This window comes from Photobacterium indicum, from assembly GCF_003026215.1.
GTDB lineage: Bacteria > Pseudomonadota > Gammaproteobacteria > Enterobacterales > Vibrionaceae > Photobacterium > Photobacterium indicum.
In genome coordinates, this window is the sequence record NZ_PYOC01000001.1 from 1 (window position 1) to 115,343 (window position 115,343).

At 40.7% G+C, this 115,343-nt stretch carries 97 protein-coding genes, 1 rRNA gene and 4 pseudogenes (1 of these 102 running past the window's edge); 44 read left to right on the forward strand and 58 right to left on the reverse strand.

The annotated features are described in order from the left end of the window. From C9J47_RS00005 to C9J47_RS00025, 5 genes are all read right to left on the reverse strand, one after another. Positions 1-670, reverse strand: a 16S ribosomal RNA gene (locus C9J47_RS00005); the annotation flags it as partial. A 431-nt stretch (positions 671-1,101) separates the two neighbouring features. Beyond that, positions 1,102-2,919, reverse strand: a complete 1,818-nt coding sequence (gene phaC, locus C9J47_RS00010; RefSeq protein ID WP_107251673.1) for a class I poly(R)-hydroxyalkanoic acid synthase — start codon at positions 2,917-2,919, stop codon at positions 1,102-1,104. 65 nt (positions 2,920-2,984) lie between these two features. Continuing rightward, positions 2,985-3,332: a phasin family protein gene (locus tag C9J47_RS00015; RefSeq protein WP_107251674.1), complete on the reverse strand. Its 348-nt coding sequence runs from the start codon at positions 3,330-3,332 to the stop codon at positions 2,985-2,987. A gap of 101 nt (positions 3,333-3,433) precedes the next feature. Then, positions 3,434-4,639, reverse strand: coding sequence for an acetyl-CoA C-acetyltransferase (locus tag C9J47_RS00020; protein WP_107251675.1), 1,206 nt, complete (start codon positions 4,637-4,639; stop codon positions 3,434-3,436). A 59-nt stretch (positions 4,640-4,698) separates the two neighbouring features. Further along, a complete protein-coding gene (locus C9J47_RS00025; RefSeq protein WP_107251676.1) occupies positions 4,699-5,439 on the reverse strand; it encodes an SDR family oxidoreductase in 741 nt (246 codons plus the stop codon). A 1,243-nt stretch (positions 5,440-6,682) separates the two neighbouring features. Between C9J47_RS00025 and C9J47_RS00030 the strand changes: the two genes are divergently transcribed. The 7 genes from C9J47_RS00030 (at position 6,683) to sstT (ending at position 15,389) form a co-directional block, all read left to right on the forward strand. Beyond that, entirely contained in the window at positions 6,683-7,639 is a 957-nt protein-coding gene (locus C9J47_RS00030; protein ID WP_107251677.1) for an AAA family ATPase, read from the forward strand. Then, on the forward strand, positions 7,636-8,613 hold the full coding sequence (locus C9J47_RS00035) for a DUF58 domain-containing protein (RefSeq protein WP_107251678.1): 978 nt from the start codon (positions 7,636-7,638) through the stop codon (positions 8,611-8,613). Before C9J47_RS00030 ends, C9J47_RS00035 begins: the two co-directional genes overlap by 4 nt. After that, positions 8,606-9,178: a DUF4381 domain-containing protein gene (locus tag C9J47_RS00040; protein ID WP_107251679.1), complete on the forward strand. Its 573-nt coding sequence runs from the start codon at positions 8,606-8,608 to the stop codon at positions 9,176-9,178. Before C9J47_RS00035 ends, C9J47_RS00040 begins: the two co-directional genes overlap by 8 nt. Further along, complete coding sequence (locus tag C9J47_RS00045) at positions 9,171-10,136, forward strand: vWA domain-containing protein (RefSeq protein ID WP_107251680.1); 966 nt, start codon at positions 9,171-9,173, stop codon at positions 10,134-10,136. Before C9J47_RS00040 ends, C9J47_RS00045 begins: the two co-directional genes overlap by 8 nt. Then, positions 10,129-12,156, forward strand: a complete 2,028-nt coding sequence (locus C9J47_RS00050) for a VWA domain-containing protein (RefSeq protein ID WP_107251681.1) — start codon at positions 10,129-10,131, stop codon at positions 12,154-12,156. The genes C9J47_RS00045 and C9J47_RS00050 overlap by 8 nt, the downstream gene beginning before the upstream one ends. An 8-nt stretch (positions 12,157-12,164) precedes the next feature. Then, on the forward strand, positions 12,165-13,877 hold the full coding sequence (locus tag C9J47_RS00055; protein ID WP_245903215.1) for a BatD family protein: 1,713 nt from the start codon (positions 12,165-12,167) through the stop codon (positions 13,875-13,877). A gap of 276 nt (positions 13,878-14,153) precedes the next feature. Next, positions 14,154-15,389: a serine/threonine transporter SstT gene (sstT, locus tag C9J47_RS00060; protein ID WP_107251683.1), complete on the forward strand. Its 1,236-nt coding sequence runs from the start codon at positions 14,154-14,156 to the stop codon at positions 15,387-15,389. Between the two features lie 189 nt (positions 15,390-15,578). Here the strand turns inward: sstT and C9J47_RS00065 are convergent, their stop codons facing one another. Both C9J47_RS00065 and C9J47_RS00070 read right to left on the reverse strand, forming a co-directional pair. Beyond that, positions 15,579-16,076: a hypothetical protein gene (locus C9J47_RS00065; protein WP_107251684.1), complete on the reverse strand. Its 498-nt coding sequence runs from the start codon at positions 16,074-16,076 to the stop codon at positions 15,579-15,581. Next, a pseudogene (locus tag C9J47_RS00070) lies at positions 16,070-16,423 on the reverse strand (DUF805 domain-containing protein). Before C9J47_RS00070 ends, C9J47_RS00065 begins: the two are co-directional and overlap by 7 nt. A 45-nt stretch (positions 16,424-16,468) precedes the next feature. Between C9J47_RS00070 and C9J47_RS00075 the strand changes: the two are divergent. The 3 genes and pseudogenes from C9J47_RS00075 to C9J47_RS00085 form a co-directional block, all read left to right on the forward strand. Next, positions 16,469-17,422, forward strand: a pseudogene (locus C9J47_RS00075) (helix-turn-helix domain-containing protein); the annotation flags it as partial. 322 nt (positions 17,423-17,744) lie between these two features. Further along, a complete protein-coding gene (locus C9J47_RS00080; protein WP_107251686.1) occupies positions 17,745-19,163 on the forward strand; it encodes a hypothetical protein in 1,419 nt (472 codons plus the stop codon). Between the two features lie 258 nt (positions 19,164-19,421). Then, on the forward strand, positions 19,422-20,942 hold the full coding sequence (locus C9J47_RS00085) for an ISNCY family transposase (RefSeq protein WP_107251687.1): 1,521 nt from the start codon (positions 19,422-19,424) through the stop codon (positions 20,940-20,942). 309 nt (positions 20,943-21,251) lie between these two features. Here the strand turns inward: C9J47_RS00085 and C9J47_RS00090 are convergent, their stop codons facing one another. From C9J47_RS00090 to C9J47_RS00140, 10 genes are all read right to left on the reverse strand, one after another. After that, the gene (locus tag C9J47_RS00090) at positions 21,252-21,443 is read right to left on the reverse strand and encodes a hypothetical protein (protein ID WP_107251688.1); all 192 of its coding nucleotides are present in this window, start codon (positions 21,441-21,443) and stop codon (positions 21,252-21,254) included. Positions 21,444-21,576: 133 nt separating this feature from the next. Beyond that, positions 21,577-21,912, reverse strand: coding sequence for a hypothetical protein (locus C9J47_RS00095; protein WP_107251689.1), 336 nt, complete (start codon positions 21,910-21,912; stop codon positions 21,577-21,579). Positions 21,913-22,238: 326 nt separating this feature from the next. Then, positions 22,239-23,486: a cysteine desulfurase-like protein gene (locus C9J47_RS00100; RefSeq protein ID WP_107251690.1), complete on the reverse strand. Its 1,248-nt coding sequence runs from the start codon at positions 23,484-23,486 to the stop codon at positions 22,239-22,241. Then, entirely contained in the window at positions 23,470-24,126 is a 657-nt protein-coding gene (locus C9J47_RS00105) for a 2OG-Fe dioxygenase family protein (RefSeq protein ID WP_107251691.1), read from the reverse strand. The genes C9J47_RS00100 and C9J47_RS00105 overlap by 17 nt, the downstream gene beginning before the upstream one ends. A gap of 506 nt (positions 24,127-24,632) precedes the next feature. Then, complete coding sequence (locus tag C9J47_RS00115) at positions 24,633-24,977, reverse strand: hypothetical protein (protein WP_245903217.1); 345 nt, start codon at positions 24,975-24,977, stop codon at positions 24,633-24,635. 264 nt (positions 24,978-25,241) lie between these two features. Then, positions 25,242-26,012, reverse strand: a complete 771-nt coding sequence (locus tag C9J47_RS00120; RefSeq protein WP_107251694.1) for an ABC transporter permease — start codon at positions 26,010-26,012, stop codon at positions 25,242-25,244. Next, on the reverse strand, positions 26,005-26,694 hold the full coding sequence (locus C9J47_RS00125) for an ABC transporter ATP-binding protein (RefSeq protein WP_107251695.1): 690 nt from the start codon (positions 26,692-26,694) through the stop codon (positions 26,005-26,007). Before C9J47_RS00125 ends, C9J47_RS00120 begins: the two co-directional genes overlap by 8 nt. 234 nt (positions 26,695-26,928) lie before the next feature. Next, positions 26,929-27,138, reverse strand: a complete 210-nt coding sequence (cspE, locus tag C9J47_RS00130) for a transcription antiterminator/RNA stability regulator CspE (protein ID WP_006228435.1) — start codon at positions 27,136-27,138, stop codon at positions 26,929-26,931. A 435-nt stretch (positions 27,139-27,573) separates the two neighbouring features. Further along, positions 27,574-27,783: a transcription antiterminator/RNA stability regulator CspE gene (cspE, locus tag C9J47_RS00135; RefSeq protein WP_006228435.1), complete on the reverse strand. Its 210-nt coding sequence runs from the start codon at positions 27,781-27,783 to the stop codon at positions 27,574-27,576. Between the two features lie 725 nt (positions 27,784-28,508). Next, positions 28,509-29,429, reverse strand: coding sequence for a LysR family transcriptional regulator (locus C9J47_RS00140; protein ID WP_107251696.1), 921 nt, complete (start codon positions 29,427-29,429; stop codon positions 28,509-28,511). Between the two features lie 80 nt (positions 29,430-29,509). Between C9J47_RS00140 and C9J47_RS00145 the strand changes: the two genes are divergently transcribed. From C9J47_RS00145 to C9J47_RS26935, 4 genes are read left to right on the forward strand one after another with little or no spacing between them, the layout of a single operon-like run. Further along, the gene (locus tag C9J47_RS00145; protein ID WP_107251697.1) at positions 29,510-30,946 is read left to right on the forward strand and encodes an efflux transporter outer membrane subunit; all 1,437 of its coding nucleotides are present in this window, start codon (positions 29,510-29,512) and stop codon (positions 30,944-30,946) included. A gap of 11 nt (positions 30,947-30,957) precedes the next feature. Then, positions 30,958-32,103, forward strand: a complete 1,146-nt coding sequence (locus tag C9J47_RS00150; protein WP_107251698.1) for an HlyD/EmrA/EmrK family protein — start codon at positions 30,958-30,960, stop codon at positions 32,101-32,103. Between the two features lie 12 nt (positions 32,104-32,115). Beyond that, complete coding sequence (locus C9J47_RS00155) at positions 32,116-33,654, forward strand: DHA2 family efflux MFS transporter permease subunit (RefSeq protein ID WP_107251699.1); 1,539 nt, start codon at positions 32,116-32,118, stop codon at positions 33,652-33,654. 45 nt (positions 33,655-33,699) lie between these two features. Next, positions 33,700-33,858 carry a hypothetical protein gene (locus tag C9J47_RS26935; protein WP_006228426.1) on the forward strand — a complete coding sequence of 53 codons (159 nt, stop codon included), beginning with the start codon at positions 33,700-33,702 and terminating at the stop codon, positions 33,856-33,858. A 79-nt stretch (positions 33,859-33,937) separates the two neighbouring features. Here C9J47_RS26935 and C9J47_RS00160 read toward each other — a convergent pair whose 3' ends face one another. After that, positions 33,938-34,570 carry an SDR family oxidoreductase gene (locus tag C9J47_RS00160; RefSeq protein ID WP_107251700.1) on the reverse strand — a complete coding sequence of 211 codons (633 nt, stop codon included), beginning with the start codon at positions 34,568-34,570 and terminating at the stop codon, positions 33,938-33,940. A gap of 128 nt (positions 34,571-34,698) precedes the next feature. Continuing rightward, a complete protein-coding gene (locus tag C9J47_RS00165) occupies positions 34,699-36,210 on the reverse strand; it encodes a peptide MFS transporter (protein ID WP_107251701.1) in 1,512 nt (503 codons plus the stop codon). 639 nt (positions 36,211-36,849) lie between these two features. On the opposite strand from C9J47_RS00165, the gene C9J47_RS00170 reads away from it, so the two are divergent. Continuing rightward, positions 36,850-38,253 carry a methyl-accepting chemotaxis protein gene (locus C9J47_RS00170; RefSeq protein WP_107251702.1) on the forward strand — a complete coding sequence of 468 codons (1,404 nt, stop codon included), beginning with the start codon at positions 36,850-36,852 and terminating at the stop codon, positions 38,251-38,253. Positions 38,254-38,363: 110 nt separating this feature from the next. On the opposite strand, the gene C9J47_RS00175 is transcribed toward C9J47_RS00170, so the two are convergent. From C9J47_RS00175 to mglB, 5 genes are all read right to left on the reverse strand, one after another. Further along, complete coding sequence (locus tag C9J47_RS00175; RefSeq protein ID WP_006228481.1) at positions 38,364-38,813, reverse strand: hypothetical protein; 450 nt, start codon at positions 38,811-38,813, stop codon at positions 38,364-38,366. A 367-nt stretch (positions 38,814-39,180) separates the two neighbouring features. Further along, entirely contained in the window at positions 39,181-40,914 is a 1,734-nt protein-coding gene (locus C9J47_RS00180) for a methyl-accepting chemotaxis protein (RefSeq protein WP_107251703.1), read from the reverse strand. 75 nt (positions 40,915-40,989) lie between these two features. Beyond that, positions 40,990-42,000: a galactose/methyl galactoside ABC transporter permease MglC gene (gene mglC / locus C9J47_RS00185; protein WP_006228484.1), complete on the reverse strand. Its 1,011-nt coding sequence runs from the start codon at positions 41,998-42,000 to the stop codon at positions 40,990-40,992. Between the two features lie 12 nt (positions 42,001-42,012). Continuing rightward, the gene (mglA, locus tag C9J47_RS00190) at positions 42,013-43,524 is read right to left on the reverse strand and encodes a galactose/methyl galactoside ABC transporter ATP-binding protein MglA (RefSeq protein WP_107251704.1); all 1,512 of its coding nucleotides are present in this window, start codon (positions 43,522-43,524) and stop codon (positions 42,013-42,015) included. 66 nt (positions 43,525-43,590) lie between these two features. Then, entirely contained in the window at positions 43,591-44,568 is a 978-nt protein-coding gene (gene mglB, locus C9J47_RS00195; protein WP_107251705.1) for a galactose/glucose ABC transporter substrate-binding protein MglB, read from the reverse strand. A gap of 834 nt (positions 44,569-45,402) precedes the next feature. Between mglB and C9J47_RS00200 the strand changes: the two genes are divergently transcribed. Further along, entirely contained in the window at positions 45,403-45,888 is a 486-nt protein-coding gene (locus C9J47_RS00200) for an acyl-CoA thioesterase (RefSeq protein WP_107251706.1), read from the forward strand. A gap of 138 nt (positions 45,889-46,026) precedes the next feature. On the opposite strand, the gene uxuA is transcribed toward C9J47_RS00200, so the two are convergent. The 3 genes from uxuA to C9J47_RS00215 all read right to left on the reverse strand — a co-directional run bounded on the left by uxuA (position 46,027) and on the right by C9J47_RS00215 (position 49,252). After that, entirely contained in the window at positions 46,027-47,211 is a 1,185-nt protein-coding gene (gene uxuA / locus C9J47_RS00205; RefSeq protein WP_107251707.1) for a mannonate dehydratase, read from the reverse strand. Positions 47,212-47,377: 166 nt separating this feature from the next. After that, positions 47,378-48,166, reverse strand: a complete 789-nt coding sequence (locus tag C9J47_RS00210; RefSeq protein WP_107251708.1) for an FCD domain-containing protein — start codon at positions 48,164-48,166, stop codon at positions 47,378-47,380. Positions 48,167-48,268: 102 nt separating this feature from the next. Then, positions 48,269-49,252 carry a TRAP transporter substrate-binding protein gene (locus C9J47_RS00215; protein WP_107251709.1) on the reverse strand — a complete coding sequence of 328 codons (984 nt, stop codon included), beginning with the start codon at positions 49,250-49,252 and terminating at the stop codon, positions 48,269-48,271. Positions 49,253-49,553: 301 nt separating this feature from the next. Here C9J47_RS00215 and C9J47_RS00220 point away from each other — a divergent pair, with 301 nt between their 5' ends. The 8 genes from C9J47_RS00220 (at position 49,554) to C9J47_RS00255 (ending at position 57,328) form a co-directional block, all read left to right on the forward strand. Then, positions 49,554-50,063 carry a TRAP transporter small permease gene (locus tag C9J47_RS00220; protein ID WP_107251710.1) on the forward strand — a complete coding sequence of 170 codons (510 nt, stop codon included), beginning with the start codon at positions 49,554-49,556 and terminating at the stop codon, positions 50,061-50,063. A 24-nt stretch (positions 50,064-50,087) separates the two neighbouring features. Beyond that, the gene (locus C9J47_RS00225) at positions 50,088-51,389 is read left to right on the forward strand and encodes a TRAP transporter large permease (protein ID WP_107251711.1); all 1,302 of its coding nucleotides are present in this window, start codon (positions 50,088-50,090) and stop codon (positions 51,387-51,389) included. Between the two features lie 82 nt (positions 51,390-51,471). Beyond that, a complete protein-coding gene (locus C9J47_RS00230) occupies positions 51,472-52,935 on the forward strand; it encodes a fructuronate reductase (protein ID WP_107251712.1) in 1,464 nt (487 codons plus the stop codon). 57 nt (positions 52,936-52,992) lie between these two features. Beyond that, positions 52,993-54,417 (forward strand): glucuronate isomerase, encoded by a 1,425-nt coding sequence (uxaC, locus tag C9J47_RS00235; RefSeq protein ID WP_107251713.1) that lies wholly within the window; start codon positions 52,993-52,995, stop codon positions 54,415-54,417. Further along, positions 54,414-55,385 (forward strand): sugar kinase, encoded by a 972-nt coding sequence (locus C9J47_RS00240; protein ID WP_107251714.1) that lies wholly within the window; start codon positions 54,414-54,416, stop codon positions 55,383-55,385. Before uxaC ends, C9J47_RS00240 begins: the two co-directional genes overlap by 4 nt. A gap of 13 nt (positions 55,386-55,398) precedes the next feature. After that, positions 55,399-56,025: a bifunctional 4-hydroxy-2-oxoglutarate aldolase/2-dehydro-3-deoxy-phosphogluconate aldolase gene (locus C9J47_RS00245; protein WP_107244144.1), complete on the forward strand. Its 627-nt coding sequence runs from the start codon at positions 55,399-55,401 to the stop codon at positions 56,023-56,025. 111 nt (positions 56,026-56,136) lie between these two features. Then, positions 56,137-56,829 (forward strand): hypothetical protein, encoded by a 693-nt coding sequence (locus C9J47_RS00250; RefSeq protein ID WP_107251715.1) that lies wholly within the window; start codon positions 56,137-56,139, stop codon positions 56,827-56,829. Further along, positions 56,822-57,328 carry a YgjV family protein gene (locus C9J47_RS00255; protein ID WP_107251716.1) on the forward strand — a complete coding sequence of 169 codons (507 nt, stop codon included), beginning with the start codon at positions 56,822-56,824 and terminating at the stop codon, positions 57,326-57,328. The genes C9J47_RS00250 and C9J47_RS00255 overlap by 8 nt, the downstream gene beginning before the upstream one ends. Before the next feature lie 92 nt (positions 57,329-57,420). On the opposite strand, the gene C9J47_RS00260 is transcribed toward C9J47_RS00255, so the two are convergent. The 7 genes from C9J47_RS00260 to C9J47_RS00290 form a co-directional block, all read right to left on the reverse strand. Beyond that, a complete protein-coding gene (locus tag C9J47_RS00260) occupies positions 57,421-57,801 on the reverse strand; it encodes a hypothetical protein (RefSeq protein WP_107251717.1) in 381 nt (126 codons plus the stop codon). A 9-nt stretch (positions 57,802-57,810) separates the two neighbouring features. Continuing rightward, positions 57,811-58,278, reverse strand: a complete 468-nt coding sequence (locus tag C9J47_RS00265) for a NanQ anomerase/TabA/YiaL family protein (RefSeq protein ID WP_107251718.1) — start codon at positions 58,276-58,278, stop codon at positions 57,811-57,813. A gap of 205 nt (positions 58,279-58,483) precedes the next feature. Continuing rightward, the gene (locus C9J47_RS00270; protein ID WP_107251719.1) at positions 58,484-60,742 is read right to left on the reverse strand and encodes a glycoside hydrolase family 3 protein; all 2,259 of its coding nucleotides are present in this window, start codon (positions 60,740-60,742) and stop codon (positions 58,484-58,486) included. 321 nt (positions 60,743-61,063) lie between these two features. Further along, complete coding sequence (locus C9J47_RS00275; protein WP_107251720.1) at positions 61,064-62,467, reverse strand: TRAP transporter large permease; 1,404 nt, start codon at positions 62,465-62,467, stop codon at positions 61,064-61,066. 2 nt (positions 62,468-62,469) lie between these two features. Next, positions 62,470-63,030, reverse strand: a complete 561-nt coding sequence (locus C9J47_RS00280; protein WP_107244152.1) for a TRAP transporter small permease — start codon at positions 63,028-63,030, stop codon at positions 62,470-62,472. Between the two features lie 57 nt (positions 63,031-63,087). After that, the gene (locus C9J47_RS00285) at positions 63,088-64,074 is read right to left on the reverse strand and encodes a TRAP transporter substrate-binding protein (protein WP_107251721.1); all 987 of its coding nucleotides are present in this window, start codon (positions 64,072-64,074) and stop codon (positions 63,088-63,090) included. 405 nt (positions 64,075-64,479) lie between these two features. Beyond that, complete coding sequence (locus tag C9J47_RS00290; RefSeq protein ID WP_107251722.1) at positions 64,480-65,088, reverse strand: LysE family translocator; 609 nt, start codon at positions 65,086-65,088, stop codon at positions 64,480-64,482. A gap of 95 nt (positions 65,089-65,183) precedes the next feature. Between C9J47_RS00290 and C9J47_RS00295 the strand changes: the two genes are divergently transcribed. Next, positions 65,184-66,089 carry a LysR substrate-binding domain-containing protein gene (locus C9J47_RS00295; RefSeq protein WP_107251723.1) on the forward strand — a complete coding sequence of 302 codons (906 nt, stop codon included), beginning with the start codon at positions 65,184-65,186 and terminating at the stop codon, positions 66,087-66,089. A gap of 85 nt (positions 66,090-66,174) precedes the next feature. Here the strand turns inward: C9J47_RS00295 and C9J47_RS00300 are convergent, their stop codons facing one another. Further along, positions 66,175-68,157, reverse strand: a complete 1,983-nt coding sequence (locus C9J47_RS00300) for a bifunctional metallophosphatase/5'-nucleotidase (RefSeq protein ID WP_107251724.1) — start codon at positions 68,155-68,157, stop codon at positions 66,175-66,177. Between the two features lie 335 nt (positions 68,158-68,492). Between C9J47_RS00300 and C9J47_RS00305 the strand changes: the two genes are divergently transcribed. The 3 genes from C9J47_RS00305 to C9J47_RS26940 all read left to right on the forward strand — a co-directional run bounded on the left by C9J47_RS00305 (position 68,493) and on the right by C9J47_RS26940 (position 72,839). Then, on the forward strand, positions 68,493-69,149 hold the full coding sequence (locus C9J47_RS00305; protein WP_245903222.1) for an outer membrane beta-barrel protein: 657 nt from the start codon (positions 68,493-68,495) through the stop codon (positions 69,147-69,149). Between the two features lie 343 nt (positions 69,150-69,492). After that, on the forward strand, positions 69,493-72,387 hold the full coding sequence (locus tag C9J47_RS00310; RefSeq protein ID WP_425440591.1) for an alkaline phosphatase family protein: 2,895 nt from the start codon (positions 69,493-69,495) through the stop codon (positions 72,385-72,387). A 293-nt stretch (positions 72,388-72,680) separates the two neighbouring features. Next, a complete protein-coding gene (locus tag C9J47_RS26940; RefSeq protein WP_006228515.1) occupies positions 72,681-72,839 on the forward strand; it encodes a hypothetical protein in 159 nt (52 codons plus the stop codon). Between the two features lie 490 nt (positions 72,840-73,329). Here C9J47_RS26940 and C9J47_RS00315 read toward each other — a convergent pair whose 3' ends face one another. The 4 genes from C9J47_RS00315 to C9J47_RS00330 form a co-directional block, all read right to left on the reverse strand. Beyond that, complete coding sequence (locus C9J47_RS00315; RefSeq protein ID WP_107251727.1) at positions 73,330-74,682, reverse strand: FAD-binding oxidoreductase; 1,353 nt, start codon at positions 74,680-74,682, stop codon at positions 73,330-73,332. A 192-nt stretch (positions 74,683-74,874) separates the two neighbouring features. Then, complete coding sequence (gene hcp / locus C9J47_RS00320) at positions 74,875-76,539, reverse strand: hydroxylamine reductase (protein ID WP_107251728.1); 1,665 nt, start codon at positions 76,537-76,539, stop codon at positions 74,875-74,877. A 187-nt stretch (positions 76,540-76,726) separates the two neighbouring features. Further along, positions 76,727-78,295 carry a nitric oxide reductase transcriptional regulator NorR gene (gene norR, locus C9J47_RS00325; protein WP_107251729.1) on the reverse strand — a complete coding sequence of 523 codons (1,569 nt, stop codon included), beginning with the start codon at positions 78,293-78,295 and terminating at the stop codon, positions 76,727-76,729. Between the two features lie 121 nt (positions 78,296-78,416). Further along, positions 78,417-79,343: a LysR substrate-binding domain-containing protein gene (locus C9J47_RS00330; protein ID WP_107251730.1), complete on the reverse strand. Its 927-nt coding sequence runs from the start codon at positions 79,341-79,343 to the stop codon at positions 78,417-78,419. A 92-nt stretch (positions 79,344-79,435) separates the two neighbouring features. Between C9J47_RS00330 and C9J47_RS00335 the strand changes: the two genes are divergently transcribed. Then, complete coding sequence (locus C9J47_RS00335) at positions 79,436-80,359, forward strand: DMT family transporter (RefSeq protein WP_107251731.1); 924 nt, start codon at positions 79,436-79,438, stop codon at positions 80,357-80,359. Positions 80,360-80,720: 361 nt separating this feature from the next. Continuing rightward, the gene (locus tag C9J47_RS00340; protein ID WP_107251732.1) at positions 80,721-82,397 is read left to right on the forward strand and encodes a di-heme oxidoredictase family protein; all 1,677 of its coding nucleotides are present in this window, start codon (positions 80,721-80,723) and stop codon (positions 82,395-82,397) included. A gap of 81 nt (positions 82,398-82,478) precedes the next feature. Here the strand turns inward: C9J47_RS00340 and C9J47_RS00345 are convergent, their stop codons facing one another. The 6 genes from C9J47_RS00345 to C9J47_RS00370 all read right to left on the reverse strand — a co-directional run bounded on the left by C9J47_RS00345 (position 82,479) and on the right by C9J47_RS00370 (position 89,275). After that, positions 82,479-82,667, reverse strand: a complete 189-nt coding sequence (locus tag C9J47_RS00345; RefSeq protein WP_107251733.1) for a FeoB-associated Cys-rich membrane protein — start codon at positions 82,665-82,667, stop codon at positions 82,479-82,481. Positions 82,668-82,677: 10 nt separating this feature from the next. Next, positions 82,678-84,681, reverse strand: a complete 2,004-nt coding sequence (feoB, locus tag C9J47_RS00350; protein WP_107251734.1) for a ferrous iron transporter B — start codon at positions 84,679-84,681, stop codon at positions 82,678-82,680. A 145-nt stretch (positions 84,682-84,826) separates the two neighbouring features. Beyond that, a complete protein-coding gene (locus C9J47_RS00355; RefSeq protein WP_011221893.1) occupies positions 84,827-85,111 on the reverse strand; it encodes a FeoA family protein in 285 nt (94 codons plus the stop codon). A 491-nt stretch (positions 85,112-85,602) separates the two neighbouring features. Further along, positions 85,603-86,865, reverse strand: coding sequence for an ABC transporter substrate-binding protein (locus C9J47_RS00360; RefSeq protein ID WP_107251735.1), 1,263 nt, complete (start codon positions 86,863-86,865; stop codon positions 85,603-85,605). Positions 86,866-86,958: 93 nt separating this feature from the next. Beyond that, positions 86,959-88,404, reverse strand: a complete 1,446-nt coding sequence (locus C9J47_RS00365) for an ATP-binding protein (RefSeq protein WP_107252677.1) — start codon at positions 88,402-88,404, stop codon at positions 86,959-86,961. A gap of 145 nt (positions 88,405-88,549) precedes the next feature. Next, positions 88,550-89,275 (reverse strand): response regulator, encoded by a 726-nt coding sequence (locus C9J47_RS00370; protein ID WP_011221896.1) that lies wholly within the window; start codon positions 89,273-89,275, stop codon positions 88,550-88,552. A gap of 624 nt (positions 89,276-89,899) precedes the next feature. Here C9J47_RS00370 and hpf point away from each other — a divergent pair. Beyond that, positions 89,900-90,256, forward strand: a complete 357-nt coding sequence (hpf, locus tag C9J47_RS00375) for a ribosome hibernation-promoting factor, HPF/YfiA family (RefSeq protein WP_107251736.1) — start codon at positions 89,900-89,902, stop codon at positions 90,254-90,256. 146 nt (positions 90,257-90,402) lie between these two features. Here the strand turns inward: hpf and C9J47_RS00380 are convergent, their stop codons facing one another. Further along, entirely contained in the window at positions 90,403-90,852 is a 450-nt protein-coding gene (locus tag C9J47_RS00380) for an Lrp/AsnC family transcriptional regulator (RefSeq protein WP_107251737.1), read from the reverse strand. Between the two features lie 178 nt (positions 90,853-91,030). Between C9J47_RS00380 and C9J47_RS00385 the strand changes: the two genes are divergently transcribed. The 4 genes from C9J47_RS00385 (at position 91,031) to C9J47_RS00400 (ending at position 95,858) form a co-directional block, all read left to right on the forward strand. Next, entirely contained in the window at positions 91,031-91,948 is a 918-nt protein-coding gene (locus tag C9J47_RS00385; protein ID WP_107251738.1) for a DMT family transporter, read from the forward strand. A gap of 168 nt (positions 91,949-92,116) precedes the next feature. Then, positions 92,117-93,751, forward strand: a complete 1,635-nt coding sequence (locus C9J47_RS00390) for a sensor histidine kinase (protein ID WP_170107435.1) — start codon at positions 92,117-92,119, stop codon at positions 93,749-93,751. Between the two features lie 10 nt (positions 93,752-93,761). After that, positions 93,762-94,484 carry a LytR/AlgR family response regulator transcription factor gene (locus C9J47_RS00395; RefSeq protein WP_107251740.1) on the forward strand — a complete coding sequence of 241 codons (723 nt, stop codon included), beginning with the start codon at positions 93,762-93,764 and terminating at the stop codon, positions 94,482-94,484. A 159-nt stretch (positions 94,485-94,643) separates the two neighbouring features. Next, positions 94,644-95,858 (forward strand): L-lactate MFS transporter, encoded by a 1,215-nt coding sequence (locus C9J47_RS00400; protein ID WP_107251741.1) that lies wholly within the window; start codon positions 94,644-94,646, stop codon positions 95,856-95,858. An 89-nt stretch (positions 95,859-95,947) separates the two neighbouring features. Here the strand turns inward: C9J47_RS00400 and aguA are convergent, their stop codons facing one another. Then, positions 95,948-97,039: an agmatine deiminase gene (aguA, locus tag C9J47_RS00405; protein WP_107251742.1), complete on the reverse strand. Its 1,092-nt coding sequence runs from the start codon at positions 97,037-97,039 to the stop codon at positions 95,948-95,950. A gap of 33 nt (positions 97,040-97,072) precedes the next feature. Next, complete coding sequence (locus tag C9J47_RS00410) at positions 97,073-98,491, reverse strand: APC family permease (protein WP_107251743.1); 1,419 nt, start codon at positions 98,489-98,491, stop codon at positions 97,073-97,075. A 408-nt stretch (positions 98,492-98,899) separates the two neighbouring features. Here C9J47_RS00410 and C9J47_RS00415 point away from each other — a divergent pair, with 408 nt between their 5' ends. Continuing rightward, entirely contained in the window at positions 98,900-99,523 is a 624-nt protein-coding gene (locus C9J47_RS00415) for a TetR/AcrR family transcriptional regulator (RefSeq protein ID WP_107251744.1), read from the forward strand. Between the two features lie 364 nt (positions 99,524-99,887). After that, positions 99,888-100,934 carry a putrescine carbamoyltransferase gene (gene ptcA / locus C9J47_RS00420; protein WP_107251745.1) on the forward strand — a complete coding sequence of 349 codons (1,047 nt, stop codon included), beginning with the start codon at positions 99,888-99,890 and terminating at the stop codon, positions 100,932-100,934. Between the two features lie 113 nt (positions 100,935-101,047). On the opposite strand, the gene C9J47_RS00425 is transcribed toward ptcA, so the two are convergent. Further along, positions 101,048-101,692, reverse strand: a complete 645-nt coding sequence (locus C9J47_RS00425) for a DUF3157 family protein (RefSeq protein ID WP_107251746.1) — start codon at positions 101,690-101,692, stop codon at positions 101,048-101,050. Positions 101,693-101,920: 228 nt separating this feature from the next. Next, on the reverse strand, positions 101,921-102,397 hold the full coding sequence (locus C9J47_RS00430) for a copper resistance protein NlpE (RefSeq protein WP_107251747.1): 477 nt from the start codon (positions 102,395-102,397) through the stop codon (positions 101,921-101,923). Between the two features lie 295 nt (positions 102,398-102,692). On the opposite strand from C9J47_RS00430, the gene argF reads away from it, so the two are divergent. The 5 genes and pseudogenes from argF to C9J47_RS00450 all read left to right on the forward strand — a co-directional run. Next, a complete protein-coding gene (gene argF, locus C9J47_RS00435; protein ID WP_107251748.1) occupies positions 102,693-103,694 on the forward strand; it encodes an ornithine carbamoyltransferase in 1,002 nt (333 codons plus the stop codon). Positions 103,695-104,384: 690 nt separating this feature from the next. Then, a complete protein-coding gene (locus C9J47_RS00440; RefSeq protein ID WP_107251749.1) occupies positions 104,385-105,089 on the forward strand; it encodes an SGNH/GDSL hydrolase family protein in 705 nt (234 codons plus the stop codon). 33 nt (positions 105,090-105,122) lie between these two features. Continuing rightward, a pseudogene (locus C9J47_RS27545) lies at positions 105,123-105,213 on the forward strand (IS6 family transposase); the annotation flags it as partial. A gap of 397 nt (positions 105,214-105,610) precedes the next feature. Next, positions 105,611-106,252, forward strand: a complete 642-nt coding sequence (locus C9J47_RS00445) for a hypothetical protein (RefSeq protein ID WP_107251750.1) — start codon at positions 105,611-105,613, stop codon at positions 106,250-106,252. Between the two features lie 273 nt (positions 106,253-106,525). After that, positions 106,526-106,633, forward strand: a pseudogene (locus tag C9J47_RS00450) (ornithine carbamoyltransferase); the annotation flags it as partial. Between the two features lie 86 nt (positions 106,634-106,719). Here the strand turns inward: C9J47_RS00450 and cspE (C9J47_RS00455) are convergent. From cspE (C9J47_RS00455) to C9J47_RS00475, 5 genes are all read right to left on the reverse strand, one after another. Next, positions 106,720-106,929, reverse strand: a complete 210-nt coding sequence (gene cspE / locus C9J47_RS00455; protein ID WP_006228553.1) for a transcription antiterminator/RNA stability regulator CspE — start codon at positions 106,927-106,929, stop codon at positions 106,720-106,722. 325 nt (positions 106,930-107,254) lie between these two features. Then, positions 107,255-107,446, reverse strand: coding sequence for a YwbE family protein (locus tag C9J47_RS00460; RefSeq protein WP_006228554.1), 192 nt, complete (start codon positions 107,444-107,446; stop codon positions 107,255-107,257). A 115-nt stretch (positions 107,447-107,561) separates the two neighbouring features. Next, positions 107,562-108,557, reverse strand: a complete 996-nt coding sequence (locus C9J47_RS00465) for an alpha/beta fold hydrolase (protein ID WP_107251751.1) — start codon at positions 108,555-108,557, stop codon at positions 107,562-107,564. Positions 108,558-108,566: 9 nt separating this feature from the next. Then, a complete protein-coding gene (locus tag C9J47_RS00470) occupies positions 108,567-109,529 on the reverse strand; it encodes a patatin-like phospholipase family protein (RefSeq protein WP_107251752.1) in 963 nt (320 codons plus the stop codon). A 249-nt stretch (positions 109,530-109,778) separates the two neighbouring features. Then, on the reverse strand, positions 109,779-110,126 hold the full coding sequence (locus C9J47_RS00475) for a RidA family protein (protein ID WP_107251753.1): 348 nt from the start codon (positions 110,124-110,126) through the stop codon (positions 109,779-109,781). Positions 110,127-110,350: 224 nt separating this feature from the next. On the opposite strand from C9J47_RS00475, the gene C9J47_RS00480 reads away from it, so the two are divergent. Next, positions 110,351-110,698 carry a c-type cytochrome gene (locus C9J47_RS00480; RefSeq protein ID WP_107251754.1) on the forward strand — a complete coding sequence of 116 codons (348 nt, stop codon included), beginning with the start codon at positions 110,351-110,353 and terminating at the stop codon, positions 110,696-110,698. A 136-nt stretch (positions 110,699-110,834) separates the two neighbouring features. Here the strand turns inward: C9J47_RS00480 and C9J47_RS00485 are convergent, their stop codons facing one another. The 3 genes from C9J47_RS00485 to C9J47_RS00495 all read right to left on the reverse strand — a co-directional run bounded on the left by C9J47_RS00485 (position 110,835) and on the right by C9J47_RS00495 (position 114,443). Further along, positions 110,835-111,308, reverse strand: coding sequence for a GNAT family N-acetyltransferase (locus C9J47_RS00485; protein WP_107251755.1), 474 nt, complete (start codon positions 111,306-111,308; stop codon positions 110,835-110,837). A 171-nt stretch (positions 111,309-111,479) separates the two neighbouring features. Next, positions 111,480-113,447 carry an alkaline phosphatase D family protein gene (locus C9J47_RS00490; RefSeq protein ID WP_107251756.1) on the reverse strand — a complete coding sequence of 656 codons (1,968 nt, stop codon included), beginning with the start codon at positions 113,445-113,447 and terminating at the stop codon, positions 111,480-111,482. A 111-nt stretch (positions 113,448-113,558) separates the two neighbouring features. Continuing rightward, positions 113,559-114,443 (reverse strand): LysR family transcriptional regulator, encoded by an 885-nt coding sequence (locus C9J47_RS00495; RefSeq protein WP_107251757.1) that lies wholly within the window; start codon positions 114,441-114,443, stop codon positions 113,559-113,561. Positions 114,444-114,542: 99 nt separating this feature from the next. Between C9J47_RS00495 and C9J47_RS00500 the strand changes: the two genes are divergently transcribed. Further along, on the forward strand, positions 114,543-115,343 hold the 5' portion of the coding sequence (locus C9J47_RS00500) for an MATE family efflux transporter (protein ID WP_107252678.1). 573 nt of this gene lie beyond the right edge of the window; 801 of the gene's 1,374 nt are visible here — the first part of the coding sequence; the start codon lies at positions 114,543-114,545; the stop codon falls past the right edge of the window.

Consider the following 115,343-nt stretch of genomic DNA (forward strand, 5'->3'; position numbering starts at 1 on the left):
CCCCCTCTACAAGACTCTAGTCTGCCAGTTCAAAATGCGGTTCCGAGGTTGAGCCCCGGGCTTTCACATCTTGCTTAACAGACCGCCTGCATGCGCTTTACGCCCAGTAATTCCGATTAACGCTCGCACCCTCCGTATTACCGCGGCTGCTGGCACGGAGTTAGCCGGTGCTTCTTCTGTCGCTAACGTCAAGCACTGCAGCTATTAACTACAATGCCTTCCTCACGACTGAAAGTACTTTACAACCCGAAGGCCTTCTTCATACACGCGGCATGGCTGCATCAGGGTTTCCCCCATTGTGCAATATTCCCCACTGCTGCCTCCCGTAGGAGTCTGGACCGTGTCTCAGTTCCAGTGTGGCTGATCATCCTCTCAGACCAGCTAGGGATCGTTGCCTTGGTGAGCCTTTACCTCACCAACTAGCTAATCCCACCTGGGCTAATCTTAGCGCGAGAGGCCCGAAGGTCCCCCTCTTTGGTCCGAAGACGTTATGCGGTATTAGCTATCGTTTCCAATAGTTATCCCCCACACTAAGGCATATTCCCAGGCATTACTCACCCGTCCGCCGCTCGTCAGCAAATTAGCAAGCTAATTCCTGTTACCGCTCGACTTGCATGTGTTAGGCCTGCCGCCAGCGTTCAATCTGAGCCATGATCAAACTCTTCAATTAAAGTTTTGTTGATTCTTTCGAATCGGCTCAATGATTTTTACTGATATTCTTGTTTCTTTCTTCTTGCGAAGAAATGAAGCATAAATTGACTGTGTCATCTTGCGATGATCAAGGTCACTCAGTTCATTGATAAATCTTTCGACTTAAAATTTCACGAGTGCCCACACAGATTGCATGGTCAAATTGTTAAAGAACATACTGACTAGGTTGCTGGCTAAGCGCCGTACTCCGTGTCAGTGAGGTCGCATTATAGGGAGATATTCAGCCATGACAATAGTTTTTATTGATTTATTTACCAACCGTTCAATAAACAACCAACCTGTTTCCTTCAGCAGCAATTTAGAGCAAAAATGTAATTTTATCTGCAGCCAAAAGCAAAAAACCGACGTATTAACGTCGGCTATATATCATTATTCTGCAATATTTAAATTTTAAACATCTTCAACATACTTTACCTGTTGAGATTTTACATTTGAAACCTCTATTGGCAGTGTTTGGCGAACATAATTACCAGGAGCTGTCATTATAGAAGGATAATTAGCATTACCTGCTTCACGAGGTTCAACTTGTTCTTCTGGATTAAAGTCAGCTAGCCATGTGTCCCAATGATTCCACCAAGAGCCTCCTTCACGCTTTGCATTACTTAGCCATGCTTCTGGATCGTCAATTTTTTCATCATTGATCCAGTACCCATACTTATTTTTAGCTGGGTGATTAACAATGCCCGCAATATGACCTGATTCACCAAGAACAAATGTTGATTTACTATTTAAGTTCTGTGCACCACGGTATGTGCCTTGCCACAATGCAATATGGTCTTCTTGCGTAGAGATAAAGTATGTTGGTACTTTAATCTTCGACAAATCAATAAAGACCCCACCCACTTTATATCCCTTTGGATCGACCAGTTTATTCTCTAGATAGAACTGTCGTAATAAAGTGCTATGGCATGCAACGGCAACATTAGTACTATCGCCATTCCAATAAAGCAGATCAAAATCTATTGGGCTATTGCCTTTTAGATAATTATTTACATAATAATTCCAATAAAGGCTATTTTCACGTAACAAACTGAACGTGACACTCAGTGAGCGTCCATCCATATAACCATTAGCTTCATTCTGGGCTTCAATTGCAGAGACAATAGGATCGTTAACATACGCACCTATTTCACCTGGTTGAGAGAAGTCTAACAACGTAGTGAAAAACGAAGCAGACTTGATACGATTACGCATTCGTTTAGCGGAATAATAAGCTAAAGTCGTCGCCAATAACGTTCCACCAATGCAATAACCTGCAGCATTGATTTGCTTCTCACCAGTAATATTTTCGACAGCATCAACGGCTCTAACTACGCCGTCTAGCACATAGTCATCAAAATCAATATTTGCCATTGTGGCATCAGGATTACGCCAAGACATCATAAATACTGTATGGCCTTGCTCTACTAGCCAACGTACCATTGAGTTCTTCTCGCGAAGATCAAGGATATAGTATTTATTAATGAAAGGAGGCACGATAAGAAGCGGTGTTTGATTCACTTTTTCAGTCAATGGCTTGTACTGAATCAATTCAAATAAATCATTTTTAAAAACCACATCACCTGCAGTGTTGGCAATGTTCTCACCCAATTCAAATGCACTATCATTTGTCATTCGGATTTTAAGAACATCGGCACTTGCTTGTACGTCTTCTTGATACAACTCCATACCTTTTACTAAGTTTTCACCGTTAGTTTCAACAGTTAATTTAGCGAGTTCAGGATTCGTTGTTACGAAATTTGTAGGAGAAAGTGCATTAATAGCTTGTCGAGAGAAAAAGCCAAGACGTTCTTTCGCTTTGTCATCCAACCCTTCAATTGATTCAATACTTTCTTTCATTGTATTACTGAAGAGTAAATATGACTGCTTTATATAGCTATAATACGCCTCATTATCCCAAGCGGGATCACTAAAGCGCTTATCATCTTTTTCAGGTTTAATTTTATTATCACCATCACTATTTGGCATAGTGACGCTTTGCCAGATTTTCATCTGACTTTCCCACCAATCCATTTGTACTTTCGCAAGTACTCCTGGCTGAGCGCTGGCCTTATCGATCAACTCAACAGTATCTTTCAAGTTGATTTCATTCATCGCTTTATTGAGGGGAGTATTTAGAGCTGCTTTGCCGGAATCCAATTCCTTCCACCATAGCTGGTTCATATCTTGGAGCTTGGCAAAGTAGTCCGAGAAGAAGTTGTCGTTCATTACAATGACCTCTGTATTTGGACTAAAATGCCGCCCATGAATTGGGCGGCAGAATGGTCATGCAATTATGCTGGCGTTACTTCTTTTACATTTTCTGCAACTAGTTCATCAACTTCAGTTTTAAATGTTTGTGCAACTGATGAGAACTTCTTGCTGTCTTCCATTAACTGCTGAGAAAGCTTAGTTAGTGTTTCAAGCTGCTGGCCATTGAACTCAGCCAATGATTGAAGATCTTTAACTTCACCAACTGCTTTTAACTGAGAAAGACCCAATTCACTGTAAGTGCGAACAGCTGTAAGTTGAAGCTCAGTTAGCTCTTCAACATTTTTAGAAAATAGCTTGTTAAACTTAGCGTAAGGTGCAAGTGTTTTTTCAGTTTGCTCAGAGAAAGATTTAAACATTTCCGTATACATAGTCATGATTCCTTAATATAAAAGTATAATTGAAGTACCTAGCCATATTTTATCTAGGTACAATCTGTGAATATTCTGCGTTAATGTAAAACAGGTACTACTTAAACACTCTTCAGTACAATCGCTGTACCCATACCACCACCAACACATAGTGTTGCTAAGCCGTATTCAGTATTGCGACGACGCATTTCATGTAAAAGGCTAACAATAATACGGTTACCTGAAGCACCTAGCGGGTGGCCCAATGCAATGGCACCACCATTTACGTTTGAACGTTCAGCTAAATCTTCTACTGACGTATCTAACTCTTTAGCGACTTCATGCAGCACACCAAGAGCTTGACCAGCGAACGCTTCATTGAATTCAAATAAGCCAACAGACTCAATATTTAGATCTGCTTTAGTTAAAGCTTTAATAACAGCAGGAACAGGTCCTAGCCCCATAAGTTCAGGTGCAACACCCGCCTGTGCGTAGCTTTCAATTTCAGCTAATGGTGTTAGACCGTATTTTTCTACTGCAGCTTCAGAAGCCACGATAATGGCACTACCACCATCATTAATACCCGATGCGTTACCCGCAGTAACTGAGCCTTCTTTCTTAAATGCAGGACGTAGCTTTGCTAATCCTTCAAAAGAGGCATCTGACTTTGGATATTCGTCTGTATCAATTACTTTTGTTTCACGACGTGATTTCACTTCAACAGGTACAATCTCATCGACAAACTTACCTTGCTCGATAGCTGCTATCGCTTTTTGTTGACTTGCTAATGCAAAATTATCTTGTTGCTCACGATTTAGACCCACTTTTGCAACTACGTTTTCAGCAGTTACACCCATGTGGTAATCATTGAAGGCATCTGTTAAACCATCAGCAATAAGTAAATCAGTTAACTCTAAGTTACCCATTTTCTGACCATCACGAATCTTTGATGATGCAGAGAAAGGGATCTGTGACATACACTCAGCACCAGCTGCAACCACAAGTTCAGCATCACCCGCTTTGATGTGCGCAGCTGCATCCATGACTGCTTTCATGCCACTGCCGCAAACCATATTTAAGCTATAAGCCGGTACTTCATTTGGGATCCCTGCAAAAATTGCGGCTTGACGACCTGGTCCCATTCCTTGACCTGCGCCAATAACATTACCAACAACAACTTCATCAATAGCTTCTACAGGTATATTGCCTTGTGCCAAAGCCCCCTTAATTGCTACAGCTGCCAGTTGTGCTGCTGAAACTGTTTTTAATGCACCGTTGAAGCTGCCAATAGCTGTACGTTTAGCAGCAACAATAAATACTTTAGTCATGATCTTAACTTCCCTTTCCAATCAAATTTATCCAACCATTCTTTCTTGAAGGTTATGGATTAGTTCATGTACAAACCGCCATTTACCGACAGCGTTTCGCCTGTAATATATGCTGCTGCATCACTTGCTAAGAAAGTGACTGCACCGGCAATTTCTTGTGGCATAGCTAGACGTTTCATTGGAATATCAGCTTTAATTGAGTCTAATACTTCCGATTGAATCGCTTCAACCATTGGTGTACCAGTGTAACCAGGTGCAATTGCATTAACGGTTACACCCGAACGGGCACCTTCAGCAGCTAAGGCTTTGGTAAAGCCAATCATTCCAGCTTTTGCTGCTGAGTAGTTCGCCTGACCAAACTGACCTTTTAGACCGTTTACAGAAGTAATGTTAATAATTCGAGCATTTCCATGCTGGCACATAGAGTCAAACAAAGGGTGTGTAACATTGAACAAACTGTTGAGGTTTGTATTAATTACTTCATTCCATTGTGCCGCTGACATACGTTTAAATGTCGAGTCACGAGTAATGCCTGCATTATTAACCAATACGTCAATGTTACCTTCTTCTCGCAATAATGTTGCAATAGCCTCTTTACAAAAGCTTGTATCCGTAACATCCAAAGGGAATAAACGAACCTGTTCTTCTGAATAATTATTCTCTTCAAACCATTCTATTGCCTTAGCTTCTCCGTTTGGAAAATATGTGGCTATTACTCGATAACCAGCCTCAACTAATCCTTTTGTAATCGACGAACCAATACCACCTTTAGCGCCAGTAACTAATGCTTTCTTGTTCATTTAAAAGACTCCGCGCCCATCACAAAGATGAACTATCACCATGAAATAATTGAAAATTCTAAAAACAACATTACAAGAAGTAATATTGTAAAAGTTAATACTAACTACAAATAACAAATTGATTTGAATACATCTTAATTACAAAATGCGACACTATTATGAAAAACATGTTGCATAAACATTATAAGAACACACACGCATAGCAATATCAATACATGACATTAATGGTCAGACCAATATTCTTATGTAGCATTGAATATTAACCCAACACTAAGAAATCAGCACCGATAACATTTCACTTACATAACGCAGTGCTTGATTTAAGCAGAAACAAGTAAATTAATACGGAATAGACATACAGGACAACTTCGATATAAAAATAATATAAACAATCATTTCCTTGCATCTTATATGTGTACTGATGCAATTTAATTATTCATTCGAACGCATATTTGTATATTTAAATTGCCATGACGCGTAACGGCAATGTTAATGGATGGTTAACATTATCTGTGGGGAATATTAACAGCTCATTTTTTTGGCATATTCTAGGTAAAAAAAAGCCAGAGCATTTAGCTCTGGCTTTTCTATACAGCTGCCGCGTACTGGATCACCAGGGCTAACTTCTTCCCAGAAACGGATATCAACCGCGTTTAGTCATTCTTTTATCACCCTCAAAGCAGTGGTCGGTTTCGACCACTGCTTTTTCTTGTCAAAGATATTGGCTCTACGCGTCTTTGTAGAGGATGATCAAATACAGAAGGTTCTGTCGCAAACTGCTTTGATGAAGCACTCAGATAAAGCTCGGCTCCCCCCATTAGTACTGAGTTTAGTTACCATAACCAGCCTCTTTATACAGGTTGGCTATTTAACATATGCCTTATAAGGATCATTTCAATTAGCCTCAGCATATGTCCGTTATTCCAAAACTCAACGCTGATATTGTGCAATGCTAATGCTCTGAAGAATATCGTGGAGAAAGCCGAATGACTCTTTTTGCACCAAGAAAGTTCAGATTCATTTCTTGTGTCACCTTAATAGCGCCTGTTCATTGATTATCTATAAGTCTATGAATAAAAAATAATTAATGTTAATTCCTTTGTTTTCGCACTACCCTTAAATAAGAACACACATGACGATTCAAAGACTTAAACGATAAAATTCATGAACTTTATTGTCATTTTTAAGTCTTAAATTTCATCATTTCTGTTTGACTGTTTGTATTTCAAGGACATATATTTCGATGTTAGCTTCAACATTTCAACGCCTTAAAACTTATCTCGAAACTCAGGTCATCGGTCAGCCCGATCTTGTAAAACAGTTACTGATTGCCTTACTTGCAGATGGGCATATCTTGGTAGAAGGCCCCCCTGGTTTAGCGAAAACACGCGCAGTAAAAATCCTATCGGATTGCATTGAAGGTAGTTTTCATCGCGTGCAGTTTACCCCCGATCTATTACCCGCAGACTTAACAGGTACGGATATATTTCGTCCAGAGACCGCTGAATTTACCTTTCAGCCGGGTCCTATTTTCAATTCATTATTACTAGCCGATGAAATCAACCGCGCGCCAGCGAAAGTACAAGCCGCAATGTTAGAAGCAATGGCTGAAAAACAAATTACTACTGGACGAAAAACATACCCATTACCTGAGCTGTTCTTAGTAATGGCAACACAAAACCCAATCGAACAGGAAGGTACCTACCCGTTACCTGAAGCACAACTTGATCGCTTCTTGTTACAGTTGAATGTGAACTACCCCGATGAAGCCAGCGAGTTGGAAATTCTTCGTCTTAATCGCGGCGAAGCGCTGGGTATTGAGAAGGCAGACCCAGTACACATTACACAAGAATCTATTTTTGCTGCACGTAAAGCAGTACTGAGCATTCATATGGCAGAGGATGTTGAGCGTTATATAATTCGCTTAACCATGGCAACACGCCAGCCAGAGCGTTACAGCGATCAATTAGCCAACTGGTTACAAATGGGAGTTAGCCCACGAGCAACATTGGCTCTCGACCGCTGTGCACGCGCCCATGCATGGTTGAATGGGCGTGATTTTGTCACGCCAGAAGATGTGCAAAAAATGGCTTATCCGGCACTGCGCCACCGATTGTTATTGAGCTATGAAGCACAAGCAGAAGGCATTGCAGCTGATTCGATTATAAGCCACTTGATCGAGCGGGTTGCTTGCGCATGACAGAATCACAGATAGCACCAACTCTCCCTTCGCATAGCGATGGTGTGAATTTGTGTCTGGCTGAGTTACTGCAATACAAAAACCAAGCTGTGCGCTGGCTTCCACCAGCGCAAAGTGTTTGGTCTCAGTTAAACGGTCAACACGTGAGCCGTCAAAAAGGACGGGGAATGAACTTTTCAGAAGTTCGTCCATATCAAGCGGGTGATGATATTCGCGCCATTGATTGGCGTGTAACCGCACGGACAGGTAAAACCCATACCAAACTATTTACCGAAGAGCGCGAACAACCCGTTATGTTATTAATTGATATTAGTAACAGCATGAGGTTCGGTTCACAGTTATTATTGAAATCAGTACAGGCTGCACATTTTGCCAGTTTACTCAGCTGGTTAGCGGTACGAGAAAAAGATCGTATTGGTGCAATTATCTATGACGGTAAGCAATTGACCGAATGTAAACCGACCGCACGCCGACAGGGACCATTACGGGTTATTAATGCACTGATTGAAGTACACAAAGCACAGACGTCAGCAGCATCCGAGGATCAATATAAGCAATCTAACGAAAACAACTATTCACTGCCTTTTTCAGATGCATTGAAACACCTTCATCACCTGTGCCCGAAAGGCAGTGAGATTGTGGTCATTAGTGACTTTTACCAGCTAGCGTTAAGTGATAAACGCCGTTTAAGTCAACTACGCCACCATAACCGTATTCAATTTGTACAGATCCATGATCCTTTAGAGCAAGGGCAAACGAGTTTTACAGGGTATGAAAGCGTCACAGATAATAAGCAATCGTTGTGGCTCGACTTTTCTGCAAAAAAAACCAAAGAGAAACTGAGTGAACAATACCTAGCCCATCAACTCTTCATTAAAGACATGGCACAAACCTTAGCGATACCCTTGCATTCTTTATCTGCAGCTATACCTTTGCTTCAACAGTTAGGAGGTCAACGCATTCACCATGGCTGATCCAACAATACCAATGAATAAAGCCACCACTACGCTGCCACTTGCCGATGTACATCTTCAAGATATACCGGGTACTTGGCCACTCGCTTGGGGATGGTGGCTATGTATTATTATTGGCGTAACTGCGCTTTCTTATCTTTCTAGATTGTTATTCAGAAAGATCAAACAACATCGTGCATCCAAACAAGCTCAGCACGAAGCAAAACAACAGCTTAAAGCAATGGCACAAACACCCCAATTGGGTGATATTAATGAATTGCTGCGTAAAGCAGCCCTTAGCTATTTTCCTCGCCAACAAGTTGCAGGGTTAACAGGTCAACGCTGGCTATCTTTTCTTGATCAACAATTGCCACCGAAACAACAAGGTTTTTTAGCCTATTCTGATGTTTGGCAACAAGGTCTTTTCTCTCCCAATGGCCTTAGTGAAGACGAATTAATGCAATGTAAAAAGCTCGCATCAAACTGGATCACCTGCGCATTGCCGCCAAAGCCAAATAAACACGTAACAGATAATGCTTCTGTCGATAACACCTCGGCTTCTAAGCAGGAGCAACAAGATGTTTGAATTCATATGGATTTGGGCTTGGGCACTATTACCCCTCGCTTGGCTGGTTTATCGATTTAGTAAACCAGTAATGAAACCCGCAGCAATAACCTTACCTAAATTGCCTGAAGGCATAGGACAACAGCAGCCAAATAGTATTTGGCGCAAAGTGATGATGTCTTTACTCTGGGTATGCTTAATAGCTGCGTTAGCCCGTCCTGTTTGGTATGGCGATCCTATCGAAGTACAGCCGGATCATCGCGATATGCTACTGGCTGTCGATCTATCAGGATCGATGTCGATCGAAGATATGGTAACCAAAAGTGGTGAAAGCATTGATCGTCTAGCAGCAGTTAAATATGTACTGGCTGAATTTATTGAGCAACGTAAAGGTGACCGCTTAGGTTTAGTTTTATTTGCCCAGCATGCCTATTTGCAAACCCCACTCACTTTTGACCGTAATACCGTTAAACAACAGCTCGAACGTACAATATTAGGGCTAATAGGACAAAGCACCGCCATCGGTGAAGGCCTTGGCATTGCCACCAAAACCTTTATCAACAGCGAGGCTCCACAGCGGGTGATTATCTTGCTCAGTGATGGCGCAAATACCGCCGGTGTTATTGAGCCATTAGAAGCTGCAAAACTTGCCGCAGAAAGTAATGTCACTATTTATACCGTCGGGGTTGGCGCTGAAGAAATGATTCAAAAAAGCTTCTTTGGTAATCGTAAAGTGAACCCTTCACAAGACCTTGATGAAAGAATGCTGACCAAGATTGCAGATATGACTGGGGGGCAATACTTCCGAGCACGCAACCCACAAGAGCTTGAACACATCTATCAGCTTATCGACCAACTGGAACCGATAAACACTGCACAGCAAACATGGCGTCCACGTGACGAACTGTTCCGCTATCCATTAGCCATCGCATTGATGCTCTCCATTATCATTGCTTTTATGAGGAAACGTCGTGGCTAATTTTACATTTCTTCATCCGTATTGGTTCTTCGCTCTTATTCCTTTAGGGCTAATATTGCCTTGGTTAAAAGGTAAAGCACACCATTCAGGATTAATTGCACCGCACCTTGCCAAGCATTTAGGGCTTGAACGAGGCAAGGTGAAAAACACACCTTTCGTTATTTTAGCTTTGGGTTGGTTACTATCAGTACTCGCATTGGCGGGACCAAGTTGGGAAAAAAATACCCTACCCGCTTACAGTCTTTCTGGTGCACGAGTGTTGGTGATGGACATGTCGCGATCAATGTACGCAACAGATATTGCTCCAAACCGCTTAACACAGGCACGGTTTAAGGCATTAGATATGTTGCCAGGCTGGAAAGAAGGTAGCACTGGTTTAGTCGCTTACGCTGCTGATGGCTATGTGGTTAGCCCACTCACCGAAGACAGTAGCACCTTAAAGAATTTGATCCCAAATTTATCGCCAGAGATCATGCCAATTCAAGGCAGCAATGCGGCAGCGGGTGTGCAAGAAGCGATTTCACTATTAAAACAAGCGGGGCATCAAGCTGGCGACATCATTATTATTACCGATGGTATGACCCAGCAAGAATCCGATCAAACCATGGCCTTAGTCAAAGATCAGGATTACCGCTTATCAATATTAGCCATAGGTACACAGCAAGGCGCCCCCATCAAACAACCTGATGGCACATTGTTAAGTAACAGCAATGGTAACCCTGTTATTGCCCGTGTAGAGGTAGATACACTACTACCACTGGTAAAAAGCACAGGAGGAAATTTGCAGTTATCTCAAGCCAATAACCGTGATGTCGACACCATTGTGGCATTAACGGCTAAACCGCGAGAACAAGCCAATTTAGATAAAACCAAAGAATTAGAAGAGCGCGTAAACAACGGCTTTTGGCTATTACTTCCACTGGCTTTATTCGCATTGCTTGGATTTCGACGTGGTGTGGTGATTGCTGCAATGTTCGTATTAATGCCAATCGATAATGCCAATGCTTCCCCTTGGGTAAACAGTAACTTGCGCGGTTATCAACTTTATGAGCAAGGTAACTTTGCTGAAGCCGCAAAAAACTTTAATTCTCCCGCTTGGAAAGGGATTGCTGAATACAAGTCAGGCGACTACGAAAAAGCCATTGAAACCTTAAAGCCATTAACCGATCAAAGATCGCGTTATAACTTAGCGAATGCTTACGCACAAACAGGGAAACTTGAGGAATCAGAAGCTATCTATGAATCAATCTTAAAAGATGACCCTAATGACGCTGATGCAAAAAAGAACCTTAAGATAGTGAAAGAAGCGCAAGAAAAGCAACAGCAACAGCAACAGCAACAGCAACAAAAATCGGAGCAAAACAACTCAGATAAAAACAAGGCTGATAAAAATAAGTCGGATCAAAAGAATCAACAATCCGATTCAAAACAAGATAAATCTGATAACAGCAACAATCAGCAGTCACCATCAGATCAATCTGACTCTCAGCAAAGCAAAGATCAAAAGCAAGAAAGCTCAGATCAACAAAAAAACGGTCAACAAAATAAAGACCAGCAAAACGCTGATCAAGAGAAACAGCAAAAAGGGAAAGATCAACAATCGAGCGCTGATGGTGAAAAAAATGCCCCTCAGCAGAACCAACAACAAGATAGTCAGCAACAAAACGAAAAACAAAGTGATCAAGATGCGAGTGCTAATAACTCATCAAGCCAAAGTCAACAAGCCAATGAAGCCGATAGCAATGAACCAAGTGACAAAGATAAAATTTCTCAGCAACAAGGTTCCTCAAAAGACGACACGACAAATGATGCCGACAAAAAGATAAAAGCTGTGCCCGCAGAGAGTAGTGACATAAAAAACAGCCCAGAAAACAGCAATGCTAATCCCTTATCAGCCAGCAATCCTGTGCTAAAGAAACTCGAACAAGTACCAGACAATACGAGCGGCCTTATTCGTGCTCAGCTGCAACTGCAAGCAAGACAAAAACAAGCACCTAAAGCTACCGAAAATTCATGGTGATAAAAACAATGAACAAAATGATAAAACGTTATTTTCAGTTAAAGCGCCCGGCTATCCGTTTTTTAGGGGCGTTGCTATTCATTATCGGCTCACTACCAACAACTGCTTCAGCTGCACAAGCAGTGGCAACGGTGTCTAAAAATATTGTGGGTGTGAACGAAGTCTTTCAATTAGTCGTCTCTGTCGATGCCAATATAAATACTAACTCTCTGGATTTATCACCGCTTGCGACCTATTTTACCTATGGACGCCCTAGCGTTAGCAGCATAAATTCGTTCAATAATGGGGTGGTTTCACGTAATACAGAGTGGAAAGTGGCTATAGCAACCAAAGCAATTGGCGAATTTACGATACCGAGCTTTCGAATTGGCAGCTCCACCACAGAACCCATTACCATCACGTCCTTAAAAAGTAGTAACGCAAGCCCTGCCGCTAAATCAACAGAGCCCGACATTAAAGTCGATGCTGAAATAGATAAAAGTCAGCTATACGTAGGTGAGAGTTTACGCTATCGAGTTCAAATTCGAATCGGAGAGCAAATGGATCAAGCGGCTTTAGTTGCGCCACTTGGTGATGGCCTTGATATTGTGCAAGATGGTGATGATAGACAAACGGAAACGGTGCTTAACGGACGTCGATATATAGTGATTACTCGCTATTACCAAATTAGTGCCACCAAAGCAGGCACAATTACGTTAGAAGGTGCGAAATTTAAAGGGAGTGTTGTAAAAGGCAGTCGTGGTTTTGGCTCAACATTAAGTGTGCCTGTTGATAAAAAAACGAAAGACATCACACTGAATATCAAAGGTAAGCCAGATAATTATCAAGGCTTATGGTTACCAACCCCAGAGCTAAAAATTGAACAGCAATGGCAACCACAACAGGGATCATCGCAGTTAAATAACATTCATGTGGGTGAGCCAATCACACGCGTCATCACGTTACACATTAAAAATACCGCCCAAAGCAGTATGCCGAATCTAGCATTAACCTACCCTAGCTCAGTCAGAATGTATGACGAAAAACCGGTGTACAGCAGTAACAATGGCTTCACTAGCATGACGGTAAAACAAGTTATTATTCCACGAAAAGACGGTTCGCTCGTTCTTCCTGAGCTTTCAATCAACTGGTGGAATACAATTACAGGCACTCAAGAAACCAGCAAAGTTGACGGGCTTTCATTAACGGTATTGCCGGGTGATAACACGAATACAGTCAGTACGCCTATGGTGCCAGCTTTACCTGATAGCCAACCAACAACTGAAGCAAAACCAACAGAAATAACCGTGGTTACTGATTCTGGTTGGTGGCCTTGGCTAACGGCTACCTTTGCCTGCTTATGGGTAATAACCCTACTGCTTTGGTTACGTGCGAGAAAGAACGTAGCTCCTGCTACTAACGCCTCGGCTAAGAATACAGCCATATCATCAGATAATTACCATCGGTTAGTACAAGCGGTAACTGTGAATGACGCATTAAAAGTGCAAACCTACTATCAACAGTGGGCTAAACATTCTCTACCTAACGATTTAATTACCCAAATGGATCAAGAAGTCGCGAACATGATGGCTGCTATTTACAGCAAGCATAACCAAGAAGGAGATAGCAGTACGGTATGGAATAACACAATATTGCTGTCTTTATTGCAAAAAGCACGCAATCATTCTGCCCAATCATTACAATCTTCGGCGCTAGAAGACCTCATCCCAACAAAATCCTGAATATTCATTCAAACAAATGATAGGATTCGCCCTTCAGAAGCTCATGCTAAAACATGAGCTTTTTTAACAAAAGTCATTAAAATAACAACTCAAAAAATCCATCAGCCTTATTTAAAACCCATTGGTTACCTACATCACAACAAATAAGGTTAAAAGCTTGTAATGCAAAAGTTTCTAAAAAGATAGCTGGTAATCTATCGCAGATCCTGTTAAAAATTGGCCTGAGAGTGAAATAAAACGCTCCGATATATAAATATAAAATATGCAGGATATATTATGAGTCAAACACAACCATTTTTAGCCCGAGTCGCTAGCGGAAGTTTGGTTATCCAAATTATCGTTGGTATCGTCGCAGGTATTCTCCTTGCGTCTGTAGCACCAGAATCAGCAATCAGTGTTGGTTTCCTTGGTGGTTTATTTGTTAGTGCACTTAAAGCTGTAGCACCTATTCTGGTCTTCATTCTTGTCGCGTCTTCAATTGCAAACCAAAAGAAAGGTGCGCACACGAACATGAAGCCAATCATTATGCTGTACCTATTCGGTACACTAATGGCAGCATTAACCGCAGTAGTAATGAGCTTCCTTTTCCCAACCACTTTAACGCTTGTTGCTGGCAACGCGACAGCATCACCCCCTGAAGGTATTGCTGAAGTTCTTAACACGCTTTTATTCAAAATCGTTGATAACCCTGTAAATGCACTAATGTCAGGTAACTTCATTGGTATTCTTGCATGGGCTATCGCACTAGGTTTTGCACTGCACCAAGCAAGTGATGCAACAAAGCAAGTGTTTCACGACATGTCTAACGGCGTAACATTGATTGTTCGCTTTGTTATTCGCTTAGCACCAATCGGTATTTTCGGTCTGGTTGCTAACACATTTGCAGAAACAGGTTTTGCAGCACTAGCAGGTTACGCACACTTACTTGCTGTACTGCTTGGCTCTATGGCAGCTATTGCTTTAGTGGTTAACCCTGCAATTGTTTTCTTCAAAACAAAAGAAAACCCATACCCATTAGTTTTCCGTTGTATTCGTGAAAGTGGTATTACTGCATTCTTCACACGTAGCTCTGCAGCAAACATCCCTGTAAACATGCAGCTGTGTAAAGATTTAGACCTGCATGAAGATACATATTCTGTATCTATCCCACTAGGTGCAACAATCAACATGGCAGGCGCTGCAATTACGATTACAGTGCTAACGCTTGCTGCTGTTCATACTATGGGCGTGGAAGTTGATATCGCAACAGCTGTACTGTTAAGTGTTGTCGCTGCGGTTTCTGCTTGTGGTGCATCAGGTGTGGCAGGTGGTTCTCTACTACTTATCCCACTAGCATGTAGCTTGTTCGGTATTCCAAACGAAGTAGCAATGCAAGTTGTTGCTGTTGGCTTTATCATTGGTGTTATTCAGGATTCAGCTGAAACAGCACTAAACAGCTCAACAGATGTTCTTTTCACTGCTGCTGCTTGTAAAGCTGCTGAAGCGAAAGTAGCATCACCTCACGCTGCGTAATAAACACATTTAGCAACGTAATAGACATGAAAAGCGGCAGCCATTAGGTTGCCGCTTTTTTATTTATAAGTAAAAAATTAGACGTTATCTGTCATATTACTGAGTAGTGATAAATTGATTAGTTTTATATGATGGTCGAAAAGCTCTATGACCTTTCTCCTGAGAAAGCCGATGTGATTTCGGCTCCTTTTATTGTGATACCGACAGACAGATTAGCTTAGATGTGTCATCTAGCAACCAAGACACCCAACGCCTTCGCGAGTTTAATATAAACTGTTCAGTAGGCTCGATACCACTAATGATATAGCCATCAGCAGGCTGATTTTCTATTGCGGATCTAAACACCCAATCATCGCTGTTGATTCGTTGACCACTCATAAGCGAATCACTTAGCTCTCGGCTAGTAATAGCAATCATTAGCCCCTGTACCGAGTGAATTGCCAACTGAGTTTTAGAGAAACCGCCAATCGCTATTGGTACTTCAATCGAGCAGTGACGATTTTGCTCATCGACACGAGTATATACACCTTGTCCAACCCGACCTTTAAGCCAAAATAGTTGTCCTTCTGTCATACTCTTAACGGTTAATATCCCCATTGTTCCTTCTGGTAAGTTCTCTGTTTTAGTTGTCTGAGCGGTAGCAAATGCACTCATTAAGGCGAGCAAAGTGATAAATAATCTCACCATGAAATCCTCTCATTGCTACAAGCTGAGGTGCCATTTTTGCTTAACAAGTAGATCAGCCAGAAAGGGCCGATAACAGGAATAATAAATACCCAACTCCACCAACCGGAACGACCGATGTCGTGTAAGCGGCGAAGCATGATCGCCAGCATAGGAATCAAGCTAACTATGCTATAAGAAACATCCAACTAGCCTGAATTTTGCAGCCAGATGTCTACCGCTATAAATAACAACGTCACACATAAATGAGCCAACATAAACATCCAGAATTCTTGTCGAGACGAGCACCCAGAGAAATCAAAGTAGCGTCTCCAAGCATTCAGATAAAACGCCATTAAGTTAAATACCATTAGTCCACCTTTCCTATTGTCGATTAGTGAAATTAATTTGGTAATCAAGCGAAGACGGTTTGCCTGTTTTTAGCCTTGTGTGCATCCACGACAGCAATGGTAGGGCTAAGGTGGACGTTTAATATAGCTTCCTTTAGTTACGCTCAACCAATATTAGCGTCCCTTATTCCTGTCTTTGCTTGGTATGCTTTTACCAGCGCAAGCACTGGCTTAAAATCCATTGCTTATAAGCATCTTTTAGATCCTGTTTTGGTTATTGTGAGTGTCGTGACTCAGCCACTTTTGGGGTTACCTTTAGATATTTTTCTTACTTGTACTTATTTATTTTACGGCATGGCTTTGGTGCAGTATTCATCTAAAGATACGCTGCTAATCAACGTTACATTAAGCAATTGGGAAGGTGTAAAAAGAGCAGAGAATATCGCTGGCTGGATGTTATTGTTTTCGGCATTAATCGATACGTTTCTGTCATTAGACTTTGCTGTCAATCAAGGTCGATTTTCCGAATACATATTGACCGTCGGCCATTTGGTACTGCTGCCAGTATTATCGCTTTCGGTGGTGATTGTGGGGGTCAACACGCCTTCAGGTGAAGCAACATCAAAACAAAGCGCTCCAGAAGAGCAAAAAGTGTTCCCCCCTTTAGTCACAGAAGAACGATCTCAAGAAATTGTAGAGATGTTGGATAAAAAAATCCGAGATAAGGCCATCTATTTAGACCCAGATTTAACCCTTTCTAAGTTATCTCGGAAGCTGGGTATTCCCGCTAAACAGATTTCAATTGCGGTGAATTTAGTTCATCGAAAGAACATATCGAAACTGATTAATGAATATCGAATTGAGCATGCAAAACAGGATCTGACCCACACCGATAACACGATTACACAGGTGTTTATGAACTCAGGGTTTCAGACTAAATCAAATTTTAATCGAGAGTTTTCTCGGGTAACAAAGATGACACCAAGCGAGTATAGAAAAGCAGAAGCTTTACAGTTATAACCAGAGAGGTTTCTTATATTCGATGATAGATGAACAGTAGTACTTTTATTGATTGAGAATCACCTTATTACTTCTAATAAACACCACCAGAGGTAGATCAAGATACCTAAATCATTTCTGCCTCAAAGTGAGTTTGTACCGATGTAAGATCAAGCCAATAGGTAAGTGTTTTGTGATACCTGATCTAATGAATAGCAAAAAGGGAAGAACTGACGCCTTTAGTTTGAGCTACTCCAAAGATGCTGCCAATGCTTTGATGTAAGCTGTTGAAAATTATTAACACTACTCTAACTAATAGAGAATATACCTAATAGAGATGTCTATGCTTAAAGACACCGTAACTAATCCTATATTTTCGCATTTGACTGAAGATCAAGTCCTCGAATGCTATGAAATGTACCGTAACAATGAACTAAAGAACTCTGAAATAATAGAGTTATACGATCTTTATGATCTAACGCCAAATGCGCTTGTAAGCCAGTTCCCATTGCTTCGAACTGGTATTGCATGTCAGCTTTGCTCAAATGATGTTTTAGAAAGACCAACATCTAAGTCGGGTAGATTTCGAGAGTATGTATGTCCTAAATGTAATCATAAGGTCAGCGAAATAAGAGCAGATCCAATGTGCCGTTGTGATCATTGTGAATCTGAAAGGCAGGAAAAGAGGCGCAAAGAAAGAGAAGCGCTCGAACTCCGTTACCAAGAAAATTTAGACAAACTGAAAGAGATGTATCCAGTACCATCGGTGAAGCTATCTTATGGCGATTTATCTCTAGTTGATAAAATTTACCTCGCGAGTCTAATCCCGTTAGGGAGCCGTGATCTCTTGCCTTCGCAAATAGTAGCTAGTTCAAATTCAATACTTTCACCTGCAGGGGTACTTGATAAAGCCATCTACTCGCACTTGCTTGATAAAGGGGTAATTTTTCCTGTCTTAGAAAACTTGCCAACTGAAGTTGTTTTGAACCCTTCAGAGAGGATGCTTACTAGCAGGCAGGTTTACCAAGCTAATATATATTTAAACGTTACTGACACTTTAACTAATGAAGTTATTTACCGCCATATCCTTTCGGACTTTGAGCAGATTATGAATGGGAACATCGAAGTACAAAAAAAGGATATTGAACAGCTATGTAATCTAGTGGAGCATATTGAAGTAGCAGAAGCTGTGGTCTTCTTAAGCTATTTCTGCCAAGAGGCTGATTTGGCAGAGCCTCCCCAAAAAACATACGACGTAATACGCAAAATGTTAACGCAGATGTGTGTTGCTCAGTTAGCACCTCATATAAAAAAAAGCGTAAAAGACGCAGCGTATTTCTATATGACAGGAAAGTCTCAAGGGAAACCGCATGCAACGAATACGATCCCTTCTAAACTTGAATCATCAGTTGCTTACTACCAAAAACAAGGCTGGACAGCAAATAAATGGGATCGGCCATACAACACGGAAAAATCAAACTTGTCGAACGTTGTATACGATAAACTGTTGGTACACTTGAACTTAGGCTTTTACCAGTCAGTTGGCGATATTGTTCAGACAATAGAGCATTTTTTTGAACAGATACGTCAGCTCAACAAGCAGAATGTCAGCGTGATCTCAGATAAAACAGGAGCAAATGTAAAACGTTGCGCAAAGTGTGACAGTTCCAATCTAGAATTACTTGAATCCCGTAAAGGGATATTAGCACTCTGCCTAGACTGCAATGACTCTTTACTTCTTCAACCAGCTATTGAGAGTTAGTTCATTTTGTACCGAACGAAGTTAGGGCTAGCTATGCCTGTATTAATTCATAGATGACTTAATTAAGTAAATAGTCTAGATGGTTTCTGTCCAACATCGACTTAGGCGATTACTCTCTAAGTTTGTGATCACCAAGCGATTCTGTCGTATCTTAATTACCAAGCGATTTTGTCATTGCACTAACTACCGAGGGAATTTGACGGGACTAAATTAGCTTACCTTTTAAAGTAATTAATTGAGCTTTAGAAGGTGCTAAGGATGTTCTATATGGATTCTAAATCCCAATTCACTGTCGATATCATCAGTAAAGTTATCGACGGCAGGATCAGCATCAATAGTGCCACAACCTTGCTCAACAAGTCTCGGAGAACCGTTGAGCGTTACCTAAGCCGATACCGTAAAGAAGGTATTCGGTTCGTGGTTCATGGCAATAGAGGCCGCTTTCCAGTTAATAAAATCCCTGAGTCGCTCAAGAAAGAGGTGCAAAGCCTCATACAAACTAAGTACTTCGATTTTAATCTGCAACATCTCTCTGAGCTTCTAGAAAAGAATGAGGGGATCGCCATTAAGCGTGAAACCTTGCGATCTTGGGCGCACGATATCCATCATGTTAAACGCGCTAAGCGACGTAGAAGTCGAGTAAGAAAGTATCGAGAGCGTATGGAATCGCCAGGGTTAATGCTCCAGATGGATGGCAGTCCTCATCGCTGGTTTGGTAATGAAAAGTCTTGCTTGATTGCCATCATTGATGACGCTACCAGCGATATTCATGCTCAGTTTTTTCCCTCAGAAACGACCGAGGGCTGCATGAAAGTAATGCGGGCATATATCGAGAAACGTGGGGTTTTTAGGACGCTATATGTCGATAGAGCTGGTATTTTTGGTGGCCCCAAACGCTGTAACTTCTCTCAGATGCAGCGAGCCTGTGACGAGCTAGGTATTGAAATTATCTTTGCCAACTCACCTCAAGGTAAGGGACGTATTGAGCGTTCTTTCGATACCTTCCAAGACCGTCTAGTACCAGAGTTGCGATTACACAACGTTACGGATATGGAGAGTGCGAACCGCTATTTACACGAAGAGTTCATCCCCAACTACTGGGTGAAAAACATCATGGTTCAGGCTAAAAGTGCACGCTCTGCCTTTAAGAGCTTGCCACCTGATTTAGATCTCAACACCATCTGTGTGCAGAAAGAGTATCGCACGATAAGACGCGATCATACGTTTAGCTTTGATAGTAAAATGTACGTCATTGACTCGCCCATCCGCTATTCAATCGAAAATCAGAAAGTAGAGATCCGATGCCAGTTTGACGGCACATTCTCCGCCTATTTTGGTCACCGTCGGCTTGATATCACAGAGTTAGTAGAGCCCAGAAAATGTCATGAATATGGAAAAGAGGTTCAGCGGAAAATAGAAGCGTTAGAGCTTGTTGAGCAGCTCGGCAGCGTATCTAAAGCAGCCCGTATCCTCGGATGTTCCCGCCAAACGCTTTATACATACCAACAAATTATGGAAGAGCAAGGGCCAATAGGCCTGAAAAGGATCAATAAGCCTCTGAAACGCAGTAAAAGCCGTATATCGGAACACACTGAGGATAAGATTATCGATCTGACGTTGTTGAACCCTCATGGGACATCAATACAACTGATGAAGGTGCTCAAACAACAAAATATCACGGTGAGCATTAGTACTATCCAAAATATCTGGAAGAGAGAGCAACTCAATACCAGAGAGCTCAGAATCAAGCGATCTCAATCAATGAATATCAAAGTGTGAGGCGAGTAAGCAACATGAGAACTAGAATATAAGAGCATGACAGAATCGGTTGGTATTTATCCCGTCATGTTCCCTCAGTAATGACACGATTACTCTCTAAGTTTGTGATTACTCTAAGTCAGTTTTATCCCATTATTTCTTAAGTCAAAGGTCATATACGCTCTGTTCATTTGAAATTGTATGAGCAGCCTCAATGATTTACTACTTCTACATCGTTGCTAGTCACTAAAAAACAAAAGGTCGAGTCACTACTCAGTGACTCGACCTTTTTGCTTGAATCCAGCCCCAAGTTACAAACGAGGTTTTATATTAGTTCTGAAGGTCTTCGATCTTGTCAGAAATGGTACTAAAGTCATCCATTGCTTGATCTTTAACGTCTTCATAAACGTCTTTTACATCTTCAAATGACCGAGAATTAGTTAGATCAGAGAATTGGTCTTGATAAGTCACACCAATATAAATACCAAAGCCAATTAACGCCAATACAATATATTTTAACATTTGCTACTCACCATTTATTTTTCTATTTCTAGAGTCTATGTATCTTTCAACATAATATACTCAATCATCTTACCGTTAATTTTATATCGACAGCAGACTAATGGTGTTATTTTTTTGCTCTTTTTAAAGCAAATCACGTGTTAGTGATATCTCGAATCGCACGATTTGATCGATTAATCAAACTATCAACCGCCTTACGTTTGGTGTTTTTTACACTTCGTTCAGTGCGTTTTTCAACGTAAATGCCCTCTTTCGCCTCTTGTATTGAACGCTGGGTATTATCAAATTTATTCTGGCTGTTATTAATACTACTTTTAGTCTTCTGCACAGAGTGGTGTGCCTTTTGTAGACTGTTATCAACTTGATTTAATCGCTCAACCAAATTGTCTGCATGGGCAGAAGATACAGCAAGCAAACCGAGTAAGGGGGCATATTTTATAAAAAGCGACGCGTTTGTACGAGAAAACATTTAAGCTCCAATTCACATATTCATTAAATCGAACAGGGCGTAAATACTAACAACGGTGCCTTTAATCCCTTAATAAAACGAAATAATAAAAATTAAAGTGCTTTTTTGCTTTTATTTTATGTTCATATTCATCATTGAATAACCCTGAAAAACAGAAGTTCCCCAATGGTCGAGATACACTGAACCATACTGGCGTTTTATCATGCAGTTATTGAGTTTCTTTTCAGCGGAACAAAAACAGCCCTGAAGTCTACCTCATAAGGTAGATTTACAGGGCTTTATCGTTATTTTTAAAATTTCAAGCCTGTGACATTGTTTGAATCTATTTATATCTTATTTTTTATTAGAAATGGCGCTAATTCAGTAAACAGTGAATCAATTTCATCGTTCGTATTGTAATGCATTAAACCAATGCGAATAACGCCACCGTTATTCATTATACCTAACTGTTTACACAATCCTTGAGCATAAAAATGACCATTCCACACACACATATTCTGTTGCCCAAGATATGTCGCAACATCTGATGGCATTACATCATCAATTCGTATTGCAAAGGTTGGTGTGCGCTCACTTAGCTGGTGCGGACTATTAATCCCATACAAACTAACGTTATTAAACTCTGCAAGCTTGCTTAAAAAATGATGACTAAGGGCTTTTTCATGCTCTTGATATTGAGAAAAACTCGTTAATAAGCGTTGACGTAACGATGCATCAGGATCGCCCCACTGTGCAAGGTAATCAACTGCAGCAACAAACCCAGCTAATGCCTCAAAGCTTTGCGTACCCGTTTCAAACCGCCCAGGACCTTCATCTGTCGCTGGTTCAACTTTATAAGGTTGTAATGTCTGTAACCATTGGGGAGCAATGTAAGCAATACCGACATGCGGACCAAAAAACTTATAGGCTGAACATACTAAATAATCACAATCAAGATCTTGTACATCCACTAGGCCGTGTGGCGCATAGTGCACCGCATCAACATAAACTTGCGCGTCAACAGCATGTGCAGCATCAATTAATCGTTTTACATCCACTAAAGAGCCAGTGGTATTCGAGGCGTATGTCACTGCCACTAAACGGGTTTTATCACTAAGCAAAGATTCAAAATGATCATAATCTAACGTGCAATCTTCTTCATTCACTCGCACTTGGTGAACAATCACACCTTTATCTTCAGCGGCTTGTTGCCAGCTAGACACATTTGAATAGTGATCCAATGCAGTTACAATTACTTCATCACCTGCTTGCCAATCGCGGCTAATCGCACGACTTAATTGGAAAGTAAGTGAGGTCATGTTTGCGCCAAACACAATATTGCTGGGTGACGCTGCACCTAATAATGCTTGTGCCGATATTCTTGCTTCCTGCATCAAAGATACGGTTACTGAACTTGAGAAAAAAGAACCTCCCAAGTTAGAGTTGTAGTGTCCAAGATACCCTGTTATTGCATCTAAAACGGGCTGAGGTACTTGCGACCCACCAGGACCATCAAAAAAATATACAGGCTTATTATTGACAGTTTGATGTAAGGCTGGAAAGGCAGAGCGAACAGCACTAGGCGTGAAGAGCATGAGTAGCCTCCTTTGCAGTCAGTACAAATAAATCAAGATAGCCTTGCTCATCTTGCTTTACTGCTTTAATCGGACGCGCGTTATGCCATAGTTGGTTATCCGCTAAAATGGCAACTTCGCCCTTTTGTAACGCCATGCTTAAGAACGGGATATCTGTTTTATCTCGATAAACCATGAATTCGCCACCTTCAATGTTATGGCGATCAATACCAATCACGGCAATATGATTGAACCCATCTTGGTGCACTCCTTCTGGTGCAACTTGTGTTTCACCATTAATTGCAGCAATACGAATTTGATGAATTTCGATCTCTTGCTCATCAGACAGTAAGTTGGCATTTTTAAAGACTTCGCACATCTCAAACATACCTGCGCTACTAAGAATACGTTCATCTAATGCTTCAAAGCTTCGGCAAACATTTCCTTGAAAGGTATTAACCTCATCAGACTGCATAAAACTACGTGATGGCATAGCTTGCAGTGCGCCATTACTTACTCTTACAATTGAATAACGACGTAATCGATATTCACCATCAGCATGGTCCGTTTTAGGTAATTGGTCGAATGATGGAGAAAGTTCTTTTACAGCCTGTCCACTTAATTGAGTCAGTTGTAGAGTACGATCTAGCGTAGAATTCATATCATCTTGTCCTAATGCTTGCTTAAATCCCTAGCAAAAACCAACATTCTGTTTAACGCTTAAGAATGTTATTCGGCGCTGCCACTCCGTAACAATTCGATTACAATTAGAATTAAACAAAAAACTGCAAAAGCCAAGTAAAGACAATTTAAATTTTGATTAAAACAAATAATACGAAATTATAAACCACCATTTCACACTAAGTCAGATTAACACTTCAAATTAAGCATCTACACTAGCGTAAAACTAGATGGGTTCACCAATAAAACCGTAAACCACTAATAATTAACAACTAAAAATCATCACATAGAGAATGTAATGATGTATTCAGCAGCTAAAAAGCAGTGCAATATTCTGTTTGTGAGCAAGCGCCCATTTATAGCCTTTGTAGAACATACGATGGAAAATGATGAGATTGAAGGTGGAATAAATAAGAAGGAAGGGGAAAAAAATAGGCATCAAACGTACATGTCTAATGCCTACTTTATACATCTCTGAATATCATATTAACGACGTGGACTGTCTACATAATCATATCGGTCACCCGATTTCTTATAAAAAACGTTATCAACAATAGCGTAAGAGACACCAGCAATCACTGCAAAAGTTGCAATCTCAGGTAAACGAGAACGGTGATAATAGCGATTACGTGGCGGCTGAACGACCACAACAGTATTGTGATGATGATGATGTTTCTTCTTCTTATATTTCGGCTTTACGACTACAACAGTATTATGATGGTGGTGTTTTTTATGTCCTTTTCCGTGTCCTTTGCCATGCCCCTTATCTGCCCAAGCGTACGAAGGAACCGCGAATGACATCATCAAGAAAAAAGTAATTAGTAATTTCATACAATGCTCATAAATAATTTTTATTATGAACATGGTACATTTACACCTTCAACGAGTGTCATGCCAAAGTCAGTGCCGTGTTATGAGATCGACAGAACTGGACAAAAATATAGCAAAAAAGTTCCATTTCTTACTAATTAATCATAAAAAACGGCTAGTTATAAACACTATAAAAAGCTCTGACTCAGACAAGATTAAGAGCAATTAAATGTAACAAGGAGTTTCAATTAAACGACTCATCAATGAAGTCTCTGCACTCAACTTCTATATCATCAATTGACCATAGCGGTTAAAAGCATAACGGCTCACAAGTGCTAAACAGGTTGTTACCGATAATACACCAGCAATGAAAATCGCCACCATAATGACAAGCTGATATTTCACTGCAAGCAGTGGTTCTGTACCGCCAAGAATTTGCCCTGTCATCATGCCAGGCAAACTCACAATTCCCAATGTTGTCATCGATGCAAGTTGCGGCGCAAGCGCTGCTTTTACAGCCGTACGAATAAAAGGTTGAACCGGATTAGGAGATCCTAAAGTGAGATAAAATTGATACTCATTTTGTTTATCTCGTAAGCTACTATGCCAGCGTTCCAAGGCTAATACGTTGGCAGTTAAGCAATTACCTAATAACATTCCAGCCACTGGAATCATATACTGCGCTTGCCACCAAGGCTCAGCTTGTATCACTCCCGCTAACATAGCCGGTAAGACAACCAATAATGCGACACCCAGCCCTAGCAATACTGCAGGAAATATTTTTCGTAGATTAACTTCTGCTCTTCGACAAATACTATAACTGGCAACAAGCGCCATGACAGATAGCCAAATAATATTCAACGTTGGGTTTTGCCAAGTAAATAACGTTTGTAAATACATACCAACAATCGTGAGCTGTAACGTCATTCTTAATACAGCTTCAACAACAGTACGTGTTAAACCTAGCTGCCAACGATGAAATAAAAATAAAGGCAATAAAAGCAACAGGTAGAATGCCGCTAAGGCAACATTCTGAATATTGGCTACACTATCCATTTTTTGATTCCATATGATGCAGATGATCACTCGATGCCAACCATACTGGATCGTGTGATACAGATATTCTAGTAGGGGCAAGCGTGGTTAGTAGTTCAATGATAATGTCACGACTTGTGCCATCTAATGCTGATGTTGGCTCATCTAATAACCATAATGGTCGCTGCATTAATACAGCACGGGCAATCGCAATACGTTGCTTTTCACCACCTGAAAGCAGATTAACATCAGTGTCTAATGATTGTTTCAGCCCTACTTGTCGCAAAGCATGAATACAGGCTTGTTCACTTGGTTCAGTTGCAGCGTCTTGATTCAACAGTGGTGTTTCAGAAAAAGGAGAAGGCACGTTTCTTATTGCATTTAGTGTCCAAGGTAACCGCAGTACTTGGCTAATGGTTTCAGCTCCCATAACAGGTTGCTGTGGTAAATAGCAAAATTGTTGTCGCCACCAAGTGAGTCCATCAACTAAGACTGGTTGCCCTTGCCATGAAAAGCTTCCACTATTAGGTTCTTTCAACCCAGCTAAGACCATTAATAAGCTCGTTTTTCCACATCCTGATGATCCAGATATGGCAAGGTGTTCGCCAGACTTTACGGTTTGTGTCAGTAACATACCGTTTTTAGTTTCAAGCCCAGAACCTAACTGATTAATTAATAGCAAGATATCTGAATTGTTTGTCATATCCCCTCCGCAATACGATTACACCCAGCAGTCTCAAGGTTCAGAATTAAGGGTGATCTCAGCGCGTTTTGTTGGGTACAGTGTACGAAATAGAAGGCTATGACTCAAATTGATAGAAATCATTACAAACATGAAGGAAAGTGATGGGTGATGTTGTATAAAAGAAAAACTCAAATTTTAGATAAAAAAAATGCCGGCTAAGCCGACATTTTATACTGTTACATAGACTCTAAATTAAAGAGCAACTACGTTAGCAGCTTGAGGACCTTTCTGGCCTTGTTCAACGTCAAAAGAAACTTTTTGACCTTCAGCAAGAGTTTTGAAGCCTTCAGAAGCGATAGCACGGAAGTGAACGAATACGTCAGCGCCGCCGTTATCTTGAGTAATGAAACCGAAACCTTTCTCTTCGTTGAACCACTTAACGATACCAGTTGTGTTAGACATAATAGTCTCCAAAATTTTCAATAAAATAATTCGCAAAAATGCGTTTGTAGCCGAAAAAAGAATTATTTATGTGAACGAAACTTATGAGTGGAAATCTTCATGACAACTTACTGGGTAAATCGGTACAGCGAAGCTTTTCTAAAACATAATGTTGCATATAAATAAGGTCTGAATTACAGGCCGAGACACATACTATCACAGAATATACAGTTGGGTAGCTTTATTTACCGAACATCCCACAAATGTGATTAAGTGCATATTAGATTTTTTATCTAACTATTTTTTGGTCTATAAATCAATGAATTGAACGTATTTAGCAGCCATGGATAATTGGTGAAGAAACATACAGAAAGGGTTTGAAAGTGGGTATACAAATAGCAGATAAAAAAAATGCCAGCTAAGCTGACATTTTTATACTGTTACATAGACTCTAAATTAAAGAGCAACTACGTTAGCAGCTTGAGGACCTTTCTGGCCTTGTTCAACGTCAAAAGAAACTTTTTGACCTTCAGCAAGAGTTTTGAAGCCTTCAGAAGCGATAGCACGGAAGTGAACGAATACGTCAGCGCCGCCGTTATCTTGAGTAATGAAACCGAAACCTTTCTCTTCGTTGAACCACTTAACGATACCAGTTGTGTTAGACATGATAGTCTCCTAAATTTTCGAAATAATTCGCAATAATGCGGTTTTAGCCAGAATAGAATTATTTATGTGATGATAACTTATGAGTGAAATCTTCAAAAACAACATACTTGAAAAGCAGTGCAGCAAAGGTTTTCTAAAACATAATATTGCATATAAATAGGTCTGAATTACAGCCGGAAAGAATAATAGCATCCTAAAAGGATTTGGGTAGTCTTTTTTGTTTTTTATGTGGCAAAAAATCAAAAAAAGCACACATATTCTGATGCGCGCCCAAAGAAACGCATATATAACAAGCACTTAAAAAAGCACTATAAAGAACCTGAAAACATAAGGGACTTACTGTTCGTCTCTTTATTAAGCATTTTCACCTCTATTTATCTGATTAATAAAAGTGAAATAACGTAATAATCCCGTTCTGCACCATATAATCCACCTAGCACAGCAGAATCTGATGTCCATTAGCATTCTTTAATGCCTAAAACCACCACCGAAACGTCCACGCATCATTACTTGTGCGCTTCCCATACGAGACTTAAATTGAGAACAATAATTAGCATTTCATTGCCGCTGTGAGAGGCAAGCTAATAGAACAATTATTAATTTTGCTTATCGCTTCATTGTCATTATCCCTTTCGTTTATCTAGCTGCTTAAAATGCGACCTTCATCACCTTTATAGTCTCAGGATCGTTTCTAAACACACGAAACACGTTATACATAATGAGATCTACATTGCATTCACTTCCCGCAACGTTATCTCTTGTTCGAAGCGCATGATAGTAAAATCAATGAACGCTCGTAGCCGCTTGGGGATCAATTTTCTCTCGGGATAAACAAAACTAACCGGTATCTGAGCTGAATATACATCAGGTAAAACGTGTACGAGTTGCCCAGAGTCTATGTGTTCTTTACAAATAAACTCCGGCATGAAAGTGATACCAAAACCATCTAAGCAAGCTTCCAATGATGCATTAATCGTGTTCACTTTAAAACGGTAAGGCAAGCCTGCTAATACGTTTTTATCTGCTGTTCGTATTGAGCTGCTATTTTTAATTTGCTGATGCGGCGCTTTTAGATCTTCGAGTAATTGCGGTGTTCCGTATTCTGCTAAGTATTCGGGGCTAGCCACAAGAATACGTGTCGAATAGTGGAATGTTCGTGCAATTAACGACGACTCATCCAGCTCTCCTATTTGTACTTTTAAATCAACACCTTCAGAAATAAGATCAACTTTTCGATTTGAAAGTTCTAGATGAATTGTTACATGGGGATGCAATTTCATGAACTCCTTCATGCACCGTCCTAATAACCCATTCCCTACTTCTACTGGCATAACGATGTTCAATGGTCCACGAACCAGATCATGGCTTGCCATAACTTCCAATTCAGCTTGCTCAATAAGATCTATGATATGGACACAAGATTGATAAAACGCTTCGCCTTCTTTCGTTAATACTAGGGTTCGTGTTGATCGCGTTAGTAAGCGTGTACCTAAGTGCTTTTCTAACTCCGCGACTTTTCGACTAATCGTTGATTTCGTTATTTCTAGTTCTGCCGCAGCTTTTGTGAAGCTATGGCATACCACAACTCGCGCAAACATCTCGAGCGTATTCAGATCGAAACCAATCTTATTGTTTTTTGTCTGCAACAGTCTTTCCCTTTATGGCGTATATATCAACAATCAGATCATATTTATACTCTACCCTATAAAACAGATTAGGACAGACGATGAACCGTTTTCATAAAAATGCATCCATTCCGATATTATTATCCTTATCGGTTCTCTCAGGATGTAGCATGATTCCCCCTGAAGAACCGCAACATCAATCGATGTTAACAAATGAACAAATTCAACTAAAAAGTCATGATATTCAAGTTATTCATCGTCAATGGTGGAATCAATTTGGTGATCAACAGCTCACACAGCTAATCCAATTAGGGCTTACAAATAATCTCACATTACAACAAGCCAAACAGCGTATTGATTTGGCCTCTCAACAAGTGGCTCTTGCTAAATCAGGTGATAAACCAAAACTAAACCTCAATGTAAGTGGCGGTGGTATTGGCGCTAATACGCAATCGCTCAATATGTCTAATGCTGATTACTCCGCGATGGGCATGCTCCTACCCTCTTTTTCATACCAGTTTGATTTCTGGGGCAAGAACGAAGCGACAATTACCGCAGCAAGTGATCAAAAGCTATCTTTAGAAGCACAAGAAGCACAAGCTCGATTAGTAATATCTGCATCTATCGCCAGCAGTTACTTTGCTTTACAGAATAATTATCGTTTAGAGCAAAACTTAACCACGTTATTAGACGAAATTAATCATCAAAATAAAGTGATTACCGCGCAAGTAAAACGAGGTTTAGCCAGCGAAGCGGAATCGTTTCAAAACCAAGGTGATATCGACACCTTATCAGCTCAGTTATCAGATGCAAAAACCCAGCAGCAATTAGCAAAAAACCAACTCGCTTTGTATCTTGCTAAAACTCCCGATCAATTGGGCCAATTAACCTTACCGAATGCCCAAGCAATCAACCAATTGGCTGCTGTCGATACTATACCTATGAATTTGCTCGGTCGTCGTCCTGACATTATTGCCAGCAAATGGATGGTGGAAGCGAACGAGCAAGGTATTAAACAAGCCAAAGCGTCATATTATCCAGACGTGAACTTGATGGTAATGGGCGTATTTCAAAAGCTCTCAAATATGAACCCTGCCAGCTTATTCTTAGGTGGTGCAACAGTCGCGGCGAGCTTACCGCTTTATGACGGTGGCGTGCGCGATGCCAATTACGCATCAGCCAATATTAAGTTTGACCAAGCGGTCACAAATTACAATCAAACGATACTTAACGCGGTTAAACAAACCTCCGATGCCATCGTCAGCTTACAAGAAGCACAAAAACAACAAATACTCGCACAATCTTCCGTTACCCATTACCAGCAAGCATACGACATTTTGAATAATCGTTACGAGCGTGGTTTATCAAGCTTTGCTGATATGAACAGTGCCCGTATGCAATGGCACCAACAGGTTGTAAAGGTCACCAATACTGAATCCGCTATTTTACAAAATCAATTGCAGTTAATCGTGGCACTTGGTGGTGATTACCAACAAGAACAATCCGTTTTGGCATCAACACCAAGCAACAACGAGTAAAGAGAATAACAATGACAACTCAAACACTATCTAACTCATCAAAGAAAAAACGCAATATTATTCTAACCAGCTTCACCCTTATTGTTGCGGTAGCAGCAGGTATTTGGTTCATGTTACTACCGACTACGCAACAGCAAACAGACGATGCCTATGTGGCTGGTCAGCAGGTAATGATTACCTCACAAGAACCCGGAACAATAGACACGATTAGCGTTGATGATACACAAGCGGTTAAGCAAGGCAGTGAACTACTCACTTTGAATCGTAATAAATTATCATTAGAGCAACAGTCAGCTGAAGCGAACCTAAAAGCTACCTTGCGTCAGGTTCAAAGCAATTACATCAAAATCGACCAACTAAAAGCGCAAGTTCAAGCTGAAAAAATCGCCTACAAACAAGCAAAACAAGATTACAACCGCCGAATTGGCGGCGACAAAGATGGCTCAGTATTACCAGAAGTGCTTGCTCATGCTAAAAACGCAGTCAACATCAGCTCACAAAATCTTGTTGCATTGAACAAACAACTTGAAGCTTCTGAGGTATTACTGCCTAAAGAGAAACTGCTTAATAACCCACAGGTTGAAGCCGCTATTTCACAGTTGCGAAAAGTCTATTTGGCACAGGTCAACAGCACAATTATTGCTCCTAAAAGCGGGATGATTGCCAAGCGTGCCGTACAAGTTGGTCAACAGATTCAACCAGGACAAGCACTTATGACGCTAGTGCCACTGAATAAAGTATGGATTGAAGCAAACTTTAAAGAAACTCAGCTAACCAATATGCAAGCAGGGCAACCTGTTACGTTAATCTCTGACTTATACGGTAGCAAACACACTTACACAGGCGTTGTTGCTGGTATAGGAGCAGGTACTGGCAGTGCGTTCTCTGCGATTCCAGCACAGAATGCGACAGGTAACTGGATCAAAGTGATTCAGCGTGTACCGGTACGTATTTACGTTGATCCAGCACAATTCAAAACCCACCCGCTTCGTATCGGCATGTCGATGAAAGTAACGGTTGATACTGAATCGGCTGCTAATCAACCCTTTGACCACTCTGTTTTTACCACTGATGAAAGCCTTGCCAATATTACTCAACAGCACCTACAAACTGTTGATCAACATATTGACACCTTTGTTCATCAAATCACCTTGTAATAAGGTGATAATATGAATGATTTAGCACCTGTCAAAGGGGTTCGCCTCTTATTGATCACTCTCGCCACATCAATGGCGACCTTTATGATGGTCTTGGATACGTCTATTGCCAATGTTGCCATACCTACTATTGCGGGTAACTTAGGCATATCTACCGACCAAGGTATATGGGTAATTACCGCGTTTGGTGCCGCCAACGCAATATCAATGCCAATGACTGGCTTTCTAAGCCGCCGATTTGGTGAAGTACGTTTATTCACATTTGCTGTTGTGGGTTTTATTGTTACGTCAATACTGTGTGGGATCTCTAGCAGTATCGAGATGCTGATCTTCTTCCGTGTACTGCAGGGGGCAGTTTCAGGCTCAATTGCTCCTTTGTCACAAAGTATATTATTGCGTAACTTTCCAAAAGAAAAACACGGAATGGCAATGGCTTTATGGTCGATGACCGTGGTTGTCGCCCCCATTATGGGCCCAATTCTGGGGGGCGTACTTACCGATAATTACTCTTGGTCGTGGATATTTTTCATCAATGTGCCCATCGGTATTATTGCCAGTATTCTGGTTTATGTTTTGCTTAAGGATCGCGATACCAAAACACAGCGTGAGAACATCGATTATATTGGTATTGGTCTGTTGGTTATCGCGGCGGGTAGCTTACAGATGATGCTCGATTTAGGTAAAGATAATGACTGGTTTCAGTCAAACCTCATTGTTGGCTTGACCTTCGTGGCCATTTTGTCATGGGGGATAATGATTATCTGGGAATGGTATCATGATAACCCAATCGTGAATTTCCGTTTTTTCAAACAACGTAACTTCCTTGTTGCGGTTGTTGTGATGTGCTTGGGTTTCATGATGTATTTTGGGTCAACCGTCTTACTTCCTCTATGGTTACAAGGTGTGATGGGCTACACCGCATCTTGGTCTGGCTATGCAGTAGCACCCATCGGTATATTGGCAATAATCAGCGCCCCTATTATTGGTAAGCTCGTACAAAAGGTCGATCTGCGGATCATACTCAGCTATGCCTTCGTTGTGTTTTCTATTGTTGGGTTTTGGCGAGCCAGTTATAGCCTTGATGCTCCATACAGTTACATTATGCTGCCGCAATTCGTACTGGGGGCTGCCACCTTAGCGTTTTTTGTACCACTACAAAACCTGGTTGTAACAAGCGTCAGCAGTGACCAAATCGCCAATGCCGTTGCATTATCGACCTTCTTTAGAACCTTGTTTGGTAGCTTTTCATCTTCTATCGTCACAACAATGTGGGATGAACGCATGGAGTTTCACCATGCCAGATTAGCGGAAGGTTTTACCAATGCGAATCAAAGCGCAATGGAACTCATCCATCAAATGGGCGATAACCTAACCGCAGTGAATGGCGAATTAACTCGCCAAGCCTATATGATGTCAACTACTGACATATTCTGGATGACGGGCATTTTATGCTTATGCTTAATTCCCATAGTATGGTTAGCTAAACCAATAAAGACCAGAAAGTTGCCAAGTCAGAAAAGCACAACTAATGTTGCTGTTAATGTAGACTAAACTTTAAACAAAGCTTCGTAATATGAAGCAACAAAGGTACAGGATATGTTCGAATGGGCTAAAGGTTTATTCACGCCAAAAGATGATGAAGCAGAAGCTGTTATCAATAAGCAAAAAGAGGAAGATCAACTCGAATTAGAAGAACGGAATAAAAAATACGCGCGCGGAGCTTCTTCTAATAACGATGATGGAGGCGGTGACTAATCTCACCCCAATAATTGAATAAAAGGAGAGCGATGCTCTCCTTTTTAGATGATCTATAGCAGAATTAGACTCAACCTTATTAATAGCTCAATGTAGGATCAACACTTGCGTAAATTTGCCCGATAGAAGTGTCATCATTCAGCAACCTTTCTGTTATCACAGCAACGTCACTTCGATTAATCAAACCATGCACTTCTTCATCCTGGTAAATTTCAGCGTTTCCTGTTGATTCACCATCTTTTAAACCTCCAGGCCTTACAATTGTGTAAGCCAATCGGCTGGTTTGTAGCCAAGATTCCGCCAAGCTTTTTTCACGTACCGCACCGCCAAATACCGCTTTTGCACGATCAGAAAGCATCGACCATGAATCACCACACCCTAGCGACGTCACCATTAAGAAGCGCTGTATTTCTTGTTCTTCAAGCGCATCAATCAAATAACGGTGACCGATATAGTCGACAGGTTGCTGAGCTTGAAAACTTCCCATCCCCGAAATCACAATGGCGTCTTTCGGTAAGCAACCCACAGCATATTGAACATCGGCTTGATTAACAGCATCACACTGAATGATTTTGACGTTCAATTCAGCCAGCTCGGTTGCCTTTTCAGGGTTCCGTACCATCGCAATCACTGAATAGTTTTGTTGAACATAATGCTTAACCATTGCTAAGCCTAAACCTCGATTAGCACCAAAAATAGCAATCGTCTTCATAAGTCACACACCTTTAAATTTTAGATAATGATTCTAATTCGTATTACCACAAAATGATACAAAACCTATGAAGAACGATTATTTGATTACTGAACAAGCTTCACCATTACATTCGTGACTCACAACACTTAATGCGACAGAGCTGCTTCTTTTTCGCCTTTTTCTTCTGCTTCAAGCTCTTCCCCACGTAAAATCAACTTTTGGATCACGCGTGACAAAGCGAAGGTCAAGACAGACATGAATGCAGCAATCTGGGCTAACATATAAAAATAACCCGTATAGACCGCTTCGACCACTTCAGGCGTAAATACAATGTCTTTAGGCAACGCGATTTTAGTTGCAATTACCGCAGCCAAAATACCACTGAGTGAAATCGCAACGGCGCGTAAACCAATAGAGAAAGCAGCTAAATAGCGAGGTACCATCTCAAAAATAAAGCCAGCACCTAATGCACCTACAATCAACTCAGCTCCAGATTGAAAGAAATGTACTAATAGAATCCAGTCTGCTGAAATTTTACCATCCGGCCCCATATTTTCTGAAGATAGGCCCAATAACGTAAACGCGATAGCACTGAGTACAAATGCGCCTGCGATCTTAGTTGGAATCGTCGGAGAATAGCCTTTACGATCTAACCAAGCATATATCTGGATCATTGGCCCACCCAGAACAAAACACCATAGTGGGTTGAATGCCATATTAGATTCAGGATAAATTGGAATGAAACCAAGTAGCTTGTCACCCATCAGGTTAATAGCGTACATATTCATTGATGTGAACATTTGGCCGTAAAAAAAATAGAACACGATTAGAATACAAACAGTGATCAGTACCGCGACCATTTTGAATTGATAAGCACGAGTTGCTTTAGTTATTTCATAAATAAAGTAGCCAATAGCACCAAAGCCTAGCGAGTAAAGAATGTATTTCCCCATATCGAGGTTTGAGAAAATCCAAAATACCAAGCCTAACGTCGCAATTGAACCTACAAAAAAGAGTGCCCATGTCATGAATGGCAGTGGCGTTTTATCTAAATCGTTACCCACACTCTCTAGCTCTTTACGGAACTTGAAAAATATGATCAAGATGCAAGCCATAAGTAACCCAGCAATAAAGAAAACCCCCTGATATGCAAGGTAAGCAATCAAGAAAGGAAATAGGTACTTAGCAGAAAAAGAGCCAAGATTGTTGATTGAATAGTTTACCGTCAAACCCTGTTGGAATGCCTCTCGATTGGTCTCTGAATAGGAGTTCCCCAAAAGCACCGTTGGACAAGTAGCAGATAAGCCGCGTGCATAACCAATTAATGCAATCGCAAAGATACTTAAAGGTACATTGAGACCGCTAGCACCAACTCCCAGCAATACAAATCCAGCTAAATACGCTGTGTAGCCAATATAGACAGCGCGGAAAGCACCAATATATTTGTCAGCAACAAACCCACCAACCGCCGAGAAGACAGGACCAACGGCACCGAAGGCACCCATCATCATAATGGTGTCTGCTTCACTGTAATTTAGGTCATTTAGAAAAAATTTAGTTAAAAGTACGTATGTACCGTAGAAGGCAGCCCCCCAAAGAAGTTGCCGTAAGATAAGAATCTTAGAAATCGTAGGGAACCTTGAATTATGGTCTTGCATGTTTCACTCCAAATATGTGGGCTTAATTGTGTCGATTGTGTGCCTTATTAGTTAGGCATTATCAATTTATTCATAATATTAATAAGGTAAGAACTGTAGAAATCTACGCTAAACTGTATGTTTGAATTATTGATAGAATTATCATAACCTTTTGTTATAGATAGGTATTTTCGTGGACTATATCATTCAGTAGGTTTAAAACTGCCACACACGTATCAAATTCGGGTAATATCTCAAGTAGGATCAATAAGTTATGATCTCCGTCACCACTCTCTACTCCCAGTACAATGGCCATCAAATTTTGGCTTCAATTTTCCAGCAGATATCATCCTTCAATGAGTCAGAACTATCTCTTTTTCAAATTGAGTTACCGTAAAATTGAAGTCGCCTATGCTGGATAAGAATCAATATTGATCACGACGTATTGAACCGCTGGATAATTAAATAGAGGCCATTACGTGAACATCAAGCTCTCGTTTTCAATTGGTTCTCTGGAAGGGCGGAGTGGCTGAATAACTTTTATCATTATATTCGTGATTGGGATCACTTAATTCAACAGAACTAGAACATTGTTTACATACATAATATGAGCAGTTTAAAACCCTGACTATTCATAGCTGTACTTAGAGAATAAATACAATGAAAGAAATTGCATTCCGTTGGATTGATAAATATTTAGTCAATGTGACTCTTAAAGAGAATTTTTTAATTCTCTTCTTCACGCCTGTTCTAGCAATAATGATTGTCAGCTTGACATTAATAAATGCATCAGAGAACCAGCAAGAACAATTGCTACAACAAAACATGAGAACTATTGCAAACTTAATCGCCCAATCAAATCTGACTGAAAATGACGTTAATCGTATTCTGACTGGCAGTAATATTCAGGTTGGTGGCTATGGCATCGATACCGTTTCAGTACCCAATACCTCTTACAGCCTCGCGATAAAAGAGCAGCCGAGCTTAATCTCATCATTGGCATTCAGCCACATAAGCATTATTTTAGCTTCATGCCTTTTCATTATTATGTGCCTTTACTACATCATGACTTTCATGGGTGGCGCTCTTTATAATATCTATAATGCTGTTCAACGTCTTGCTGATGGCGATTTAGTCTCACGTATTGCGTATTCTCCTGCACGAAACGATTTTAACCTTATTGCACAAACAATCGATCGCGTATCAGATCGAGAGCAACAGTTAGTGAAAGCAACACAAGAAGCCATTGCTTTAATTCAGCAAATTAGCTCTGAGCTACGCCAACGAAGCTCTGAAAATGAGCAATTAACACACGAGCAACAAGATAGAATTGATTCTCTCGCCAGTGCAACAGAACAAATGGCAGGTTCAATTCGCGAAGTTGCTAGTCACGCACAAGATACATCAAGCCAGACTAGCCAAGCGACAGAAACAACAACCAAGGGTTTAGCTCAAGTTAATCAAACACTTAACTCTATAAATCGATTAGGAGTAGAGATAAATTCTGCCGCAGAAGCCGTTGCCGAACTCGATAGTAACGCCGCCCAAATTGATGATGTTGTAACAACAATTAATGCTATTTCAGAACAAACAAACCTACTTGCATTGAATGCTGCCATCGAAGCGGCGCGTGCAGGCGAACAAGGCCGTGGATTTGCTGTTGTTGCTGATGAAGTACGTACCCTTGCAGGTAGAACTCAAACCGCAACGGTTGAAATTAAGTCAATGATCGAGGCGCTACAAACCAATAGCCAGAGCTTGATGAAAGTCATGCACCTTACCGTTAATAATGCAGAATCAAGCGAAAAAATGATGGGGTCAGTCAGTAAAGATATTAGTCATATCTCTGAGCAAAACCAATATATTGCAGATCGTAGTATTGAAATTGCAGCCGCAGCAGAAGAGCAAGGTGCAGTTGCAGATAATATCGCATCAGACGTTGAACAAGTACGTGAACAGTCGCAACGCGTGGCTGATATGGTTACTCAATCAACCAGCGAAATACAGCGTCTGAATCATCAAGCTGATGTTCTTGAAGGATTAATGAAAGGGCTTAAAGTTTAACGACGCAATTAATATCATTCGCCACAACGGCACTAAAAAATATTAAACAAAAGCAGCGGCTAGGCCGCTGCTTTTTTATTGGGGACAGAGGTTGGAAACAAAGGTGACCATTACTCTTTACCGTTATCCAGCGCGAAATAGATTTTAGATACAATAATTTCACTGATTAAGATGGTGAATACAACAGCAAAGAATGCCACAACACCATGCAGTGGCCCCGTAAATTGCACTTTATCACCAAACAAAATATTAATTGCTTCAAGCATGACGAACTTTGAGCCCACTAAGATGATATATGTGCTCATACCACGATAAAATTTTGCGGCAGCACCTGGTTTCTGTTTGAAATAATTTGCTAGCTTATGTTCAGCGGCAAGTGATAACTTGAGTAACAACTGCAATAATAACGCTGCTGCAAATGAAACCGTAAAAGACTCTATATTGACGAATTCCCAATACTCATCATAGAAATTAAGGACGGTCAGATCGACCAAAACAGCCAGTGTATAACCCACGAAGAGTCGCTGCGGAGTATTAAATCGATACACTTTCTCACTCATCACATATCCTTATGTTAATTCATATCGTTAGTTAAGCGTCGCAGCCATACCTGCAATGTTAATAATGATCAGGCTAGTCCTGAATTGTGCTTTTTACCAAAAAAATGAATAAACTGGCGCAACGTACAACAAACTCGACCACTGAAATTAATTGCAAGACGTTTCACCAATGGCGTCTCTAATAATTGTGACGACGCAAACGTCACATCACAAGAAATCAAACATAAAGTGGTCGGTTTAAATAACGAAATGGCAAAATTTACGGTGTAAATCGACTTAATATCGAATGTTCTAAAATAAAATCCAGCTCAATTCATACAATTCAGTAAGAGTGAGCTGGTTGTTACCTCAAGATTAGATTCACACATTACGCCAGTTTAAAGTGCTCAACAACCTCGACTAATTGCGCTTTCGTCTCTGCTAATTGAGCAGTACTCAAGCGTGTTGCTTTACCGCTTTCATCTAGTTCTGCAATCATGGTTTGAATCGCTTCCATATTACGAGAAATCTCGTTCGTCACGACACTTTGCTCTTCAGCGGCTGTGGCTATTTGGGTATTAAGCGAGTTGATATCAGCAATCGATACGGTCATGGCATCTAGCGACACTGTGCTTTGCGCTGTCGCGGCAGCTGATACTTGGCAACCTTGCTTCGTTTTCTCCATTGCCGATACAACAGAGCTCGTGCCTGACTGCAACTTCGTTAGCATCTCATTAATTTCTTTAGTGCTTTTTTGGGTTTGATCGGCTAACGCACGTACTTCATCGGCAACAACCGCAAAACCCCTGCCTTGCTCCCCCGCCCTCGCGGCTTCAATCGCAGCATTTAACGCCAGTAAATTAGTTTGTTCAGCGATGCTACCTATTACCCCTAACACACTGCTAATTTTACCAATATCTAGATTTAAGGTATGGATAGAGCCAGACATATGCTCCACTTCATTCACTAAAGCTTCGACACTCTGTACTGACTGCCCAACTAACGTTTTGCATTGTTCAGCCTGCTGCGTTGATTGTTCTGTTAACTGTGCTGCTGATAAAGCACTTTGAGCGACAGAATCGGCCGTTGCACTCATTTCTGTAATCGCCGCGACGGCTTGTTCGGTCTCAGCGACATGCGTCGCCATTAAAGATTGGTTATGTTCTGCATGCGCAGAAATTTGCCCTACGCCATCACCCAGTATTTTAGTGGAATCAGAAACACCCAGCATGAGTTTCTGTAAGCTTTCAGTAAATTGATTTATCGCTCCGGCAATCTGACCGAGTTCATCTTTGCTATACACATCTAATCGGTTGGTAAGATCCCCTTCTCCTCCCGCTAAATCAGTGACAACGTCACGAAGGCTACTAATCGGACGATAGGCAATATTCACTAGCACAATACTAATTATAATGATCGCCACGCCAGCGATGAACAATGCCAAAGTAATCGCATTGTTAAGCACACTCGTATCTTGTTCGATAAAGGCTTTATCAATATAACCCGTTAACAACCAAGTCTTATCACCCACCGCCACGGGGTATTCCGCTTTAATTAAATCACCTGACACTTTATTACTGAATAGTAATGTGCCCGCCTGATCAGTCAACTCAAGATAGCTACCTTTAGCCGTCGAGCTTTCTAGCAAGCTTTGAATATTACCCAGATCAATGAAGAAGATATCACCTCGCCCATTAGCTCCCGGCTTGGTCACTGTAATCACAGCCTTGCCTTGATCAGTAAAGATGTCACTAACGGTTACCTTATCACTCGCAGCCTTCACCATAGACACTAATGGTTCAGTAATCGTAGGATCAGTCACCGTACCGGTATCAGTAAAAACCATCCCTTGAATGATTTTATTGATGCGATAGAAACCAGACTGTTCCTGTAACTCTGCTAACCCTGATGAACTTGTATCTATATTTTCAGCGAGCAATACTTTATTTGTAATATCACCAGAAAGCTTATCTCGTACTAAATTAAGCTGATGGTTTATATTGTTAATACTGTTATCGTTAATATACTGACTAATATAATAATTCACGCTTAAATATGACGTTGATACTGCAAGAGCAATAATAAACCCAAATAATGCGTATATTTTACCTTTAAAAGACATACGTTGAATTCCTATTTCAATTAAACGAAAAAAGGCAAAGAGCAATTAGCTCTTTGCCTTTGTCGTTACTTATTATTATTTTTTGTTTGCATACTTCATTGAATCAAGTGCTACTGCGAAAATAATAATGCCGCCTTTAATAATGTACTGCCAGTAAGGGCTAACACCAATATACGTCATACCGTAGTTAATCACGGTAAAGATTAATACCCCAGTTACAACACCTGCAACACTACCTACGCCACCCGCAAATGACACACCACCCACAACACAGGCAGCAATGGCATCAAGTTCGTACATGAAGCCAAGGTTGTTAGTCGCACTACCAATTCGACCCGCTTCTAACATACCGCCAAATGCGTAGAACACACCCGATAAGGCATAGATTTTAAGCAGTGTGATTGGCACGTTAACACCCGATACTTTTGCCGCTTCTGGATTACCACCAATCGCAAAAATATTCTTACCAAAAACAGTTTTATTCCATAGAATCCAGACAAATATAATCGCAATAATGGCGTAAAACGTAAGGTACGATAATCTAAAATCACCAAAGCGAATAAAGCCTTGAGCAAAATCAGAAAAACGCTCATCAAAACCGGCAACCGGTGATGCCCCAACTGAATCAAAGTATAACGAATTAACACCGTATACCATTATCATTGAACCCAGTGTGGCTATAAACGGGGTTACATGTAAATACGCTACGATAATGCCATTTATCAAACCGATTAGCGCACCCACGGCACACACAACGATAATAACGCCAACAATTGGAATTTCACCAACATTGGGAAAAACCTTGTTAACGTTATCTGCCGCTTGAAGCAAGGTAGCCGATAATACCGCAGCCAAACCTACCTGACGACCTGCCGATAAATCAGTACCTTGAGTAACAATAAGCCCCGCAACACCCAATGCAATAATAATACGTACAGATGATTGGGTAAGAATATTACTCAGGTTTCTTAAGCTTAAAAAGCTTGGTTCTTGAATAACAATAATTGCCAATAAAATAAATAGCACCGCATAAATGCCCCCTTCTTTGAGGTAGCGCATCATGCTGAGTTTTTTTAAAGTTTCCATTAACCCTAATCCTTAAAGGTAACGAGAGGCCAAACCGAGAATTTCATTCTGTGTGGTATTTTTTGTTTCTACGATGCCAGCAGCACGACCATTACTCATCACGAGTATGCGATCAGTAATACCTAAAAGTTCAGGCATTTCAGAAGAGATAATAATTATCCCTTTATCTTTATTGGCCAACTCTAATATCAGTTGATAGATTTCAAATTTCGCACCAACATCAATACCCCGCGTTGGCTCATCTAACATTAATATTTCAGGACCGGTTAATAACCAACGCCCAATAATGATTTTTTGCTGATTCCCACCAGATAATGAACCGATCATTGTCTTATGCGACGGTGTTTTCACACTCATTGCATCGATTACCCACTGGGTATCGCTTTTCATTTTTCGGTTACTGAGCAGCCCTAAGCCTTCTTTATATTGTTCAACATTTGCTACCAAAGAATTAAATGTAATATCGAGGTTGCTATAAATGCCTGTAGAGCGTCGCTCTTCTGTCACTAACGCAAAACCATTATTAATAGCTTCGTGGGCATCTTTATTCTTTAGGTGTTTACCATGTAAAATAATATCGCCGCTGCTACGCTCACGAATACCAAATAGGGCTTCGACAATATCGGTTCGCTTCGCCCCCACTAATCCAGCAATGCCTAGAATTTCACCTTTACGGAGTTCAAAGCTAACATCTTTAACAGAAGGCTGATTCAACGCCGTTAAATTTTTCACATCTAAAATGGTTTCTTTCGGCGTATTTGTTTTTTCAGGAAATCGCTGCGTTAATTCACGTCCAACCATCATACCGATAATTTGATCCATGGTTAAACCTTCTAACGGGCGTGTATCAACCCAAACACCATCGCGTAAAATGGTAATTTCATCGCAGATTTCAAATATTTCTTCCATCTTATGAGAAATATAAACAATGCCGCAGCCTTTCTCTTTTAGCTTTTTAATGATCTTGAATAGGTGATTAACTTCTTTTTCAGTTAATGACGATGTTGGCTCATCCATAATCACAATTTTTGCGTCATAAGAAAATGCTTTTGCAATTTCTAACATCTGCATTTGAGATACAGATAAGGTCGCGACTTTTACATTAGGGTCGATATCAATATCGAGTTCTTCAAATACTTTTTTAGTTTCTTCATACATTTTCTTTTGATCAACAAAGAAACCTTTTGTCGGATAACGGCCAAGCCAAATATTATCCATAACGGTACGCTGCAGAACCTGATTTAGTTCTTGGTGTACCATAGAAACACCAGCTTCTAACGCTTCTTTTGATGATGAAAAGTTAATGCTTTTACCTAAGAAAACGATATCCCCTTCGTTTTTCTCATAGATCCCAAATAAGCATTTTAATAAGGTCGATTTCCCTGCTCCATTCTCACCCATTAATGCATGAATAGAATGAGGGCGTACCTTCAAGTTCACTTTATCGAGAGCTTTAACCCCAGGGAACTCTTTACTTATTCCTGTCATTTCTAACAGAAATTCATTTTTATTTATTGTAGTCATAGCGGCATTAACCAGAAGGTTATAAAAGCGGGAAAAGAACGTCTCCCGCTTCTAGTTGGCAGAAAATTAGTTTAGGTTACTTTTATCAACGCCAACGTACGGTACACGTACAACTTTATTCTCTATTTTCCAATTTGTTCCATCACCTGCAGGAAGACCATTTGCAAGGTTACGGGTTAATTCAAATGTTGCTTTTGCTTGGTTACTTGCATCATTCAATACTGTGCCAGCCATTTGGCCAGAACGTACCATCGCTAATGCTTCACTCAATGCATCAACACCGAATACAGGGAGATCGGTTTTACCTGCCGCTTTCAATGATTCTACAGCACCCATTGCCATACCATCGTTGTTAGCAATAACAACTTCAATCTTACTGCCGTTAGGTCCTGAAACCCATGCATCCATCTTATCTTTGGCCATTGCGGTATCCCACATGGCAGTATCAAGATGTAATTGTTCTGTTTTATATCCTTTTTCGTTCAATGTTTTGATTACATAACTCGAACGAGCTTCAGCATCTGGGTGTCCAGGTTCACCTTTAAGTAAAACATACTGAATAACACCATCGTTATTTAAATCCCAATCAGTATTTTCTGACCACTGCTTAGCAATCAGTTCGCCCTGAATAATACCTGACTCTTTTGAATCAGTTCCGACATAATATGCTTTGTCGTAACTTGCTAATGCAGCCGCTGATGGTTCTTTGTTATAAAAAACAATTGGCACATCATCCATTTTTGCTTTTTTAATAATAACGGGAGCCGCCGCAGGATCAACCAAGTTTATTGCAAGGGCTTTCACACCACGAGCAAGCATAATATCGATCTGATCATTTTGCATTGATTGGCTATTTTGCGAGTCATTCATTAACAAACGAACATCTTTGTCTTCATCTGCAACTTTCACGATAGCTTGACGAACAACGGCCATAAAGTTGTCATCATATTTGTAAACCGTAAAACCAAGCGTCGTTTCAGCAAGTGCGCTAGTACCGAAAGACATTCCAGCACATAGAGTAGCGAGTATAGTCAGTTTTTTCATCGAACTAATCCTGTCAATTATTATAGTTATACTGCTTTTGTAGGGAGAGGCTCGAGCAGTATCCTCTGCTCGATTAACCTTTCTAAGCGAAGTCTACATTGATTGGAATTAGGTTTAACGTGATCGATACGGTGTTAATGTAAACGTTTCCCCAATGTAACATTGGTTACAATCAGGTAATATTAGTTAGTTTTGCCAACTTTGTAACCGATTAACATTCATGCACCTATAAATTACCAATTGGAATAGAATTTGTGAATTTATTCCTAATAATCATAATGATAGATTTGCAATTCATATGAACAAAATGCATTCACACTATAAATAACACTACTGTCTTCTATAGAAAAACAGTGATGAGTTAACGAAAAATAAGCATTACAAACGATTTAATTGACCATGCTATCATAAAGAAACAATTAGCTTTAAAGCCCATGATTTTATTGAATATAAATTATTATTATTGTTCCTCTACTCATTAAAAATTCACATATAACAAAATGTAAAATTTGTGACACAACTAGCAATGACATCATATCGACTAGATACAACCCTTTGAAAACCCTTTATAACAGCACTGTAAACGTAACCATTTTAACCGCAGGATCATCACTTTACCCTTCAATCCCAGTAGAACCACACCTTGTTACATTCAAATTACATTCTAAGAGCAGTAAAGGCTGTTGTGGCTATTAATACCAGAAAATAGCCACTAAGCGCTTGATCTATCAGTTTTGTAAGGGTGTAATAGCAAAACAATTAATTAACACTACTGATACATCTGTTTTTTACATAAAATTAAATCGTATCTCTTTTGCTCTGAGGAATAGTTGTATGAAAGGTGGACAGCGCGATGTAACACTCCGTTTTTTAGCTGAACCGAGTGACGTTAACTTTGGTGGTAAAGTCCATGGCGGGGCAGTAATGAAATGGATCGATTTAGCGGCTTATGCCTGCTCTGCAGGATGGAGTGCTAAATACTGTATTACCGCTTACGCTGGCGGAATTCGTTTCGTCGCCCCCATTCAAGTCGGTAACCTTGTCGAAGTCAGTGCTAAAGTTATTTATACAGGCCGCTCTTCAATGCATATCGCGATAGATGTACAAGCAAGCGACCCTAAACTATTAGAACGCCGTCTGACTACACATTGTATTGTCATTATGGTTGCTGTTGATGAAGAAGGAAAACCAACGCCTATTCCAGAATGGATTCCGCAGACCTCTGAAGATATTGAATTGCGTGATTCAGCCATTAAATTAATGAATATGCGTAAAGAAATAGGGGAAGAAATGGAAGCCCATGTAAAGTATTTAAAATAAATTAAATAATGGCCTATGATTATCTTTCACGTATACCCAGATTCCCCTTGAAAGATAATCAACAAACCTCTATTCACTGGCTATAAAGAAACAAAAAAGGCCCGATGCTCGGACCTTTTATACGATTTAATCTATTTTTTATTTTGTAAAGAAAGCCCGCTTTAATGCCATTTCCAAACCTCGAACTTCAGCAAGACCTTTTAAGCGACCAATAGCAGAGTAGCCAGGATTGGTTTTTTTATTCAAATCATCTAACATCTGATGGCCATGATCTGGTCGCATTGGTATTAACCGTACTTCACCTGCTTCATCACGGCGTTGCTCTTCTTTCAGAATTTCCATCACGACATTATACATATCAACATCACCATCAAGGTGTGCAGCTTCATGGAAGCTAAGCTGGTTATCTTCGCGCTGCGTCGAACGTAAATGAGTGAAATAAATACGATCGCCGTGCTGCTTAATCATATTCACTAAATCATTATCACCACGTACACCATACGAACCTGTACACATTGTGATGCCATTCATTTGGCTTGGTACTTCAGCTGTTAGCCAGTCAATATCTTCAATTGTTGAAACAATGCGAGGTAGACCTAAAATTGGACGTGGTGGATCATCTGGGTGTACGGCCATTTTTAAACCATTAGCATCACAAATTGGCATTAATTCTTTTAGGAAGTACACCATGTGTTCACGAAGCTTATCTTTTGTTATACCGTCATAACGGTCTAATTGGGCTTGGAATTCTTGTAATGTATAGCCTTCTTCTGCGCCAGGTAGCCCCGCAATAATATTGCCAGTTAGTTTAGCAATGTCGGCATCAGACATATTATCAAAATAGATTTTAGCTTGTGCTTGTTCTTCGTCAGAATAAGCATCTTCTGCATTTGGGCGTTTTAAAATATGTAATTCAAAAGCGGCAAATGCAATTTGATCAAACCGCAGTGCTTTAGAACCATCAGCCATTTCAAATTCAAGATCAGTACGCGTCCAATCTAAAACAGGCATAAAGTTATAACATACCGTATCAATGCCACATTCCGCTAAGTTACGTAATGTTTGTTTATAGTTATCAATCCACAGCTGGTAATTACCCGTTTGAGTTTTGATCTCTTCGTGTACAGGAACACTTTCAACCACTGACCATGTAAGGCCTTTTTCTTCAATTAAAGCCTTACGAATAAGGATTTCTTCTTTCGTCCACACTTCTCCGTTGGGAATATGGTGTAACGCGTTCACAATACCCGTAGCTCCCGCCTGACGAATATCGTTTAAAGAAACTGGGTCATTAGGACCATACCAGCGCCAAGTTTGTTCCATGACAATCACCTTTTGCAGACACACTTAACCCGCTCGAAAAATATTGACGAGTAAAGTATTTAAAAATTTAATTAACTGTCACTTAGAAGTAGCAGTTCTAAATAAAGACCAACAAGGACGCTGGTCTTATTTATCGATGCCTTATATTAAGATTAAGGTCTCGACTTTATTTATCATCCCCAAGAAGGACAACAGGGTTTGAGCTAAATAAATACCCATCGAAATTAGGATCGTCGATATCAGATAACTCGAGTAATCGTTGTTTTACATTTTCAAGGTGTTGCCACATGGCATTTTTTGCCGCAATAGGATCTTTTCGCTGCATTGCTGAAAGAATCTTTGCGTGATCGTCTAGCCACTCTTCGCGATAAGCCTGATCATTTATACGAGAGTGAAGCTTTTTCCACATAGGGCTTTGCTCTCGACGCGCCCAAGAATGTTTAAGCATATCCACCAGCACAGAATTCTGAGTAGCTTCGGCAATACAAAGATGAAATTGTTCATCACCGTTACAATTTGCAGATTCACTTGCGATTTCATTACGCTCAAGCTCAAGTGCGACTCGCATTTTCACAATATCACCCGGTGTTACTTGAATCGCAGCAAACTCAGCAATATTACTTTCTAGTAACTGCCTTGCTTGCAACATTTCAAATGGACCGGCTTCATCGCTAATCACATTTTCGCGACTATTCGTTTCACTTGGAATATTAAGGACATATACCCCTGACCCTTTTTTAACTTCAACTAGATTTTCAAGTTCAAGCATAATGATAGCTTCGCGCACCACTGTACGACTCACATCTAACCTTTCGGCGATGTCACGTTCAGGTGGCAGGCGATCACCCACACTATACTGACCGCTCATTAATTCTTGTCTTAGTATCAACCCTAATTCTTGATAAGGTCTTTTTGCTTCAAAAGGCATCATATTTATATTGTCACTATATTCCATTGCACTCTACGCCATCATAAAGACCTGAACAAATTGGTCAACCTCTTTATGGTGAAGAGTAGCAACACCTTGTTATTTTTACGCTAATAACTAATCTATCGATTATTGAACCACTTTAATACGTTCAACAATTTCAGCTAGCTCTGGGTTTGTTTCATCTAAAGCGTCATACATCGGCTGTACTGCATCAACAAAAGCTGTTTTGTTCGGTGTCACAAATGTCACGCCTAGCTTCTCTGCATTAGCACGTTCAGTTTTTTCAGATTCCGCCCACAATTTTTTCATTAATTCTGCAGAATGCATCGCTGCTTTTTTAAGTATTGCACGGTTCTCTTCAGACAGGCCATCGTATGCTTTATTAGAGATAACCAGTACATCTGGAACCATAGTGTGCTCGTCTAGACTGAAGAATTTAGAGACTTCACCATGACGACTTAAACTGAATGAAGGAATGTTATTTTCTGCTGCATCAACCACCCCTTGCTGTAGGGCTGTATATAGTTCGCCATAAGCCAAAGGTGTCGCATTTCCCCCTAGTGACTGAACCATGCTGATAGCAGAAGGGCTTGGTTGTACACGGATTTTTAACCCTTTAAGGTCTTCTGGTGTATTAATCGGCTTAGACGTATAGAAGCTACGTGCACCTGCATCGTAATAAGTCAAACCAATGAAGCCACTCTCACGAGAAGACGCTAAAATCTCTTCACCAACCGCACCTTCTTTTACGTTGTAATAGTGTGCTTTATCACGGAATAAATACGGTAGATTAAATGCCGCATAAGCTGGGGCAAATGCTTCTAATTCAGCAGCATTTGTTTTAACCATATCAAGCGCGCCATTTTGCATTAGCTCCATTGATTCACGCTGCGTACCTAATTGTGCATCAGGGTAGATACGAATACGCACTTCACCATTCGTCAGCTCACGTACTTCTTTTGCCATTGAATCCATTGCTTGGTGAACGGCATGGTCACGTGGGTGGTTATGGCTCAGCTTAAATGTAGTTGCAGCGAAAGCAGAAGCTGAAGCACCAATTGTTAGCGCAGTACCGATTAGAGCTGTTAGTACACTTTTACGTGTCATCATTGTTATATCTCCGTGAGATTGGTTGTCCATTTCGTAAGGTATATTGGAATACGGGACTAATATTGGCGTCAAATACGTATCCCGTCAAAACAAAAACACCAATTGGTTGACCTAAATCACAATAATAACCCCAATATTGGTCAACCAATTCAATTGTGAAGTAGCTCACATGACATTTATCGACCATTATCTATAATCCCTGTCAGAAATGAGTGCGTGAAAAATATCGTTGATTAATATTTTCTTACATTGGTTAACCAACAGTTAATTTCGCCTACTCCCACACACTAAGGAATTAAAGATGAATAAATTGGTTGGTTATATCAATAGAGGGTTAGCCACATTTACCGTGTCTCTCTCTACCTTCCTGGTTTTCTGTGTTATTTGGCAGGTGATCTCACGGTATGTTATTGGCAAACCAAGCACTATCACGGATGAATTAGCACGCTATCTATTTATGTGGGTTGCACTTGTTGGTGCGGCTTACACAACAGGCCAAAAACGTCATCTTGCTATCGATTTGTTAACAATGAAACTAACTGGCAAACGTAAACTGATTAACGAAATTTTCATTCAAACCGCCATTGCTATTTTTGCCTTTATTGTACTGATCTACGGTGGTACTAACCTCGCGCTTAAAACGTTAGCAACAGGCCAGGTTACACCAGCACTGGGTTGGGAAATGGGTTACATCTATTTTTGCTTACCATTAAGCGGCGCATTAATAATTTTTTATTCTTTTGTTTTCGGCTTTGAAAAAGTGAAACAACTGATATCAGGTGAAACCCAAGTAGCCGCAGATCCTCAATAAAACTAATTAAAAAGGAATTTCTCTATGGAATGGCAAGTCATTCTTACTCTATTTGGTAGCTTTGCGGTTCTCTTAACGCTAGGGGTCCCGGTTTCATTTGCTATTGGTCTATCTTCTTTAGCAACCATTATGCTAAGCCTGCCACTTGAACCTGCAATTGCCGTAGTAGCACAGCGTATGGCGGCAGGCCTTGATAACTTTGCACTACTTGCGATCCCGTTCTTTATTTTGGCGGGTAATATTATGAACCAAGGCGGTATTGCGATTCGCCTTATTAATTTTGCAAAAGTATTAGGTGGGCGTTTACCTGGTTCTCTGGCGCATGTAAATATCATGGCAAATATGATGTTTGGTTCAATTTCAGGTTCAGCGGTTGCCTCTGCGGCGGCAGTTGGCGGCACGATGTCTCCTTTGCAAAAGAAAGATGGCTATGATGAGCACTTCTCTGCGGCGGTGAACATTACATCATGCCCTACTGGTTTATTGATTCCACCGAGTAATACCTTAATCGTGTTCTCGCTGGTTTCTGGTGGTACATCGATTGCGGCACTATTTCTAGCGGGTTACATCCCTGGTCTGATTATGGGCTTAAGCTTAATGTGTGTTGCTGGCTTTATTGCCAAGCGCCGTGGCTACCCTGTCGCACCAAAACCAAGCCTAGCAGTAGTGTGGGATACATTATTAAAAGCACTGCCATCTCTAATGCTTATTGTCATTATTATGGGCGGTATCATTGGCGGTATCTTCACCGCAACAGAAGCATCGGCTATCGCAGTGGTATATACCTTTATACTGGCCGTAGTCGTTTACCGTGAAGTTAAAATAAAACAGCTTCCAGCAATCATCTTAGAATCTGCAGTAACAACTTCAATTGTTCTACTATTGGTGGGTGCATCAATGGGTATGTCATGGGCAATGGCTAACGCCGATATCCCTTACATGATTGCCGACGCACTACTGGCTGTTTCTGAGAACCCACTCGTTGTCTTATTGATCATCAACCTTATTTTATTAATTGTTGGTATATTCATGGACATGACACCAGCAGTACTGATCTTCACGCCTATCTTCTTGCCTATCGTATTGGATTTAGGTATCGATCCTGTGCACTTCGGTATCATGATGACGTTTAACCTTGCTATTGGTATTTGTACTCCACCTGTAGGCAGCGCGTTATTTATTGGTTGTTCGGTTGCAAAGGTATCGATTGATAAAATCATCAAACCATTATTACCTTTCTATGCTGCACTGGTTCTTGCACTAATGGCAGTCACCTTTATTCCACAGCTAAGCCTATTCCTACCTGGTCTAGTACTAGGTTACTAAGCCACTATCAACACAATTACACGTCCCGATTAATACATTTCTCGCCGGTAATATACCGGTGAGAAAATAAAGGAAGCACAACATGTCAAATATTGCTAATACTGAAATCAATGCTCACGTCATCCGCCCTAATTACGATAGAACAGCCCTTAAGAGCCGTATCGTTCATTTAGGTTTTGGTGCTTTCCACCGGGCTCACCAAGCGTTATTTACCAGTGAAATGCTAGAAAAGACCGATAGTGACTGGGGCATTTGCGAGATTAACTTGTTCGGCGGTGAAGAGCTTATCAAACAACTGCGCGAACAAAACCACCTATACACTGTGGCAGAAAAAGGCGCCGATGCGACAACAGTGAAAATGGTCGGTTCTGTTACTGAGTCTCTGCACCCTGTGCTTGATGGTCAGCGTGCGGTACTAGAAAAGATGGCAGAAGAACAGGTTGCCATTGTATCGATGACGATTACAGAAAAAGGCTATTGTGCTGACCCAGCCACTGGCCGATTAGACAAAAATAATACTCTAGTTAAAGCTGATTTAGCTAACCCAAGCGAGCCAAATTCTGCCATTGGTTACATTGTTGAAGCTTTGCGCATCCGCCGCGAACTAAACATCAAACCCTTCACCGTGATGTCTTGCGACAACGTGCAAGAAAACGGTCATGTTGCCCGCGCGGCAGTACTCGATTTTGCAATGCTAGTAGATAAAGACCTTGCTGGTTGGATTGAAGCTAACGTGACTTTCCCATGCACCATGGTCGATCGCATAGTGCCAGCAGCAACCGCTGAAACACTAGCAGAAATCACAACCTTAGTCGGTGTTGAAGACCCATGTGGTATCGCTTGTGAACCATTCAGACAGTGGGTTATTGAAGATAACTTCGTTAATGGCCGCCCTGAATGGAACGTCGTGGGTGCTGAATTTGTTGCTGATGTTGTACCTTTCGAAGAAATGAAGCTGCGTATGCTCAATGGTAGCCACTCTTTCTTGGCATACCTTGGCTATTTGGGAGGCTACGCGCACATCTCTGACACCATGACTAATGAAAGCTACCGCAAAGCAGCTTTCGACATGATGATGAAAGCACAAGCCCCAACGCTCAACATGCCTGAAGGCACAGATTTAGAAGGTTACGCAAACCTACTTATCAACCGCTTTACCAACCCAAGCCTGAAGCACCAAACATGGCAGATCGCGATGGATGGTAGTCAAAAAATCCCTCAGCGTATGGGTGGTTCACTACGCTTCCATTTAGAAAAAGGCACTGACTACAAATGGCTGGCAATGGGTATTGCGGGTTGGATGATGTACATCAGCGGCTCTGACGAAAAAGCGAACCCTATTGATGTTCGCGATCCAATGATTAACCTGTTTAAAGAAATCTACCAACAGCATGGTATTAATGCTTCTGTAGTTAAAGCTCTTTTGGGCATTGAAGCAATCTTCGGTACCGATCTGATTAAGAACGAAGAATTTGTTACTGCTGTAACCAATGCTTATCAACGCATCCTTACTGACGGCGCGCGTGCTGCGGTTGCATCACTTTAATTAATTCCAATCCCTTCGAATGAACACCTTTCGAGGGGATACTTTTTGGAGCCATCTATGAAAGCTTTTCTATGTGAAGATTTTCTTCTAACTAATGAGGTTGCACGCCGTTTATATCACGACTTCGCGAAAGACATGCCTATCTATGATTACCATTGCCATTTAAATGCGCAAGAAGTCGCAGATAACCGTCGATTCGATAACCTTGGTCAAATGTGGCTAGAAGGCGATCACTACAAATGGCGCAGTATGCGAGCTGCGGGCATTAGCGAGTCGCTCATCACGGGTAAAGAAACGTCCGATTTTGAAAAATACATGGCATGGGCAAAAACAGTTCCTCAGACACTGGGCAACCCTCTCTACCATTGGACTCACCTAGAACTACGCCGCCCATTTGGTATCACAGGCAAACTATTCAGCCCCGAAACAGCTGAAGAAATCTGGCACGAATGTAACGACATGCTAGCAAGCCCAGAATTTTCTGCTCGCGGTATCATGAAGCAAATGAACGTGGTCATGGCGGGCACTACCGATGATCCAATTCACACGCTAGAGCACCACAAAGCCATTGCTGAAGATGAGACTTGTGATATCGAAGTGGCACCAAGCTGGCGCCCTGATCGTGCCTTCAAAATCGAGCTAGACGGCTTTACTGAATACATGCAACTTTTAGGTGAAGTCGCAGATGTGGAGATTATCCGTTTCGCAGATTTACTCACAGCATTAGATCGTCGCCTTGAGCATTTTGCAGCGCATGGCTGCCGTGCCGCTGACCACGGCATTGAGATCGTTCGCTACGGCAGAGTACCAGCAGAATCTGTATTGGATACCATGCTAGCACGACGTCTTAATAACGAAATGCTGACTGAACAAGAAGTCGACCAATTCAGCACAGCTGTTCAAGTGTGGCTAGGAACTCAATATGCGAAGCGTGGCTGGGTAATGCAGCTTCATATTGGCGCACAACGCAATAACAGCACCCGCATGTTCAAGCTCTTAGGCGCCGACAGCGGTTTTGACTCTGTAGGTGACCGTCCGTTTGCATTGGAATTGGCCTCGCTACTTAATGCCATGGACATCACAAATGAGCTACCAAAAACCATTCTTTATTGCCTGAACCCTCGCGATAACGAAATGATGGCGACAATGATTGGTAACTTCCAAGGTGGCGGCATTGCTGGCAAAGTACAATTTGGTTCGGGTTGGTGGTTCAACGATCAAAAAGACGGCATGCAACGCCAGATGGAACAGCTGTCTCAATTGGGTCTGTTAAGCCAGTTTGTGGGTATGCTAACGGATTCTCGTAGTTTCCTATCATATACCCGTCATGAATATTTCCGTCGTATTCTGTGCAACATGATTGGTCAGTGGGTACAAAATGGCGAAGCACCTCACGACATGGCAATGTTAGGCAAGCTTGTTCAAGATATCGCTTTCAACAACGCAAAAAATTACTTCAAATTACCTGGAGAGTTTGCATGAAACGCATCGCAATTATCGGCGAATGCATGATCGAGCTCAATGGCGCCCCTTTTGGCATCATGCAGCAAGCCTATGGCGGCGATTCGCTGAATACTGCGGTATATATGGCACGTACCGCAGGGCAATCTGTCGAAATTGATTACATCAGCGCACTAGGTATCGATGCTATCAGTGACGGTATGCTTTCTCGCTGGCAACAAGAAGGGATCAATACCGAACACGTGTTACGTGATAAAACACGTCAGCCGGGTTTATATTTGATCCAACTTGATGAGCAAGGTGAACGTACATTCCTGTATTGGCGTAACCAATCGGCGGCACGCTATCTTGTTCGTCACCCTGATTTTTCGCAAGTAGAAAACCATTTGCAAACCGTTGATATGGTCTACGTCAGCGGTATTAGCTTAGCGATTTTACCCGCGGAAGATCGTCAACAATTAGTCACATTGCTTGGACAACTGTCTAGCAATGGCGTTGAGATTGCTTTTGATTCCAACTATCGCCCAGCGTTGTGGGAAAATGCCGATGAAGCGCGTAAGTGCTACAAGCAAATATTGTCGTTTACCAACCTTGCGTTAGTGACTGACGACGACGAAGAAACCTTGTGGGGAGATACTTCATCGCAAGTAACATTGGATCGTTTACAGAGCGCTGGCGTGAAAAAAGTCGTGCTTAAAATGGGGTCTAAAGGCTGCTTATATACTGATTACACTACCGATAAACCAGAACTTATTAGTACAACACCAGTAGAAACTGTTATTGATACTACATCGGCTGGTGATTCATTTAATGCCGGTTTTTTATCGGGTTACCTTACCGATAAAACGCCACGAGAAGCGGCGCTTCAGGGTCATCAGTTAGCCGGTACGGTGATCCAGCACAAAGGGGCGATTATCCCATGCTATGCCACCGAAGCGATGGATTTTAATATCCACTCGACCGTATCAACCATAACAACAAAATTATAAAGGAAGTCAGACAATGAGCACCATTGCACAACAACTAGCCGAAATTAAAGTTATTCCAGTTATCGCTATCGACCGCGCTGAAGACATTATCCCTCTGGGCAAAGCATTGGCTGAAAATGGCCTACCTGCCGCTGAGATCACTTTCCGCTCAGATGCAGCAGTAGAGGCAATTCGTCTACTTCGCGAAGCCCAGCCAGATATGCTAATCGGTGCCGGTACGGTACTTAACCGCGAACAAGCACTGGCAGCGAAAGAAGCGGGCGCAACATTTGTTGTCTCTCCTGGCTTAAACCCAACAACCGTTAAAGCGTGTCAGGAAATTGGCATCGATATCGTTCCTGGTGTTAACAACCCAAGTGCAGTTGAAGCCGCGTTAGAACTTGGTCTAACCACATTAAAGTTCTTCCCTGCTGAAGCATCTGGTGGCATTAATATGCTGAAATCTCTACTTGCACCGTATACTCAAATTCAGCTAATGCCGACAGGTGGCATCAACATTAATAATGTAAAAGACTACCTCGCCATTGACCGAGTTTACGCATGTGGTGGTACTTGGATGGTCGATAAGACGATGATCAACGAAGGCCGTTGGGATGAAATTGGTCGTTTAGCGCGTGAAGCTGCCGACTTAGTGAAATAATTGATATAACAGTTTTATAATATTAAGGCTTCCATCTGGAGGCCTTTCTTTTACTGAAAATACGCGATACCAATAGATGACTTAAACTTAGTTATAAAGGGAACTTCACCAATGAATATCTGCTTTCTTTATACCCTAAAAGCCAATGAAGCGCTCTTTAAGCCATATATCGATAAATACCTTAAAGAACCTTCGGTTACGATTTCACATCATACTAATGAACGTTTATTACAAAACGCTATGGAAGAGGGCCTAACCGAACAAGTAACCAATGACGTACAACAAACCATCACAGAAATTGCAGAGAGTAATGTGGATATCATTATTTGTACCTGTTCTACTATTGGTGATTTAGCTGAAAAAACGCCTAATATTTCGGCAACGGTTATTCGTGTCGATCGCCCAATGGCAGAAGCCGCTATTCAACATGACAATATATTGGTACTTGCAGCACTTTCTAGCACATTGGCACCTACCGTTGAATTATTGCATTCCGTTAATACCGAAGGGGAAACAAGCAAACATCTAGATCAACCAACAGCTCAACGAAAAAAGCAGCCATTCATCCAAACGGAATTAGTACCTAAAGCCTGGCCCTATTATTTCGCTGGAAATACAGAAATGTATGCCAGAACAATCGCAGCACATATTAATGCAGTAAAGACCAAACCAACTATTATTGTATTAGCGCAAGCATCTATGGCACCTGCAACACAGTATTGTAATGAAAGCAGCTTTGAAATATTAACGAGCCCAGAGCTGTGCCTTCGTTACCTTGCAGAGGCTGTAAAGCCACATGCCTGAATTAGATTTTCCACAAACTATTGGTATAGTTGCATTTTTAATCGGCGCGACAGCATTTTTGCATCAAGATGGACATAAGTTTCGGCTTCATCTAACCGTATTTCAAATTGTTCTTTGCTCTCACTTCATTTTAATGGGTGCGGTTACTGCCGCCGTAGGCTGTGGAATCAGCGCGCTACGCAGTTATGCCTCCACCCGAACGCAATCCAGCCTCGTAATGTGGTTTTTTATTGGATTATTATGGGTAATGGGATTACTCAATGTTGAACATAGCTATGAAATTTTGACTATATTTGGGGCGTCAGTTGCTACTTGGGGCTTATTTAAAGTCCGAGGTATTCATATGCGCTTATTAATTCTATTTAATTCATTTTGTTGGTTAACAAATAATTTATTATTAGGTTCAATTGGCGGCACAATGATGGAAGCAACGTTTATTATCGTGAACGCAGTGACTATCTATAAAATGTATCGTAATTCCAAACAACTCACTGTCTAGTGAGTTATACCCAAGTTACCTAAAATAATTATCCCCATAATATAACACCATCATTGATGGGGATGTTTTTATTAAAAATAATATCACACTGACTATATAGCAACTAACAAACCATGTTCTTGTTTCATTTCTGGTATAAATGCCAATTTATCTGCCGACATTTTTAATCCACTCGGCATCTGAATATGATTAACAGTCCAAACAACGCAACCTTGCGGTAAGTTAAGTAAGCTTCTTACTTGAGAATACAGTTTTCCATCATTGAATTCATCCGATATTGGTGATGCTTTCCCCTGCCATGCTCCCATTACTTGCTGCTGATTAACAGGTAAGTCTAAATACAATATTTCAGGTTCAACATCTTTAATCACTTTTAAACATAAGCGAGTACCATCACTTTCGCACTCTTCAACCCATAGGCGATGAGGAATATTATTATCATTCCAAGTAAGTTCATTAATATACTGATTCATGTTGATACCCTAGTTAACTAACATTCTATCGATTTTAATAACGACTTTTTTAACAGGAGCAGGGACATTAACCGCAATCAATGGGCGGTGAGGCTGTTCTGCAGTGAAAACAATAAAATCACCAGACTGTAGCGTTACAAATTGTTCATTAATAATATCTTCACTAAAGGCAATATCTTTTTGTTCAAACAAGTCTTCATCTAGCGATAAGAATGGCTGTTCGCTATAACCAAAGGTTTCTTCACCTTCTAATACTATTTGCACATCAATATACTTTTGGTGACATTCAGAGCGCCTTTTTTCTAATAGTTCTGTATGGTCATTAACAATAAAGAAAAATGCTTTATCTTCCAGCAATGGATAAGTGCCCACCTCTGCATTGTGGTCTAAAATGTTTTTTACGCTATTGATACATTCCAATATTTTTTCAGGTAAACCTGAAACTGAATGTAACTGATTTAAATTACCTTTAAACAAAAGAACCTCTATCAATCTAAATGATTTAAAAATTAAAGTATTACCAAAAGTATGTTCACGAATGGAATATAAACATTATATACCACAACAATCAATTGGTTGACCAGTTAGTCGTGTTTTATTGATCTTGATCCGTATTCATATATAAAAAATGCCAGATAGTTATCTGGCATTTTATCTCGCTGAAATCACTAAACTCATTTATTTACTTGTAGTTTAATCCGTGACCGAATGGATATAGCTCATCACCTTCTTTGTAACCCGGAGCATCAGAATCTTGGTCAAGAATCGCTTGGGCACTGTTAGCCAATGCAAATGGTAGTTTACCGGTAGGTTTAAACTCACCGCTGATAACATCCATCACAGCACGATCATCCGAACCAAATGTTGCTAGTATCGCGCCAGCGCCCTTCAAACCGCTAGTATCATCCAGCACGTATGGCTGACGGAAGTACACAGAAAGGACGGTATTTTCAGCACCAACCTCCCCCATCACAGCTTGGATATCGTCTAGAGACGGAGTAATTACCCAAGACTCAGATTTAGCCATGCCAGTGAAATCAAGTACTGACAATTCGTCAAAATCAGAACCACCAAATACTAATGCACGGTTAGTGGGAGTATCACCCGTAATAACTGCCGGAATATTATCAACACGCACACGGATTAATGCATAATCACTTTCAGTCGCAGCTGCTACTTTATTACCTTCATCGTCATCACCGATGGTTACATCGAAACCGTACTCTTCTGCGATTTCGCCATCCATACCCATAGTAAAGAGGCTAGATGCAGTCGGTAATGGTAAAGTTGCATCTGTATTTTCAAGTAATACAACGGCCTTACGCTGTGCTAGCTGAGCTTTTTCTTGGAATTCAGCATTACCCACAATAGCGTTCGCTTTGTCGGCATCGACATAAGCATTTTCAAACAGCCCTAAGTCAAATTGTACTTCCAGAAGACGTTTAACTGACTCATCAATACGTGCTTCAGAAACTAATCCTTGCTCAACCACAGTACGGATTTCTGCATTATTCTTGAACCCAGAAAATACATCTGTACCTGCCTCAATGGCGATAACAAATTGCTCTGTCTTGTCTTTATCCTGTAGACCCCAAGCACGATTATTGTGCATCATCTCATAATCAGTATGCACTTCATTTTGATCATTGATGATACCCGTATCGGAATTAATAACCCCTTTAAAGCCCAGCTCTTTACGCAGAAGGCCATCTAAGATGCCTTTCGAAAAAGCGACACCAACATTACCTGCAGGCGTACCGACGCTAGTAGAGTAATCATTGTTCGGTACACGGACTGTATTTTTCACGCGGTCATGTAGAAGATCGCCTAGAGGTATACCACCAGCATCCAAGTCCGTGCTATCAGGGTTGTTGATTGACCACTCACCGCCCCCGACTATTCCGTAGTAAGGCATCATTGCAGCAACACCTGCATCAATCGCTGCAATGAAGGGTTTGACGTGGTAATCAAAATTACCCGCCGGATAGCTCTGATGTTGACCAGCAATATAATGTGGATCTGCCCCAAGGAACTGCGGGCCGCCACCAGGGAAGTGCTTCATGGTTAGTACGATACTGTCGGAGGAAACGTCTTTACCTTGTAGGTTGCCAACCAAAGATGTCATAATTTCTGAAGCCAGATCTGCATCTTCTGTAAAAGTTTCATGCACACGATACCAACGCGGTTCAGTAGCGAGATCAGCCATATAACCGTACATGCCACGCAAACCAATAGCATTCCACTCTGCACGCATAATATTACCGAATTCACCGATCAACGCCATATCACCCGTAGCTGCAAGCCCACCTTCTTTCGGCCATGACGAGAAAGCACCTGAATCAACATTGATACCCGCTTTAGCATTCGGGTCGATATGGTTACGCGCATTCGATTTAAATAATGCAGGGATACCCAAACGAGTACGTTCAGTCAACTCCTGCATGCTATTCATATACTGAGCAGCTTCCATCGGGCTGATTTTATAGTTAGCCCCCATAGGCCCGCCTGCACCACCATCTTGTCGCTCTTCATCAGTCAGTGCATTAATCTCGTCTTGAGTCAGAATCGTATTTCGGAAGATAAAACGATTCATCATCTGACGATTGACCAAATTTTGGTGTTCGCTACCAATATATCCATACGCTTCAGCATTCAAAGTATCGATCAGCATCATGCCGACTTTTTCTTCGAGAGTCATACGGCTGACTAGGTCAGCAGCACGTTCTGCCGACGTTAAACGCCAATCCTCATAGGGTGCGAGCTTGCCATCACCATTAGCATCACGGAATTGGTAACCATCAACGTTAAGAATGTCGTGTACTTTTGATTGAACAATTGGTTGGAGAAGATCATCCTTACCGTCATTTGAGTTTGATGAATTACAACCTGCGAGTACTAGCGCCACTGCTATAGGTGCTAAGGTAAAGAGTTTTCTGTTCATAGGAATCCTTATTATTATGTGCCACTGCTATCCAACAGTTCTAATAATATAGGCAGAAAAACAAACTGGTTAACCAAATAAGATAGAAGTGCCATTTAGATCAACCAATTTTAATTTACAGTCCTTATTGCTCCCAAAAATATACTTACACTTTATAACAATACTTTTTTTGTTAAATAGATCACAGAAGGTTTATCATTCACGTGGCATTGGTAAACCAATATTCGGAGTATTCAGGTAATTGTCTAGGTTGGCATAATACACAGTAAAAAAGAGCGCTCTATCAGCGCTCTTTTTTATTTTTCAACTGCTTCAGTCTAGCTACTTTATTGGCACCCGAAGGCTATCAATATATTCTGGCAAGAACAAAGAGATCTGAGGAATATAAGTAATCAACATTAAGAAGATTAATAATAAGCCAAGCCATGGCAATGCAGCGCGAATTGCCCATCCCATACTTTCCCCTGTAATTCCAGCCGTCACGAATAGATTAAGCCCAACAGGCGGGGTTAGCATGCCTATTTCCATATTGACCACCATAATGATACCGAGATGAATAGGATCAATACCAAGTTGAACTGCAATAGGAAATAAGATTGGTGCCATTATTAACAATATTGCTGATGGCTCCATGAAGTTACCTGCAATTAACAGCAAGATATTCACGACAATCAGGAATCCCCATGCAGGTAGACCCATACTCACAATAGTTTCTGCGATCATATGTGGAATACGTTCGGTTGTAAGCACATGTGCAAACAGCATTGCATTCGCAATAATGAACAACAACATAATACTGACTTTGGCCGCATCTTTCACAACGTGGCTGACTTCTTTATCGGTAAACGAGCGGATTAATGCCAATGGAAAACTGACGGTATTGCGCACGATTGCTTTTATAACGTGTTCATTTTCATATCGCCATGGTACACCTTTCAACGGACCAATATCGCGGTACCCCCAAACACTCACACACCATGCATATACCGCAGCAACAGATGCCGCTTCAGTTGGGCTTGCGATACCACCATAAATAGACCCCAGTACAATCACGATGAGCATTAAACCGCCAAGCGCTTTCAGCCCCGAAATAAACAATGAACTAAAACCTGGAAACGGTTGTGATGGCAGCCCTTTTATACGGGCAACGATGTAGATGGCGACCATCAAAATACCGCCCATCATTAAGCCAGGAATAAAACCCGCCATGAACATACGAGATGCCGATACTTCTGTTGCTGCCGCATAAACCAGCATCACAATAGAGGGAGGGATCAAAATGCCCAATGTACCCGCATTCGCAATGACACCTGCTGCAAAGCTTTTCGGGTAACCCGCCTTCACCATACCAACGATAACAATCGAGCCAATTGCCGCAACCGTCGCAGGGGAAGACCCCGACACTGCCGCAAACAACATACACGCCATCACCGATGCCATTGCAAGACCACCACGAATATGACCGACAGCATCAATGGCAAAATTTATTAATCGTTTGGCAACTCCCCCTGTTGATAGAAAAGCAGAAGATAAAATGAAAAATGGAATGGCTAATAATGTGTAATGTTCACTGGTTGCTTCAAATAACTTTAGGGCAATAGAAGCCAGTGAATCATTCGAGAATAGCAAGATAGTTGCGACACTGGATAACCCGAGCGCAATCGCGATGGGCATACCAATAAACATACAGAAAAACAGTAAGCCGAATAATGCAAAAATAGTCATAACTACTGCCCTTCTTTGTTGCTAGGGGGTAATTCCGTTTGATCATTACCTTCAGCGAGATGCATACTTTCTTTGGCTTCATCAGCAAAGCCAAAACCAAGCCGCTCACCTTTAATTACTTGAATCGCCAAAACAACAATACGTAATGTCAGTAATAAAAAGCCAAACAATAAGCAACTCATTGCTTTCCATTTTTCAATGGCAAAATCTTCCATTTCGATGCCAATCAAATGCATCTTACTCAGGTAAATCCAGCTGCCATAAAGAAACATACCGCAATACGCGAGACACATTGCCAATGCAATTAACGTAACGACTTTTTGACTTGACTTAGGCAGTTTTTTTACAAAAGCATCGACACCAATGTGTGCTCCTTCTCGAATACCCCAAGAGGCTCCCATTAATACCATCCACGCCGACATATAAAGGGTTAACTCTTGTGCCCACAACAACCCCGTATTAAAGACAAACCGTAAAACAACTTCGATAAATACCAACAATGTTGTCGCGACTAATAATAATCCAATTGCTGATTCTTCGAACTTATGAAGAAACTTAATCATTCCCTTGCTCCTAATGCAAAGGTGCCAAAGCAAGCTCTGGCACCTTTCACAACGGTATTACTGGTTTGAAGCAACGGCCGCTTGAATCAGTTCAGGACCAATCTCTTTCTCAAACTGCTTCCATACAGGTTTCATTGACTCTATCCATTGCTGGCGATCGTCATCAGACAATACAATGACTTTGCTTCGCCCTGAATCAATGATCGCCTGCTTATCAGCCATGGCTTTATCATTCGCGACTTTGTTACCGTAAACAATTGCCTCATCAAGTGTTGTTTTCACATCGGCACGTACATCATCAGGCAATCCCATCCAGAATTCTGCAGAAGTCACTACTAAGTAATCCAATACCCCATGATCTGACTGAGTAATATAAGGCTGAACTTCGAAGAATTTTTTCGAATAAATGTTAGACCATGTATTCTCTTGCCCATCAATGGCTCTGGTTTGCAGTAGCGTAAAGACTTCAGAAAATGGTTTTTTCAAAGGAACTGCATCAATCGCTTCAAACTGAGCTGCTAGTACATCTGAACTCATAATACGGAACTTCTTACCTTTCGCATCAGCGGGTACTTGTAACGGGCTACTTGCCGAAATTTGTTTCATGCCATTATGTAAATAACCTAAACCAACATAGCCTTTTTTCTTTAAGGAATTCAGTAGTTCTTGTCCTGAGTCACTTTGCTGGAAACGATCGACCGCATCCATATCTTTAAACAAGAAAGGCAAATCAAAAATCTGTAATTTCTTGGTGTATTTATTAAACTTTGATACCGATGGTGCAGCCATTTCAACGTCACCCAAAATCATAGCTTCTAGCACTTTGTTATCACCAAAAAGCTGTGAATTTGGATACACCTTAACTTCGACTTTATCTGGCATACGCTCGGCAATTAATTGCTGAAACTTAATCGCCATTTGTCCTTTGGGTGTGTTTTCTGCCACAACGTGCGAGAACTTGATTTCGATAGGTGCAGCATGTGCAAATCCCGCTACGCCAAACGCAAGTGTCAACGCTGTAAGGGTCGTCTTCAGATATTTCATTTCAATGTCCTCTATCCTTAATAAACCCACTACTTTTTATTGTTATGAAAGTGGGATGTCCTGAAAAATGCTTAAACAAACGATAAGTGGTATTACATTTACTTTGTCGAATTGGCTAATACACCATGAGATTAAAACGCAATGTTAAATCTACGTTAAATTATGGTCGCAATATTGATGAAATGAACAGGGCGAATTGACACAAAAAATAACAATTTTGCAATTAAAGAGGAAAGATGAGAGGTCTCGCAGATAAAAGGGGCGTAAATACACCCCTTTTGTAATTAAGCATGTTTTTTCATATGGATAAGCTAACAACATAAATTTGTGAGCTGACAGCTATTTTTCGGTTTCACGCAGGTCTACTGATAATACAACAGACCTTTGTATCCTATATCGATAACCCTAACTTTTTAATACCAATGCTACGCTTAATCCCATTAGCCCCACACCACATAATTGTTGAATTCGTTGCTTCCATTGATTCACATAACCTTCAAATGCGGGTGCAGATAAAGCATAAGCCACAAGACCGAACCATAGACAGTGAAGTAGTGCAAGATACCCACCATACAATACTGCCAACGCAGGGCTACTGCCTTCAGCAGTAATAATCTGGCTGAATAAGCTTATGAAGAACAACATCGTTTTTGGGTTAAACAAGTTACAGAAAAAACCTTGTCGCCAATACGCAGCACCAGGCAGATCCGTCGTATGCCCTTTCTCTAACATTACAGACGTGCGGGCAAACAATGCAGTAATTCCCAAATAAAACAGGTACCCCGCGCCTGCATATTTAACCAGTGAAAATAACACCGCATTCTGTGAAATTAAGTAACCGATCCCCAGCATTGAATAACCAACATGTATACCAATCGCAGTGCTAATGCCACACGCTGTTAATAAGCCAGCACGGCGACCATTGGCTAAACTGTTTTTTACCACTAAAACAAAATCAGCTCCTGGACTTATAACGATTAAGATACCCAACAACAGTAAACCCACAATTTCCATTGCTCACTCCTTCATAACAACATATAGCTATTGTAGGTAACTTCGCCACTCGCTAAAATCGAATAAAAGTCACCTTTATTGTGAGTTTAATTCACATGAGACATTTAAAAGCATTTCAAATTTTTCATACTGCCGCCACCTCAAGAAGCTTTACTGAGGCTGCAGCGAAGTTGTGCCTGACACACGGTGCAATCAGTAAACAAATTAAAGTATTGGAAGAGTATGTAGGTAAACCATTGTTTGTTCGTCATGGAAGGCATGTCAGCCTGACGCCAGATGGTGAAACCTTGGCACACTACACCCAAGATGCTTTTCGCACGCTACAGGCAGGTATAGATAAAGTCATGACGTCGTCACATACAGCCATTGATGTGTCTTGTGAACCAACACTGACCATGCGTTGGCTTATGCCCCGTTTAGTCGACTTTCAAGATCAACATCCCGACATTGATGTACGTCTATCAACCGCAGGCGGACCAGTGAATCTACAACGGGCTGGTTTTTCACTTGCGATTCGCCGTGACGATTTCGCTCTTGATCAAGATTATGACAAAGTACATTTAGTGGAAGAATGGGTCGGCCCCGTCTGTTCACCGGAATATTGGCAAACAGTTTGTCCTAGCGAAGCAAATGAAAATGCTTCCTTGAAAGCTTCATCCCTGCGGCTGCTACATACACATACTCGGGCAACTGCTTGGCAAACATGGGCAACAGACGCAAAACAAGCGGTACTGTTAGATGGGCAACATCGTCATTTTGATCATTTCTACTTCTGCTTACAAGCCGCTATCGACGGGTTAGGTATTGCCATCGGATCATATCCCTTGGTGAAAGATGATTTAGCGCGTGGGGCGCTTATTGCTCCTTTCGGTTTCATTCCTTCTCACCATAATTATGTGGTATACAAAGAACGCCATACCGATGATTCACAACACACTGCATTCATTAGCTGGCTTCAACAGCAATTGTCGCAAATGACCCCAACAGATAGCACTAACTAACACGATCAAAAAAGGCCATCATTTTTGATGGCCTCAAATAACATTACACTGTATTAAACAATACTAAAACAACATGTAAAACTGTTTATTGTGCGCGATTAAATGTAACCACTTCGTAGCTTAATGGCGTAACGGTTTGACGCTCTGCCGCAATGTAATCAATCATCGCTTGAGCATCGGTATTACACACGGTATTTGCCGCTTTACAATTAGGCGCTGCACCTTGGTAATTTACTTTGTATTTATTGCCTACTTTTGCGATATTTTTCACATCAAAACCCGTTAATTTACCATCAACGTAAGCTAAATCGACACGGCCTGAGCTGTTCTTCTGTGCTTCATACAGTGGTGTCCAACCATCGTTACCCGTTGCGTTGTAATTATTCAGCGCAATGTTGTACACCTTGCTGTTTTCAATCTTCGTCCATACTGGGTTTGCTTCTGTACCTGTCATTATTTCAACAGCATCAAGTTTACCCGCTTCTTGCGCTTTCGTTTCAGTAAAGCTGTAACGAATATGACCGCCATAAGGGAACTTACCCGCATGTGAACCTTCAGGTAAGGTCGCGGTTACTGTACTGTCGATTAATGCCTTAATCGCACTACCTTTAACGGGCAGTACCGACATAAAGTTAGAAAATGGCAGCATTTCTAACGACACATTACCTTCACGGTATTCGCCCGCTTCAATGTTTGTTCTAATGCCACCAGCACCAATCAGTGCAAAGTCCACCTTCATGCCAGTCACTTTTTGTACTGCTGCTGTATTCGCCCAATAGTACTGACCTTCCGCAATTAAAGGTGCTACATCTGAACCGTGTTTGTCAGTACCACGATCGCCTGGACGACGCTCATGAATCAACTCAACAGGTACTTGTGCGATTGTCTTTCCGTATGCTTTATCAACCGCAGGCTTGTATTTAAAATTGATTAAATTACGCATGTTTGCATCTTCATCCGTAATTTCGATGTTATCTTCTTGCTCAATAAACTTAACAACACGTTGTGTGGCTGCTGCGTCAAACTTTTCACTCGTTTGGCGTGCTGGCTGAGTATAAAATTCATCATTGCTTAATAATGTGTTCTTACCATTACAGTTAACGACATCACCTTGCAGATTAAAGCCGACTTGTAGACGACCAATCGCTTGCGCATATTGACCCGCCTGAACAACACACGTTTGACCGACACCATTTGGGTTTTTCACCAATTGTGCGTAAATACCGTCATTGTTCATGCCTAAATTGGTAAAATCACCCAGTAATGTATGCGAGTGGCCACCAACAATCAGATCGATACCATTCACTTTTGACGCGATATCGACATCAATTGAATTACCAATATGTGTCACTGCAACGATATTATTAATACCTTTGGCTTTTAACATATCAACGGTAGTCTGCGCCGATTCAACCATATTAAAGAACTGTACATCACCCGTATTAGGTGCAAGGTTTGGCATATCATCGAGTGCGATACCGAATACCGCTACCAGATCTTTATCGGTTGGTAAATTATCGAGATCATCAACAACGGTTTTCTGGTTGCCATCAAATGCGTAAACCATAAATGGCCGTAGGTTAGTTTGATCTTTTAGATCGGCATCTTCGCTTGTATCAATGTTTGCCGCTAAAACAGGAAAATTAATACTTCCAATGAATTCATTCAATTTCTTGTTGTTCAAATCAAATTCATGGTTACCCAATGCCATTGCATCAATGCCCATTTTACTTAGCAATTCAGCATTCATCGCGCCTTGGTTTAGCTTAAAGTAAGCGCTGCCCTGCCACGCATCACCACCATGTAAGAACAAAAAGCTGTCATTTTTTTGCTTCGCATCTTGCTGGTATTCATCAGCCATCGTGAGTAAGCGCGGGTATCCACCGAACTCGTTATAAACTTTATCGCCGTTCGCTTCAAAACTCGATTTAACAGGATCAAAGTTAGAGTGAGTATCGTTAATATGTGCCACTGTTAAATTAAATACAGCGTCAGGTTGAGAACTTTGTGAGCAGCCAGCAAGAATCAAGGCAACAGATAATGCTGTAAGTGGCTTGAAAAACGTCATTCACTTTCCTTTTTAATCGGTTTGAGAAGATTTATATACAAAAATGCCCCGCAGCAGCGAGGCGCAGGCACTATAGCCAATATTGTTTTACCGCGCAAACGCTTGCGGTTATTCCTTGTACGGAAAAAGAATATTCTTTTTTCGCTTCAATATACTGAGAACTCACCCAGAAAATTCACATTAAATTGGACTAATTCCTCTTAAATACCAATTTCTGTTGAAAAAGATGCTTTCATCGCAACAAGAAATATAAAACAACGTGCAATTATTTATTGAATATTGTTCTATTGATATTTATTATACCTCTACCTTTTAAATAAATAACAATAATGACAATGAAACGATTACTTTTAGCAGCAATAGCACTCACTAGCCTTACCGCCAATGCCACTCAGTCTTACTCTTTCCTTTCTGGTGGTTATCAATTTACTCGTGTAGCAGAAAATGGCATGGGACAATATTTTGCTGACAAATACAACAATAGTGAAGACAGCAAATACTTACATGGGCTGTACTTTCGCGGCAGCTGGAATTTTTATGATCACTTCTTTGCTGAATACCGCACTGGCGCTACTACCCGCTCTTCGTCAACACTTGTTCAAGACTACCTCGCTATGGGTTACTACATTCCACTAGCTACAGACACTAGCATATATGCATCGATGGGCTATTCAGGCTACAACGCGGAACGAGATATTGATGCTGGCTGTGGTCTTTTAGACAACGATAAAGAGTGCAAAAAACGTACATTCAGTGAGGATGGTAGCGGAATATCTGGAGAGATAGGGCTACGCTTTAAACCACTACGTTGGCTACAAATGGAACCCTCATACCGCTATACCGATTTTGGTAAAAAAGGACAACACGAGTTGCGCCTCACCAACTTAATCGAGTTCACACAACACTCTGCATTAGAATTGAATGCGGGTTACCGCCATTGGGATAACCTAGATGAAACCAATTACCAAGTCGGTTATCGCTACAGCTTTTAACGCACACTAAATAGCAAGTGGTAACAAATAGCTCCATATCCAATGTGATAGTTAAAATTTGTTACCGCTCTATTTACCACATGTTTTTCTACGTAGAACCACTAAGTCTATAAATGAGCGCCTTGCCTAGAACCAAATAAATTCTCGCTGAAACGAGCACCTCGACGTAATTTGGGTATAAGATAAAGCCAAAGGAATTTACCATTGTATACTCAAGAAAACGCCCTATAAGTGAGGCTTTTTTGGGTATATTGATGATCATGAGTGGTATATGAAGCCCAATTATCTAAACAACGTTGAACTAACACACACATCAAAAACGCCAAGAAAACCATACCTACGCATGCTTTCCGCCGCAATGGTGAGCAGCTGTATGTTCAGTCAATCAGCGCAAGCAGATATCGGGAGCACACCTGTCGTTGGTGCTTTCTATAATTCCACTCAGATCATTAAAGAAAAAATATATTCGGGTATCAATAAGACAGCAGTCACTACCCGTGATGCGACCTTATTTACGATTGGTGGTGTCACTTTAGACGCCTACATACTAACACTTCCACTTGATGCTAAAGTGAAAGCTCGAGTTATCAGCCGCTTAACGAACCCTTTGTATTCAATACAACTTGGGCACTTCTTGTATATGTTTTACGACCGCTATACCGGATTAGAAAACACCGATATTTTCAAAAACTATCTACAAACGGTATACACAGAACAAGCTCTAAAACAGTACGAGCACTCATTATTAAACTACGATGAACTCGATATAAATCCGACAGCAACATCTGATGATACGGCTAAAAATGCAGGGTTATCATTTAATAATCAGTTCATCGTATCCATGGTCACCATTTACGATACCCTGTTTAATAACGATGAATGGCTACTAGGTAACAATTTACCAGAACACTATACGTACCTAACAAAAAGCCCTGAAGATCTAAAACTGATTAATACGATCCAAGCGTTAGTCATTGAACTGATGACGCAATATAGCCAATCGATAGAAAACGGTGAAATTAAAGCGGCAATCATGGCTATTATTAATGACGCCAAGCCTGAAAACGCCCATAAGCCGAATAATAAAGCTCAAGCAATCACAATTACCTTGGTCGATTTCGTTCGCTTAAATGTTTTAAAAGGCTACCGACAATATTCATTAGAACAACACCGTATCGATGCATTCAGCCATTGGATGGAAAACACCTTCAACCAAAACCCGTTTGAACTGATTCAATTTCTACAGAGCCAAAATAATAAACGTTATGGTGTGCAAATAACGGTTGATGGTTTACAGCAAGGCATGATCAATGCGCTGGCAGGAAACAACTCGCCGACTCAACCGTATAATCCATTTATTGATCATGCCTACGCTACGCACCTTAACGCTATTAAATACCAACCTAAACACGAAGAGACAATCCAGCCTGAACATCAGCAACAGTTGGATTATTTAACATCGTTAGCAACAAATAGCCCATCACCAGTCAACGATGCGCATTACTTACCGTTCTTCAAATCCCTGTATAAAAACTATTCTCGCAGTATTGCTGAAGCCGGTATTTCATCGACACCCACGATCAGCGTGCGAAACCTTCCTATCATAATGACAGGAGCAAATGTCGCTGGCGATGGCGGAACAGGTATCCCTAACTTTCACTTTGTTGACCGTAAAATAGATCGTGCCTACTACTTCTTCGGCAACGATGCTTTGCAACTCGATCGTCTAATAGAAGATAACCATGTACAAACCATGTTTGATCGTCTTAATTACCTCAAAACCTTGAACTGTAATGCACAATACGATTGGAACGCACAGGTCAGTTATGACGGATTAATCAACCTCGGCGTCGGTGAAGCTATTCGTGATTTTGGCGAACAACGCTGTTTACGTGAACTCACTAACCGCGCAGAAGTTGAGAAAGAGTTAAAGGTAGCAAGATCTGCCTTGATCAAGCAGATCAATAATTACCAAAACATTAGCCTCTGGACACCACTCACCCGTATTACGAAGAAAAAATACATCCATGAACAGATTACACAGCTGGCACTGCGTGATGAACAAGGCATGCCAGATTATGTCTTAATCTATAACCCATGGCCGGATCATTTTGCCCACTTTACCGGCCCTTTCAGTGACGAAGTCATTGCTCCAACAGGAGAATTAAACCGTCTCGATTACTGGTTAACACAATTTACTCAAACCTATAAAGATGCAGGTATTTATGATCAAACATTGTGGGGAATGGCGGGCGATCATGGTTTAACGCCCGTTTTCTATGCGTTAAACCCTGAAAAACAAGTACTAGAGCAGCTCGAAAAAGACTATGGCATTACCTTAAAAATAGAAAAAATATCATCGGATGAAGGCGAAGGACCCAAGATAACCAATGCACTGAATTACCCTAGCAATAAGGGAATCGATGTTGTGGTTGCCTCGACAGCTGGAGGTAATTTCATGATGGATTTCTTTAACTCGGCACAGGGTTGGTCATTCCAACCTCATTACAAAGAATTAACCCAATGGCGACCACTCGAGAGTACCGTTAAAGGGAAATCCATTGATATGATCAGTGAGATCAGTCATCGCTTAAGTGAAACCCTAGATTACCTTGTTGTGCGTGAAAGTAACTGTAACCTCAATCGCTGCACAATCCGTCTTGTCGCTCACCGCAATGGCAAACGTATTGACGAAAGTATTCAGCGTAAGGGAGAGCATGCTTTTTATTCCTCATTCAACAATAACAACATACCGCAATTGCTCGACATTGAGTCTACCAATCCTTATAGCCGAGCATTAACCCCGCAAGAACGTTACGAAAAACAAAAACTCATTAAGATGTGTATCACAGACGCACAAGAAAATGATGTTGATACCTGGTGTAATCAAAAGCAATGGCGACAACTAACCAGCATGACACCACGTCCTGATTCGGTTAATCAGCTCGCCCATCTTTATGATGAAGATCGTGCTGGCACCGTTAATCTATTCCCCAAAGAAGGCATTGGTTATAACACCATAGTGCCTGGGCGACATGCTGGTGAACACTACCTTGAAAAAGATGCATTTATTGGTTTCTGGGGCGCGCCCGTCGGTAATGGCGAACAACTAAAATCGGTGGCTAATGGCTCGCTCGCTCCCACAATTTATCAATACATCACACGCGAAAACGTCGTTGTTGGTAAAAATGGCTGGGGATTCCCATCTGTACTGCCTAAACTGGCAATAAAACCGTAAGGCTGCGGTATTGAATAAAGTGATAAAATGCAAAAACAGCCCGACACGCGGGCTGTTTATTAATGGCGAATATCCCTTCATACTAAAGATATAAAACGACTGACTGCCTTGTGAACAAAACCTAATTTCTATAAATACCTCACTGATATTTATAGAAATATTATTCGTCGTTTCATTCTTGAAAATTGAGCTTTCACTCAAAAAACTATCTATTTTATCAATTCAGATTGATTATTACACCTCGAAAGTTCGTCCGCCTCTCTTTTTAGAGGCAATACTCAGCAAGGTGAGAAATGAAAAAATCAATCATGTATCCACTCGTCGCATTCGCTGCTGTCGCGTTAGGTACTCATGCTCTTAACCATAATTGGTTTTCCGATATAGAAGTCTCGTTCATGCTCTTACTGATTCCGGTAAGCACTATCATCGCTTCGGAACTGTTAAAAGCATAAACAACACCCCTGCTATACGTTCATAACCGCAACATGTAGAAATGTAGCCCTGCCAATAAAAGACAGCCCTACAAAGTATTGGAGACATGAAGCTATGTTAAATGAACTGCTTTTTGTATGAGATTACATTCACCATGTAATCTCACACAGCTCCCACAATGATAAATAACGTAGAACCACCCGATTAAACCAATCACTACCCCTGTAATTAACGACAACTTTCCTTTTTGTTCTATTCTATTTAGAGCAACGTAAACAACCCGCCAATAAAGCAAGCAGTAGCAATACCTAACTAAAACCGACACAACCCTACCGCTACCAGTGCTACCTATTCCGTTAGAGAGCTAGGTTGTACAAACAGTCGTTATTGATCTCGCGTAGATACACTTCTTAAAATAGTGCGGGTGTCATAAGAGACATATAAAAAAGCCAATCTAAACTAATAGATTGGCCATGAAGACTACATTAAATGATGAAGCAATAATGAGTATTAGTTGAGTGCTACAACGAGATCTTCCTCAACGGTACTTGAACAGGCTAATACATACCCTTGTGCAATTTCTTCTGCGGTAAGCGTTTCAGTACTGGTCGATTTTACTGAGCCTTTAGTGACTTTGCATTTACACGAGCCACAAACACCCGCACGACAAGCACCAATAATAGGTACACCATTATTTTCTAATACTTCTAATAATGATGAGCCTTGTGTTACCTCTTTCTCTACAGAAAAGTCAGGAACGTGCAGCATAACACTGGTTGTTGCAGCGCCTGATGAGATCAGATCTTGTTGCTCATTATTTGCAGCAGGAGTAAAGCTTTCTTGGAAGAAGTTAGCCATATCGAAATCACTTTCTTGGGCAATATTCTCTACCGCTTTCATAAAACCAACAGGACCGCACAGGAAGATAGTGCGTTCTTTGAGGTCGGGATATAGCTGTTGAATAACGTCTGAACTCACCATGCCAGTTTGATGTGACAAAGCACTGCTACCCGCCTTTTTATTAGCACTGTCATCGGCACTAAAACTGGCAAAGCCTTCACTATTTTCTAACAGCAACTGCACGTTAAAGTTGCGATATTGAGCAAGTAACGTCTTCATTTCATCATGGAAGATAACATTGTCTTTGTCTCGGGCACAATGTAAGAATTCAATATCAGTGTCGCTATCATGCGTTAACAATGTTTTGGCTATCGACATAACAGGGGTGATACCACAACCCGCACTGATGAGTAGTAGCTTAGGTTTGTGCTTGCAATCACTACTATTGAATTGACCAGCGATGTTTAATGCTGACAAGCTATCGCCGATGTTTAGATTGTCGGCAAGCCAGTTAGACACTAAACCATCTGGTACGCGTTTAATGGTTAAGCGTAATTGTTTTTGTTGCGGTACAGAACTAATTGAATAAGCACGATAATGTGTTTTGTTATCTATTTTGACGGCTAATGTCACGAACTGACCAGGCTTAAAATCAAACAATGTTTCATCGGCGGCAGCAAAGGTAAAGCTCATCGAGTCATGTGTTTCTTCTTCACGTTTGACTAAGATTAACGCTGTTGTTGAAGGTGACCATGGCGCTGGTTTTTTAATAACATTAGCGGTTGGTTCGCCAAGAGAGAGTGCTGCCAACTTTGGTTTAGTAAATTGAGGCTTTGCAAATGTTTTTGTGGTGTCTGATTTAGCGGTATTCTGTGAATCACCACCGAGTGAAAAGCTAAGCTTAGGTGTAGATAGCTTTGGTGATGACGGTTTTGTTGATTGACCAAGACCTGAACTATTTAGTTTAAGTGGCTTAAGAGCCGGTGCTGATAGTGTTGATGAAGGCGTTTTTGAAGAAGACATTATTTGCACCCATGGCTGTAATAATTAAAGGTTGAATGTGTGTAAGAAGGGGAATGAGCATTGATTAAAGTCGATCGATGTTTGATAGCTGTCGAACGCCTTTAACCAATGCAGCATATGATCGCTATTTATTAGCGAGTACTATTTACTAACGAGTACGATTTGTTAGCGAGCACTATTTATTAACAAGTATTATTTACCCGCTAACATAGTCGCTAAGTCAGTTTCAACATCACCAACACTGCGCATATCAAAGTTATCTTGTAATGCTTTGATTAAGTTGTCAGTTAAGAATGCAGGTGCTGTTGGGCCGGTATAAATACCTTTGATGCCTAAAGCGAATAGCGTTAATAATACAACAATCGCTTTTTGCTCAAACCAAGATAAAACGATGCTTAATGGTAGCTCGTTCACACCACAATCAAACTCTTCTGCCAGTGCTAACACTAACTGAATTGCAGAGTAAGTATCGTTACATTGACCGATGTCTAATAGACGTGGAATACCATTGATATCGCCAAATTCTTTCTTGTTAAAACGGTATTTGCCACAAGCCAGAGTAAGTACAACTGAATCTTCAGGTGTATTCACAGCAATGTCAGTGAAGTAGCTACGTTCTTCTTTATCACCGTCACAACCGCCGATTAGGAAGAAGTGCTTGATGTTACCCGCTTTAACTTCATTGATAACTGCAGGTGCAGCAGCCATTAATGCGTTACGACCAAAGCCAACAGTGATCATGTGTTCGATTTCAGTATGCGCAATACCTTCTTGCGCTAAAGCACAGTCAATAACTTGTGAGAAATCATCGCCTTCAACATGAACAACACCAGGCCAGCCAACAATGCTACGAGTAAATAGACGATCTGCGTATTGACCTACGTTTGGATTGATTAGACAGTTTGATGTCATCACAATTGCGCCAGGGAAGTTAGCAAATTCTTTTTGTTGATTCTGCCAAGCGCTACCGAAGTTACCAACTAAGTGTGGGTACTTGTTTAATTCTGGGTAACCGTGTGCTGGTAACATTTCACCATTGGTATAAACGTTGATACCTTTGCCTTCAGTCTGTTGTAGAATTTTTTCTAAATCATGTAAGTCATGACCAGAAACAAGAATACACTTACCAGCAACAGGCTTTACGTTTACTTGTGTTGGTTGTGGGTGACCAAAGGTATTTGTTTCGCCTCGGTCAAGTATTTCCATAATGCGGTAGTTAAGTAGACCAATTTGCATTGATGTTTCAAGCAGAGCATTTGCATCTGTTGGATCAGTACCTAAAAACGCCATGATTTGGTGGTATTCAGCGCAGATTGATTCTTCACTTTGACCAAGTACATTTGCATGTTCCATGTATGCTGCAGCACCTTTAAGGCCGTACAAACATAATAAACGTAAACCAATGATGTCTTCATGCAGTTCTTCGTGACCACGGTTTACAGCCGCTTCAGGTGCAAAGTTCATGATTTCTTCAGCGGTTGCTGGTAACACAAACTGCGCTGCTGGTGATAATTCAGGTAATGCTTCACCAGCTGCTGCTGCTGCTGCCATTACTTGGGTGCTTAATTGGATCTTATAACGCTCAGCAATCTCAGTGTATTCAGTAATACGCTCTGGCACAAAGTTCACGTTAGTTAATGTAGAGAAGAAAGCACGTGGTGCCCAAGCATCAATTTCAGCATCGATAATGTTGTATTTACGCGCTAGTTCTGCCCAGAAAGATACGCCTTGCAAGTTAAATACTAATACGTCTTGTAGATCAGACACATCAGCCGTTTTACCACACATACCTTGAGTATAAGAACAACCTTTAGCTGTAGGTGTTTGGACAGTTTGCTCACATTGAATACAGAACATTTAAGACTCCGTTATAATTATATTATTAATATCGAGTTAACGATGATTTCAGAACCTAAATGCATCTAACGTGCCAACTTTTATCCTGTTGATTTTTAATGATTTTCTTTTTTATTGATATAATCTTCGATGTGGTTATCACAACGCACTTGATGTGATAATCACATCAAGTGCGTTTATATTAATTTTATACTAGCTCTGCAGTACGTAACTCTTTGGGTTCAATACCGAGTTTTTTTCCCATTTTGTATAAATTACCGCGATCCATCTGTAAAAAATCCGCTGCTTGCGCCCACACAAAATTTGATTGCTGTAGGGCATGGGAAATAAGCTTGGTTTGATAAATTTCAACGGCACCGCGTAGTTCAAACGATGTCGTGGGCAAGTCATCGTTTTCTGAACCTGTCGAGTTAGAGTAAGTATGGCTCACTTCATCAGACAGGTGTTCCTGTAAGATCAAGCTTTGCTGTGCCTGAATAGTCCGTAAGCCTGCACGCATTAAGGTATGTTCTAATTCTCGAACATTACCAGGCCAACTATAACCAGTTAGTGCAGTTAAGGCTTTCGGGTGTAATTGTAATTTAGCCACATTGAATTGAGTACGTACTCGGTCAAGTATATGCCCAGATAATACCGCTATATCACCTTGTCGATGACGCAGCGGTGGCACATTTATCGGGAATACATTTAAACGGTGAAATAGGTCACTTCGAAAACGACCTGCCGCGACTTCTTCGGTTAATTCACGGTTAGTGGCTGCGATAATACGGACATTAACCATTAAGTTCTTATCTGCACCAACACGCTGCACTTCACCTTGCTGGATAACGCGTAGCAACTTTGCTTGCATTAATAAAGGTAACTCACCAATTTCATCTAAGAATATCGTACCGCCATCAGCCAATTCAAATTTACCTGCACGATGACTGTTTGCACCAGTAAAAGCACCTTTAACATGACCAAACAATTCACTTTCAGCCAGTGACTCTGGAAGTGCTGCACAGTTTACGTAAATCATCGGCTGTGTAGCACGTGATGAATTTGAATGTACAGCATGAGCGACGAGCTCTTTACCTGTACCTGTTTCACCACTGATGAGTACCGCATAATCAGAGTAGGCAACCATACTGATATTATCACGCAAATTTTGGATTTCAGGACTTACACCCACTAACTCGCCACCTTTTTTACGCGCTTCTTGGATCAAGACTTGATTCATGTTTTTCTGTTGGCGATGGCTTTTTCGCAGGGCTTCAACTTGATTTACATTTCTAATTGTCGCCGCGGCTAACGCTGCAAAGGTCGCAACAGTAATATCATCAATGCTGTTAAAAGCCCCGACCTGCATAGCATCAAGAGTGATAAGCCCGACTAAATGATCTTCGACATATAGACTACACCCCATACAGTCATGCACGTTTACCGATCGGTTTGGATCGTTTTTTAATAATCCATCAAATGGGTCGGGTAAGGTTGAAGTTGCAGGAAATCGTACCGGCTCACGACTGGTTAAAATAGCGTGAAGACGAGGGTGTTGCTGCGGATCGAACTTCTGACCGAGTACTTCATCTGATAAACCATTAACGGCAGCTGCAGACAATAAACCAGAATCATCCAGAATAAACAAAGCACTAGCATCACAAGGTAGTACTGATTGCAGTGACTGCATTAAACGTTGGTAATGGTGCCCTGAAGGCAAATTTAAATTGAGATCGAGTGCAATCTGTAACATCGCTTGGTCGAGAGTCGTTTGCATGCAGAAACCTTAACATCGAGAGTGATGTGATTTTCACATCATGGCGTAATGGCTGTAAATGGAAGTCTGTTGAAACGTCGCGATAACTGCACTTTTGTTGATCTGGGCTAATTTAGGAAACCTATTTATTTCCGCTACGTGTTTGTCCCGATCCTATAAACTCCTTACATAACCAAGAACGCAATGTAAGTACACTTTCTTGGGTTAATTTTTCAGGCGGGCATACAAAATAAAAATCTTGATGAGGATTGGGTACTGCTTCACCTACTTTGGTTAATACACCATGACGAATATCATCACGCACAAATAGCTCATGTGTAATCAATACCCCCAAACGTCGAGTAATGGCTTGCACCGCTTGTATAGAAGCAGTAAAGGTTAAATTCTTCTGCTTATTAGGCACAATAAAACCATTGGCTTCACACCATACCAACCAATCGTATTTTCGGCGCGGGTTCGTCACAAAGATAGCTGGGTATTTCTCTAACAGGGCTTCGGGGGATTTATCATCTAACCCTTCAAGTAAATGCGGGCTACAGACCATAATCAGCTCATCACTCCCTAACTTTTCACAGTAATATTCTTTCCATTCATCTGCTTTACCATGAATCAGGGCGACATCGATACCTTCTCGATTGAGATCAAACGTCTGCGTTAAGTTCGAAATACGAACATCTATGTGCGGAGCAATATCTTGAAATTCAGGTACACGAGGGATCCACCAATGCAAAGCAAGTGAATGCACCATGTTAACCATTAAGCGATTATGATTGATGTTATTGTGGTGCATTAACTCTTCGCTGGCATCTACAATTTGTTCTAATGCAGGAGCGATTTTTCGGTAATATTTTTGACCATTCTGATTTAATTCAACCCGACGACCAACCCTATGAAATAAAGGCAAACTTAGCTGAGTTTCTAGTGCCTTTATTGCCTGACTCACTGCCGAGTGACTCACACTGAGTACCGCTGCCGCTTCAGTCATACTGCCTGTTTCTGCTACAGCCACAAAAGCATAAATAGATTTAAGGGGGATTAACTTTCGCATCTGTAAGTTTTCCTAACAGTTTAAGTTAATATTATTCGCTTTTTTGATGAGTGCAACCGTTCTATACTTTTTAGTCTCTAAGGAGTGGTAAAATGATAACTGACTCACGCCCTGTAATCTTCATGCTGATATCAACGTTTAGCTTATCTCTCAATAGCTTACTGGCTAAGTTTTTGAGTGAAAGTTTAAGTATTGAAATGCTCAGTTTTCTACGTTTTTTATTTCCAGCCGTACTGTTGTTATGGTTGATGGCACTAACAAAGTGGGCGGTTCCCGATAGAAAAATGTGGAAAGCATTAGGTGTGCGCGCCTTTTGTATTGCAGCGAGCCAGTTGTGCTTTTTGTTTGCTATTAATCGCCTCAGCTTAGTTGAAACGGTTGTCTTATTTAGCACCGGTCCTCTTTTTATCCCCTTGTTAGAAAAACTATTATTTAAAATACAAATTAAAAACACTACCTTAATCAATTTAGCAATCACATTTACAGGTGTACTTTTGATGGCAGGTGGTACATCAGGAATAGAATTAAAACCTGAACTTCTCGTAGGTTTAGGGGCAGGGGTATTTAATGCAGGCTCTCAAGTAAGTTTATACCGAGTGAGTAAAGGCTCACTATCACCTATCGCCCTGAATGCTTGGGGATTCTTACTTGCTGCAGTCATCATACTTCCTGTCGCTATCTTTCAGACAGATGCCTTAGTGCTTCAACAAACAGTAAACAACATGACTGATATACAGACATTATTATTCCCCATGTTGATCTTACTGGCTGTATGCATTGTCAATACCCAAGTATTCCGAGTAAAAGCTTATCAACTATCAAGCTCTAGTTCACAACTCGCCCCTTTAATTTTCACTAATTTAATATTTTCATTTGTTTGGCAAATCATTTTTTTCAATCAGTCATTAGAATGGAATAAAGTAACAGGTATAAGCTTGATTATTATTGCCACTTTACTTAATACTTCCCTCCCTTTAATTGTAAGGAAAATAAGAGTTCAGCTCATAGAAAACTAGTCGAAGATAAAATATACACTCACAATAAAAAAGGTTATGTTGTAAATATAATTTGCACTTATAATCATACAGTTGAACAATCATTAGACATTCTCAATAATTAACACCTTTCTTAAAACAAACAGACTTATCGTTATTATGACTTAATTGTTAATTATACTTAAACCGTTCTCACTATTACCGACTTCATTCTTAATGTTAATATACCGTCAACAATCATTTGAATTAGCATTGTTATAATCACTACGCTGATTATCCTTATTAATAGCCGTAACAATTCAAATAAAAGGTAGCGATATAATAAAGCTATCAAAAAGAACATATCCGGTTAGTTATTTAATGACGTTAAATAGGGGCAGTTATGATATACGTTAAAAATAAAAAACAACTTCCGACAAGAACTTTGACTTCTTTACTTGTGTTATTTGCTATTTCGCAAGCCAACGCATCTGGTTTGGCAAGTGATTTAAATCAGAGCAGCCAAACGAATGAGCCTCAATTAGAGCACATAGAACAATCTGAACTTAACATACTCGTCAATAATGATCCTGCCGCAGCGTTTATTACCGCCTTTGAAGTCGGTGACGAATTATTTGAAGCTCCTGCTAATGAATTAGATGGCGCAGGGGCTAACGTTGGGGAAGGTCAACGGTTTGCGAAGTTTCCTCGAATGGATCTTAACGGTTACGGTGAATGGGCAACCCACACTCCAGCCCGAGTAACAGGTCCAAACTCTCAGGCTTGTATTGAGTGTCATTTCCAAGCGGTTAGTGATGGTTCGGGGCCTATTTCAGGCAATAATGTCCGCGACCCAATGCGCAGCGGACAGATAGGAGATTTCATTACTCGCCAGCCTCCGCATATTTTTGGTATTGGTGCAAAACAAAAACTAGCAGAAGAGATGACCGCAGAACTACTTGCGATAAAAGCCGCGGCTATCGCGCAAGCAACCAGTTATAACACAATGGTCACTAAAGATTTAATTGCAAAAAATATCTCTTTCGGGAAGATAAAAGCGAACCCAGACGGTAGTGTAAACACTTCGATGGTAGAAGGTGTCGATGAAGACTTGATCGTGAAACCCTTACAATGGAAAGGGGTTGAACTTAGTATTCGAAGCTTTGTTAGAGGAGCAGAAAATAACGAGATAGGGTTACAAGCAACAGAGCTTGTAGGTAATTATGATGGTGACTATGATGGTATAATCAATGAAATTTCTGTTGGCGACATTACCGCACTTGCTATTTACCAGGCAGGTCAACCACGTCCTGTCACTAAAACAGAGTTGGCCGATCTTGGTTTAATGGAATTAAGCTACCAAGAAAGAGCAGATATTCTAAAGGGTAAAGATCTCTTTAACCAAGTGCAGTGCGCTTCTTGTCACGTACCGACCCTTTACCTTGATGACTCAATATTTAGTGAGCCAAGCCAAAGTGCCACACACCGAGATGCCCTATTCCCTAACGGGGATTCACCTGCTAGCCACGGCTTAACGCCAGCGAATGCTATCACCTTCGATTTAGCCGCTGACATGCCTGATAATATTATTACCCTGCCAAATGGCAATGTTGTACACCTTGGTAACTTTAAGAAAGACAATTATGGGCGTACCAGTGTTGATATATATTCAGACCTAAAACGTCATGATCTTGGGTATGAAATTGCAGAATCAGTCGATGAAGAAGGTACAGGTGCATCTGTATTTATAACCCAACCACTATGGGGGGCAGGATCAACCGCACCTTACATGCATGATGGTCGCTCACCAACGATCACAGATGCCGTTATGAATCACGGTGGAGACGCTGCAACCTCGCGTTCACTATTCAAGCAACTTTCTCCAACTTACAAACAAGCACTCGTTGCCTATGTTGAAAATCATATTTTATTGTTAGCTGAGGAAGAAGAGGCAGCAGCTGAAGCTCCTATCTATTCTGAACCTGTCGCACCTACAGAACCTGAAGCACCTACTTATTCTGAACCTGTAGCACCTACTGCACCTGAAGAACCAGTCTACTTCCAAAGAACAAGACGATAACACTTCGAGTATTTGATACTAATAAGCCGAAAAGAGCGTATAAACTTTTTTCGGCTTATTTATTATTTAATAATAAAATTTTTATATCACTTGCTTGAGTTCTATTTTTTGGCCTATAAAAGGGGCTTTTTTCACTGCTTTAGCAGAGCGACATTGGCCACTCTCAGCGCATCCGATACAGGTTGAACCTTTACGCTTTTCACTGATTATTTTTAAAATGGCGAGCACAATAATTACAGTTATTACAAGAGATACAATTATATTTGTCATAACGAGTTCCCTATGCTGTATGCATATTTAACTTTTTTTGAGCCAAGCCTTCACCTTTATATATAAAGTAAAGCAAAGCCCCTACAAGTATCAAAGTAACCGCTAGGCCGTATATAAACCCTTGGCCTAATACTCCTGTTGTGATTAAAGTACCAGCCTGATAAGTGATAAATGCAACCACATACCCCATCCCAAATTGGAATGCGATACCTGCCCATAGCCATTTTTTATCTTCCATTTCTGCGTTCATTGCACCTAAAGCCGCAAAACATGGTGGCGTAAATAGATTGAACATCAAGTACGATAATGCGGCCACTGAAGATAAACCCATAATACTTGCAACATCTGAACCGCCAGAAATCAATGCGAGCTCTTCTGTATCAATAAAGTTAGTAATGCCATAAACAACCGCTAATGTACCAACCACATTCTCTTTTGCAATGAACCCTGTGATTGCAGCTGCCGCCAATTGCCATACACCAAATCCGAGTGGTATTAACACTAATGCAAATGGCGATGCAATGCTTGCCAAGATACTTGTTCCGGCGGCACCTTCAGCAACCACCTCAAACTGCCAGTTAAATGTTTGCATTACTTGTACAACGGCGTTACATAGCAGAATAATGGTACCCGCTTTAATAATAAATGCCTTCGCTCTTGAGAGAGTAGAAATAACGGCTCGTTTTACACTTGGGAATCGATATTCAGGTAATTCCATGATGAAGAATGAGCGCGCATTTTTTTCGCCCGTAATACGCACAACAACCAATGCACCAAAGGTGATGATAGCAATGCCTAGAAAGTACATAGATGTTCCAACCCATGCTGCATCATTGAAAAAGACACCTGCAAATAATGCAATGACTGGAAGTTTCGCACCGCAAGGCATGAATGGGGTTAACATCGCAGTCGTTCTTCTTTGTCTTTCGTTTTGTATTGTTCTTGTTGCCATGATGCCTGGAATTGCACATCCAGTACCAATAACCATTGGAATAATGGATTTACCAGATAAACCAAGATGTTTAAAAAAGCGATCCATAATGACGGCAACACGTGCCATATAGCCACAATCTTCAAGTAATGCGAGCAAGAAAAATAGCACCATGATCAATGGCAAGAACCCGACTACAGCGCCAACACCACCGATTATACCGTCTAACAGTAACGCGCCTAATACAGGTGAAACGTCGCTACCTAATAATCCTTCGACTAAGCCGTAAAATGCATCGATCCAACCCACCAGCAGATCCGCTAAAACAGGCCCTAAATGCGTTTGTGAAATAGAAAACACGCCCCACATGATCAGTGCAAAAACAGGAAGTCCTAGCCATTTATTAGCGACAACCCTATCGACAGTATCTTGTACTGTTTGTCTATTATTTTGGACTTCTCTTTGTTCTACTTTTTCTACGATGTTTTTTACAAATTCAAAGCGTTTAATATCTGAAGCTTCGACTAATTTAGCATTGCTTAAATCAACACCATCACTAACGAAAGGCGCAGTTTGGTGTTTGCCTGTAAGCTCAATGACTGTGGATACAGCATTATCTAACCCATTTTTAGCGCTTTTTGTAGAGATCGTTTCAACGACAGGGCAGCCAAGCATTTCACTTAGTGCTTGAATATCAATGACTGTTTTTTTGCTCTTAATTAAATCACTTTTATTAAGTGCCACCACAACCGGAATATTAAGTTCTAAAAGTTGAGTCGTGAAGAATAAACTGCGACTTAAATTTGTGGCATCGACAATATTAAGGATCACATCTGGCTTTTCATTCTTCACAAAATCTCGCGTAATCGCTTCTTCTGAAGAAAAAGGTGACATTGAATAAGCGCCAGGTAAATCAACAACAGTAATTTCAGCATTCGTTTCATTAAACGCTTTTTTTACTAGCCCTTCTTTTTTATCTACGGTAACTCCCGCCCAGTTGCCAACATGGGCAGTCTTCCCCGTTAATGCATTGAATAAAGTGGTTTTTCCACTATTGGGGTTACCTGCTAATGCTATTTTCAAAACAAATCTCCTTATAATGTATAGTAATAATAATAACAATGATGATGATAATCATTACTATAGGTAGGCATGACAATCCTTCGCTGGATTGATTGTCACCTTAATATTGCCAAGCGTTAATCGCTTGTATTGTTATATATGAACGTTAGACAAGCACAGCTTGCGCTAAGTCACTTCCGATACTGTATCTCGCATCTTTAATGCTAATGACGTAACTCTCTGACAATATCGAAATCAATGTTATGGTTTCACCTTTAAAACAACCCAGTGTAAATAGGAAATTTTCAATGTCGGCATCGCCTGCAACCACACCTTTAATAAGGTATTCTTGATTCACTTTTGCTTGAGATAAGTTTTGAGCTGTTTGGTGTGTAGTTTCTAAGTCTTCTGATGATAATGTCATTGCATCATTAAATATTGTACTGTTCATAGTTACTTATCCAGATATAGCACTTTTAGCCTTCGTGTATCTCTCTGTTCTGACTAACGTCATAAAAACACTGACCAAATGATAACTATTATTATTTTTATTCATCTTACTATGATCGCCTTTAAATCTATTGATATAGATCAATACCTCCTTAGTGGTAAATTATATTTTTACGAAGGTGATGCTAGAAGATGTTCAGCAAATGCATGCCGAGTCGCTAACCAAAGCGTGTATGGCGCAGGTTTTGTGGGGGTATCAAAGTGATGCGCCGTTAGGGGTGTCGCAGATTTTGAACTCAATAAGATTTACGTAGGGAGAGATCTACCTTTATGAATCGCCTCTCAATGTTGAGGTTGTTTACCCGTAATCATTGAGCTCATCACTGGGTAGATCTGCCTTATCTGATTATTTGCAGCAATGCCATTATTCAGCGCTGTTAATGTGCGCTTTCGTTATGTATCTCGTAATCTATAGAACTACCATAAATCACATTACATTGCCGCTTTAACAGCCCGTGAAAGCTTATGTGCAGCTTCTTTAGGGTCTGCATCTTTTTGATTGAAGAAAGTACTAACCACATCGAAAATGGCGCTTTGTACATAACTGGTCGTCGATAACCCTTGCGACATGCTTGGCACTAAATCACCACTTTGTGCCGTTGCTTTAAAGGCAGCCATCGAGTCAAGTGCACACTGATCAAACTTTGCCATGTTCATGTCGGTTCGAACTGGTATCGACCCTTTATTTAAATTAAATATTTGCTGAAAATCTTTGGTCATGATTGTTTTCGCGAGATCTTTCTGTGCTTGCTTATCTTCTTCTGCACCGCTGAGTTTGAAAAAAGCAAAGCTATCGATATTAAAGGTGAATTGATTTGTTGTACCTGGGGCAGGTGCACAAATATAATCTTTCCCCTGCACTTTTCCGGCTTCTGCAAATTCGCCTTTGGCCCAGTCACCCATGATTTGCATGGCCGCTTCGCCTTTAATAACCATTTCGGTTGCTGAGTTCCAACGACGACCACCCGATTTGGGATCGATATAGTTTTTCATTCTTTGAAACTGAGTAAACACATCCACCATTTTTTCGCCAGACAATACATCCATATCTAGCTCAACAAAGGCTTTATTGTAATCTTCAGAGCCCAGAACGGCTAAAGCAACGGTTTCAAATAATGTGGCGTCTTGCCAAGCTTGTCTTCCATGAGCCAGTGGAATAATGCCAGCCGCTTTGATTTTATCTGCGACGTCAAAAAACTCATCAAGTGTGGTGGGAACCGTCACCCCCACTTTCTTAAATACCTCGGGATTCGCCCATAACCAATTTACACGGTGAACATTAAAAGGTACGGCCACATAGGTGCCATCGTATTTCATGATATTCGCAACAACAGCAGGAATAATCTGATCCCATTGTTCAACTTGCGCTACATCATTAAGGCTAGTAAGAAAGCCTAACCGCCCCCACTCTTGAATGTCATGTCCTTTAATTTGCGCAGCAGAAGGCGGGTTGCCTGATACTGCACGCGTTTTCAGTACCGTCATGGCACTTTCACCACCACCACCCGCGACGGCAAAATCTTTCCAACTGTTACCTTGCTTTTCTATCTTTTGCTTGAGTACATCAACAGATTTCGCTTCACCGCCAGATGTCCACCAGTGAAGTACTTCCACCTCACCGGCATGGCTATTGGCTGTCATACCTGAAAGCGTGAGAGCAAATGTAATACTCAGCAATGTTCGGGATAATTTCATGTCTTGCTCTATATGCTATAACCACAATAAGACACTCTTACGTGATAATTTGGGTATATGTGTACTTAAAACACTTCTCTTTAAATAGAGACCCTAAACAGTTTTAACCAAACGCGGAATAAAGACTTTGACCTCTAAACCACCTTGCTCTGAATTATGGATAGTGAGATCCCCGCCGTGGGCATGCAAGATATTCCGAGCAATGCCCATGCCTAAGCCGTGCCCTTCGTCATCTTTTGCTACACGAAAATAAGGTTCAAACACATCTTCTAATAATGCTTCTGGAATACCATCGCCTTGGTCTTTAATGATTAGCACGACGTCTTCAGGTTCATCTGAAATGATTAACTCAACGTGCTTTCCGTATTTCACGCCATTATCAATAAGATTACTTAGACACCGCTTCAATGCGAGGGGCTTACCCATTAGAGGCGACACCTTGGTATCTGGAATCACTACATGTATTTGTTCCGTGTTATGACGTTCAGCAATACTGTGCAGCATTTCAGAAAGATCCACTTTAACGAGGTTCTCGTGTAAATCGGTATCTCGCACAGTTTGCAGCGCCCCTTTTACCATCATCTCTAATTCATCAAGATCGCGGTTAAACTTCTCAATTTTGGTGTCATCATCCATCAATTCCACCCGTAAACGCAGCCGCGTTATCGGTGTTTTTAAATCATGTGAAATCGATGAGAACAGGTGTTCACGGTCGTCTATATAACGCCGTAACCTCTGTTGCATCCGGTTGAATGCTTGAGTTGCCGTTACAAGTTCACTCGCCCCTTCTTCTTTTAGAGGTGGCTGATAAATATCTAAACTCAATGCATTGGCAGCATTCGCCAACCGCTTTAATGGCTTGGTTTGACGGCGGATCATTAGGTAAGTGAAAAAAAGCAATAATGCCGTAATGAAAACCAAGAAGATAACTTGCTGCTTAGTAATAATTTCATCTTCGAGTGTAACGTAAGGGGCTGGCAATAACGCTGCAATATATAACCACTCATTTTCAGCAAGCTCAATTTGCACCACTAAGATCGGCGGATTCAGTGGCTCTAAGCTCAATGTGTAGTGCGCCCAAGACGGTGGTAGATCACTCAGTAAAATATCATTTTTTAAGACATGTAATGTTTCAGGTCGTGAAAATTCCACTTTAATTTCATCAAGTCGCGGTAATTTTTCGCTCAATACATTTTCAAAGACTGTAACAGCCGTATTTTTCATCACAGAGTTAGGGATGGGTTCAATACGAATTTCTTCGGTATTAAAAGAGACGAAAAAACGTGTACCCCCCATATTCCGTAATTGGTCTAAAACAATGTGACGATATTCTAATGGCAAGGATTGAAAGAAATTAACCGTAGAGGCAAACATGTTAGCCATACTGGCCGAGGTAGATTCTAAGCCTTCAAGATCACGTTGTTTTGATTGACCATACCAAATCATGGTCGCAATCATTTGAGCAAGAAAGACAGCCAGAAGTGTAAACCACAACGTGCGAGCCAATAAAGACTTCGGCCAAAGAGATTTCAATGTCATTTGAATAGTCGCCTTTTGCAATAAACCACTCATACCTGAAATACCAAAAGTATCAAAACACGTCTGGATTGTTTATCAAAAAAAAGAAGATGGGAGCCAACCTAAGCATGATTGTTTTTCGGCTGGCATTATAGAAAAGTGAAGTCTAGCTTTCGTATTTCACTTCAGGGATGAAGATATAACCATTACCACGGCTTGTTTTGATAATACGCTGCGTTTTGCCTTTATCGCCTAAACGTTGACGTAAGCGGCTTAATTGCACATCAATACCACGCTCTGATGGTAAGGCTTCTCGACCACGCGTGGCACAAGAAATCGTATCGCGATCTAAAATTTCGTTAGGGCGCGACAGAAACAACATTAACAACGAAAAATCACTGCCAGTTAACTCGTAATCTTTGCCCTTTTCTAAGTCATATAAACGATGAGAAGCCGTCTCTAAACGCCAATGAGAGAACAAAATAGACTTGGGTGTTTCAGGCATTTTCTGCGTGACGGTTGGTTTAACACGACGCAATAATGCTTTAATACGTGCCATTAACTGCCTAGGACTAAAAGGTTTCGCAATATAATCATCTGCACCGAGCTCTAACCCAATGATCTGATCCATTTCATCCGACACAGCTGTCAGCATAATAATTGGCACATCTGACGTTTTACGAATGTATTGACACAAAGTGAACCCATCGTCACCCGGCATCATCACATCCATTAAAATTAAGTCAGGGTATCCACCCGCTAAACGGCGCTTCATTTCTTCACCTTCAGCAGCGGTGGTGACAGTAAAACCAGACTTGGTCAAATACTCGTCTAAGAGCTCGCGAATCTCCTGATCGTCATCAACGACGAGCACTTTTTTGTTCGCAATCATTATGGAATTCCTTCTAACCTAGCGACATTACACGGTTCATTAACACAGAGTTGATAGTGTTAATCAATGTTAAAGGGAAATCACTGCAAACTAATAGAAACTTTGACTTAGACAGTGTTTTTTTAAAGCAAATAATCGCTCAAACGAATTTTCGCGGCTTTTACAACCAAAATGACAATCACTGTACCAGCCAAATAAACAACCATGTGCATAGTGTGTCGTTAACGATCAAAGTCGAATAAGAATGCAATCATTAGCAGCAATAGCGACAAGAGTTAAATGATTCAAATCTTATAATAAAGACGCGAGCAAAAAGAATGCTCTTCGTTTTCATAAAAAACGAACCAATTATCAATATCACCTGTCTAACCAAGGTAATTCAGACAAAAGAGAGCATTATCGAATCTTTTGCCAATCAGTAAGTTAAATGTAAAGTGAACAGTCTGAATAAATTAATTATTCATACAATCAATATGTTAGATATGAAAGTGTAACCTTGATTGCCATGGTCAAATTAGCAGCAATCTCGATCAACTAGTCATTTTTGACAGCTTGTGTTCGTAAATAATATTCATTTTGCTATAACTTAATTACAGGCTAACAAGTAAAGAGAGAAATGACTTTATGAAAATAAACATTCAAAATCACCATGTATCACTCGGTGAAGAGACAAGAACAGACATTGAAACTAAATTCAGCAAGATCGTCTCTCATTTCCCAGATCTAGTAAGCTCTGACATTATAATTACGAAAGAACATAACCAACACCGCGTAGAAGTTTTTACTAATTATGAAGGTACACGAGTTTCAGCAAAAGCAACAGAAAGCATAATGTACCCAGCAATTGCTGCGGCATTAAAAAAGCTAGAAACAGGCTTACATAACCGAAAAGGTCAATTAAAAGCAGACCTACACGCAAAGCCAACTAGCACAAAACCTGAAATTGCTTCAGATATCATCCAAGAGATGAAACTAGTTTAATCACTCACAGATTGATTAATAAATGGTTGTAAGTTCGATCTCACACGAGATTGGACTTACATAAAGTAGAAAGATATACAGCTAACTCCCCCCCTTCCCTACACTCGCATCACTTCACCTCAAAAAATAATACTTTCACCTCACCTTTATAATGGTAATGGTGTTCCCGATTTAACCGATCTAATCGCTAAATTAGTATTAATGTCTTTTACCATACTCAACGTCTGTAGCTTGCGCATAAACGATTCGTAATGGGTCAAATCTTTACTCACCACTTCCAACAAATAGTCGTATGACCCCGAAATAACATGGCAGCTAATCACTTCTGACATGCAATTCACCGCATTTTCAAATTCACTAATGGCTTGGTCACGGTGGTTACTCAGACTCACATTGACAAAAAATGTCATCATCAAACCCAGTTTTTTCCGATCCAGTTTGACTTGGTAACCCGAAATAATACCGTCTGATTCCAACTTTTTAATTCGACGTGCACAAGGCGATGTCGATAGCCCAACACTCTCGGCAATATCAGCCGTTGTTTTACGAACATCACTCTGAAGTTCCGCTAATATTTGTTTATCTTTCTTATCCACCAGCTTATCCCTTTTCTAGTTTTGATAAAAATAGCTAACTTATCATTCCATATTAGAAAATATCACCAATATTGAGTAACAACCAACACTACTTTGCCAACATTACCCTGCCGTTGTTACCGATAATAAAGTACTGCACAAGCTGTGCTAGCAATTATCGATAACAGAATGGTGAGACATGGAAATCCTAAAAAGAAAAGAGTTCGGCTTTGGCCTAATGGCAATGGGAGTAACATTACTGATTTGGGCGAGTTTTTTTATCTCACTGCGCGCATCGAGCCAATCAGCACTCACTATTGGGGATATTGCATTATTACGCTTCTTACCTGCCGCACTCGTTTTTGGCTGGCTTGCCTTCCCCAAAGCAGCAAAGATTAAACACACCCCAAAACGCTATCTGTTTGCTATCGCTTTTGGTGCCGGCTTACCTTTTTTATTACTAGCCGCTAATGGATTACGTTATGCCCCCGTAGCTGATGGTGCATCTTTGATCCCTGGTATCTTGCCCTTGTTTGTAACGTCTATTGCGGCTATTTGCTATCGGGAACGTATTTCTTCAATGAGAAAAGCCGGCATTATGCTGATATTTCTTGGTATTTGCCTGTTTCTAGCAACCTCTCTATTAAGTGGAAGCGGTCAAATCGCCACGGGGCATGCATTGCTTTTAATGGCGAGCTTCAGTTGGGCGTGGTTTACTATTGCAATGCGAGTATCGGGCTTAACCCCTATTGAAGGCGGGGCGGTATTATCACTCTCGGCATGTATCTGCTTACCTGTTTTGTACTTATTGGATTTCGTTGATTTTAACTTACTGAATGCGCCTGGCAGTGAGATTGCTTTTCATTTTATTATCCAAGGTATTGCTGCCGGGCTTATTGCGAACTTCACTTTTGGCTATGCTATTTCACGTTTAGGCGCTGAAATGAGTGCCGCACTAGGATCTTTTACCCCTGTGTTAGCCGCTTTAATTGCCGTGCCTATGTTTGCTGAGTCACTGAATATGAATACCATTTTGGCAATGATGCTGATTGTTCTAGGGGCTATTTCAGCCAGTGAGATAATTACAACCAAGAAGGTCGCAATAAAAGTGGGTTAATTAACATTAACTCTTACCTAAAAAATCACGGACACACCATTTCAGCAAACTATATTTTCAAGCCCCACAACTTGTGGGGTTAAAGACACGCCCCATGTACAATCAAAACTAAACATCTCTTCTATCCAACCCACACTAAGGCTTTTCTCTGTGTACACCGAACAATTTATGATGCTGCTGGCGGTATTTGAACGCGCAGCACTGATGCTAATGGCATTATTTTTCTTAACGCGTACCAATCTATTCCAGCATATTGTTATCAAAACCCAACGGCATCCGATTGAAACTGCGCTTATCTCTGCACTCTTCATTCTATTTGCTGTTTTTAGTACCTACACGGGCGTCAATGTTGATGGTTCACTCATTAATGTTCGTATTATTGCAGTCTTATCTGGTGGGATCATTTTTGGGCCTTGGGTAGGAATTCCCGCAGGCATTATTTCAGGCTTACACCGCTATCTTATCGACATGAACGGACCAACATCGGTAGCTTGTTTAATTTCCAGTACGATTGCAGGGCTATTGGCAACATGGATTCATTTTAAATGCCACAAAAAATCGTACGCAAAGTGGGGCATTCTTGCTGGTATGTTCTGCGAAATCTTAACCATGATTTTAATTGTGAGCTTATCTGAGAATAAGCAGCTGGCTTACACCATTGTGGAACATATTAGCGTCCCCATGATCGCAGGGGCGGTGTGCATTGGGCTCATTATTAAATTGGTTCAAGATTTAGATGAAGAAAAAGATTTAATCGCTGCCAAACAAGCAAAACTTGCTCTCGATATCGCGAATAAAACTCTGCCCTATTTTCGAAATAATCATCGAGATTCACTGACGAAAGTATGTGGCATTATTCGCGAAGAAACCCATGCAGATGCCGTCGCCATTACTGATGTAAAAGACGTATTAGCTTACGTCGGCATAGGGCAAGAAAACTACTTGGATGCGTACCATAAGATCAGTGTGATGACCCAACAAGCCGTCAGTACTGGTGAGCAAATCATTAGTAATAATCTTAATGTGCACGGCTTTCATTCACTGTTAATTATTCCACTATGGGAAAACGGTGCCGTTAGCGGAACGTTAAAAATATTCTACCACCAGCCACACCGCATTCGACCGTCATTACGTGAAATGACGATCGGCTTATCGCAATTGATTTCCACTCAGATGGAAGTCTCACGTCTTGAACAGTTGAAAGCCATGACCAGCAAAGCTGAACTTTCTGCACTACAAAGTAAAATTAATCCGCATTTTTTATTCAATGCATTGAATGCCATTTCAACGTTAGTGCGTATTCACCCTGATAAAGCACGTCAATTGATTGCTAATTTAGCGGATTTTCTGCGATATAATCTCGAACGTAATAATGACTTGATCGATATCCAAGAAGAGTTACAACAAGTAAGAGATTATGTCGCCATTGAGCAAGCTCGCTTTGGTGACAAGCTAGAAGTAACGTTCGATGTTGATGATGTGCATCCAACGATTCCCTGTTTATTGATTCAGCCGTTGGTAGAAAATGCAATTCAGCATGGTATTCAGCCTTCTCGTCAGCCCGGTAAAGTGAATATTTCGGTAAAGCGGGATGCTGAACGATTCAAAATAACTATTCAAAACACAGGAATAGGGATTAGCCAAAATGCCATTGATAAGCTCTATAACGGCACAATGGAAAGCCACCATATTGGTTTAATGAATGTACATCAGCGGATTTCATTATTGTATGGCGAAGGTTTATACATCAAACGTCTTGAGCAAGGCACAGAAGTCGTATTTTACGTCAACGAATTGAAATGAAGGTCACACCATGTTGAAAGCCCTAATCGTAGAAGATGAATATTTAGCAAGGGAAGAGCTGACGTATTTAATTGAGCGCCATAGTAACATTCAGATTATCGCTACCTTTGAGGATGGTTTAGAAGCCTTTAAGTATCTCCAAACCCATAAGGTCGATATTGCTTTTTTAGACATTAATGTGCCGTCGATCGATGGCATGTTACTAGCACGTAACATTCATCAATTTTCTGAAAAACCGCATATTGTATTTACGACAGCCTATAAAGAATTTGCGGTCGATGCTTTTGAACTTGAAGCCTTTGATTACATACTAAAGCCACTGAACGAAAAACGTATCATCGGGTTATTAGCCAAACTAGAAGCAACCCATCAATGCCAAGTCGCCCCACCCGAAAAAGTCAGGGCTAAAACGATTAACTTGGTTAAAGACAACCGCATTTTTGTTACCGCCGTTGACGATATTTATTATGCTGTGGCTAATGAGAAAGTAACCAATGTATTTACCAAAGAAGGTGCTTTTATTGTCCCTTTCACTATGAGTGAATTAATCAATCGCTTACCTGAAAAAAGTTTTTTCCGCACCCATCGTTCTTACTGTGTGAACATAGAAAAAATTCAAGAAATCATTCCTTGGATAAACTGTACCTACCAACTTAAAGTACACGGTATCGGCAGTGAAATACCAGTGAGTCGTAGCAATATAAAAGCATTTCGTGAATTAATGAAATTGTAATTCATGCCGCTATATTGCACTTCATTCCGCACTTATTGCATTTCATTTTTTATTCATTTCTCCCTATTGTCATCTCCAACGTAGACCGTATTTTAGTAGCTTAACAAGGTGACAAACACTGTCGCCTTCATGCTTTTAAATTCGTTGGAGATTAACGTTATGGCGACTCAAATATCAAACCGAGATCGACTCTTTACGTTGTTTGGCACTATCATCACCCAATTTGCTTTAGGGTCGGTGTATACGTGGAGTCTATTTAACTCTCAGCTGGCAGACAAGCTATCAGAGCCCGTTAGCCGTGTAGCTTTTTCTTTTGGTATTTTAAGCTTAGCGTTAGCCGTTGCATCATCGTTGTCTGGCAAACTGCAAGAACGCTTTGGTGTACGTAAAGTCACTATTTGCTCTGGACTATTATTAGGTGCAAGCTTATTGCTGACAGCCCATGCATCTAACCTGATTTTACTGTATGTCTTCGCGGGCTTGTTAGTGGGCTTTGCCGACGGTACCGGTTACCTGATGACCTTATCTAACTGCGTGAAGCTCTTTCCCGAGCGTAAAGGTTTGATCTCTGCGTGTGCAATTGGCGCGTATGGTTTAGGTAGCCTTGGGTTTAAATACATCAACATGTACTTCCTAACAAACACTGGATTGGAAAACACGTTCAGCACTTGGGGAGTTATAGCCATGGTCATGGTTATCCTTGGCGGTCTAATGATGAAAGATGCCCCTAAACAAGAACAACAAAATACAGCAGAAACGCCAGTTCGTGATTACACCCTGGCAGAGGCAGTAAAATGCTCACAGTTTTGGATGCTAGCATTGGTCTTTCTAACTGTGTGCATGAGTGGTCTGTACGTTATTGGTGTCGCAAAAGATATTGGTGAAAGCTATGTGCACCTTCCTATGGCAATTGCAGCAACCTCAGTCGCTATCATTGCCGTAGCAAACCTAAGTGGTCGTTTAGTGCTTGGGGTGCTTTCAGATAGCATTAGCCGTATTAAAGTCATCGCTATTGCACTCTTCATTTGCTTAATCGGTGTGTGTGCGCTACTTTTTGCGCACCAAAGTACAGTTAGTTTCTATTTTGCTGTCGCATGTATTGCATTTAGTTTTGGCGGCACAATTACTGTATTCCCATCATTGATCAGTGATTTCTTCGGCTTAAACAACCTAACAAAAAACTACGGCTTAATTTACCTTGGCTTTGGTATCGGCAGTATTATTGGTTCTATTGTCGCATCGCTCTTCGGTGGGTTCGCCGCAACCTTCTACCTTATGTTAGGGCTATTGGTGGTCTCGCTCATCATTGCGCTCACTATCAAGCTTCCTGGTTCGCAGCAAGATAACCTTCCTGCCCAGCCAATCATGGCTTAGCCATTCACAGTAAGAAAACAAAAAGAGAGAGCCAATTGCTCTCTCTTTTTTTTCCACCCTATCTTCTCAATGACGAATAGACTACTTCATTAAACCTTAGGAATTTGTTGGGTAATACAGTGAATATTGCCGCCACCCAATAATATTTCACGCGCATTCACCCCCGTTACTTCATAGTTTGGATATAAATCAGCTAACAACAGCGCGACGTCTTTATCGTGTTTCTCATCCAGCAACGGATAAATAACATGATTATTTGAAATCAGGTAGTTGGCGTAAGATCCTGCTAAACGCTCGCCCGGTACTCGCTCCATCCCTTCTGATACATCGACACCATTCGCTTCATCTTCTGAAATATACAGTGGGCCCGGCATCGGCAGTTTATGGATTTTAATCTGGCGACCTTTGGCATCAGTCTCGGTTAATAATACGTCCATCGCTTTTCGTGAAATAAGATACTGAGGATCTGTTTCATCATCACACCATGTCAGTGCAATTTCACCTGGGCGTACAACGTGAATCAAGTTATCAACGTGTCCGTTAGTCTCATCGTTATACAAACCTTGAGGGATCCATATTACCTTTTCAATAGAGAGATTTTCTTTCAGTACATCTTCAATCTCTTCACGAGTTAGATCAGGATTACGGCTTGGGTGAAGCAAGCATTCTTCAGTGGTGTATAACGTTCCTTCACCATCCACATGAATAGAGCCACCTTCTAGTACGATAGGGGCACGATAGCTATCATCGCCTAACGTTTCACACACTTTTCGTGCGACAGCGTCGTCTTTATCCCATGGGAAATAGAGCCCATCAACCAATCCGCCCCACGCATTAAAGTGCCAATCAACACCGCGTCGTTCACCATGATCATTCACCACATACGAAGGGCCGATATCACGCATCCAAGAATCATCGGTACTCATTTCTAGTACCTGAATATAACTCGGTAATACTACGCGGGCATTTTCAAACTGCTCGGCACTCACCACCATAGTAACCGGTGTTGTTTTCGCTATGGCTTTGGCGACTTCTACAAATGTTGCTTGTGCTGGTTTTGCGCCATAACGCCAATTATCGGTACGCTCTGGCCATGCCATCCATATAGCAGATTGAGGTTCGTGCTCTGCTGGCATTCTAAATCCATCTTGCTTTGGGTTTGTGCTTAATTGTTTAGTCATGATATTCACCTTTATAATTTATATATACCATCGCTATGCAGTATGTTCTTGGTAATCTTGTGATTTATTGGCTTGTTTTTTCTTCGCTATAGCCAGCTTCAATAAATATTCACCAATCGCAATAGTCAGCAACACACCAATTAATACAGGCGCGCTATAGGTCCAATTAACGGAGAGCGAAATCAAATCAGGGAAAATAAACAATACAACAGCCTGCGCAATAGTAAGGAAGCACACAGTGCTTAATAACCACTGCATCCCCATACCACCAGGTACACGGAAAGGACGCTCAAATTGACTATCACTAATACGTAACTTCAAATACGACGGGAACATGAATAAATAAGGTAAAAGGAAAATACAGCTTGAGAATGCAAACACTGACCAGAATAATTCATCACTGCTTTGGGCAAAGATGGCATACGCTAAGATAACTGCAGTCGAGAGTGCACCAGTAATATTATTAGCACCGATAGGGGTATCATGCTTTTCAGACATCTTACCTACGACATCAGGCAGTTCGCCTTCACTTGCGGCTTCTGCTGCTGCACGGCTTGCGCCCATTGTCCATGTCACCATGTTACCAATGAAGGTCAGCAGTGCCATTGTGCCGATAATGTAGACCATCATCTGACCAAAATCACCGTCACCAAACAGTTTACGTAACGTATCGATAATACCAGCAACTAAACCAATATCTTGAACAGGTAATGCCATCAAAATACCAACAGTACCAAACACATAAAGAAAGGCTGTAATTATGGCCGCGAGGAAAATGGCTTTGGGCATATCGCGCACATCTTTCATTTCTTTGGTCATGGTTGCGACAAGCTCGAAGCCCATCAAATTAAACACCAACGCAGGCAGAAAGGCGACCCCAGTATCTAAGCTTGGCATCATGGCGGAAAAGCTAAATTCATTTGCAACACCATGTTTAGCGGCGTAGATAAAGCCACCGAAACCCAATACAGAAATAACCGCGATTTTCAGTATTGCACCAATATTTGTAACCCATACACCCACATCGACCGATACATTACAAATCCAGATCGTTAACCATGTTAGTACAATACAAATAACGACTTGCCAGAATAAAGATAAGCCAGGGAAAAATAATTCAGAAAACATACCCGCAAACATAATATAAACAGCAGGCATCCATAACCCGACATTTATCCAGTAAAACCATGTTGTTCTTACTGCCCATTTATAACCAAAGGCTTTTTTAACCCAATCATAAATTCCCCCTTCACCGGGGTAGGTTGTACTCAATTCAGAAGTAATTAATCCATAAGGAATAACAAAAACAACCAGTGTTAAAATCCACCAGCCAATAGAGCTCACCCCTATCGATGCTGAAGCCGTTAATGTATCGACAACAATAACGGCGCATAAACTAAAGAGAGCCAGACTTGTGACCCCCATCTTTCCTGTCGATGCTTGCGTGTCCATAATCCATCTCCATGGTTATTCAAACGTATAATATTTATTTTTATTACTAAGACTTCTCACGTGTTGGTTATTATCTAAACAGACCACGCAGCATTGTTTCGTTATTAGAATCACTTATCGACGAGTTCACCTTTAATGATGATAAAGGCGTGACCTGAAATTCAGATATAGCTACTCAATCCCTCTTATTCGATAAAATTGATTCTGATCAAGTGAATAAGATGCCATTAAGGGATACTTTTCATGCCAACCAGTATTGTTAGATAAATCATTAAACAGGGAGAGTGGCATGAAAAATAACAAACCAATCATTGTTGTTGCTGTAGGTGGAAATGCTTTATTGCAATAATATAAGAATAATAGTGGCTCAAATAATCTCGATATGTACACAAAAAATAAGAGGGCGAGATGAAAAAGGAATCAACAGATCAAAGGCTTAAAAGGATTCATAAAGCTGTCACTCATCTCGTCGCTCATCGTGACGTCAATTCAATCTCTATTTATGATGTCGCCAAAGAAGCCGCGATTGCAGCATCTACCGTTTACCATCATTACCCTAATATTGAAGCGTTAATATACGAATTGATGGAAGACATTTTCGTTGATTTCACAAACGTCTTACAAGACTCTATCATCGCTGAAAGAATCCATCATTGGAGTGACATCAACCGGATGATTGAACAAGGGTTTGTCACTTACTACAGTAACAACCCACTTGTTCAGCGCATTTTACTTGGGCAACACATATACGCTTCTATCCGCCATGCTGATGCACAAAATGACCTATTACTGGCCGAACATGTCGAAGCAATTTATCGTCAATACTTCGTATTGCCAGAGCTACCTACCAATGTGAATATTTTTGCCATAGCTTTGCAAGTTGCCGATAAAGTTTACTCAATGAACTACCGAGAAAATGGCAGTATTCCACCAGAAATGGCACGTGAAGCTATCACGTTAACAGAAGCTTACTTAGGCACTTACCTACCTAAGAATTTACCAAGAAAGCCAATAGAAGTAATCACACACTAAGCCATCTTTTAGCCTGACAAAAAAACGTTTATAACTACGGTTATAAACGTTTTTCTGCTGCTTAGCATTTATTATCCATAGCCATTAATAAAAATAGACCTTTTATAATTTAAGATATTTAGACAGCGCTATTTAAACATCAGAATCAATTATCGACTATTAATCGCCATGCAAATAATTATTTGTGATTTATACCATGAACATTTTTCGTTTATTTGAAAACAAATCGATTAGTGATTCTAGTTTAAGTATTAATCACCGAACCAGCACATAATAAAAACATAAAGAATAGATAGAACATCTTATTACATGTCGTAACTTATTACACGTTTCGACAACAACCGTTATTTAGAAGGGAAAAATCATGAAAACGCCATCTTCAAGCGCTACTAATTTGAATAAAGAAGGTTTACGTCATTTCCTGAAAACTCAAGATTATTCTAAAAAAGAGTTAAACGATATTCTTGAACTAATGGCAATGCTAAAACAAGCACGCCATGACAATGCATTACCCCAGCTATTCAAAGGTAAATCTGTTGCTATGATTTTCGAGCAACCTTCAACTCGTACACGTGTCTCTTTTGAAACAGCCGCAACTATGCTTGGTGGCCATGCTTTATTCTTGTCACCAAAAGATATTCACCTTGGTGGTAAAGAGTCACTTGAAGACACAGCGCGAGTATTGTCTCGTATGGTTGATGTCATTATGGCGCGTGTTGATGATCACAGCACGGTTGCAGGCTTAGCTGAACAAGCAACTGTTCCCGTTATCAATGGTTTATGTGACTGGTTACACCCGACTCAAATTATGGCAGATTTATTTACCATGCTTGAGCACCTACCTGAAGGTAAAACGCTTAGTGATTTAACGGTTGCCTTTGTGGGTGATGCCACCAACGTTGCCTCTTCGCTGATGTTTGCATGTACTAAGTTTGGCATGACCTTCAAACATATCTGCCCTGAACGTTTTAAAGCACCACAGAAGTGGGTCGATATTGCTTTAGACAACTGTGAAACATCTAACGGTAAGCTCGTTATTACCGATAATACCGACGAAGTTGCTGGCTGTGACATTATTGTAGCCGATAGCTTCTACTGGTTTGGTCAGGAAGATGAAAAAGATATCCGTCTTTCAACGTTTATCCCTGATTACGTTGTAACTGAAACCATGATGGAAAAAGCAGGGCCAGATGCAATGTTCATGCACTGCTTACCAGCCAATGATCAACGCGAATGTACTCGAGAAGTGATGGAGTCACCACGATCTGTTATTTTTGATGAAGCAGAAAACCGCCTAACAGCCCAAATGGCACTGCTAGTTTACTTCACTCACAATCATATTAAGCAACCAAGCCAAGAAACACTGGCCAAACACAAAATGAAAATTGAAAGTTTCTTAAAAACAATATAAACACCACCTAAAACATAAGTAAAAAAAGAGCATGGAATCGTTATGATTACATGCTCTTTAGGGTTACGTTACTTTCAAATATCTACATTTCGTATTTAAATTCTTACTTTTAATTACCAATGCTCAACTTCAACAATTTCAGCACTGATAAAGTAAACCGAATTTTTAGGCACAGAAAAAGTAATAGGGTTTCCTTTTTGCTGGGTTTTAGGTCTAAAATACGTGTCAGGAAGACGTTTTATTGATGACCAAATTTTAGCTTCTTCACTGCCTATTTGATTCCCATTTTCATCGTTCAAGGTAACCTTTACAATCACTGTAACGACCGATTGCAAACTCTGATTTGTCATCATTGTCGGAATAACAAGCACACCATCATCATACTCGGCAGCTGTAAGTAACACATCAATACCACTATTACTCAGTTGTTGAATGTTTTTACTTGCACCCAGCTCTATACGCGCGCCTTTAGGTGCCTGAGCAAGAGGAATCGCACTAACCACAGGAATAGCTGCAGCACTCTTCGTAATACTAGAGCTAGCAGGTGCTATTGGTACTGCGCTTGTTGTTTCGATTGGCGTCGATTTCACTTCTACAGGTAAAGCGGTGGTCTTTATTGCTTGGTATTCCCATGTGAAGTCATCATGTAATACAACTTGTCGACCATCTTCTAACATCACCACTTTATCTGCGGCCCAAGCACTATTTGTTGCTGTTAGGGCTATCAATACCCCACACAGCTGGCTCATTATTCTCATGTTATATCCCTTACCAAAGCTTTATTTCTTATTCTTATAAGAATAGTAACAGGTTTACTGTCCAAATAATGTTGTATACATCCATCATAAATATATACCCAAGTTACAACCTTATCGGTGATGCTGTTCTATCTATTTAAATACTCAATACTACGAGTGATTTCATTAGGGCAATCTGCACTGCCTGAATGAACTGCGAAACCCAAAGTACACTAACGTTACGACGGTTTACTGCTTTTGTAATATATAATTTTCAGCTAAATCGCCAGTGATTCGCTTCCCTTCACGGTCTAAACGAAACAAGCGCCTTTCTCCAACAAAGTACTGAATACTACTTCCATTATCGTTGAGCAACGTGACTGTATTACCAGCAGCATTCCATTCAAGTTGACCACTGCGCTCGACATCACCACCTTCTTTTCCTTGGTAGGTTTCAGTTAGCATATAAGAGCCGTCTTGCCTAAGCATTAGCTGTGTTTCTATACCCGAGCAATCAGCACACGGTAAAATGCCATTGTATGTACCATTCCAATCCAGTGCATTACGTGCGTTATGTGCATCTGCAATAACTTCTGCTTGATCTTGAATTGCAGCGACGATAGTAGATTCAGCCTGCTCAGGTTGCACTGCTTCTGTTGAAGCCTTTTGATCGCAGCCAACCAATAATAATCCCATAACTGTTACAACAAGTAGATTTCGTTTCATCAGTACACCTATATACAACTGCCTATCGATAACTTTCAATTATAGCGATACATCTGTCTGCTAACGGTCAGTAAAGTGTTAACTGTTAGTCAGAATAAATATGCGGTATTTAGTGAGTATAATTCCTTGATTAAAAAAATATTAATACTGGTTTAATTAAACTCGAATAGACGCTGTGAAGGGAAAAGAGAATAGTAATTGCAAAACAACACGGCGACTTAATCCTATGTACATTCCCATAGAAAATACATTAAGCGCTTATAACTACATCACAGAGATACGATAAGGTAATACTATGTCTTTTAATCTTCGCAACCGTAACTTTCTAAAATTACTTGATTTCACAGGTAAAGAAATCGAACACCTCATAGCATTGGCGCAAGACTTAAAACATGCCAAGTATGCGGGCACTGAACAACAGAAGCTGAAGGGTAAAAATATAGCTCTCATCTTTGAAAAAACCTCCACTCGTACCCGTTGTGCGTTTGAAGTAGCAGCCCATGATCAAGGAGCACATGTCACTTACATTGGCGGTGGCTCGCAAATGGGTCATAAGGAAAGTACTAAAGATACTGCCCGTGTTTTAGGTCGTTTCTATGATGGCATTGAATATCGTGGTTTTGGGCAGGATGTCGTTGAGATTCTAGGAGAGCATGCCGGCGTGCCGGTTTGGAATGGTTTAACCGATGAATGGCACCCAACTCAAATCATCGCAGATTGGATGACAATGCTAGAGCACGGTAACGGCAAGCGCCTAAATCAAATGAAACTCGCCTATATGGGCGATGCAAAAAATAATATGGGTAACTCACTAATGGTTGGCGCGGCAAAAGTGGGAATGGAAATCCGTCTTGTTGGCCCTAAAGCCTACTGGCCAGATCCGACTCTTGTTGAGAAGTGCAATGAGTTGTGCAAAATTTCAGGCGGTAAAATTGTCATTACCGATAATGTCCAAGAAGGTGTTGATAACGTAGACTTTATTTACGGTGATGTATGGGTTTCTATGGGTGAGCCGGAAGAACTGTGGGAAACACGCATAAACGACCTAGCACCCTACCAAGTGAATATGTCAGTTATCACAGCAACGCAGAACCCTGCGGTTAAATACATGCACTGTTTACCTGCATTTCATAATGACGAAACACGAGTGGGTAAAAAGATAGAAGAAAAATTCAATATGAAAGGTCTTGAAGTAACAGAAGATGTTTTTGAATCTTCTTACACTATTTGTTTCGATGAAGCAGAAAATAGAATGCACTCAATTAAAGCAATTATGGTTGCAACCTTAGGCGATTAATAGTCAATAATTCGCACCTAACTAAGAAATCCTATCTACCAAAGCCGTATTTTTACGGCTTTTTATCGATCTATGCTACCGATAGCCCTATGCATCATAGTGCGATCCCTGTCTTTTGATCAGATCGTGATATCGAAACGAAGTTCAAGAAATCCCCAGTTTTTAAGCTAGGGATTTCCGTATAAGAGACAGGCCAATTGGCGACCTTTTCCGTATCTGGACGTTACAGGATCACGCTCGTTCTATTCCAATTTAACGTAAGAGACATTTCTATCTGGAAATAAGGCAGGGCACTTTAAAGTGGGATAAACAGGATTTTTGAGGCTAGAGTCAAAAAAAACAAACAAAAATACACGTGCTGGTCTGACCAGTGCTATTATCTGTATTTACAGACGTGTAACTTTATATAGGCTCATTTCAATATTTTAATGAGCTTTTTTTTTGCTTATTACCTCGAGCGTTATGTTCAAAATCTTTACCAATATCCGCCCCTGTCTGATATGGCTCTGTCACAAATAGGGCTCCATTAGCATTCATTGATATGTGTAATGCGCCTTATGTTGTCTTTTTCAGAAATCATGCCTTCTTCAAACGGATGTTTTCACCGCTGATGCCTTCTTCACCGCATTGATAAAAATTGGTTCTATGATTAATAAGGCTGGTGATGAATACATTTGCTAAGGAGATGTCATGTTACATCAATTGGTACTATTGCTTATGGCTCCGGTATTGTTACCACAAGGGATTTTTATTCGTAAATCAACGCCTAGATTAAAAGAAGCCGCAGGCCCACGTTATGGAATTGAAGGGCAAGGTAAGCCTCTTCGTCTACTTCTCATTGGTGATTCTGCCGCTGCGGGGGTTGGAGTTGAACATCAATCACAGGCGTTATCAGGGCAGCTTATTAGCACGCTATGTGATCAATTTAGAATAGATTGGCAGTTAATAGCTAAAACAGGTGTTACTACAAAAGAAGTATGGCTAAAGCTTTCAGATCACCCCAAGCAAGACTATGACATCGTTATTGTCTCTTTAGGAGTAAACGATGTGACGACGCAGTTGAGTTCAAGCGAATGGATAAAACAGCAAAAGCGCCTTGTTGCTCAGTTACGAGATTGCTTTTCTTGCCAACAAATTATTCTCACCAAGATCCCCCCTATGGATAAGTTTCCTGCGCTTCCCAACCCGCTTCGTTGGTATTTAGGCAGTAAAGCCAAAGCCTTTAATCGAAAGCTTGAACGCTGGGTTTCCACTCAAAGTGATTGCGAAATCGTTACCATTGAGCCCCCATTAGATCCCGACCAAATGGCGAGTGATGGATTCCATCCTGGGCCTAAGATCTATCAATACTGGGGAAATGCCGCAGCTCAAGTCATCAAGGCGCGCTGGTTATAACGGAATACTCCCCCGATCTTACGTAAGAAATTACGGCGCCTGAGATATTACGACGTAGACCAGTCAGCCTAAAACGTTAAACATAAACAAGCATTCCTCATACGCGAATGCCATTGCCCGCTTAGCCTTAAATGAAGCATACTCTATGTCTTGTAGGTAATCGCTTATAGCTAACTCTGATTTAATATCATGTTAAAATAATACTTCACCTTTTTTGAAATGACTGAACATTATCAGATCACATAGATACATAGTCCACTGTCTTCAAATTTCGACCAAAGTCCCTTTACTATAACTATCACGCAGTAGATAAAGCTACCTATAATTAATAATTCAGTGCGGTATGTGAAATTACTATTTAAGTGTCACATTTTCACCGTAACTTGAAGTTCTTCTGATATGAAAATATCACTTAAACTAGTAAGCAACTAAAAAGAAGTAAGTTTAAAATGTTTTTTTTTAAATGATGACTAGTATAGATTAAGGAAAGGGACACGTTATAAAAAGAAGGAGGAATAAAAATGACTGACATAGTTATGGAAGTATTGAGAGCATTTCTAGTCGGGGGGGTGATTTTTTCTCTTCTTAAAGCACAGCACGCCAAAGAAATCAGTCAGATTAGCGGTTGGCGATACATAGTAGCTGGATTTTGCTTGATCTTCTTCGGTACATTAATCGACATCACCGATAATTTCGACGAACTAAACCGATTCGTGATAATTGGCGATACCGAAGTTCAGGCATTTTTAGAAAAGGTCGTTGGTTATCTTCTGGGTTTCCTTCTACTCGCTATAGGAATTCGGAAGTGGTTACCAAAAATAATCGAACATGCTGAACTGGTTCAAGATAAACATAATCTTAAAGTTCAAGAAGAACGAGTTAAAGTGTTACGGGCCACAATGAGAACAGTACAGGATATTGTTAACAACTTTTTGAACAATTTACAGCTGTTTCAATTGGAAGCTGAAGATAAAAATGCTCTGGAGCCTGAGTCATTGGTGCTGTTGGATTCCATAATCCAAGATACAGCGACTAAGCTGAAAAAGCTGGGAGATCTCAAATCAACACCTGAGAAACAGATAGCAGGCGGCGTCTTCATCGACTACGAGGCAGGCTCGCCCCAAGACAGTGACTTTGTTGCAAAACATTACCAGACTAAATAGGTTTGCATCAATATATGAACCCGTGAATCATTGTAGTGGAAGAGTGAATTTAAGCTTGAAGCGGCCCAATTAGTACTCGACCAAGATTACACCGTTATTGAGGCTGCTGAAGCGATGAATGTGGGTAAATCCACTATAGATAAATAGGTTCGCCAGCTAAACTAAAGATCGTTAAAGGACAGTGTTGGGTCTGGTTAGATTGCATTGCGCACAGATTCTGCTCGTGAAAGTACCGGATATGGACAAGAGCTAATTATTTAAGGGGAATATCGTGAGTTTATCGGGGAGGTTTTTGAATCTTCTTACACTATTTGTTTCGATGAAGCAGAAAATAGAATGCACTCAATTAAAGCAATCATGGTTGCGATCTTAGGCGATTAATTGCGCCTTTTGAATGTACTTATCTAAATTCCAGGTACAAAAAAGGCCGCCTAGGCGACCTTCTATCATTTCTTTTTATTAAAGAATTATAAAGCTACAACGTTTGCAGCTTGAAGACCTTTTTGGCCTTGCTCTACTTCAAAAGAAACTTTTTGACCTTCAGCAAGCGTTTTAAAGCCTTCTGAAGCGATTGCACGGAAATGTACGAATACGTCAGCGCCGCCGTTGTCTTGAGTGATGAAACCGAAACCTTTCTCTTCGTTAAACCACTTTACGATACCAGTTGTGTTAGACATGTTTGTCCCTTATTTAATATTCAAATGTCGCATATGCGACGTGATAATTTGCTGAATTATACACTATTACGCTAAATAAAAGGAAACATATAGGCACATAACGATAACGTTTTTGTAACTGTAAGTTTAACTTGTACTTGATGCTGCATGTAATAACTCTCTGAATTGCTGAGCGACATACTAACAGATATGTCGCTTTTGTACAGCTAAATTCCGTTTTTTTACTCTAAAAACTGTTATAAACAAAATAATCAGTGGCTTAACTGTTCCCCTTAATCATAAAATGCCAGGTTATACAGCGCCTTACACAATTAAATCATTGTCATTACAGAATTTCTTTTACTCGCCCAACATCACCACTTTCTAAACGAACTTTAATACCATGAGGGTGCGTTGCAGATTTAGTCAGTAAATCTTTCACAATACCTTTCGTTAAATTGCCTGTACGTTGATCTTCTTTTAAAACGATTTGTACTTCTAATCCAGCATGAATATCTGAGCGGCTTGTACCATTCATTGTTAATCACTACTTAGTTAAAAAAATTAATATAACAATTGTATACCCAGGTTACCTCAAGGTACTCGTTTCATCGAGAATTTATTGCAGGGATTACAGAGTATGTAGGTAACGATTAATTGATCATTGTAAAACGGTCAAAAAAGGAGACAGTTTCCATTAGCACTTGGTTGCGTAGTTCATCTTTCTCCATCAATAATTCATGCCTAGCTTGCTCTATCACTTTGATCCGACATTGCTCACTCACGCAACTGAAACGACGCTGCGCTTTATTATCGACTATTGTGTCGTTACCTGCCTGTAATAACAAAACAGGGGTCTTCAATTTTTCCGCATCACGAATACAATCATTTGCCGCTGTTAAAGCTTGCCACAACCAGCGAGCACTAGGGCCTCCAATACGCAGCTCAGGGTGCACTTGATATAAATGTTTCGCCCATACGTAGCGTAATAAGCTTTGGCATTGATCATTCTCTGCGAAAGGGGCTTCATGGTATGCCTTCTGTCCAAATAAATAAGAAGGTTGTTGTTGATATTTCGCTGCAACTTTAGTCAACATTTTTGCCATAAACGGCGCGACACAATGTAGAGCAGCAGGCATGCGAATGCCAAACATTGGGGCATTTAACACTGCAGCATCAAATATATAGGGATGTTGCTCTAAATATAGCGTCGTTATTGCCCCCCCCATTGAATGCGCCAAAATAAACGCATGTTTATAATCAGCTGGCTTTACAATGGTATCAACAAATTGATGTAGATCTTCAACGTAGTCATTAAAACTATCAACGTGACCGACTTCAGGATCTGTGGTTATACGCCCTGAAGCACCTTGCCCGCGGTGATCAAGCGCAAACACATCAAACCCACGACGACTAAACTCATAGAATACTTCTTGGTATTTCCAAACACTTTCATTGCGACCATTAACAATAACAACACACTGTGTATTCTTTTTATGGGTAATACTGATCCAACGAATCGGTATATTACTGACACCCATAAATGTATTTTGCTGCCGTTGTTGCCACATTTGATGAATTTCATGTGCCATTAGTGTGGTAAAGCTCGACTCCTTCGTGACGAACTCTGTGGTGCATAATTGAGTCATTTTAATTTCCTATGCACAAATTTTTTCTTTGTTACTCTCAGGCTTAGCATTTACACCAAAGTTACGTCCAACTGTCGCCATAAAATAACGACCAGAACGATGTCCTAGCTGATAATCATGCTCTAACGAATCGCTTGTACTGCCGATTAACTTGGAATGCAGTTCTTTTGTTGGATGAATCTCGTAGATGGTTGCATCTTCCGGTGGGTTATTCAGAAACTCTTGGGTCTGTCGGTAATTTTCTTCATGCTCTAGCAACAAGGCTATAACTTGAGCCGCCTTGGTTTTACCCAGTGCTTTTTTTATAATCGACATCCAACAATGATCAAAATGTGCAGTAATAGGTACAGTACGAATCACTACAATATGCCGGAATCCGCGCTCATAAGCTTCTTGAACAGGAATAGGTGCACCAACACCACCATCAACCCAATATTGCTGCTTATTCAATATAGGTTGACGACGTAATATCGGAATTGCACATGATGCCTTTAAAGCAACATGCCAATCGTCATTATCTAGATCAAAAAAAGTAGCTTGATGATTGTCAGCATTGCTAGCACTGGCAAGTACTGTACACGAGCGCATATTCTTATGGCCTTGCTGCCAATCTAGAGGTAAACGAGTTTGCGTTTGCTCTAATAACCAATCAAGATTTAAACCTTCTTTACCAACCAAAAAACGGTAAACATCAAAAAAATCGTGATCTGTCGTTGCCTCTGTAATAACACGATACGCATGCTTAGTTTGACCACATATGAACGATGCCAAATTTAATGACCCAGCAGAGGTGCCAACCATTAATGAAAACGGATTAAAATCAGCCTCTAAGAAGGCATCTAATACGCCAGCAGTAAAAATGCCCCGCTGCCCGCCACCTTCAGTAACCAAAGCAACTTTCGTGACATCAGGGCAGAGAAAAGACAATGATTCATAATTTTTAATGGCGCATGAGATATGCTTTCCTGACATTAGATTATCCCCTAAAGACTCATTAATGGTTAATGTGTCGTAAGGGTAATCTTATTGACTTTGTTTGAATATTTGATAGTTTCTATCACTTCGTTAAATAAAACTTAACGTGATAAGGCACTTTTAATGTTCTTCTGGTTAGTGTTTGTAATAAAAAAAGCAGCTACCAAAGTAACTGCTTTTCTATGTGCATATTGCACTTCGCTCAATTACAGCATAACCGCAAAATAGCCATATGGACTACTGAGCTTATTTTTCTACTGCAATCACAGAAATCTCAACAAGCAACACATCACGCGCCATACTTGCTTCAACACAAGCACGAGCAGGTGCATGACCTTCAGGAACCCAGTTATCCCACACGGCATTCATTTCAGCAAAATCTTTCATATCTTTTATGTATAACGTTGCTGAAAGCATATGTTCTTTATCACTACCGGCTTGCTCAAGTAATGCTTCAACTTTCTCTAACATTGTTTCTGTTTGTTCTTTAATACCTTGAGTTGCGTCTTTACACACCTGACCACATAGGTAAATTGTTCCGTTATGCTTAACAATACGGCTCATACGTGCGCCAGTTTCCAGACGTTCAATCATTATTAACTACCTTTTATTAAACAGACCCTAGTGATATACCAATCGAGAATGGTATTAAATGCTCGAATACAAAGCATTCAAGGAATATTGTAACGGGAAAAGTCTCTATTTTCGACCATATAAGAATGATTTAAAATAACAAGAAACGCTCACTTGATCTCTCCCAAGATTTTATAAGAGAATGACTGACATAATAATCATAAAATCATCAGTAGTAATAAAAAATGAAAAATATCAAAGCACTGAATTATATTGTTATTTGCACTTCCATTGCTTTATCTAGCACAGCATTTGCCTCAGGTAATGCGTCTGCGAGTATAACAGCAGATACTAATGCAGGAAAAATGAAAGCGTATACTTGTCAATTTTGTCATGGTAGCAATGGAATTGCAGCTAACCCTGCCTATCCAAATATTAATGGCCAAAATGAACAATATCTCTACCAATCAATGAAGGCTTATCAAAACGGTGAGCGTACGAATACAATGGGGAAGATGATGAAACAACAGTTATCAAGCTTACAAAATCAAGATCTCGCAGATATTGCAGCCTATTATTCAACGATGGATTAACCTACTTGAAATGTGGTAAATAACTCACTTATAACGTATCAAAAATAAATATGTTTAACAAACCATTATTCACAGGCTGTATGTTTGGGAGTGTGATATTATTATATAATATTGAACAGCGCTGAAAATGACTCTTTTAATTTAACTTTTTAGACAAAATACGTGATTGTGTTTCAAAACCAAGTGTATCGTAAAATTGTTGTGCACCGTTATTAAAAGCCATCACTTCAAGCCTCATTTCATCTACACATTCACCAATGGCCCATAATTCAACAGCTTCCAACAACTTCTTGCCAATGCCCTGACCTTGATATTCATCCAAAACAACGATTGTTCGTACTCGACATAGTTTTTTCTTTTGAAGAAACGTTACTGTTGTATTTTCAGTAATACTCGCAAGTACAAACCCTGTTATTTCATCATTTCTTTCAGCAATAATAAATACCGTGTTATCAGCACTAAAATTACTTCGCCAATAACTTCTATCTCGGTGAACCCCTTCAGGTTCAGCAAAAACATGGGGCGCGCCATTATAATGCTGAGTATTTATCTGTTGTGCGAGAAAGCAGATACACTCTAAATCCTTTTCTACCGCTATTCGTAAATTCATAATGAGTTATTATGCGTCCCTAGTACATTCACGTATTAAAATCTTGCCACCAGAGTAACGTAATAACATTGCTAGACATGGCATCGATAGAACGAGTCTTTAATTTGTTCTGATTATGTGTCTGATTAACTTTTCGTTCATACACAAATTATAATGTTGGATACAAGCATATCACTTAATAGGGGGAAACGTTATTCGCTCCCCTTCTGCGGTCAAAATAGAAATATCACAAGGCTTGCCTTCTGCATCTAAACGCAGCTCACCGATAGCACTGCGATTAATTAACCTATGACCACCAGCAACATCAGGATCACGCTTACTGATTTTTAAACGCTTACGTTTAGTAAACCAGTTCAATGGCGAATGCGGACTATATAAAGCACGATCCATTGCATCACAGAAGCGGAGTAATTGATTAGGAAATTCATTCTTAATCCCGCTACAGGTTATTTGGTAGATATTGGGGCTGCTGCGACGAAAGCGCATTTTTATATCGTAAGCAAACGAGTAATGCACATCACCTGATAAGATCACGAAATTGGTTGGCGTTTTAGTATGCGTAAAGATACTCAATAATGTATTGGCCGATCCCGGATGCGTCATCCAGTTCTCAGCATCAATCACTAGAGGCTGACCAATCCACGTCATTGCTCGCTGCAATGTTTCGATAAACTTCACGCCAAAGATGGGCGCTGCCGATACGATGATCACAGCAGGTTGATGCAATAATTCATGCTGCATTTCAATTAACGCTTCCCAGTCCATCAACCCTGATGGCTTATTCATTTTAGATTCTGACCGCCAACGACGAGTACGCGTATCTAGAACAACCATCTTAGGGGTCGTTTCAATGGTGTAATGCCATTGCTCGAACCGATACAAATGATCGATAAAAACGTCTTGATGGGTAGCTGTGGGTGTAGCGAAATATTGCCTCGCGAGCATTAAAAACGATTCATCAAAATTTTGAGGAGCATTGCCCCAGCCCTGACATAACCAATAACTTAATAAGCCATTACCGATGATTCGTCGTGAAAAAGCATTGTCGTTAGCGGCTTTTTCCCACCCTACGGTTAAATTCCAGTCATCGGTTACATCATGATCATCAAAAACCATATAGGTAGGAATATGCGCCATTAAGCGTTGAACTTGCGGTAAACCTGCAACAAAATCATCAATATTCTGTTTTTCATCTTGCCATAGCTGTTGCCATTTAGGCGTGAGTATCTGCTCACCACTGCGGAAATCATTTTTCTGTAATCGCGAGGAATCGACTAATGCCCACAACTGCGGCGACCAAACCAAGATATACATAGCGAAAAACTCACTAAAAGTAATTAGATGGTTTTCACTTTCACTTGAACTAAAAACGGGCGAACCACGATGAGGAACCCAACTGGTTGATAGTCCTTTCTTGCGCAAGAATGTACGAAATAGTGAGGCTTCATCATGGTAGTGCGGCAAGATTTTATCACGCCCATAGAAGTTACAATCATGCTGATACAAACTCGCACTATCTGCGACGGGGCTTTGTACAAACGTCTCATCAGGTAAACCAAGCAAACCAATCACTTGCTGAATCACATCCAACATAGGGCCTGCGACATGATCAGCATAAATCTGATCCCCACTCATCATTAGTAATGAAGGGCGCTCAAGCGTTTTTTGCCCAGCGACTTGGTTATCGGCAGCCACTAAACTGTCTTTGCTAGGGTAATGTGGATTTCGGCATGAGCCATGCAGTACGTAATCTGCTCGGGGATTAATGGTTAACGATAGGCGCTGTTCTTCATCATATAGAAGGCTGGGCACTAAATGTGTGATATCGCCATCTTGAGTATCTAATTGATATTCCAATACCGTATCGACTGGAAAATCACCCTGAAATTGCGCTAATACTACCCAAGCAGATTTGCCGATTTGGATCTGTGCTTGTTCATCTATCGTCGCATGGTAAAACGCACTCTCTTGACCTTCATGGAATAATGAAAAAGTGGCAATAAGCGGTTTCGATGTGACTAACCAAACGGTAATGTCGCTTGGTGTTACTTTTCGTAAAATCGGGCCAGCCAGCAATAGTGGTAAGGCAGTTGAAGAACCAATAAACGAAGACATAGCAGTAGACGAACAATCAGACATAAACAGAACACAACCCTAACTAGACACTTCACTAGAAACTATCTGGAATCATACCCTTTTTTTGAACGAAGTGAGTTACCTGAATGTAAAGTTATGAATAGATTAGAAAGGTCAGGCGTCTTCCGAGAACATTATTTCCATCTGTGAATACATCCAATTCATAACAGGACCATTACCTTTATCACGGCGTTTCACCACACCCATTTCAACCACTAATGAATCGGGGATATGTTTGGTTGATAACTCAACAAGATCATTGGCATACCACTCTGCACTTGCTACATGTTCAGGCACTAAAGCCCAACCAACACCACGAATTACCAGCGCTGTAATATAGTAATAACTGTCTATATGCCAATATTGAGAAGAAATAGATTTCGCCTGTGTATTTCCCATACGGTCACATATCACCAATTGACGGTATTGGTTAAGATCGGAAAATGTAGGCACAGCAATCTTTGCTAATGGATGATTTGAAGCGACAACCAATGATTGACGAAACTGCCCTGTAGGCACAAATTCAAGGCTATCGGGTAATTCTTTGAGATAAAACAGAATACCGAGATCTGCTTTTTCTTCATCTACCCATTTGGCTATATCATCTTGAGAGCCATTGATTATGGTTAATTTTAATAAAGGAAAACGTTGGGCAATTTTCTCAAAAAAACATTCAAATGCAACAATGGGTACCGCTTCATCCATCGCAACCGTTAACGACAATTCTTCACCAGAGCTCACAGTAAGTGCACGAGACTGTAATCGCTGGCATTGAGATAATACCGCTTGGGCTTCGATAAACATATCCTCACCTTGTAGCGTTAATACAGGTAACCGTGCCGTTCTATCAAAAAGCTCAAACCCTAAATCCGCTTCTAAATTAGCAATCGCGGTACTTATTCTCGATTGTGCTTTCCCCAGCTTTCGCGCTGCTGCAGAAAACGAACCTTGTTTAACTGAGGTAACAAACGCTTCAAGTTGATCCAATGTCCAGTTCATTTTCACTCCATAAGCATCCGATAATCGGATGGATACTAACTTCCATCAATCTGTATAACAAGCATAATGTGTTTCATCATATTTAGTGAAGACAATTCTATGCAAGACGCTCCAATTACTATTGATTCTAATGAATCCATTGCTCGTACCTTTTGGCGTTATGCTATCCCTTCTATCGCAGCGATGGTTGTTAATGGTTTATATCAGGTTATCGACGGTATTTTTGTTGGCCATTATGTGGGCTATGAAGGTCTTGCTGGTATTAACATCGCATGGCCGATTATTGGTATTATTGCAGGTTTAGGCATCATGATCGGCATGGGTGCTGGTAGCTTGCTATCAATTTATCGTGGTGAAGGCAACAATGCTAAAGCACAACAAACCTTGTCTAGCAGCCTTTGGTTAATTGCGCTATTTGGTGCGTTATCCATGCTAATGATTCATTTCTTTGGTGCGACATTGCTCACAGCACAAGGCGCTATTGGTGATACGCTCAACTTCAGCCTCGATTACATCAATGTATTTACTTGGGGAGCGGGGTTCACCATAGCCGCAGGCGCATTGCCGATGCTTATCCGTAATGATGACAGCCCTAACTTTGCAACCGGATTAATGATTCTTGGCGCAGTGATGAACATAATCCTAGATTATCTATTGATTGGTCTATTTGATCTCGGTTTAAAAGGTGCCGCAATCGCGACAGTTATTTCGCAACTCACCGTCTTTATTATTGGGGTGGGATATTTTTTCTCGGCACGTTCTCAGATAAAAATAAATAAACTAACCCTCAATTTTTCAATTGCTTCGAAAGCGGTAACACTCGGAGCATCGAGCTTATTTATGTTTTTGTACTTTAGCTTCATTGTCGCATTACACAATAAGCTTTTCATGGTGTATGGC

Excerpts from the sequence above, each read along its gene's own strand:
- phaC (WP_107251673.1), bottom strand. The coding sequence starts at position 2,919 with ATGAACGACAACTTCTTCTCGGACTACTTTGCCAAGCTCCAAGATATG.
- C9J47_RS00015 (WP_107251674.1), bottom strand. The coding sequence starts at position 3,332 with ATGTATACGGAAATGTTTAAATCTTTCTCTGAGCAAACTGAAAAAACA.
- C9J47_RS00020 (WP_107251675.1), bottom strand. The coding sequence starts at position 4,639 with ATGACTAAAGTATTTATTGTTGCTGCTAAACGTACAGCTATTGGCAGC.
- C9J47_RS00025 (WP_107251676.1), bottom strand. The coding sequence starts at position 5,439 with ATGAACAAGAAAGCATTAGTTACTGGCGCTAAAGGTGGTATTGGTTCG.
- C9J47_RS00030 (WP_107251677.1), top strand. The coding sequence starts at position 6,683 with ATGTTAGCTTCAACATTTCAACGCCTTAAAACTTATCTCGAAACTCAG.
- C9J47_RS00035 (WP_107251678.1), top strand. The coding sequence starts at position 7,636 with ATGACAGAATCACAGATAGCACCAACTCTCCCTTCGCATAGCGATGGT.
- C9J47_RS00040 (WP_107251679.1), top strand. The coding sequence starts at position 8,606 with ATGGCTGATCCAACAATACCAATGAATAAAGCCACCACTACGCTGCCA.
- C9J47_RS00045 (WP_107251680.1), top strand. The coding sequence starts at position 9,171 with ATGTTTGAATTCATATGGATTTGGGCTTGGGCACTATTACCCCTCGCT.
- C9J47_RS00055 (WP_245903215.1), top strand. The coding sequence starts at position 12,165 with ATGAACAAAATGATAAAACGTTATTTTCAGTTAAAGCGCCCGGCTATC.
- sstT (WP_107251683.1), top strand. The coding sequence starts at position 14,154 with ATGAGTCAAACACAACCATTTTTAGCCCGAGTCGCTAGCGGAAGTTTG.
- C9J47_RS00065 (WP_107251684.1), bottom strand. The coding sequence starts at position 16,076 with ATGGTGAGATTATTTATCACTTTGCTCGCCTTAATGAGTGCATTTGCT.
- C9J47_RS00080 (WP_107251686.1), top strand. The coding sequence starts at position 17,745 with ATGCTTAAAGACACCGTAACTAATCCTATATTTTCGCATTTGACTGAA.
- C9J47_RS00085 (WP_107251687.1), top strand. The coding sequence starts at position 19,422 with ATGTTCTATATGGATTCTAAATCCCAATTCACTGTCGATATCATCAGT.
- C9J47_RS00090 (WP_107251688.1), bottom strand. The coding sequence starts at position 21,443 with ATGTTAAAATATATTGTATTGGCGTTAATTGGCTTTGGTATTTATATT.
- C9J47_RS00095 (WP_107251689.1), bottom strand. The coding sequence starts at position 21,912 with ATGTTTTCTCGTACAAACGCGTCGCTTTTTATAAAATATGCCCCCTTA.
- C9J47_RS00100 (WP_107251690.1), bottom strand. The coding sequence starts at position 23,486 with ATGCTCTTCACGCCTAGTGCTGTTCGCTCTGCCTTTCCAGCCTTACAT.
- C9J47_RS00105 (WP_107251691.1), bottom strand. The coding sequence starts at position 24,126 with ATGAATTCTACGCTAGATCGTACTCTACAACTGACTCAATTAAGTGGA.
- C9J47_RS00115 (WP_245903217.1), bottom strand. The coding sequence starts at position 24,977 with ATGAAATTACTAATTACTTTTTTCTTGATGATGTCATTCGCGGTTCCT.
- C9J47_RS00120 (WP_107251694.1), bottom strand. The coding sequence starts at position 26,012 with ATGGATAGTGTAGCCAATATTCAGAATGTTGCCTTAGCGGCATTCTAC.
- C9J47_RS00125 (WP_107251695.1), bottom strand. The coding sequence starts at position 26,694 with ATGACAAACAATTCAGATATCTTGCTATTAATTAATCAGTTAGGTTCT.
- cspE (WP_006228435.1), bottom strand. The coding sequence starts at position 27,138 with ATGTCTAACACAACTGGTATCGTTAAGTGGTTCAACGAAGAGAAAGGT.
- cspE (WP_006228435.1), bottom strand. The coding sequence starts at position 27,783 with ATGTCTAACACAACTGGTATCGTTAAGTGGTTCAACGAAGAGAAAGGT.
- C9J47_RS00145 (WP_107251697.1), top strand. The coding sequence starts at position 29,510 with ATGAACCGTTTTCATAAAAATGCATCCATTCCGATATTATTATCCTTA.
- C9J47_RS00150 (WP_107251698.1), top strand. The coding sequence starts at position 30,958 with ATGACAACTCAAACACTATCTAACTCATCAAAGAAAAAACGCAATATT.
- C9J47_RS00155 (WP_107251699.1), top strand. The coding sequence starts at position 32,116 with ATGAATGATTTAGCACCTGTCAAAGGGGTTCGCCTCTTATTGATCACT.
- C9J47_RS26935 (WP_006228426.1), top strand. The coding sequence starts at position 33,700 with ATGTTCGAATGGGCTAAAGGTTTATTCACGCCAAAAGATGATGAAGCA.
- C9J47_RS00160 (WP_107251700.1), bottom strand. The coding sequence starts at position 34,570 with ATGAAGACGATTGCTATTTTTGGTGCTAATCGAGGTTTAGGCTTAGCA.
- C9J47_RS00165 (WP_107251701.1), bottom strand. The coding sequence starts at position 36,210 with ATGCAAGACCATAATTCAAGGTTCCCTACGATTTCTAAGATTCTTATC.
- C9J47_RS00170 (WP_107251702.1), top strand. The coding sequence starts at position 36,850 with ATGAAAGAAATTGCATTCCGTTGGATTGATAAATATTTAGTCAATGTG.
- C9J47_RS00175 (WP_006228481.1), bottom strand. The coding sequence starts at position 38,813 with ATGAGTGAGAAAGTGTATCGATTTAATACTCCGCAGCGACTCTTCGTG.
- C9J47_RS00180 (WP_107251703.1), bottom strand. The coding sequence starts at position 40,914 with ATGTCTTTTAAAGGTAAAATATACGCATTATTTGGGTTTATTATTGCT.
- mglC (WP_006228484.1), bottom strand. The coding sequence starts at position 42,000 with ATGGAAACTTTAAAAAAACTCAGCATGATGCGCTACCTCAAAGAAGGG.
- mglA (WP_107251704.1), bottom strand. The coding sequence starts at position 43,524 with ATGACTACAATAAATAAAAATGAATTTCTGTTAGAAATGACAGGAATA.
- mglB (WP_107251705.1), bottom strand. The coding sequence starts at position 44,568 with ATGAAAAAACTGACTATACTCGCTACTCTATGTGCTGGAATGTCTTTC.
- C9J47_RS00200 (WP_107251706.1), top strand. The coding sequence starts at position 45,403 with ATGAAAGGTGGACAGCGCGATGTAACACTCCGTTTTTTAGCTGAACCG.
- uxuA (WP_107251707.1), bottom strand. The coding sequence starts at position 47,211 with ATGGAACAAACTTGGCGCTGGTATGGTCCTAATGACCCAGTTTCTTTA.
- C9J47_RS00210 (WP_107251708.1), bottom strand. The coding sequence starts at position 48,166 with ATGGAATATAGTGACAATATAAATATGATGCCTTTTGAAGCAAAAAGA.
- C9J47_RS00215 (WP_107251709.1), bottom strand. The coding sequence starts at position 49,252 with ATGATGACACGTAAAAGTGTACTAACAGCTCTAATCGGTACTGCGCTA.
- C9J47_RS00220 (WP_107251710.1), top strand. The coding sequence starts at position 49,554 with ATGAATAAATTGGTTGGTTATATCAATAGAGGGTTAGCCACATTTACC.
- C9J47_RS00225 (WP_107251711.1), top strand. The coding sequence starts at position 50,088 with ATGGAATGGCAAGTCATTCTTACTCTATTTGGTAGCTTTGCGGTTCTC.
- C9J47_RS00230 (WP_107251712.1), top strand. The coding sequence starts at position 51,472 with ATGTCAAATATTGCTAATACTGAAATCAATGCTCACGTCATCCGCCCT.
- uxaC (WP_107251713.1), top strand. The coding sequence starts at position 52,993 with ATGAAAGCTTTTCTATGTGAAGATTTTCTTCTAACTAATGAGGTTGCA.
- C9J47_RS00240 (WP_107251714.1), top strand. The coding sequence starts at position 54,414 with ATGAAACGCATCGCAATTATCGGCGAATGCATGATCGAGCTCAATGGC.
- C9J47_RS00245 (WP_107244144.1), top strand. The coding sequence starts at position 55,399 with ATGAGCACCATTGCACAACAACTAGCCGAAATTAAAGTTATTCCAGTT.
- C9J47_RS00250 (WP_107251715.1), top strand. The coding sequence starts at position 56,137 with ATGAATATCTGCTTTCTTTATACCCTAAAAGCCAATGAAGCGCTCTTT.
- C9J47_RS00255 (WP_107251716.1), top strand. The coding sequence starts at position 56,822 with ATGCCTGAATTAGATTTTCCACAAACTATTGGTATAGTTGCATTTTTA.
- C9J47_RS00260 (WP_107251717.1), bottom strand. The coding sequence starts at position 57,801 with ATGAATCAGTATATTAATGAACTTACTTGGAATGATAATAATATTCCT.
- C9J47_RS00270 (WP_107251719.1), bottom strand. The coding sequence starts at position 60,742 with ATGAACAGAAAACTCTTTACCTTAGCACCTATAGCAGTGGCGCTAGTA.
- C9J47_RS00275 (WP_107251720.1), bottom strand. The coding sequence starts at position 62,467 with ATGACTATTTTTGCATTATTCGGCTTACTGTTTTTCTGTATGTTTATT.
- C9J47_RS00280 (WP_107244152.1), bottom strand. The coding sequence starts at position 63,030 with ATGATTAAGTTTCTTCATAAGTTCGAAGAATCAGCAATTGGATTATTA.
- C9J47_RS00285 (WP_107251721.1), bottom strand. The coding sequence starts at position 64,074 with ATGAAATATCTGAAGACGACCCTTACAGCGTTGACACTTGCGTTTGGC.
- C9J47_RS00290 (WP_107251722.1), bottom strand. The coding sequence starts at position 65,088 with ATGGAAATTGTGGGTTTACTGTTGTTGGGTATCTTAATCGTTATAAGT.
- C9J47_RS00295 (WP_107251723.1), top strand. The coding sequence starts at position 65,184 with ATGAGACATTTAAAAGCATTTCAAATTTTTCATACTGCCGCCACCTCA.
- C9J47_RS00300 (WP_107251724.1), bottom strand. The coding sequence starts at position 68,157 with ATGACGTTTTTCAAGCCACTTACAGCATTATCTGTTGCCTTGATTCTT.
- C9J47_RS00305 (WP_245903222.1), top strand. The coding sequence starts at position 68,493 with ATGAAACGATTACTTTTAGCAGCAATAGCACTCACTAGCCTTACCGCC.
- C9J47_RS00310 (WP_425440591.1), top strand. The coding sequence starts at position 69,493 with ATGCTTTCCGCCGCAATGGTGAGCAGCTGTATGTTCAGTCAATCAGCG.
- C9J47_RS26940 (WP_006228515.1), top strand. The coding sequence starts at position 72,681 with ATGAAAAAATCAATCATGTATCCACTCGTCGCATTCGCTGCTGTCGCG.
- C9J47_RS00315 (WP_107251727.1), bottom strand. The coding sequence starts at position 74,682 with ATGTCTTCTTCAAAAACGCCTTCATCAACACTATCAGCACCGGCTCTT.
- hcp (WP_107251728.1), bottom strand. The coding sequence starts at position 76,539 with ATGTTCTGTATTCAATGTGAGCAAACTGTCCAAACACCTACAGCTAAA.
- norR (WP_107251729.1), bottom strand. The coding sequence starts at position 78,295 with ATGCAAACGACTCTCGACCAAGCGATGTTACAGATTGCACTCGATCTC.
- C9J47_RS00330 (WP_107251730.1), bottom strand. The coding sequence starts at position 79,343 with ATGCGAAAGTTAATCCCCCTTAAATCTATTTATGCTTTTGTGGCTGTA.
- C9J47_RS00335 (WP_107251731.1), top strand. The coding sequence starts at position 79,436 with ATGATAACTGACTCACGCCCTGTAATCTTCATGCTGATATCAACGTTT.
- C9J47_RS00340 (WP_107251732.1), top strand. The coding sequence starts at position 80,721 with ATGATATACGTTAAAAATAAAAAACAACTTCCGACAAGAACTTTGACT.
- C9J47_RS00345 (WP_107251733.1), bottom strand. The coding sequence starts at position 82,667 with ATGACAAATATAATTGTATCTCTTGTAATAACTGTAATTATTGTGCTC.
- C9J47_RS00355 (WP_011221893.1), bottom strand. The coding sequence starts at position 85,111 with ATGAACAGTACAATATTTAATGATGCAATGACATTATCATCAGAAGAC.
- C9J47_RS00360 (WP_107251735.1), bottom strand. The coding sequence starts at position 86,865 with ATGAAATTATCCCGAACATTGCTGAGTATTACATTTGCTCTCACGCTT.
- C9J47_RS00365 (WP_107252677.1), bottom strand. The coding sequence starts at position 88,404 with ATGACATTGAAATCTCTTTGGCCGAAGTCTTTATTGGCTCGCACGTTG.
- C9J47_RS00370 (WP_011221896.1), bottom strand. The coding sequence starts at position 89,275 with ATGATTGCGAACAAAAAAGTGCTCGTCGTTGATGACGATCAGGAGATT.
- hpf (WP_107251736.1), top strand. The coding sequence starts at position 89,900 with ATGAAAATAAACATTCAAAATCACCATGTATCACTCGGTGAAGAGACA.
- C9J47_RS00385 (WP_107251738.1), top strand. The coding sequence starts at position 91,031 with ATGGAAATCCTAAAAAGAAAAGAGTTCGGCTTTGGCCTAATGGCAATG.
- C9J47_RS00390 (WP_170107435.1), top strand. The coding sequence starts at position 92,117 with ATGATGCTGCTGGCGGTATTTGAACGCGCAGCACTGATGCTAATGGCA.
- C9J47_RS00395 (WP_107251740.1), top strand. The coding sequence starts at position 93,762 with ATGTTGAAAGCCCTAATCGTAGAAGATGAATATTTAGCAAGGGAAGAG.
- C9J47_RS00400 (WP_107251741.1), top strand. The coding sequence starts at position 94,644 with ATGGCGACTCAAATATCAAACCGAGATCGACTCTTTACGTTGTTTGGC.
- aguA (WP_107251742.1), bottom strand. The coding sequence starts at position 97,039 with ATGACTAAACAATTAAGCACAAACCCAAAGCAAGATGGATTTAGAATG.
- C9J47_RS00410 (WP_107251743.1), bottom strand. The coding sequence starts at position 98,491 with ATGGACACGCAAGCATCGACAGGAAAGATGGGGGTCACAAGTCTGGCT.
- C9J47_RS00415 (WP_107251744.1), top strand. The coding sequence starts at position 98,900 with ATGAAAAAGGAATCAACAGATCAAAGGCTTAAAAGGATTCATAAAGCT.
- ptcA (WP_107251745.1), top strand. The coding sequence starts at position 99,888 with ATGAAAACGCCATCTTCAAGCGCTACTAATTTGAATAAAGAAGGTTTA.
- C9J47_RS00425 (WP_107251746.1), bottom strand. The coding sequence starts at position 101,692 with ATGAGAATAATGAGCCAGCTGTGTGGGGTATTGATAGCCCTAACAGCA.
- C9J47_RS00430 (WP_107251747.1), bottom strand. The coding sequence starts at position 102,397 with ATGAAACGAAATCTACTTGTTGTAACAGTTATGGGATTATTATTGGTT.
- argF (WP_107251748.1), top strand. The coding sequence starts at position 102,693 with ATGTCTTTTAATCTTCGCAACCGTAACTTTCTAAAATTACTTGATTTC.
- C9J47_RS00440 (WP_107251749.1), top strand. The coding sequence starts at position 104,385 with ATGTTACATCAATTGGTACTATTGCTTATGGCTCCGGTATTGTTACCA.
- C9J47_RS00445 (WP_107251750.1), top strand. The coding sequence starts at position 105,611 with ATGACTGACATAGTTATGGAAGTATTGAGAGCATTTCTAGTCGGGGGG.
- cspE (WP_006228553.1), bottom strand. The coding sequence starts at position 106,929 with ATGTCTAACACAACTGGTATCGTAAAGTGGTTTAACGAAGAGAAAGGT.
- C9J47_RS00460 (WP_006228554.1), bottom strand. The coding sequence starts at position 107,446 with ATGAATGGTACAAGCCGCTCAGATATTCATGCTGGATTAGAAGTACAA.
- C9J47_RS00465 (WP_107251751.1), bottom strand. The coding sequence starts at position 108,557 with ATGACTCAATTATGCACCACAGAGTTCGTCACGAAGGAGTCGAGCTTT.
- C9J47_RS00470 (WP_107251752.1), bottom strand. The coding sequence starts at position 109,529 with ATGTCAGGAAAGCATATCTCATGCGCCATTAAAAATTATGAATCATTG.
- C9J47_RS00475 (WP_107251753.1), bottom strand. The coding sequence starts at position 110,126 with ATGATTGAACGTCTGGAAACTGGCGCACGTATGAGCCGTATTGTTAAG.
- C9J47_RS00480 (WP_107251754.1), top strand. The coding sequence starts at position 110,351 with ATGAAAAATATCAAAGCACTGAATTATATTGTTATTTGCACTTCCATT.
- C9J47_RS00485 (WP_107251755.1), bottom strand. The coding sequence starts at position 111,308 with ATGAATTTACGAATAGCGGTAGAAAAGGATTTAGAGTGTATCTGCTTT.
- C9J47_RS00490 (WP_107251756.1), bottom strand. The coding sequence starts at position 113,447 with ATGTCTGATTGTTCGTCTACTGCTATGTCTTCGTTTATTGGTTCTTCA.
- C9J47_RS00495 (WP_107251757.1), bottom strand. The coding sequence starts at position 114,443 with ATGAACTGGACATTGGATCAACTTGAAGCGTTTGTTACCTCAGTTAAA.